Origin of the sequence: Rhodococcus sp. 06-418-5 (assembly GCF_002258285.1) — a bacterium.
Taxonomy (GTDB): Bacteria; Actinomycetota; Actinomycetes; order Mycobacteriales; family Mycobacteriaceae; genus Rhodococcoides.
Genome location: NZ_NOYE01000019.1, coordinates 1 through 115,343 on the forward strand (window position 1 = coordinate 1; position 115,343 = coordinate 115,343).

Genomic DNA, 115,343 nt, shown 5'->3' on the forward strand with positions numbered 1-115,343 from the left:
CCGCTTCCCCGGCTGCCACCGCCCCGCCGCCCGCTGCCAACTCGACCACGTGAACCCGTTCGACCACAGCAACCCCCTCGGCGGCGGCTGGACCACCGTCAACAATCTGCAGTGCCTCTGCGACTACCACCACGCCGTCAAGACCGCCGGCTACTGGAAAGCCGTCATGCTCCCCGGCGGAGCGATCCTGTGGACCTCGACCTCGAAGACCACCCGAATCACACTGCCCACCAACGGCACCGCCGTCCCGATCCTCGGTAACGACCTCAGACCACACATCCCCACCCAACCGAGAAACTCCGGCATCATCGCGTACCCCCACCCACCCGACCACCGGAAGTCGGAATCACCGTCGGACAGTCAGGACACCGACACCCCGCCCTTCTGAAGATCGAACTTTCGTGAAGGCCTTGGGGACCCGTGCCGGCGCTCGCGTCGAGGTCAGGAACCCGAACCCACGTGCACGAACACGATGAACCGTCGGCCCTCGGCCGAACGACGACATCGGTCCGTGCGGCCTGCAGAATGGTCGTCGCTCATCGACCGGCATACTCGAGAAATGAGCAATTCACGTGCAAGAGCTCGCCCCCGGGCACTGTCGTTGCACGGCCGCATCAGAGTGTTGACGATGAGCGTGGCAGCCCTGGCAGTCGCAGTGAGTGCTCTCGCGATCTATCTCGTCGCAGAACAGGCCCTCCGCTCACAGATCGTGGACCGCGTCGAACGCAACAGCGACGCTCTCATTGCCAGCGCCGCATCCGGCGTTCCGGCAGGTCTCTTCGGCTTCGGTATAGAAGACACCGAAGGCACCGCGGTGAAAGCAGCGCTGGTGACGCCCGACGGCACGTTGGTGACGTCGACGACTGGCACCGAGCCCTTCACCAATTCCGACGGAGTTCTGGACGACGCGGAGAAATCTGTCGTGGACGGCACCGTCGAGCAATCGCTGCGCGAGGTACGAGGCTATTACCTGTCGGCAGCACGCACCGGCTCCGGCGGAACGATCATGGTGGCCGAATCGCTCAATGAAGCGTCACCCTTGCTGGCCAAGCTCACACTCGCACTCGTCATCGTCGGAGCATTTCTCGTCGCGCTTGCCGGCGTCGCCGGTGCAGCCGTGGCCCGTACCGGCCTCAGGCCGGTACGCCGACTTCGCGCGGGCACCGAACGTGTGGCCCGGACCGGGGACTTCGAGCCCATCGATGTCAACGGTGACGACGAACTGGCTTCACTGGCCAACAGCTTCAACGAGATGTTGGCGTCCCTGTCTCGTTCGCGAGCACGACAGGGGCAACTGATCGTCGACGCAGGAGCGGAACTGATGGAGCCCCTGACGGCACTGCGTACGAACATCGACCTACTGATGTCGCTCGACGGGCCCGACGCACCGTCGATGTCCGAAGACCAGCAGGACCGACTGCGCGTCGAGGTCATCGCTCAGATGGACGTCATCATCGGATTGGTACACGATCTCGTCGATCACGCCAGGGAGCCCGCGCCGACACCCCAGTGAGGACCTTCGAGTGGATCAGGACGAGAGCCGCACCCCGGTGAGCTGTTCGGACACCTCCCAGAGTCGGCGTGCATCGTCCATGCTGCGCATCGGCTTCCACATGCCGACCTCGGTCGGTGGCCCGCCGATGACTCGTTTCGGGCCGAAGAACTGATCCCCACCCGCGGCTCCACCCGCGGCTGCAACCAATCCCGGCCGTGCTGCACTGTCCACCGTGCCCGCGATGCCGACGCGGGCAAGAACGCCGATCAATCGTCTTCCTGCCGAATCTTTCGGGCGCCCCAATTCCGGTTGTGCCGCAAGCAGATTGGTCGGCGAAACTCCGGGGTGAGCGATGTTGCTGGTGATTCCCCAGCCGCCGGCCCTGCTGCGCGCCTCGAGTTCGCGTGCGAACAGAGCCACCGCGAGCTTCGATTGACCGTAGGCCTTCATGACGTCGTAGGAACGCTCCCAGTTGAGATCGTCCCAATTGATGGTCGCCGACCGTGCCGCAATGCTCGTCTGATGGGTGACTCTCGCATCACCTTTGCGCAGCAGCGGCAACAGACCGAGGGTGAGCGCGAAGTGGCCGAGGTGATTGGTGCCGAACTGCAGCTCGAAACCATCCTGGGTGACCTGGCGTGCAGGTGGCTGCATGACACCGGCGTTGTTCACGAGTATGTCGATCGCCCGTCCATCGGATGAGAAATCGTTCACCAGAGCGGAAACGGATTCCAACGACGACAGATCCAGCGCCCGAGTGGCGACCTTCGCTCCCGGCACGGCGGCTCGGATCGATTCGGCGGCCCGCTCCCCCTTGGTGGCCGAGCGCACCGGCATCACGACCTCGGCACCGGAGCGGGCGAGCTGCGTGGCGATGACCGTTCCGATCCCGTCGCTCGCTCCCGTGACGACGGCCACCTTGCCCGTCAGATCGCGAAGGGATGTGTGTGCTGTTCGGCTCATGACAAGCTCCTGTGTCGGTGTTGATCGTGTGGATTCGACCTGCAGAACCCATGTTCGACGATTGCCGCGGGCTCATCCAGGACTTGCCGATCCACTGATACGACCGCCACCGTCGAATCGCGTCAGGACAGAACCTGAGTTCCCACCACCGCGAGCAGTTCCAATTTGGCGTAGCTCTCGCTGCCGGGCACTGCCGTGTACACCAGCAGTCGATGCGCCTGCTCGGGGTCCAGCAGTGTCTGGCAGTTCAGTTGCAGCAGCCCGACCGTCGGGTGCAGAAACCGCTTCGACTCGGGTGGGTGAACTCCCACTTCGCGCTTCGCCCACAGGGTTCGAAACTCCTCGCTGACCTCGAGCAATTCTGCGGACAGGTGCGCAGCTCTCGAGTCGGGTCCGCGAAGAGTGACGATCTCGCGCAGCCCCGACGCGTACACCCGAGACAGCACCGCACGCTCTTCGGGCGGGTACGACTGCCGGGCCTCGGGGTCGGTGAACCATCGGTATCCCAGGCTCCGGTTCGGCCCGGTGCGCAGCGACGCATCACCTGTCAGTGCCGCACCCAGCGGCGTCTGACGCAGCGTCTCTCCGATTTCGGACACGATCTCGGCGGGCGTGTCGTTCAGGCGGTCCAGAATTCGGAGCATTCCCGGGCTGACGTGCTCGCTCGACGAACCGCGGGCGGGAGGATTGTGCCCGGCCAATCGAAACACGTGATCACGCTCACCGAGCGACAGATGCAGTCCCTGCGCGATCGAGGCGATCATCTGCGCCGACGGAGCGGGTCCGGTAGCCCGTTCGAGTCGTGCGTAGTAGTCGGTCGACATGTGGCACAGCTCGGCCACCTCTTCGCGGCGTAGGCCCTGGGTCCGTCTGCGCTGCCCTCGCGGCAGCCCGACGTCCTCGGGTTGCAGAGATTCGCGCCGCTGCCGGAGAAACACTGCCAATTCCGATCGATCGATCACCGCGGAGCCCCTTCCGGTCGAACGCGGTTACCTCTGCCGCAATTGTGCCCTCTCCGCGATGGCTATTGTTCAACGATGAGCGCTCCCCTGACCATCGTCACCGGTGGAAGTCGCGGAATCGGTGCCGCCGTATCCCGACGGCTGGTGGCCGACGGGCACGATGTGGTGATCGGCTATCGCTCCGACGCCACCGCCGCGGAAGGGTTGGCCGCCGAGCTGTCGGCATCCGGCCGAACCGTGATCGCGGTACGCGCCGACACCACCGACGAGCAGGCGGTGATCGATCTGTTCGGCGCCGCCGGCGAGATCGGAGCTGTCACCGGTCTGGTCAACAACGCCGGTTCGGCACGCGCAGTCGGGCTGCTGGTCGACAACGACATCGAGACCATCAGAGCAGACCTCGACGTCAACCTGGTCGGTGTGCTCACCTGCTGCAAGTACGCGATCGCGGCGATGGTCGAATCGGGTGGCTCGATCGTCAACATCTCCTCAGCTGCCGCGACTCTGGGCAGCCCCGGCATGTACGTCCACTACGCGGCGGCCAAGGCCGCCGTCGATACGCTGACAGTCGGTCTGGCGAAAGAAGTTGCTGCGCAGAACATTCGCGTCAACGCGGTGGCACCGGGCATCATCGAGACCGACTTCCATCGCGATCGACAGCGACCACAGAAGACGGCGTCGAGCATTCCCCTCGGCCGCCCCGGTGCGCCGGACGAGATCGCCGGAGCCGTGTCCTGGTTGCTCTCCGATGATGCGCGATACGCGACCGGAACCGTCGTCAGGGTGGCCGGCGGAATGTGAGTACTTCGGTCGTGACTACCGAGGGGCGATGCGATGCAGCTCCACGTTCGTCAGCGCACCGTCTTCGGCTGTGGCGGTCATGTACGTACAGTACGGTTGGCGGCGCCGATCCGTCGGTGACCCGGGGTTGAGCAGCCGAAGACCGTTGTCCGCGAACGTGTCCCACGGGATGTGACTGTGGCCGAACACGAGCACGTCCGTCTCCGGGTACGCCGCGGCCATGCGTCGTTCACGTCCCGTCGCAGCTCCGGTCTCGTGGATCACGGTGAACCGAACCCCGCCGAGCACGACGTCGGCGCGTTCGGGCATCAGCGCGCGCAACTCGTCACCGTCGTTGTTCCCCCAGCACGCGACCAGACGACGCGACCGCCGTGACAGTTCCTCGAACGATGCGAGGTCCACCCAATCACCGGCATGGATCACGACATCCGCGTCGTCGACGGCCGCCCACACCTCGTCGGGCAGGTCGCGTGCACGTTTCGGGAGATGAGTGTCGGCGATCAGCAGCAACTTCACCCCTCGATTGTGCACGCCGCCCTTCATCGGAAGTCCCTCGATCTGGACGCAACTCGGAGATCCATCAGTTGCAGATGATCGGCAACCACGGTCACCGCACCCTCGGCGTTCTGTACCTTGCCGCGAATCAGCAACGCCGGAGCCGTGATTGCCAACTTGCGGTACTTGGCCCACAACCCGACCGAGCACACCACGTTGACCATGCCGGTCTCGTCCTCGAGGTTGATGAACGTGACGCCTCCGGCCGTGGCCGGCCGCTGGCGATGCGTCACCGCACCGCCGACGAGCACTCTGTCTCCGTCGGGGATCTGCAGCAGTCGATTCGCGGGAACCACGCCGAGCGAATCGAGCCGATCTCGAAAGAACTGGGTGGGATAGGAATCCGGTGACACACCGGTTGCCCAGACGTCGGCCGACGCCAGATCGAGGTCCGTCATGCCGGGTAACGCAGGCGCTTTCGTCGACGCTCCGATGCCGGGGAGCAGACCGGGCCGCTCCCCCGCCGCCGCACCCGCAGCCCACAGTGCCTCTCGACGGGTGATGCCGAAACACCCGAGTGCGCCTGCCGTGGCCAGCGCTTCCGCCTGCGCCACCGACAGTTCGACGCGTCCCGTCAGGTCAAGGAACGAGGTGTACGGCCCATGTGCGTCTCGCGCGTCGACGATCTTCTGAGCCAGAGCAGAACCGATGAACTTCACGTCCGCCAACCCCATCCGAATCTCGAGGCCGTTTCCCTCCAGGTTCGCATGACCGAGACTGGCATTGACGTCGGCACCGTGGACCAGCACGCCGTGTCGCCTGGCGTCGGCGACCAGAGATTGCGGTGAATAGAAACCCATCGGCTGGGCGCGCAGCAGTCCGGCACAGAACGCCGCCGGGTGATGCAGCTTGAACCAGGAGGAGTAGAACACCAGTGAGGCGAAGCTCTGCGAATGGCTCTCGGGAAAGCCGAAATTGGCGAAGGCCGACAGCTTCTCGTAGATTCGGTCGGCAGCTGTACCGGTGATGCCGTGCAGGTCGCGCATCCCGTCGTAAAACCGTCCCCTCAGCAGTTCCATCTTCTCCGGTGACCGTTTCGATCCCATGGCACGGCGTAGTTGATCGGCGTCGGCGGCACTGAAACCCGCAACATCGATGGCCATCTGCATCAGCTGTTCCTGGAACAGCGGCACACCGAGTGTTCGATCGAGCGCCTTCTTCAGCGACGGATGCTCGAAGATCACCGGCTCGAGTCCGTTGCGGCGCTTGATGTACGGGTGCACCGAACCACCCTGGATCGGACCGGGACGGATCAGCGCGACCTCGACCACCAGATCGTAGAAGTTGCGCGGCTTCAGACGCGGCAGAGTGGCCATCTGCGCGCGGGACTCGACCTGGAACACCCCCACCGAATCGGCTCGCTGGAGCATCTCGTACACCTCGGGCTCGGACAGATCGATCGAGGCGAGTTCGATGTCGATGCCCTTGTGCTCGGCGATCAGGTCCATCATGTAGTGCAGCGCCGAGAGCATACCGAGTCCGAGCATGTCGAACTTCACCAAACCCACTGCGGCACAGTCATCCTTGTCCCACTGGAGCACACTGCGGTTCTCCATCGTCGCCCATTCCACCGGGCAGACGTCGGCGATCGGACGATCACAGATCACCATGCCGCCGGAGTGAATGCCGAGGTGACGTGGGAAGCCCTCGATCTGACGGGCCAGGTCGAGAACGGAGTCGGGAATTCCGTCGCCGTCCTGATCACCGATTCCGGACCAGCGGGTGATCTGCTTGCTCCACGCGTCCTGTTGTCCCTGCGAAAAGCCGAGCGCACGCGCCATGTCTCGTACCGACGACTTGCCGCGGTAGGTGATGACGTTGGCCACCTGGGCGGCATGAGTGCGGCCGTACTTGGCGTAGACGTGCTGGATCGCCTCTTCTCGACGATCGGATTCGATGTCGATGTCGATGTCGGGCGGCCCGTCGCGCTCGGGTGCGAGGAACCGCTCGAACAGCAGCTTGTTCGCCACCGGATCGACGTTGGTGATGCCGATCGCGAAGCAGACAGCCGAGTTGGCCGCCGAACCCCTTCCCTGACAGAGGATGTCGTGAGTCTTGCAGAAGTGGACGATGTCGTGGACCACCAGGAAGTAGCCGGGGAATTCGAGCCTCTCGATGATGTCGAGCTCGTACTCGAGCTGCGAATAGGCGGCCGGGTTCGCCGACTGCGAGCCGTACCGACGGGCGGCTCCCTCGAACGTGAGTCGACGCAGATAGCTGATCTCGGTGTATCCGTCGGGCACATCGAACGGTGGCAGGCGCGGCGCGATCAGCTTCAGATCGAACGAACACTCACGACCGAGCTCGACGGCACCGCGCACCGCGCCCGGATAGTGACGGAACAGTTCGGCCATTTCCGCCCCGGACCGTAGATGTCCACCGCCGGTCGGTGCCAACCAACCGGCAGCCTCGTCCAAGCTGCTCCGTGCGCGCACAGCCGCCATCGCCATGGCCAATCTCCTGCTACGCGGACCGGCGTAGTGCGCGGCCGTGGTGGCGATCGTCGGAAGGCCGTATCGCTGCGCCAGAGTCGCGAGTGCGTCGTTGCGCTCGTCGTCGTCTGCGACGCCGTGCCGGGTGAGTTCGACGGTGACACGATCGGATCCGAACCGGTCGACGAGTGTGCGCAGCGCGGCCTCTGCTGCCTCCGGACCACCACGCGAGAGCGCCTGGCGAACATGCCCCTTCCGGCAACCGGTGAGAATCTGCCAGTGACCGCCCGCCGATTCGGTGAGTTCGTCGATGTCGTACTGCGGCTTACCTTTGACCCCGCCCGCCAGGTGCGCAGCGGCGATCCGACGCGAGAGCCGGCGATACCCCTCCTGTCCGCGAGCGAGCACCAGTAGGTGGGTGCCGTCGGGATCGGTCTCTCCGGCTCGGGATCGATGGGTGTCCAACGAGAGTTCGGCACCGAACACGGTTCCGATACCGAGAGCTCTGGCTGCCTCGGCGAACCGCACGACCCCGTAGAAACCGTCGTGGTCGGTGATGGCGATGGACTCGAGGCCGAGGCGTACCGCTTCCTCGACCATCTCCTCGGGCTGCGAGGCACCGTCGAGAAAACTGAACGCCGAGTGCGCGTGCAATTCCGCGTAGGGAGTCACCGACAGAGTGGGCTTGTCGATGGTGCGGTCGTAGACGTCCCTCTTTCGTGACCACGCCGGGCTGTCGCCGCCGTCACCCTCGGCCACGGGCTTCGGGCGTCCGGACAGGACTCGTTCCATCTCCGACCACGTGGGTGGTCCGTCGTTCCATCCCATCGAGACCACCTTCCCTCACGTCGCCACCTCATCGAACACTTGTTCTAATGAGAACACGGGGGTCCGACACGGATCAACTAGAGTCGAATCGCCACTGACCCTTTTTCGCCGAATCCCTTTCACAGAGCCGGAGCACAGACGTGACGCGTTGGGCCTCGTTCGTCGTATCGCACAAACGATGGGCACTGGCAGTTGTCGTCGCCGTCGTCGCCGTCGGCGGAATCTTCGGACTCGGCGTCTTCTCGAAACTGAGCGAGGGCGGCTACGCCGACGCAGGCAGCGAATCGTCCGAGGTCGCACGGCTGGTGCAGGGCATAGGCCAACCGACCCCCGACATCGTCGCGATCTACACCGCCCCCGAGGGCCGGTCGATCGACGACATCGGACCACAGGTGCAAGCGACGCTCGACGAGTTCAGCAGTCGATACACCCTCGGCAACGTCGCCTCGTACTGGAGCGCAGATCCGATCAGCAAGGAATTCTTGGTCTCCAAGGACCGAACCAAGGCGTTGGCCACGGTGTACCTCGGCGCGAACTCGGGCGTCACGTTCAACACCTTCGGCGAGCTTCCACCACAGCTCGAAGTGCCCGGCATCGAATCTCAGTTCGCCGGCGCAACGGTGGTGGGAGTCTCGCTCAGCGAAACCCTCGAACGCGACCTGATCCGCTCCGAGATCATCGCTGTTCCCATCACACTGCTGCTGCTGATCTTCATCTTCGGCGGCGTGATCGCCGCAGCGGTTCCGGTCTTCGTCGGCATTCTGAGCGTGCTCAGCTCCCTGGCCATCCTGCGGGTGCTCACCGAGTTCACCGAAGTCAGCTCGTTCTCGATCAACGTCGCGTCGTTGCTGGGACTAGGCCTGGCCATCGACTACGGACTGTTCATCGTCAGCAGGTTCCGCGAGGAACTGCGCGGTGGATCGACGCCGATCGACGCGACAATCCGCACCGTCGCCACCGCAGGCAAGACCGTCGTCTTCTCCGGACTGCTGCTGATCTGCGCATTCGCCGGGATGCTCGTCTTCCCGCAGGCAGTGATCCGATCTCTCGGGTTCGGGGCCATGGCCGCAGTGGCGAGTGCAGCCGTCCTGTCACTGACCGCGGTTCCCGCCCTGCTCGCCATTCTCGGTACCCGCATCAACTCCTGGACGTGGTCGCGCACAGCGTCCGACCGAGGCGATGCACGCGCACACAAGTTCTGGGGCGGCGTCGTCACCCGCGTCATGAAGCATCCGGGCATCGTCGCTGCCGTCATCGTCGCCGGCTTGCTGATCATCGCCACCCCGATCCTGAAGGTATCGCTCGGAGAGGTCGACTACACGGCGCTGCCGAAGGACAACCCTGCGCGCATGGCGTTCGAGACTCTCGGCTCCGACTTCGAATCCACCGGCGAGGGCGCAACCGTTGTTCTGCGCGGCCTGGACGGCGTCAAGCCTCAGGGCGCACCGATTGCGGCGCTCACCTCCGCCGTGGAATCCACGCCCGGTATCGCCCGAGCCGAATTCCTGGGCTCGAAAGACGATTTCGTGACGCTGCAGGCGTCCTACAGCGAACCGACCGGCGGGCTGAGCGAGGCCGAATCCCAATCCGACGCAGTGGCGGCGCTGCGCGCGATCACTCCTCCGGACGGTACCGAGATCCTCGTCGGCGGCGGACGAGCCAACGTCGACGACGGCAATGCGGCGATCGCGAAGTGGCTACCGGTGATGATCACGATCATGGTCGTCTCGACGCTGGTGTTGTTGTTCCTCGCATTCGGATCGATCGTGTTGCCGATCAAGGCGGTCCTGATGGCCGGACTGAGCCTGGCCGCCACCTTCGGCGCACTCACGTGGGTGTTCCAGGAAGGCCACGGAGCCGGCCTGCTCGGCGTCACCCCCGGTCCGCTCGAATCGACGTTCGTGGTTCTCATTCTCGCGGTCATCTTCGGCTTGTCGACCGACTACGAGGTGTTCCTGATGTCGCGCATGGTGGAGGCTCGCGCGGCTGGAGCGAGCACCGAGGAAGCGGTGATCTTCGGCGCTCAACGCACCGGACGCATCGTGACCGCGGCGGCGCTGATACTGATCGTCGTCACCGGGGCCTTCACCGTCTCGGGTCTGTCGATCATGAGGTTCCTCGGCGTCGGAGTCATCCTGGCGCTGATCATCGACGCCACCATCATCCGGATGTTGCTGGTTCCGTCCCTGGTCAAACTCATGGGCGAGGCGAACTGGTGGGCACCGGCCTGGATGAAGAAAGTGCACGAAAAAGCAGGTATCGGGCACTAGCACCGGAACTTACCTTGGAGTAAGGTCGGCTCGCATGGCGAACTACATCGTAACCGGCGGTACCGGGTTTCTCGGGAAGAACGTCCTGCCCCGATTGCTCGAACGTGATGCGCTCGCCGCGATCCACGTGCTGGTGCGTCCGGGATCGGTGGCCCGTCTCGAGCGACTGGCACAGCACCTCGACGGCGGCGACCGAATTCACCCGCTGGTCGGCGATCTCACCGAGCCAGAGCTCGGACTCCGAGACGTGCCTGCCGACATCGACCACATCCTCCATCTCGGAGCCGTATACGACCTGACCGCAGGCGACGAGCAAGCCCCGACCAACGTCGCCGGAACTGCCTCGGTGATCGGCCTCGCCGAGAAGACCGGGGCCCGCCTGCACCACATCTCGTCGATCGCCGTTGCGGGCGACTATCGAGGAACGTTCTCCGAGAACGACTTCGACCTCGGCCAGAATTTTCCGACTGCCTATCACCGCACCAAGTTCGAGTCCGAGAAGTTGGTCCGCGACAGCGCTGCGGACTGGCGGGTGTATCGGCCTGCCGCGATCATCGGGCACTCGGAGACCGGTGCCATCGACAAGGTGGACGGACCGTACTTCTTCTTCCCGTTCTTCGCGGAGCTGGCCAAGCTGCCCTCCGTCGTACCGATCACGGTGCCGAAGATGGGCGCTACCAACCTGGTTCCGGTCGACTACGTCGCCGACGCCATCGTCGAGCTCGTGCATCGAAACACCGCTCCCGGCAGCGTGTTCCATCTGGTCAATCCGACGCCTCAGTCGATGGCAGAGGTCTACGCCGCGTTCTCGTCGGCAGCGGGATCTCGCGCGCGAATCGTCGACGTGCCAGGAGCGCTGGTCGCTCCCGTGGTCTCCCCCAAGTCCAGGGCCGTGCGCAAGCAACGCGACGCCGCCCTTCGTGATCTCGGAGTACCTCCGGTGATGCTCGAACACCTGACTCTGCCCACCGTGTTCGAGTCGGCATCGACACAGAAAGCGTTGCAGGGCAGCTCGATCACGCCTCCACCGCTGCGGACGTACGCCGATCGAGTGTGGACTCACTGGCGGGAGAACTTCGATCCCAAGCGCAACCGCCGAAACGACCCACGCGGGCCGCTGTTCGGCCGTCACATCGTCATCACCGGTGGCTCGTCCGGAATCGGTCGTGCCAGCGCCGAAGCAGCTGCCCGCAAGGGTGCGGTGGTCATTCTGCTCGCGCGCGGTCAGGATCAACTCGACGAGGTGGTCGAGCACATCCGCGAATCGGGCGGCACCGCCTACGGTTACTCGTGCGACGTCACCGACAGCGAATCGGTGGATCAGACCGTGAAAACCGTTCTGAGCGAACACGATCACGTCGACATGCTGGTGAACAGCGCCGGACGATCCATCCGCCGCGCACTCTATCGATCCACCGATCGATTGCACGACTACGAGCGCACCATGGCCGTCAACTACTTCGGGGCGATCCGTTTGGTGCTGACACTGTTGCCACACATGCGTGAACGTCAGTTCGGGCACGTGGTCAACATCTCCAGCGCTGCGGTCCTCGGACACCCGCCTCGGTTCTCGGCCTACGTGGCCAGCAAGGCCGCGCTCGACGGCTTCACCGATGTGGCTGCCGCAGAGACACTCTCGGATGGAATCACCTACACCACCATTCACATGCCCCTGGTGGACACACCGATGATCACCCCGACGGGAGACAAGAACGTCGGTCCGGTGTTCTCACCGGAGAAGGCTGCCGCGATCGTCATTCGCGCACTGAGCGACAAGCCGAAGCGAATCGACACTCCACTGGGAACACTCGGGCAATTCGGTGCCATGTTCGCCCCCAAGGGCAAAGACCGCACGATGCATCAGCACTACCGAAAATTTCCCGAATCCGCGGCAGCCAAGGGTGAAACGCCGGTCACGATCGAGGACGGGAAGGTGCCCTATCGGGTGCGTCCCTACGATCCGAAGGCTCCGAGCGCACGCATCGGCAAGGCGATCCGACGCGTCGGAAGACTGGTCCCCGGCACCAGTTGGTGACCGGCAGAACTCAGCGCAACAGAGCCTTTGCCCACACCCGCAGAAATCCCTGACTCAGGTACGTCAGAGTGCCGATGGCCAGCACCCACTTGGCGGTACTGACCACGGTGGTGGCGCGGACGACGGTGTCGGCGATCCGTTCTCGGTTGTCGACCAACACCAGTCCGACGACGTTCTCGATGTAGTCCCCGGCGGCGGAGGCAACGGGAGCGACGGCCAATGCCGTCGTCACTGCGGGGCTCAGCGGAGTCTTCTCCGCCAGGCTCCTCGCGCCTGCACGCAGCGCGACGGCGTAGATCGCGGGATGTACGAAGTCGGGCAGATAGTGGCTGCGGAACCGAGCGATCTCGGTCTCGTCCATGCTCGCCAGGATCTGCCGGTAACGCTGGGCGGACCACGCCGTCTGTACGGCAAGCACTTTCGGAGCTGCGGGGCCGAGCAGTCGGGCGATGTTGGCCTGGGATACGACGAACAGCGCCGACCAGCCCAGCATTCTGCGATCGAGCACGCTCAGAGACATGCACGGATCCTAGTTCGTCAGAAACGGCAGAACTGCTGCCTCGAACGCCGAGTATCCGTCGCGATGGATGCTGTGCCCGGTGCGGAACGCCTCGACGCGGCAGGTCGGAATCTCGGCGACCATCGCGGCCAGCCGGTCCGGATCGACCATTCCGCCCGGACCTCCGCGAAGCACAAGCGTCGGAGCCGTGATGTCGGCCAACGACTCCCACCACTGCGGATTCGGTCGACGGAACTGCTCGAGAGCAGTGGTGGTCATCGAGCGATCGAAGGCGAGTACCGCGCGGGGGTGCAGAACGACGCTGGTCGCTGCGTGCCAGAGTTCGGTCACCGACGGCATCCTGCCGGTCAGCGTCGGCGGAGCGTCCCCCGGCCGAATCGGTATCGGAAGCTCCTCGAGGACCAGGCGGCGGACGAGCTGCGGGCGACGCTGCGCGACGAGCGAGACCGCGTATCCACCGAGGGAATGCCCGACGAGATCGACTTCGTCGAGCCCGAGGTGGTCGATCAACGCCAGCAGGTCTGCCCCGAAGGAATCGAATTCGTACGTGGACGTGTGCGCACTCTTGCCGTGTCCGCGCAGATCGACGGTGATCACTCGGCTGCCCTGTGCGGTGAGTGCACGGGTGAACCGATCCCAGGTTGTGCTGTCGCCGCCCATTCCGTGCACCAGCATCACCGGTACCGAATCCGAGTTGGCGTGCCCCAGCGGGGTGAACGAGCGATACGTGATGTCGACACCATCGAGGTCGACCGTCTCCGACATCATCTGCATTCTCTCGACGGTAGCGGTGCCGCTATTCGTAGATTCCTTCCACCCGCCACCGACCCTCGTCGAACACCAGCAGCAAGGCCCTTTCGTCGTCGAGCACCACCTGGGCTCGCGCCGTCGGACCCGTCGCCGCGTGGCCACTGTCCCACCATCGCTCGTCCACCGGCCACGGCCCGGCCAGACCCGTCAGTTCCCATTCCTTGGTGCCCCAGCGCAATCGCGACGGCGGTGCATCGAACACACCACGATCGGTGACGCCGATTCCGGTTCCCGACCGATTCATCAGCGTCACCGTCGGACGTGTCTCGATCACTGCCGCCGGAGCAGGCTCCGGGAGCCGTCCCGGCCAGGGATCCGACGGATCGGACATCGGCACCAGTTCGTCGCCGAGTGGACGCAGGATGATCCGTTCGGCCGGCCCGCGGCCGCCGCTGAGCACACCACCGAGCACCGATTCGCCGCCGAGCAGACCCTGCACACGCACCAAGGCCCGACGCGCCCTCTCGTCCTCGTCCCCGACACTGCCCCACAGACCCAGCTGCAGCTCACCGGCGGCCACCACTTCGATGGGTTCGAGCCGTAGCACGGTGATCGCGGACGTCGGCTTGTTCTCGCTGCGCCCGGTGATCCAGCCGTCGAGCTGCCAGCGCACGCGGTCGGCTGTTCCCTCCGGCGTCAACGGCTCGGCGCAGCGCCAGATCCGCGACAGATTCTCGCCGTTACCGGTACTGGCATGCACCAGCAGACGAGTACACGCAACGGCAGCGGCAGCGAGCTTGGTGTGCAACTGCTCGGCCAACCCGCGCCCGGCGAACGCAGCTGCGTCGACCCGATCGATCGGCGGATCGCACAGGTACTCCACATCCAGGTCCGGCGGCAGAGCCCTGGCCGACGGCGGACGTTCGGGCTCGCCCCTGGCACTGCGATGGGCCAACACCGCATCGGTACCGAAGCGCGACGCGACATCCCCGGGAGACAGGGCCGCGAAGTCGCCGATCGTTCGTAGACCCAAGCGTCGCAACAGATCCACCAGCTCACCGCGATCGGCCGCAGACATGCTCGGTTCGGCCGAGAGTTCTGCCACCGGTAACGGTGCGAGAAAACCTGCACCCCCGCCGCGCGGCACCACCTGCGCATACCGTGCGGCGACGACCGCGGTGGACAGCTCGTCGGCGATACCGATCTGACATTCCACACCGGCAGCCGACGCTTCGTCGATCAACCGTTCCGCGGCCCGATGTTCGGTACCGAAATACCGTCCGACGCCGCGGGCAGAGAGAACCAGCAAGCCCGGTCGCAGCACTTCGACTCCCGGCGCGATGGCGGCGACGGCCGAGACCACGGGCTCGAACAATCGCGCATCACGATCGGTATCGGCGAGAGCGACGTGCACATCCGGGCACCGCGCCTGCGCTTCCCGACGGCGCAGGCCGCGCTTGATACCCGACGCCCGTGCCGTCGCCGAGCACGCGACGACCCGATTGGCCGAGGTGACGACCACCGGATGCGTCGCAGGGAGATCGGCCTGAGCAGCTGCTGCGACGGCGGGCCAATCGGGACACCACAGTGCAAGAACACGGCTGGAACGATCGATGCTCATGTCGAGACCGCGATCGACAACGGATTCTGTTCGCGCTCCTCGGCATGCCACTCGATGCGGCCGTTCTCCGAACGCAGGTCGAGTCGAACGGTGCGGGGCCGCATCGCCTTGCCGCGAGCGCACACCGACAATCGGACGCCGCGTAGTCGGCCGCGGCCCAGCTCCAGGCCCGTGCCGAGGCCGTCGTATCCGTGCACGGATGCGTCCAGTCGTAGCTCTGCCCCGTCCCAGTGCCCATCGGTCACCAGCAGCGTCGACCCCTTGCTCCGCGCTCTGGCCACCACGGCCCTGGCCCGAGTGGGCGAAACCGACAGACCGCCGAGACCGAGTACCACGAGATCGACACCGTCGAGCAGAATGGCCGCCACTTCCACCGGGTCGGGACCGGGATCGGGAATCAGAGCCAGCTTGCTCAGTTGTGCACCCATTTCCACCGCGGCCAGAATTCCGAAACGAGGCTGCCCGATGACGGCGACATGCCCGCCGGCACCGGTCACCGCGGCCACCAACCCGATCAGGAGCGAGCCGGCACCGGAAACCGAGGCCACCGTTCCACGTACCAGTCCACCGTGCGGCAGCACCTCGATCAGCGCGGACGGCACCGGAAGAACGGGCCGCTGACGGGTCGGACGCGGTATCGACGGTTCCGGGTGCACCGGCTCGACGGGGTCCGAATTCTCGATACGCACCGATGCCGTTTCGCCCCGGGAAGGCACGGCGGCCATCCGGCTACGCAGCAACGCCACACGCTCCGGCAGCGACAACCCGTCGAGCACATCCGGCGTGACGGAAGCTCCCGATACAGTCATGTCACTCCCCTTCGCGGCGTAGAAAATCGAGCCGAAACTTCGGTGTTCGACGAACGCGGGAAGTGGCGTATTCGAACACAATTTCGATCTGCACTCAGTAAAGCCGCTCGGACGGCAACTCGTCAAGGTGATGCCGAAGCCCCTGGTAGATGCCTCCGTCGCTCGGCTGCGGGCACGTCCAGCCATCGTCAACTAACCTGTGGGCGTGACGGATCAGCAGCGTGTTCGACGGGGCGTCGGGCCCGACTACCTCCTGGCAGGCAGATACCGCCTGGCCGGCAAACTCGGCGGTGGAGGCATGGGCGCGGTATGGCTCGCCACCGACACACTTCTGCACCGCCAGGTGGCCGTCAAGCAGGTCACGTCCACCACTCGGTTGACCCCGGAGCAGGCCGTCGAAGTACGTAACCGGGCCATGCGCGAGGGTCGCATCGCAGCCCGACTCTCCAGTCCCCACGCCATCGCGATGCACGACGTCGCTCTCGTCGACGGTGAGCCGTGGTTGGTCATGGAATACCTGTCCTCGCGCAGTCTCGCGCAGGCACTCGGCACCACCGACTCGCTACCACCGTTCGAGGTCGCTCAGATCGGCGCGCAGATCGCCGACGCCCTGACCGAAGCGCACGAGGCCGGGATCGTGCACCGAGACATCAAGCCGGGCAACATTCTGATCGCCGATCGCGGTAAGGATCTGGGCATCGTCAAGATCAGCGACTTCGGCATCTCCCGCGCCAAGGGAGACGTCGAAGCAGCCGACGACAGCGTGATCACCGGCACCCCGGCATATTTCGCACCCGAGGTCGCACGCGGACAGGATCCCACCGCGGCCAGCGACGTGTTCTCCCTCGGCGCAACGCTGTACACGGCCATCGAAGGCAAACCGCCGTTCGACATCGATCACGATTCGATCGCACTGCTGCACCGAGTTGCCAAGGGGCAGATCATCGCTCCCACCCGCAGCGGCGATCTCACGGGCCCGTTGCTGCACATGCTCGAACCCGATCCTGCCCGACGCCCCACCATGGCGCAGGCTCGCGACGAGATGATCGTCGCCGCGATCAGCAAGCGCGGCAGCATAGCTCAGCTGCGCGGGGTGCCTCTGACGTCCGCGGACGGCGTGGTCCCGGCATGGGCGAGGCGCTCGACACCGGTCTCCGAATCTCGTCGTCCGTCGAGGGAGTTCGGAAGAACCATCGCGGGCCTGCCGGCCGTGCAACCCGGTGAGAGCCAAGCCAATCCGGTCCCGTCGACGTATTCGCCACCGCCGTTCGATCTACCGCGAAAGAAGAAGAACCCGATCGAGGACGTCCTGATGCGCATCGAGGACGTCGTCGGCGACCGAACGTCGATTCCATCGACCGCGATCCTCGCAGCACTCGTGCTCGCCATCGTGGTCGTTTTCGTTCTGGTGATCGCACTCCTGTTGTAGACGAACCCTCAACGCGACTCGTGCACGACGATCGCGATCTGAACCCTGTTGCTGCACGCCAATTTCGTCAGAATCCGCGAGACGTAGGTCTTCACGGTCGCGACACTCATGTACAACTCGGCACCGATCTCCGCATTGGACTTCCCCGACCCGACAGCACCCGCCACCTCGCGTTCGCGATCGGTCAGGGACTCGAGCAGGGCCCGCGCCCGCGCGGTGGCGGAGTCGTGCGATCGAGCATCCTGCTCGCGCCAGTGGGCAACCAAGCGTCCGACGGCGGTCGGCGACAGCATCGATTCCCCGGTTCCGACGCGATGCACCGCGTCGACGATGTCCCGCGGCGGCGTGTCCTTGAGCAGGAATCCGTTCGCGCCGACCCGCAGTGCCCGCAGCAGGTACTCGTCGGTATCGAACGTGGTCAACACCACGATGGCAGCCGTGAACCCCTCCGCGCGAAGCATTTCGGTGGCCGCGAGCCCATCGAGGACCGGCATCCGCACGTCCATCAGAACCACGTCGGGAGACAACGCGTGCACTGCCTCGATGCCACTGCGACCGTCGGCCGCCTCACCGACCACCCTGATTCCAGGATCCGAGCTCAGGATCAGCGACAAGCCCGCGCGGACCAACGCGTCGTCGTCGACCAGCAACACCGTGAGTACATCGGGACCGTCGGCTACTTCGGGCACGGCAACCACGCTTCCAGACGGTAGACCACTCCGTCGCCGCGACGCGCGATTCCGTACTCGATTCGTCCGCCGGCCAATTCGACACGTTCGCTCAGACCGATCATTCCCGACCGCGAACCGGGTACCGCCGCGAAACCCTCTGTACCGAGACCGTTTTCGAGCCACACCCGAAGCTCATCACCGGCCGTCGCAAGCCCGCAGCGCACCGGCAGGCCGGGCGCATGCTTTCTGGCGTTGGTCAGACCTTCCTGGATCACCCGATGAACGGTGCGGGAAACAGAGGGCGTCAGCGTTGCGCCGGAGGGCAACTCGTCGACGAACGACACCCGAGTACCGGCCTTCTCCGAATCCTCGATCAGTTCGCCGATGTCCGCCACCCCCGGCTGTGGACGCGCCGAGGCCGCGACACCCGATCGGAGCACTCCCAATATCTCCCGCAGATCCTCCAGGGCACCGTGTGCACCGAGTCTGATGGTCGATGCGATCGCCTCGACTTCTTTCGCACCGACGTCCGGCCGCACCTCCAGCGCTCCGGCATGAAGGCTGACCAACGAGATCCGATGTGCGAGAGCGTCGTGCATCTCGCGCGCGATCCGCTCTCGTTCGAGTCCCCGAACGGTCTCGGCGCGCAGATTGGATTCGTGTTCCGCTCGCTCTGCCCGCTCTCGTAGAGAATCGATCACCTCGCGGCGCGACTTGACGACGATGCCCCACGCGGCCGGGATACTCAGAAAGGCGAGACTGGCCATCGCGGTGTACGCAATCGACTGTTCGACCCACAGAATCGTCCAGATCATCGACGCCGCGAGATGCAGTACCACCACCGCGGTGGTGACCCGCCACGACTTTCGAGTGGCAACGGTGAAGACGGCCACCAACTCGGCACCACCGACAGCGTCGGTCAGGATCGTGCACACCGCCAGCGCTACCGCGATCTCGATCGGCCACCGGCGACGCCACCACAACGACACGGCACCGACAACGCCGACGACGATCGAGACGACCGTTCGCGTGGTGGTCATCCCCTCGGTGCCTGCGGCCACCGACAGCACCAACAGCAGCGCGAACGCGATGGCGGCGACATCCCATGCGCGTTCCCGATGCCGTCGAAGCAGAGTTGTCATCGAACCGTCACGATCGAACCAGGGGACGCCAGTACTGGCTCGTCTTCTTGTCTCGCACCACGACGCCGAGTCGGTCCAGTTCCGTACGTAATTCGCGCGCATCGGACGCGGCCTTCTTCTTCAGGGCCATCGCGCGGGCTTTGAGCACCGCGTTCACTTCCGGTGCCAGACCGGGAGTTTCGGGTACCCACAGGCGATAGAGATCGGCATAGGGATCGCCGGTCGCGACCGACCAACCTCGCTTCTCGAACGCCGCCTCGATGGCATCACGCTTCTCCTCGCTCGGCACCCGCACCAGCTGACGCGAGGCACCGTCGAGCAGAACCAGTTCCTTGCCGTCCACGAAGACTGTGCCGACCTCGGACTTCGAGATCGTGGCGGTTTCGCCTCTCTCGGTGATACGTACCTGCACCTCCGACACCGCCACCCGTGCAGTGTCGTAGAACGCGGCCGCCACCAGAGCCAGCCCGAGCAGTACTCCCAGCCCGATACAGACGTACCGCACCCACCACTGCGACCACGAAGCGATCAACTCCAGCGGACCCTGAAACGGTATCCAGGTGAGCGACGCTCCCCAGGAAGCCACATAGGGCAGCCCGAACCCCAGTAGTCCCCCGATGATCACGGCACCGGCGATCAGGAAGAGCCGATCGCCGCGGGAGAACCACAGCACCGCCGGTGGCGTCTCCCCGAGCATCTTGTCGTCCATACCCTCACGGTATCGAGAGTGGGAGCAAGTACCCAGTCATCGAAAGTCGATACTTCTGCACCGACTTCCGAACGACCGCCGACCGTCGATCAGCCGAGAACGGGCATCACCAGTGTCGTCAGAGCGCCGTCGACCGCCGACCGCACCAGCATCGGACGGTCAGGAGCGGCGATATCGAGCATCAGGTCCGGTCCGACGGCCGATGCGACCGCAGCCTGCAGGACGGCCGCGTCGAAGAACACCGTCATCTCGGAACCGGTCACCCGAGCGGGGACCGCGACACCCTCGACCGTCAGGCCGTCCTGGCCGGCGTCGATCCGCAGCGTACCGCTGTCGAGAGGAACGAAATCTCGTTGCACCACAACCCTCGTCGCGGTCGGAGCCAGACCGTCGATGATCGTGCGCCAGTCGGGAAAGTCGCCGTCGACCAGATCCACAGTGTGCTGGACGCCTTCGGACTCGAACACCATCGCGTCGTCGGTTGCCGTCAGCACACAGTTCCCCGACGCGGGTAGCGTCCCGAGAGAGCCGACCGATGCGCTACGGGACCAGGCTGCGCCGGGTGAGCTCTGTGCCACGAGGCTTCGGGTGGTGAGTCGATACCGATCCGTCGCGGTGAGGGTGACCGTGCCACCGTCCACCTCGACCAGCACACCCCGCAGCACCGGAAACTCCTCGCTCGTTCCGGCTGCAGACGCGACCTGCTCGACCGCCGACGCGAACTCGACGGCAGAAAGCGTTGCTGTGCAATATCTTTCGTCGAACAATCGGCGGATCGAGATCGCGGCCTCGGCGGCTGCCCGCGCGCGTGCGACGAGCTCGTCGACGTGCCGATCCACGATGTCGACCGCTGCAGCTCCGTCGCCGGCGAGTGCGGAGGCCACCTTGTCCAGCAAGGAGTGGAGCCTGCAGGAATGACCATGAAGACAGGCATGCCGATGTCGCGCAACTGTCGAATGATGTTCGCTCTCTCGAACTGTGCACGGGAGTAGTAGCGATAGCCGGACTTGGCGTCGATGAAAGCCGGGACGAGCAACGCACAGTCGTCGTAGAACCGTAGGGCACTTGGGGTGAGTCCGCTCGCGCGAGCGAACGCACCGATGGTCAGGAATTCTTCCGCCGAATCTGTCATGGTGAAATCCTGAGGCTTCGGGTTGGTCGAAGGTCAAGCGTGATCCCGTGCCCGGATGTCGGGTGCCTAGTCGATTCGACGCTTGTGCGCCCATCGCGTGAGCGCATTCCTGTTGGACTGCTGAGTCTTTCGGAGAACGTTCGAGGCATGGGTCTCGACGGTCTTGACGGAGATGAACAGATCCTCGGCGATCTCACGATAGGTGTACCCGCGTGCCAACAACCGCAACACCTCCAGTTCACGGGGCGTCAGCGAATCCAGTTCCGGATCCAGCGGGGGCTCCGGGGCAGCGCTGCGACCGGTGAACGAGTCGAGGACGAACCCGGCCAGACGGGGGCTGAAGACGGCATCTCCCCCGGCGACGCGTCGAACACCGTCGGCGAGCTCCGCGCCGGAGATCGTTTTGGTGACGTACCCCCTCGCCCCGGCACGGATGACGGCGATGACGTCCTCGGCGGCGTCGGACACACTCAGGGCGAGACAGACCGGCCCCTCGGAGATGCGGTTCAACACCGCGACGCCGCCGCCGTCGGGCATGTGCACGTCGAGCAACACCACGTCCGGCTTCGTCGATTCGATGCCCGAGACCGCCTCGGAGACGCCTCCGGCTTCCCCGACGACGTCGATGTCCGCCTCGCGAGCGAGTTCGGCTCGCACACCGGAACGGAACACCGCGTGGTCGTCGACGAGGAAAACGCGGAAAGGTTCGGTCACGTCGACTGCTCCTGCTGGGTGGATTCGGACGATTCGGTGGTGACGGAGGCTCCGTTGCGAGGCATGAAGATTCGCACTTCGGTTCCCTTGCCGACGGTCGACCGTACCTGCACCGTGCCACCGCGGCGCTCGATGCGTCCCCGAATGGACTTCGCCAGTCCCTGTCGATCCTCGGGTACCTCGGATTCGTCGAACCCGGTACCGCGATCGCGGACGAAAACGCTGACCTGTTCCGGTTCGGTTTCGGCGAACAGATCGATATTGGTCTCACCGGAATGCTTGGCCGCATTGACGAGAGCCTCTCGCGTGGCACCCAGCAGCGCGGTGAAGCTCTCACGGGATAGGCCCGACTCGATGTCGTCGGGCAGTAGGTGCACGTCGCCGACAGTGATGGGTCGAACCGTCACTCCGTGCTGATCCTCGACCTCACCGGAGATGGTCTTGAGTGCGTCGGCCAAGCTGGAGTTGTCGGTGTCTCCGCCGTCGAACAGCCATTTGCGCAGTTCGCGCTCCTGCCCGCGCGCCAACCGCATCACCTCGTGCGGCTGATCGGACTGTTTCTGGATCAGGGCCAGAGTCTGGAGTACCGAATCGTGCAGGTGCGAGGCGATTTCCTCGCGTTCATCGTTGCGGATGCGTGCAGACCGCTCGGCACCGAGCGCGCGCCAGGTGCGCAGCCAGATGGGAACCGTCAATAGGCCGACGCCGACGAGAGTAACCACCACCGCCAGCAGTGACGAGCGCAGCGCGGCCAGATCGACGCGGGCGAGCACCACCACGGCGAGGCCGAGCACGATCAACGTCGCTCCGCCGACGACCCTCGCCCAACTCAACACGCTCGGATGCTTGGGCAGGCCGAGAGCAGTTCGTGGTCCCTCGGAGTCGAACTCACGCCAGACCAGGGCTGCACCGATAACCACGACGATGACCGGCACGATGACCGATGCAGCGGTACCGCTGAGCAGCCAGGCGAGCCCGACGGCGAGGCCGAGTCCGATGGCAGCCAACCCGAGCGCACGCTGGCGTTCGGCGGCACTCGGATGCGCAGTGTCCTCGCCCGCGGGCGTGAACATCCAGATCAATCCGTATGCGGCGATTCCGGCACCGGCGGATGCGGCGAGCAGCGCGAACGCCACCCGAACCTTGAACACGTCGACGCCGAGATGGTCGGCGAGCCCGCCTGCCACGCCGCCGACGATGCGTCCGCCGCCGCGGCGTTGGTAGGGGGCAGGAGCGGAGCCTGCAGAAGCGACAGGAAAAGCAGGAGCGGAGCCTGCAGAAGCGACAGGAAAAGCAGGAGCGGAGCCCGCAGGAGCAATGGGCTGAACAGGGGTGACGGGCACGGCTGACGTGGTGTGGGTTGCCGTCGCGTCGCCTGCCGGGGACGGTGTGTTCCGGGCGGCGTCGACGGGTGGATTGTCGACAGGGTGCACGCCCTCGATCCTGGCACGGATGCGGTGGTGGTCGCATCAGGGTTCGCCCTGATGTTTTTCGTGGCTTTGTCGAGGTGGGCCCGATGTCGGGGACGAAGATCAGGGGTATCCCTGATGTGTTCGGTGGTCGTGGCGGACACGATGGTTGGCATGAGCAACGTGACCGTCTCGGATCAACTTCAGCAGATGTGGCGCACCCGTCCGCACCGCTTGCCGCAACGCGGGCATGTGGCGGGTGTTGCGGCCGGTATCGGCTATCGCTACGACGTCGACCCCGTTCTGATTCGGATCGCGTTCGTCGTCTCCACATTGTTCGGCGGTACCGGCATCGTGCTGTATCTGGCGGCGTGGCTGGTGCTCAGCCGCGCCGGTGACACGGCGTCGGGTGCGGAGTCGCTCGTCGGGCGTGGCAACAGCTCCGATTCGACGACCAAGATGGTGGTCGTGGCGGTGGCATTGGTCATCGCGGTGTCGACGATCGGCCCGGTGGGTGTCGGACTCGGAGGTTCGGGGCTGATCTCTCTGGTGGCGATGCTCGGTGGACTGTGGTTGCTGCACCAACGGTGCCCGGAGCCGCCGCCGTACATGCGGACGGCGGAGTTCTCCCGTAACCGCTACGCCCCCATGCCTTTCGGCTCCAACACGTCGGCAGAACAGTGGACGGCCGCGCAGTATCGTCCGCCGCAGTTCCAGTACGAGCGATACACGCCGTACACGACTCTGCCGAAGAGCTACGTTCCGACTCCGAAGACTGTCGAGTACTCTTCCGCCGGCTCCGACACCGGCACAGACGCGCACACCGTGAACCTGAGCAAGGCAACCGCACCCGTCGAGAAGCCGACCGAGACGCCGACCGACATGCACACCGTGACTCCGCCGTCGTGGGACCCGCTCGGGGTGGCACCGTTCGCCTGGGATCTTCCCGAACCGACCGGGACATTCCCGCCCGCGGCGATCGAACGGAAGCGTCGATCACGGTGGACGGCAAGCTTTCTCGGCCTGGCCCTGCTCGCTGCCGGCATCACCGCGGCGGTCGGTGCCGCAACCGGTGGCGACTGGGCCTCGCCGGGCCGCGTCGGAGCCGTCGCTCTCGCCGTCGTCTCTGTCGGACTCGTGGTCGGCGCATTCCTCCGCAAGGGCTACGGATTGCTGGTGATCGCGGCACCTCTGGCCGGCTTCGTCGTCCTGGCCTCAGCGGTCGGTCCGATGGACATGGGCGAGAGTGCGTCGGGAACCCAGCGCATCGCACCGACCGCCGTTGCCGATCTCGCGGACACCTACGACGTCGGTATGGGTGAACTGGACCTCGACCTCACGGGCCTCGCCCTCACCGAGAACCGCACCGTCGAGATCGACGTGGCGCTGGGCAGTGCGTCGGTGACAGTGCCCGATTCGATGAACGTGATCGTGCAGTGCGAGGCGGCGTTGGGTTCGTGCCCCACCGACACACGGTTCGGCCCGGGAACGAGCAGCGATGATCCGGTACTGACGATCGTCGGCGATCTGGCACTCGGCGAACTGCAAGTGGGGAACCGGTGAAGAAGAACGAGACCGACCGTGTCGGCCACGACTACGACGATCCCGCCGGCGAGAATCGCACTTCGAGCCGACGCGGCCCCTCGGCACTGCTGCTGCTCGCCGGGCTGGCCACCATGGTCGTCGCGGTCGCAGCACTCATCGGCCAGGGAGCGATAGCGGCACTGGGCGACGTCCAGTTCCGCTGGGTGTTCGTCGTCGTCGCCGTGGTGGTCGGCTTCGCGCTACTGCTGGGCCCCAGCAAGAAGAGCTGAGTCCGCTACTCCCACTCGATGGTGCCCGGCGGCTTGCTCGTGACGTCGAGAACGACTCGGTTGACCTCCGGAACCTCGTTGGTCACCCGAGTCGAGATCGTTTCGAGCACGTCGTAGGGCAAACGAGTCCAGTCCGCCGTCATGGCGTCCTCGCTCGAGACCGGACGCAGCACGATCGGGTGGCCGTAGGTTCGGCCGTCGCCCTGCACACCGACACTGCGTACGTCGGCCAACAGCACCACCGGGCACTGCCAGATCTGCTGATCCAAGCCTGCGACCGTAAGTTCTTCTCGGACAATCGAATCGGCGTGACGGAGCGTGTTCAGACGGTCGCGGGTGATCTCACCGACGATGCGAATCGCCAGACCGGGTCCCGGGAACGGCTGCCTGCCGACGATGTCCTCGGGCAATCCCAGTTCTCGTCCGACGGCACGCACCTCGTCCTTGAACAGTGCGCGAAGCGGCTCGACCAGGGCGAACTGCAGATCGTCCGGCAGCCCGCCGACATTGTGGTGGCTCTTGATGTTGGCAGTACCGGACCCGCCGCCGGACTCGACGACATCCGGGTACAACGTGCCTTGCACCAGAAACTCGACCGCGTCGCCGTGCTCGGCGTTCTCGCCCAGCACCTCGGCCACCGCGCCTTCGAAGCTTCGGATGAACTCGCGGCCGATGATCTTGCGCTTCTCCTCGGGGTCCGAGACACCCTCGAGTGCGCCGAGGAAGGTGTCGACTGCATCGACGGTGACCAACTTGGCACCCGTCGCGGCGACGAAATCCTGCTGCACCTGCTCACGCTCGCCGGCGCGCAGTAGTCCGTGGTCGACGAAGACACAGGTCAGACGGTCACCGATCGCCCGCTGCACCAGCGCCGCCGCCACTGCGGAGTCGACGCCGCCCGAGAGGCCACAGATGGCCTTGCCCGTCGGGCCGACCTGCTCCTGCACGGCGTCGACCAGAGCGTCGGCGATGTTGGCTGCAGTCCAGTCCGGCGCAATACCCGCCGTCTCGTGCAGGAATCGGCTGAGCACCTGCTGCCCGTGCGGGGAGTGCAGAACCTCGGGGTGATACTGCACGCCCGCCATACGCTTGCCCTCGTTCTCGAAGGCAGCGACCGGCGCGCCTGCGCTGGTGGCGGTGACGGTGAAGCCCTCCGGGGCCGCGGTGACGGCATCACCGTGACTCATCCAGACCGGCTGCGTGGCGGGCAGACCGTCGTGCAGACGACCGCCGTCCACGCTGAGTTGGGTGCGGCCGTATTCCCGCGTTCCGGTGTGTTCGACGGTTCCGCCGAGGGCCTGGGCCATGGCCTGGAATCCGTAGCAGATGCCGAACACGGGGATGCCGAGGTCGAGGAGCGCGGAATCGAGCTCGGGCGCACCCTCTGCGTAGACGCTGGAGGGTCCGCCGGACAGAACGAGCGCGACAGGGTCCTTCGCCGCGATCTCCTCGGCAGTGGCGGTATGCGAGATCACCTCGGAGTACACATTGGCCTCGCGCACACGGCGGGCGATCAACTGCGCGTACTGGGCGCCGAAATCGACGACGAGAACCGGGCGTGCGTGTGCGGGATCGTGTGCAGAGGAGTCGGTCACCGGGTCAGTCTAGTGGGACTGCCGCAGTGGTCATGCAACACCCGAATGCTCGACGGGCATCGCCGACGAACCCGACCGGATCTCGACGATCGGCAGTCGCAGACCACCCGGAGCATCCACCGGCACGACCGGGGAGTTCGGGGCGATCGGATCGAGGCGCTGGTACGGCAACCCCTGCGCCGGACGGAGATCCAGCTCGCCCTTGTTCGGCCACAGCGCGGCCGAACGCTCGGCCTGCGCGCTGATCGTCAGCGACGGGTTGACTCCGAGGTTGGCCGATACGGCAGCGCCGTCGACCACACTGAGCGTCGGGTAGCCGTGGACGCGATGGTACGGATCGATGACGCCGTGCTCGGGATCCGAGGCGATCGCGCAGCCACCGAGGAAGTGGGCCGTGAGCGGAATGTTGAACAACTCTCCCCACGTACCGCCTGCCACACCACCGATCTTCTTGGCGATGCGTCGGGTGGCGTCGTTGCCCTCCGGGATCCACGTCGGGTTGGGCTCACCGTGCCCCTGCTTGCTCGAGATCTTGCGGCCGAAGGCTCCGCGCTTGGTGAACGTGGTGATCGAGTTGTCCAGGTTCTGCATGACGAGCGCGATGATGGTGCGCTCGCTCCAGTGCCGGACGTTGACGACGCGGACGAACTGAATCGGATGAGCGATCATCGCGAACACGAATTTGAGCCACCGCGGGATCCTTCCGCCGCCGTCGGTCATCAGTGTCTGCAGCATGCCCATCGCGTTCGAGCCCTTGCCGTACCGGACCGGTTCGATGTGTGTGCTGGGACTGGGGTGGAACGAGGACGTGATGGCCACACCGTGTGTGAGGTCCATGTTCGGATCGACCGCCAGCTTCGCGGCCCCGACGATCGACTCGGAGTTGGTGCGGGTCAGTTCCCCGAGCGTGTCCGACAGACGGGGCAGCGCACCCGTGTCCTTCATCTTGTGCAGCAGGTTCTGCGTACCCCAGGTGCCCGCAGCGAGAACCACATTGGCCGCACTGTAGGTCTTGCGGCCCTTGCGCAGCCGGGCACCGGTTCGTTCGGTGTCGACGTCCCAGGTCCCGTCGGATCGGGGAACGAGACCGGTGACGGTCGTCATCGGGACGATCTCGGCTCCTGCGCGCTCGGCCAGGCCAAGGTAGTTCTTGAGCAGGGTGTTCTTGGCTCCGTGGCGGCAACCGGTCATGCACTCGCCGCATTCGATGCATCCGGTGCGCTCGGGGCCTGCTCCGCCGAAGTACGGGTCCGGGACCGTCTTGCCCGGTTCTTCGCCGAAGAACACTCCCACCGGTGTCTGGATGAAGGTATCGGCGACACCCATGTCCTCGGCGACCGACTTCATCACCTCGTCGGCGGGGGTCATGTGCGGGTTGCGGACGACACCGAGCATGCGGGTGGCCTGGTCGTAGAACGGGGAGAGCTCACTGCTCCAGTCGGTGATGTGCGCCCATTGCTTGTCCTCGAAGAACGGTGCCTGGGGCTTGTAGAGGGTGTTTGCGTAGTTCAGCGAACCGCCGCCGACTCCGGCACCGGCGAGGATGAGGCAGTCGCGCAGCAGGTGCACCCGCTGGATGCCGTAGAGGCCGAGCTTCGGTGCCCACAGGAAGCGCTTGAGATCCCAGCTGTTCTTCGCGAAGTCCTTGTCCTCGAAGCGTTGTCCGGCTTCCAGGATGCCGACGCGGTATCCCTTCTCCACCAACCGAAGCGCGGTGACGCTTCCGCCGAAGCCCGAACCGACGATCAAGACGTCGTAATCCGTTGCGCGAACAGCTGAACCCATGGTGACCTCCGCTACATCCGATGCTGTCGAACAGTATGCACACCCCCATGTGACTACCGCCACAACCGATTCTAGCTGTTACGAGAGGTATCACCAACACAGGGTCGGCTTACGTGGACGACATGGCAGCAGAAAGGGCGCGCACCCCTGAGTGAAAGGAGTACGCGCCCTGTCGGAGCAGAGTCGATCAAGCCCTGACGTTCAGGCCCACCTTCTGGAATTCCTTGAGATCGGAGTACCCGGACTTCGCCATCGACCGACGCAGCCCGCCGACGAGGTTGATCGAGCCGTACGACTCACGCGACGGTCCGTTGAGCACCTGATCCAGGCTCGGCCGCTCCCCCGCCGACATCGGCAGCAGCGCCCCGCGCGGCATGGACGGATGCGCCGCGGCCGACGGCCAGTACCAACCTCCGCCGGGAGCCTCCGCGGCAACGGCAAGCGGAGCACCGAGAACCGCAGCATCGGCACCGCAGGCGATGGCCTTGGCGAGGGCACCGGAGGTGGTGATGTCGCCGTCGGCGATGACGTGCACGTAGCGCCCGCCGGTTTCGTCCAGGTAGTCCCGACGTGCCGCGGCCGCATCGGCGATGGCGGTGGCCATCGGAACGCCGATGCCGAGCACCTCACCGGTGGTCGTGCCACCTTCGACCGAGCCGTAACCGACGATGACGCCTGCAGCGCCGGTGCGCATCAGGTGCAGCGCGGTGCGGTGATCGCTCACGCCGCCTGCGATGACGGGAACATCCAGCTCCGCGATGAAGGTCTTGAGGTTCAGCGGCTCGTCCTCACCGTGAGCCACGTGCTCGGCGGAGATGATCGTGCCCTGGATGACCAGCAGATCGAGACCCGACGCCACCAGGGCGGGGGTGAGCGAGCGAGCATTCTGCGGGCTCACCCGAACGGCGACGGTCACCCCGGAGTCACGGACCTGACCGACGGCCGCGGCCAGCAGATCCGGCCGAAGCGGTGCCGCGTGCAGTTCCTGCAGGAAGGCGATAGGTGCGTCCGGATCGAGATCGGTCTCGGCGATGTGGATCAGCTGATCGAGCTTCGCCTGCACGTCCGCGTGGCGCGCCCACAGTCCTTCACCGTTGATGACACCCAGCCCACCCTGGCGACCCAGCTCGATCGCGAACTCGGGCGAGACCAGAGCATCGGTCGGATGCGCCAGAACGGGAATGTCGAAGCGGTACGCATCGAGCTGCCATGCCGTCGACACCTCCTTCGACGACCGGGTACGACGGGACGGCACGATGTCGATGTCGTCCAGCTGGTAGGTGCGGCGGGCTTCTCTGCCCATGCCGATTTCAACGAGGTCGCGCACGCGCGCACCTTTCTACTTCGAGAGCGAATCGAATCGGCCGAGGAAGGGCCGAGGCGACTATCGGGTGGTGTAGTTCGGGGCCTCTGCGGTCATCGTGATGTCGTGCGGGTGGCTCTCCTTGAGCCCGGCCGCAGTGATCTGCACGAACTGAGCCTTCTGCAGGTCCTCGATCGAGGTGGAACCGGTGTACCCCATCGCAGCGCGCAGACCACCGGTGAGCTGGTGGATGACCTGGGTCAACGGACCGCGGTACGGGACGCGACCCTCGATGCCCTCGGGCACCAATTTGTCCTCGGCCAGCACGTCGTCCTGGAAGTAGCGGTCCTTGGAGAACGACTTCGCTCCCCCTCGCCCCTGCATCGCGCCGAGCGAACCCATGCCGCGGTAGCTCTTGAACTGCTTGCCGCCCACCAGAATCAGCTCGCCCGGCGACTCTGCGGTTCCGGCCAGCAACGATCCGAGCATGGCGGTCGACGCACCCGCAGCGAGCGCCTTGGCGATGTCGCCGGAGAACTGCAGACCGCCGTCGGCGATGACCGGCACACCGTGTGGCTTGCACGCCGCGACGGCTTCGAGGATGGCGGTGATCTGCGGAGCGCCGACGCCTGCGACAACGCGGGTGGTGCAGATCGATCCCGGCCCGACGCCGACCTTGACCGCGTCCGCACCTGCCTCGACGAGGGCGAGTGCGCCCGCTCGGGTGGCCACGTTGCCGCCGACGACCTGTACGCGGTCGCCCACCTCGGCCTTGAGTTTGCTGACCATCTCGAGTACCTGCGAATTGTGGCCGTGCGCGGTGTCGACGATGATGACGTCCACCCCGGCGTCGGTCAGAGCCATCGATCGAGCCCAGGCGTCCTGCCCGACGCCCACCGCGGCACCGACCAGCAGGCGACCGTCACGGTCCTTGGTGGCATCGGGGTGCTGCTCGGTCTTGACGAAGTCCTTCACGGTGATCAGGCCGGTGAGCGCGCCCTTGCCGTCCACGATCGGCAGCTTCTCGATCTTGTGGCGACGCAGCAGACCGAGCGCCGCTTCCGCGGTGACGCCCTCCTGCGCGGTGATCAACGGTGCCTTGGTCATGACGTCGGCGACGCGGCGGTTCTGATCGACCTCGAACCGCATGTCGCGGTTGGTGATGATGCCGACCAGCGCGCCGGTCTCGTCGGTGACGGGAAGACCGGAGATCCGGAAGCGCGCACACATGGCGTCGACCTCGGCCAACGAGTCGGTGGGCTTGCAGGTGACGGGGTCGGTGACCATCCCGGCCTCCGAGCGCTTGACCGTCTCGACCTGCGACGCCTGATCCTGCAGCGACAGGTTGCGGTGCAGTACGCCCATACCGCCGGCGCGGGCCATGGCGATGGCCATCCGCGCCTCGGTGACGGTGTCCATGGCGGAGCTGACCAGCGGTACCCGCAGGCGGATCTCGCGGGTGATCTGGCTGGAGGTGTCGACCGAGCTGGGAATCAGATCCGAAGCGGCCGGCAGCAGCAGGACGTCGTCGAACGTGAGGCCGAGCATCGCGACCTTGTTGGGATCGTCGCCGCCTGTGCGGACGTGGGCTCCGGGACTACTCATACGAATCTGGCCCTCCCTAGAGCCTGGTTGCACTTCGGCGCGGCGTGCGGCCGGTGAGAGCTCGCAGGCGCACCGCAATGCGGTGTTGGAGAACGGATGGAGTTTCGGCACTTGCACTCATCTGTTCAGCGCCGTGAACCATGGTATCGGCTAGGGCACAACCAGTGCGAATGCCTCCCGCTGTGAGTGGCTTCGAGCACCGAAATCGCAGTCCGCAGCATTGTCGGCGGCGGTCGCGTCCGGCATGTCGCATTCGAACAGCTGGCGCAGACCCACAAGTCCTGCGTACCGTGGAGGCGTGCGCGATCAACTGCCTCCCGGTCTACCCCCGGATCCGTTCGCCGGAGACCCAGCCGACCCGTCGGCCGCCCTCGACGCCATCGAGCCAGGCCAGCCTCTCGATCCTCAGGAGCGCCTGGCCGTCGAGGAAGACCTGGCGGACCTGGCTGTCTACGAGGCACTGCTCGGCCACCGCGGCATCCGCGGACTGGTCGTGTGCTGCGAGGACTGCCAGCAGGACCACTACCACGACTGGGACATGTTGCGGGCGAACCTTCTGCAGCTTCTGGTCGACGGAACCGTCCGTCCGCACGAGCCCGCCTACGACCCCGTCCCCGACGCCTACGTGACCTGGGATTACTGCCGCGGGTTCGCCGACGCTTCGATGAACGACGCGTTGCACGGCGACGGATTCGACAGCTGACCCTTTCCGCATCTTCACACGAAGAAGCCCGACACGATCATCGTGTCGGGCTTCTTCGTCGTTCGGTGGGGAATCGAAACCCGGTCAGCTGCCGCCGGACGGAACCGACATGCGGTCGCGGTTCTCCGACGAACTGCCTCCAGCGGTCGCTGTCGGCTGATCGGGCTCCTGAACCACCGTCGGCGTGACATCGGTGGTCGTCGTCGGACTCGGGGTCGTCGTGGTGGGCGGAACCACGGGTGTCGTCGTCGGAGCCGGAGTGATCGGCACACCCGTGGTGTCGGGTGCGACCTGATCCACCGGAGCCTGTGGCAACACGACCTCCGAGCTGGGCACCGGAGCCGGGATCACATCGGCAGGCGGCGGGACGGGCGCGGGCAGCGTCAGAGCCTGCAGTTCCTGCAGCAGACGCGCCAGCCACTGATCGAGCTCGGCGCGCTGCGCGTCGTCGAGCACAGCGGAACTGCTGTTCGACGCACCGTCGAGCAGTGCGCGAGCGGCAGTGGTGTCCCCGGAGGACAGAAGATTCTCCGCCTCCTGCAGTTTGGACGTCGTATCGATCTGCGCCACGGTCGAATCGGCCTGCTCGGAGAAGACGACCGACTTGACACTCCACAGCGGATCGTCCGGTGTCGAGTTGTACGAGATGACCACCAGGCCACCCATCACGACGGCGATCGCGGCTGCGGCACCGGCGATGGGACGCAACAAACGCATCCGTCCACTGCGGTTGGCCGAGCTCGAGCGAGCCATGTCGGCGGCGAGCTTCTCGCGTTCGACCGACGCGACGACCACGTCGAGGGAGGGTCCGGACGGCATCGCCGGCGTGACCACGTCTGCTCGCCAGTTGGCCAACAGTAGGGCGAGTTGGTACTCGTCTGCGTCATCGGTGGCAATCGGTCCGTCACCACTGATCGCGTCGATGAACGCATCGTCACGACGTACGGCGACGAGGTCCACTGGACCACCGTCTGCGCCGATGTCGGCATAGGGATCGTTCTGCTTCGGTCCAGTGGAGTTCACGTGCTCACCGATACGCGAGATTCCGCGACGCGGGGTCTCACCGGGGCCACCGTGACCATTGTCCCTAGCCATACATTTCACCTGCTCTCACAACTTCGTTCTTCAGTTTTGCGATAGCTCGGTGCTGAGCCACGCGGATAGCGCCTGCAGTGCTGCCGACGGCGGCTGCTGTTTCCTCGGCCGACAACCCGACTATCAGTCGGAGCACCAGAATCTCGCGGTGCTTGGCGGGCAAGGTGTCCAGCAGTGCAGTCATCTGTCGACTCGACTCGGATTCGAGAGCGCGTTGCTCCGGTCCGTGCTCCATCGACACGACATCTGGTACTTCGGCGGCCGGGTCCGATTTGTTACGCGAGGCGCTGCGATGGGCGTCGGCGACCTTGTGAGCCGCGATGCCGTACACGAATGCCATGAACGGACGACCTTGGTCCTGGTATCGCGGCAAGGCGGTCATGACTGCCAAACAGACCTCCTGCGCCACGTCGTCGGCCGAAAGCTGACCGCGTTCGGCCGAACCGACCCGTGCCCGGCAGTACCGAACGACGAGTGGTCGGATGAACTCCAAGACCCGGGACAGAGCCAGTCGATCGCCTTGCGCTGCGGCAACGACGAAAGAGTCAAGCTCCTCACCCGCACTGTTCATCGTCGACAAATTTCCCCGCGTTACAGGTACGCACCCGCCTGGGAGCGCTTCCACGTGGTGGTGGAACGAGACCAAGGATAGCGACACCACCCGGTCACAACCGAACCAATCGGTCCGACTCCGACCCAGGTCCTGGTCAACCGACCGTCGAACCACCCAGGCGATCGATGGCGGCAGCCAAGTCGCCGGAGGCGATCATCCCGGCATCGACCCCGCCTGTTCCCTCGCAGAGCATCGTGGCGGCCCAGCGCAGGGGTAGCAGACCTGCCATCTCCGCAGCACAGGCCACCTGGACGGCCGACTCACGGGCACGGGAGGTCTCACCGGCACAGCTCAGTGCGGCCGCAACCACCAGGTCGGTCTTGACGATGTGCCGTAACGAATCGGCATCGTCGGCGAGAGCTCGAGCGGCCTCGGCGTGTCGGACTGCCTCGGGTCCGTCGCCGCGCATCATCGCCAACTCGGCCGCCACCCACGCCGCCCGCAGTGCCGGGCGCCACGATCCCCGACCGACGTGGCCGTGTCGCTGGCCCGCACTGCGGGCCAGGAGGGTGTCCGCGAGGTGAAACCGTCCGCTTCCCAATGCATCTGCGGCCAGGCCGGTCAGCGCATCGCTACGGGCCTGAACGGAGTCCTCGGATTCCGACGGCCCTACGAGACCGACGAGAATGACAGCCATGCCGTCGAATCGGCGGGCTCGCTCGTGTTCGCCCACCTGACGCAGCCACGACGCTCTGGTCGAGGCGTGCAGCGACCGAAGTTCCGGGCCACGGGGCCGATGCCTCCGAAGCTCGATTTCGGCGGCGCTGTATCGACCCTGGCCCGCCAACGCGACACTGCGAAACCAGCTCTCTCGCGAATCGGTGGCGGCCGGGAGCGGAAATCGGCCGGGGTTGCTGCCGAAGGCAGCGTCGAAGAGTTCGGACTGCGTCGCGGTGAACAGCGAGCTCTGCTCTGATGGCACGGACGCAAGGGTAGGGCCTGAGCCTGCGCCGAACCGCGCCCGAGTCCTACCGATTCGAGGCGACGTTATTACGTCGGGCGAATTCGCTATCGGACCGAAAGGGGCATCGGCGCATCGTTCCCTGTGCGCAGAAAGCAGTTTTCAAGGAATTAACAATGTGAACACGGGCCGATTCGAAGACGAGAATCTGAACGCTGTGTGGCGAATAGGTTAATCGGCACACTCGATCGCACATTCGGCTCACGACGCACAGCCTGCCGAATCCGCGCCCACTCGAACGTCGCCCCGCGATCCACGCGATCGTCTCGGACACTCCGTGCGGGCTCGGTCGAGGGAACCGACGTCGAGCCCGAGGTGTTGATCCGGACTGCTCTCGACACCACCGACACTACTGTGATCAGCAGAAATACCGACAACAAGGGTCCGGTCGGATCCAGCTGAAGTCTCGTCGAACCGCCGCGGGACGTCTGCGTCGGAGCGCACCGCATCGGCAGCCGCACAGCCTGTGCACTCTCATCGTCTCGCGTGTCGGCGGATTCTTCAACAGGAAGGACACGCATGCGGGTGAGTCGAAGTAAATATCGCCCGTGTTAATTCTTTGCCCCATAACTATGCATTTGCCCACGACAGAGAACTATTGACTCGATTTCGTCGATCCACATAACGTTGTCGACATTCGGATCACGAATCCGAGAAGCCACACCACCCTAGGAGTTTCCATGCCGCAGCCGAATCACCTCCCTGGGCCGAACGCCGACATTTGGGATTGGCAGATGCACGGCCTGTGCCGTGGCGTCGATTCGTCCATGTTCTTCCACCCGGACGGCGAGCGGGGCCGGGCACGAGCACAGCGCGAGATGCGAGCCAAGGAAATGTGCCGCAGCTGCCCCGTACTCGCTCAATGCCGTACACACGCTCTCAACGTCAGCGAGCCCTACGGGATCTGGGGCGGGATGTCCGAGACCGAGCGGGAACTGCACGCTCGTCACAATCGCCGCCGCATCGCGGTGTAGTCACCTCAACACGAGAAAGCCCCCCAACCCGTTCGGGTTGGGGGGCTTTCTCGTGTCACCGAATTTCAGTGAGCGTGTCCGTGTCCGGCAGCAGGCTCGGAAGCCTCTTCCGGCTTCTCCACGATCGCACTCTCGGTCGTCAGGATCATGCGTGCAACCGACGCGGCGTTGACCACTGCGGAGCGGGTCACCTTGACCGGATCGACGACGCCGTCGGCCAGCAGGTCGCCGTACGTCAGCGTCGCGGCGTTGAATCCGTGACCCTTCGGCAGTTCTGCCACCTTGCTGACGACGACGGAACCGTCGATGCCCGCGTTGGAGGCGATCCAGAACAGCGGTGCGTTGAGCGCGGTGCGCACCACGGCCACGCCGGTAGCTTCGTCACCGGTCAGGCCCAGGTCGTCGGCCAGAGCCAACGCTGCCTGAGTCAGAGCCGAGCCGCCGCCGGGGACGATTCCCTCTTCGACCGCAGCCTTGGCCGCAGCCACGGCGTCGTCGACGCGGAACTTGCGTTCCTTGAGCTCGGTCTCGGTGGCTGCGCCGACCTTGATGACCGCGATGCCGCCCGAGAGCTTCGCCAGACGCTCTTCGAGCTTCTCGCGATCCCACTCCGAATCGGTGCTCTCGATCTCACGACGGAGCTGACCGACGCGCGCATCGATGTCGTCCTGCGTGCCCGCACCGTCGACGATGGTCGTGTCGTCCTTGGTGACGACGACGCGACGAGCGCGACCGAGCAGCTCGAGGCCGGCTTCCTTGAGACTCAGACCCACATCGGCGGTGATGACCTGACCGGCCGTCACGACCGCGAGATCGTCGAGGAATGCCTTGCGGCGATCACCGAAGAACGGTGCCTTGACCGCCACGGCCTTGATCGTCTTGCGGATGGAGTTGACGACCAGCGTCGAGAGAACTTCACCCTCGGTGTCCTCGGCGATGATGAGCAACGGCTTGCCGCTCTCGGCAACCTTCTCCAGCAGAGGCAGAAAGTCCGGAAGCGATGTGATCTTCTCGCGGTACAGCAGGACGTACGCGTCCTCGAGAACTGCTTCCTGCGCGTCGACGTCGGTGACGAAGTACGGCGACAGGTAGCCCTTGTCGAACTGCACGCCTTCGGTGACCGACAGCTCGGTCAGCAGCGTCGAGGACTCCTCGACGGTGACGACGCCGTCTGCGCCGACGCGAGTGAGCGCCTCGCCGACGAGCTCACCGATCTCGGGGTCACGCGAGGACACGGTGGCGACCTGAGCGATCGCCTGCTTGCCCTCGACCGGGGTTGCGGCGGCGAGCAGGGCCTCGGCGACCTTGTCGGCCGCCTTGGAGATGCCGGTACCGAGCGCGATCGGGTTCGCGCCCGCGGCGATGTTCTTCAGACCGCCGCGCACGAGCGCCTGCGCGAGGACCGTCGCGGTGGTGGTTCCGTCGCCTGCAACGTCGTTGGTCTTGGTGGCGACGCTCTTGACCAGCTGCGCGCCGAGGTTCTCGAACGGATCCTCCAGGTCGATCTCACGAGCGATGGAGACACCGTCGTTCGTGACGGTCGGACCGCCGAATGCCTTGGACAGGACGACGTGGCGTCCCCGTGGCCCGAGCGTCACCTTGACTGCGTCGGCCAACTTGTCGACGCCGCGTTCGAGTGCGCGGCGCGCTTCCTCGTTGAATTGGATTTGCTTTGCCATGTTTCGGTGTTACTCCTTCGAGCAAAGAAACTCGATCGAACGCACACCGCCCCGGGACCGACACGAAAATCGGATACCGGGGCGGATGCGTTGTGGCCTACTTGGCGATGACAGCCAGCACGTCGCGTGCCGACAGAATCAGGTACTCCTCGCCGGCGTACTTGATCTCGGTGCCGCCGTACTTGCTGTAGATGACGGTGTCACCTTCTTTGACGTCGACCGGGATGCGGTTGCCCTTCTCGGTGACACGGCCTTCGCCCACGGCGACGACGGTGCCCTCCTGGGGCTTCTCCTTGGCTGTGTCGGGGATGACCAGACCGGAGGCGGTCGTCGTCTCGGCCTCGTTGGCCTGGACGAGGATCTTGTCCTCGAGCGGCTTGATTTTCACGCTCGCCACGTTGAGCCCTCCAAAGTTATGGGGTACGCGCCCGGGGTCGGATCCCCGGACAGCTGTGTGTATGTACTTCTCGTGCGGTTCTGACAATCACGGCCTGAACTCGTTCCCGTCGTCGCGGGTGCCGGGACTTCGCTCGGTGCCAACTAGCACTCTATACACGAGAGTGCCAGCACTCAAGGGCTGGGTTCGCCAGGTTCGCGGCGCGGTGGTCGCACGGGTGGGCACGAGGGCGATCGCCCACCGCTTCGCGCAACCACGCACATCCGACGACTGCTGAATCGGGGCCCGAAACGCCGAACACCCACGTCGTTTCTCGCTGTTTTCCCGGACTCCGTGAAGTCTCCGAAAGGCCAGGTAGGAGGCCATGAACAGTCATCGGGTAACGGACCGAGCGGCCTATTACACTCGCGCCGGAGCCCGAAGTAACGTTACGATAACGGAGCTGTACGAACGATAACGATCGGCAGCTGTGCCGCGACAAGGCACTCAGGGCAGTCGATTTCCGACAGATACACAGGGGCGGGAGGTGAAGCATGCGGGTAGGAGTGGGCATATCCACCGGATCCGAGGTCGTGTGCGCAGCCCTCGTCACCGTCGACACCGACGGTTCTCGCACGGTCGAGTACCGAACGGTCTCGGCCGACCGTCAAGCCAACACCGACATCGGCGATCTGGTCACCTCGTCCATAGAACTCATGGCCTCCCTGATCCCCGGCCACCGGTCCCCCGACGCGATCGCCGTTACCTACCGCACGGAGGAGCACGCTGCGGGCATTCGCGCGGCGCTGGCCCACACCACTCGTGACGTTCGACTGGTGCCGGAGTCCGCAGCCGCATCCGCGCACCTGGCGACCACCGGCCTGATCGACCGGTACGACACGATCGCGCTGGTCGATCTCGGAGCCTCGGGCATGTCGGTCACCGTCACCGATCGGACCGCCGAGACGGTACTGGCGCACGGCCGGTCGGACGCCGTCGCCGGCGACGCACTCGACGTGCTCGTCAAGAACCTCGTGCAGGACATGACCCGTGACAATCTTCGGGACGACATCCGCGACAACCGAGGAATCGGCTCCGCGCGGTACCGATCGATCAAGGAACGCCTCTCCCAGGAGGACGAGGTCCGCATCGAGCGTTACAGCGGAATCCCGCTGACGGTCACCCGTGACGCGTTCGAAGCCGCCGCGACCCCCACCTTCGACACCGCCGCTCGGTTCGTCCGGCAGGTGTTCGACGAGAGCACTCACGAACCCGAGGTCATCGTGCTGATCGGCGGAGGGGCGCACATTCCCCTGCTCGCGTCCACGCTCACCGACATGTTCCACGCCCCGGTCCTTCGACTGCCGGAACCCGACGCCGTTCTTGCCGTCGGCGCTGCTGCCGTCGCCGCATCGGCCGTCGGTGGTGGGTACCAACTCGTCTCGGCCACGCGCAACACCGCGAGCCGGATGAGCCGATACTCCGGTGCGATAGCGGCTGCCGTCGTCGCGGGCGGACTGGTACTCGCCTACGGTGTGCAGACGATGGCACCGGCCGAAGATCCCAACGTCTCACCGGCCGGAAGTACCGCCCGCGACGCGACCGAATCGAGCGACGCCGGTACGCCGGTCACCGAGGGCTGGTCCCCCGACGAGAACCTCCCCACCGCCGGGCTCACCCCGGGCGATCGGTCCGACCCGACGGCAACCTCCGTCGACGGCGACGGATCGTCGGCTCGGTTCACGACCACCGCTGCGCCGACCAGCACCCCGACGCTGCGGCCGGCCCCCGATCTCCCGCAGATCGAATGGCCGATCGATCCCACGTCGAATCCTGCGTCCCCCGATGTCACCACCGCAGTTCCCATCGAACCGCCGACCTCGGTCACCACGATTCCGGGTGGGCCCTCCGAACCGATCGAGTCTTCGGACCCGAGCGACACGACCGAGATCGTGCCGGTACCGACGACCGAGGTCACGCCGGTGCCGACCGAGTCGATCGGCGCGCCGACCACCGATGTCAGCGGTTCGGAGCCCACGCCGGAACTGACGGCACCACCGACGGTGTGGTCACCGCCTGCACCGGCCCCCTCGAGTGAGCCTCTGTCCGCGGCCGTGCCGTCGACAACCCGTTCGTCCGAGACCACCGCCGCGTCCACGCAGGCCCCTCAGCCGGGCACCTGACTGATCGCGACCGACAGGCCGGGATCGGTCACTGCGGTCAAGGCCGAAGGCTGTGCTCCGCCCGCGACCAGGTGCGCGCCCAGTGCCGCGATCATCACCCCGTTGTCGGTACACAGTCGCGGCTTCGGAATTCTGAGCGTCAAACCTTGCTCGGCACAACGGCTTTCGATCAGCGAACGGATGCGAGAGTTGGCGGTGGCACCCCCACCCAGAACTATCGTGTCGACGTCGACGTCGGTTGCCGCACGGACGGCCTTCATCGTCAGGACATCGGCGACGGATTCCTGGAAGGACGCGGCGATGTCCGCGACCGGAATCGGATCTCCCGCGCGCTGCCGGGCCTCGACGAACCGGGCGACAGCCGTCTTGACCCCGGAGAACGAGAAGTCGTAGCGGGCGTCGCGTGGGCCGGTCATTCCTCGGGGAAACGCGATCGCGGCCGGATCACCTTCGCGCGCAGCATCATCGAGGGCCGGACCACCCGGATAGCCCAATCCCAGCAGCCGTGCAACCTTGTCGAAGGCCTCCCCGGCTGCGTCGTCGACGGTGGTCCCGAGCTCGGCGATCGGCCGAGACAGATCGTCCACGTGCAGCAGATGAGTGTGACCACCCGAGACCAACAGTGCCACGCACGACGGCATCGGCCCGTGCTCGAGCGTGTCGACCGCGACGTGCCCACCGAGGTGGTTCACCGCGTAGAAGGGCACACCCCAGGCCGCGGCGTAGGCCTTGGCGGCGGCAACCCCGACCAGCAAGGCCCCTGCCAACCCCGGTCCGATCGTCACCGCGACGGCGTCGGGACGCTCGATGTCCGCGGCTGCCAGAGCCCGCCGCATGGTCGGCACGATGGCCTCGAGGTGCGCGCGCGACGCCACCTCGGGCACCACTCCGCCGTACCGCGCGTGTTCGTCGACACTCGAGGCCACCTCGTCGGCCATCAGCTCGCACGTGCCTGCCCCGCCCCACCGGACGATCCCGACTCCTGTTTCGTCGCAGGAACTTTCGATACCCATGACGATCATCGGGCCGGTCCTTCCGTCTTCTCGAACCGACGCATGGTGAAGGCATCGGCCCCGCTCGGTTGGTAGTACTTCGCCCTGGTGCCCACGATCTCGAACCCTTCGCGTCGGTACAACTCGATGGCGGGCTCGTTGTCGGTGCGGACCTCGAGAAAGACCGGCCCACCGTGCTCGTCGGCCACGCGCAGCAGTTCGTCGAGCAGTCGCCCGCCGATTCCTCTGCGGTGATGCGCCGGATCGACACCGATGGTGTGCACCTCGGACTCTCCGACGACGAACGCTCCGCGGCTCGGCTGCCCCAACAGAGAGATGCCTGCGTAGCCGACGACCTCACCGTTCTCCCGCGCCGTGACGTAATGATTGTGTGGTGCCGCCAGTTCCGCGATGAACGCATCCTCGGCCCACGGGTCGTCACCCGGGAACAGCACGGTCTCGAGGTACGCGCACCGAGCAGCGTCCGCCGCCGTCATCGACTCGATCGACACCGTCACTTCGCAGCCTTCGCTGCGGCGCGCTCGTCGAGCGTCTTGGCGTCGGGGCGGCGCAGGTACAACGGGACGAGCGGGCCCGGGACGATACCGCTGCCGATATCGGCGGCAGCAACCGCAACCAATCCGGCTGCGGACGGCGCCTGCACATCACGAATCGGAAGTTCGAATGCCGCAGCATGCGGGGCCGATCCAGCGACCGCGTCGACTCCGAGACTATCGAGCTCGGCCGGGGCGACAACGTCGGGTCCCGCCACCCGCACGCCGGCTTCGTAACGCGCCCAGTAGATTTCGCGTCGGCGCGCATCGGTCACCACCAGAAGCGACCCGGGCTCGGAGACATCTGCGGCGATGGCGTCGAGACTGCACACGCCGTATACCGGAAGACCGAGCGCGTCCCCGAACGCCGCAGCCGTCGCCATTCCCACCCGTAGGCCGGTGTAGGGCCCGGGGCCCACGCCCACGACGACGGCACCCAGTTCGGCTGCGGTGATGTCGGCCTCGGCCAGGCACTCGACGATGTTGGGCGTCAGGATTTCAGCGTGCGATCGCGCGTCCACTCGAACCCGGGTGGCGAGCGTCGTGGTCGCTGCACCGGCCGTGGACTCGGTCAGGCTCACCACACCTGCGGTGACGGCGGGGGTCGAGGTGTCGACGGCAAGTACAAGCACGATATTTCAGATTACCCGTCACCGGGGATTCGGCCGCACACCCGGTACCCGGTCAGGATCGATCTCGCGGATCCGCCCGGCCGGGCACCCGACTCACCGTCGCGCGGCGAACATCGGAGTCCGGATCACGCGTCAGACGAACCGACACATGGCCGTCCGTCAGCTTCTCGACCAATCCCTCGCCCCACTCGACCACGACGACGGCGTCGGTGAGGTCGGTATCGAGGTCGAGTGCATCGAGTTCGTCGACGGCCGACTGCCCCGTCATCCCGAGCCGATAAGCATCGACGTGGACCAGCGCAACCGGCGGTAGCCCATGGGGCCGTGGGCCGGGCCGATGCTCTCGCGCGATGACGAACGTCGGCGAGGTGACGCGGCCCTGCACACCGAGTCCGGCCGCGATCCCCTTGGTCATGGCGGTCTTTCCGGCCCCGAGCGGGCCGTCGAGGATCACCAGATCGCCTGCGACCAGAACGTCCGCCAGTCGCGCACCGAACTCGGCGGTGTCTGCGGCAGTGACCAATTCGACGTCCACCGGCAAGGTCAGCGGCTCGTCAGACAACGCCCCACCGTCGCTTCTTGCCCGCGGCCTCCGTCGCCCGTGCCACGAGCCGCTGTATCGCGCCGTTGACCTGTTCGGGGAATTCGAGTTGAACCAGGTGCCCACCCTGGCGCACCCGCACCATCTCCGAACGCGGCAGGGCCTGAGCGAGAGCCTCCGAGCTGGCGAACGGAATGATCCAATCCTCGTCCCCGCACACCACCGACACCGGAATGTTCTCGAATTCCAGCAGCGCTTCGGACTCGTCGTGCAACTCGAGCGTCTCGAGGAAGTTGACGATCGTGACGACGGAGGTGTCGTCGATCATCGACTGCGAGAACGCCACCAACCGCGGCGAGACCCGGGTGCCGTACGACGCCGCGCGCAGGACCGGCGAGATGAGCGCACGTACCGCGCCGCGGCCGAACTGCACCAGGCCCGGTGACGTCCGCACTGCCGCGCGGAACGCATCGACCGCCGGGTTCTGCAGACTACGACCCACCCCGGACTGCGCGAGACCGGCAGCAGTCGTCGAGATCAGGACCGCTCCGATGACTCGCTGCCGCAGAACCTCCGACCGTTGCCGCGCCATGGACAGGATCGACATGCCGCCCATCGAGTGCCCGACCAGAACGATGCGTCCGCGTGGTACCACCGAGCGGATCACCGCATCGAGATCGAGGCCGAGCTGGCCGATGGTGCAGCTCTCCGGGCTCGGTACCCCGGAACGCCCGTGACCGCGCTGGTCGTAGAAGACCATGCGCACTGTCGAACCCCACTGCTGTTCGAGCGCCCGCCGTTGGAAATGCCAGGACGACATGCGCAGGCAGTAACCGTGGACGAAGATCACGGTGGTCTCGGCGTCCGCCGGACCCACCTCGCGCACCGCGAGGGGTACACCGTCGTCCGCCGTGACGATGCTGCCCCGGTCTGCGTCCATCAGGTCGAGGTTCTCGGTGGCCAGCGGGTCCTTGTTGGACCGGAACGCCGTCTCGCGCACCACAATTGCAATACTCTCCAGCAATCCGAGCATGATCTAGATCGTCGCCTCCCCTGAGCGAGCGCCGACGAACCGTCGCCGAACACGTCCACGAACGCCGGTCACGACTTCGTAGCTGATGGTCTCGAGCGCGTCTGCCCAATCCTGGGCGTGCGCCTCTCCCCTGTCCCCTGGTCCGAACAGTAACGCCTCGTCGCCGACTGCGACACCCGAGTCACTGCCGCCGAGGTCGACGACGAACTGATCCATGCACACGCGCCCGACGGAGGGATAGCGACGACCTGCGATGGTCACCTCGAACCGCCCGCTGAGGCGACGGACGACCCCGTCGGCGTATCCGAGAGCGACGAGGGCGACCACGGTGTCGGCGGGAGCGGTCCAGGTGTAGCCGTAGGACACAGATTCACCTTCGCTCACCATCTTGATGTTCGCCACCTGCGCCGTGAGAGTCATGACCGGGTGCAAGTCGAACGTTCCCAGTTCGGGCACCGGGGACAGGCCGTACAGAGCAATACCCGGGCGGACCATGTCGAAACCGAGATCGGGTCTGGTCAGCGCCGCTGCCGAGTTGGACAGGTGCACGACGGCGGGAGGGGTTCCGCGCCGGGTGGCGCGCCGCACCGCGTCGCGAAGCCGCTCGGCCTGGGCGTCGTTTGCGGGGTGAGCCGGTTCGTCGGAGCAGGCCAGATGCGAGAACATTCCGGTCAATCGCACAGCGCCCTCCGCGACCGCGAGCGCAGTAGCGTCGAGAACGGCGTCGAGATCCGGTTCCGCGACCCCGTTGCGATTGAGCCCGGTATCGATCTTGAGCGAGAGATCAGCGGTGGAACCGACCCTGCGTGCAGCGTCGACCACAGCGTCGAGCTGGCCAGCCGTGGATACCCCGATCCCGACCTGCCCGGCTATCGCCGCTGCGAAATCGGAGTCCGTTCGGTGCAACCACGCCAACACCGGGACGGTCACACCCGCAGCACGGAGCTCGAGGGCCTCACCGATGGTGGTGACGCCGAGCTCCTGCGCCCCCGCGGCGACCGCGGCGCGTGCTACCTCGACAGCACCGTGGTTGTATCCGTCGGCCTTGACGACCGCCATCACGGCGGCGTCCCCGGCGAACTGCTGCAACACGCGGACGTTGTGCGCAACTGCGTCGAGGTCGACGGTCGCGACGGCACCCGAACCCGTCCGAGGATCGGTCTTCTCGTCGCCACAACCGATACTCACAACATTCGATAGTGCCATCCGAGCCGCGGATACGACGGATCAGGGTGCCACAACCCGTGACACATCCGACATCGAACGTGGGCCACGCACGACCGGGGTCACATCGTGAGCGAGCGCACGGTTCGGATGGCGTCGCGGATGGACTCGCACAGTGGGCTCGCAGAAATGGGTGCCGCGAACTCTCCGTCCGACCCGTGAGCCGCACGGGCCGCGGCCAGTGCGTGGACCTTCGCGCCGCAGGCAGCCGCAGTGGACGGCGCCATCCCCGACGCGAGCAGGGCCCCGAGGATGCCCGACAGTACGTCGCCCGAGCCCGCGGTCGACGCCGCCGACCCTCCGGCGTCGCTGACGAACGTGGTGCCGTCCGCATCGGCGACGATCGTCGCTCGTCCCTTGAGGAGCACGGTGACGCCCCAGCGCGCGGCGAGATCTCGGACCGATCCCACTCGGTCGGGTGCCGGATCGGATCCGGTCAGGCGGGCGAACTCCCCGGCATGCGGGGTCAGCAGAGTCGGTGCCGCACGTCCGGCGACCCAGCGCTCGTTGCGGGCGAGGACCGTGAGCGCGTCCGCGTCGACGACGACGGGCAGATCCGTGTCCAGAACTCGACGCACGATCTCCGCCGACTCCTCGTCGGTGCCGAATCCGGGACCGACCACCCACGCCTGCACCTTCCCTGCCGCGTCGAGATTCGGGGCGGACACGACCTCCGGGTAGTGCGAGACGACCTCTGCGCCTGCGCTACCCACGTAGCGGACCATTCCGGAGGTCGCCGCGACCGCCGCCCCCACACAGAGCAGCGCGGCACCGGGGAACGTGTCGCTGCCGGCCAGAACACCCACCACCCCCTGCGAGTACTTGTCGTCGGTAGCTGTCGGGATCGGCCATATCCGTCCCACGTCGACCGGCTCGAAGGAGGTCATCGCCGGAGCCGGCAGCTCCAGGCCGATGTCCACGAGTTCGATTCGGCCGCAACGAGGTACGGCCAACGCGTGAACCGGCTTGCGCGCACCGAACGTCACCGTCACAGCGGCCGACACGGCAGGCCCCGGTGCCGCACCGGTCTCCGCGTCGACTCCACTGGGCACGTCCACGGCCACGATCGGAGCAGTGATCTGCTCGACCACCGCAGCAGCATCGGGCCGCAACGGGCCCTTGCCGGAAATGCCCACGATGGCGTCGACCACGAGATCGGCAGGTCCGCACCTGGTCACCACGCGTCCACCCGACGATCGCAGGGCCGCGAGACCCTCGGGGTGCACCCGCGTCGGATCGAGTAGGAGTGCCGACACCGAGACGCCGCGCCGACGCAGGAACGCCCCTGCCCACAGACCGTCGCCGCCGTTGTCGCCGGTACCGACCAGAATCGTCACCCGCCGCCCCACGACGCCGCCCGTACGCACGGTCAGCTCGCCTGCCACGACCGCGGCCAATCCGTACGCGGCGCGGCGCATCAGCACGCCGTTCGGCAGGGAATCCAGCAGCGGCGCTTCCGCGTTCCGAATCTGCTCGGGTGTGTAGTAGCCGCGCATGCCGATCGCTACTCGACGGTGACGGACTTGGCCAGGTTGCGCGGCTTGTCCACGTCGTAGCCGCGTGCCTGGGCGACCTCGGCGGCGAAGACCTGAAGCGGGATCGTCGACAACAGCGGCTGCAACAGCGTCGAGGCCGCCGGGATCTCGATCAAGTTGTCCGCGAAGGGCCGCACTGCCTCGTCGCCCTCTTCGGCGATGACGACCGTTCTCGCACCACGCGCCTGGATCTCGCGAATGTTGCTCAGCATCTTCGAGTGCAACACTGCCCGACCCTTGGGCGAAGGCATCACGACGATCACCGGGACACCGTCCTCGATGAGCGCGATGGGACCGTGCTTGAGCTCGCCCGCCGCGAAACCCTCGGCGTGCATGTACGCGAGTTCCTTGAGCTTGAGCGCGCCCTCGAGAGCAACGGGGTATCCGACGTGTCGGCCGAGGAACAGAATGGTCGTGGCTGTCGAGAGCTCGCGCGCGAGTGCCCGAACCGGTTCGACCGTTTCGAGCACCCGCTGCACCAACTCGGGCATCGCTTCGAGTTCGGCGAATTCGCGCGCGACCTCGTCGGGGTACTTGGTGCCGCGAGCCTGCGCCAACGCCAGTCCGACGAGATAGTTCGCGGTGACCTGGGCGAGGAAGGCCTTGGTCGACGCGACGCCGATCTCCGGACCGGCCCGCGTGTAGAGCACGGCGTCGGCCTCACGTGGAATCTGCGAGCCGTTGGTGTTGCACACCGCGAGAACCCGCGCCTTCTGGTCCTTGGCGTGCCGAACGGCTTCGAGTGTGTCCGCAGTCTCACCGGACTGCGAGATGGCCACGACGAGGGTCGAACGGTCGAGAACCGGGTCGCGGTACCGGAATTCGCTGGCCAGTTCAACCTCGACCGGCAGCCGGGTCCAGTGCTCGATCGCGTACTTGGCCAGCAGGCCGGAGTGGTACGCGCTACCGCAGGCCACGACGAACACCTTGTCGACGTCGCGCAGCTCCTGGTCGGACAGTCGCTGCTCGTCGAGCACGATTCGACCGTTGTCGAAGTGACCGAGCAACGTATCCGCCACAGCAGCGGGCTGCTCCTGGATCTCCTTGAGCATGAAGTAGTCGTGGCCGCCCTTCTCGGCGGCTGCCAGGTCCCAGTCGATTCGGAACGGACGTCCCTGCGCCTCGTTGCCCTCGAAATCGCTGATGTCGTAGCCGTCGGCGGTGATGACGACGACCTGATCCTGCCCGAGTTCGACGGCGTCGCGGGTGTGCTCGATGAACGCAGCGACGTCGGACCCGAGGAACATCTCACCCTCGCCGACACCGAGTACCAGGGGCGTCGAGCGACGAGCCGCGACGATCGTGTCCGCGTGATCGGAATGGGTGAACACCAGGGTGAACGCACCCTCGAGGCGACGCAGAACTGCTTTCGCGCTGGCCACGAAATCGCCGGCCGTCGGGCCGTCGGCGTAGGCCCGCGAGACGAGATGGACGGCCACCTCGGTGTCGGTGTCGGACAGGAACTCGATTCCGACTGCTTCCAGTTCCGCACGCAGCGGACCGAAGTTCTCGATGATGCCGTTGTGCACCACCGCGACGGTGCCGGACGCGTCCCGATGCGGGTGCGCGTTGCGGTCGGTGGGACGGCCGTGCGTCGCCCAACGGGTGTGTCCCATTCCGGTGGTGCCGACGAACGTGTCGGTGCCGATGTCGTCCAGTTCCGCTTCGAGATTGGCCAGGCGACCGGCCTTGCGCTCGACTGCCGTCGCTCCCGCGCCGTCGAGAATTGCTATGCCCGCAGAGTCGTAACCCCGATATTCCATACGCCGAAGCGCCTCGACCACCACACCCAGAGCTGGGCGGTGGCCGACGTAACCCACGATTCCGCACATGGACAATCAGGGTACTCGGCGGGGCGCGCACGACCCATTCGCTCGGGTGGACGTGTCCCCGTCACCTGACGCGCCGCGGTTCGGTAGCGTCATCTCTCGTGGCGAAACCGAAGAAGCTGGCATCTGCTCTCTCCAAGCGCGGCCCGCACAAGGTGCTCCGAGGCGACCTGGCCCTCGCCGGGCAACCCGGTGTCGTCTATACCCCCGCCGAGGGCTTCGGCCTGCCCGGCGTGGCCTTCGCACACGGCTGGATGCTGCGCCCCCAGCACTACACCGACACCCTGAAGCATCTCGCGTCCTGGGGCATCGTGGTTGCGGCACCGGATACCGAGCGCGGGCTCGTACCGTCCCATCGCGGTCTTGCCACCGATCTGGGCACTGTGCTCGACATCATGACGGGCGTCCGATTGGGCCCGGGCAACATCAGCGTGCATCCGGACAAACTCGCCACGGCCGGTCACGCGATGGGTGCAGGCACCGCAGTTCTCGCCGCCTCCCGGCGATCCGACATCAAGGCCGTCGCCGCGCTGTTCCCCGCTCCGACGGCACCCTCGTCCGAGGACGCCGCCGCGGGCCTCACCGTGCCGGGACTCGTCGTCGGAGACAATTCGAACGCCGACTCGCTCACCGACAACTCACTCGCGCTCGCCCAGGCCTGGAACGGACCGTCCATTCTGCGGCGAGTCGACGGCTCGACGGCAGACGGATTCGTCGAAGGCCGCCGGATCCTCGGCGCACTCGGCATGAACAAGCCCGACCGCAAGACTCAGCAACGCACCCGCGCCGTCCTCACCGCCTTCCTGCTGTTCCATCTGACCGGCGACTCCGACTACGAAGAACTGGCCGGAACCGCAGGAGACATCGACGGCACCCGAGCGGTCGATCCGCATGCCCCACTGGACGAGCAGCCCAAGCCCAAGGCCACGGCTTCGATCAAGGCGTTGCTCGGACGGGGCTAGTCCCCATCGTCACCGAACGGTGTCACACCAGCCACGATCGCGGCCCGTCGTCGGGGTCGGTCTCGACACGCGGTTGGGGTTCTCGCCGGTCCAGGTGAGCCGGTTGCAGCACCGAGCCCGACCTCGGCTCGACGTCGGAGTCCGCTCCGCTCACCTCGGCCGAACGTCGGTCGTCTCGGTCGACTGCAGGAGCCTGCGCCCGGCTCAACGCCTCGGCCGCCCGCGACATCGCGGCCCGGTGCTCGTCGCGTATTCGATGCAGCTCCCGTCGCCACCCAGTGTCGGTGCTCACAGCGCCCCTGCTTCGCTCAGGCCCGCACCCGTGCTCGGGGCGGCGGGCTGTGCATCGGCCACCGGTCTGTCGGCAGCCACCGGGTGTTGTTCGGCGGGCTGCTCGAGGTCGGGCGATTCGGGTGAGCACTGCGCCTGCACATCCGAATCGGCCTCGGACGGAAGCACCGGCTCGGTCGCAGGGACCGGCTCGGGGTGGGGCACCGGCTCGGTCGCAGGCACCGGCTCGGATGGGAGCACCGATTCCGCCGCAGGGACCGGCTCGGTCGCAGGCACCGGTTCGGACGAGAGCACGGGTTCGGACGAGAGCACGGGTTCGGACGGCAACGCCGAAGCCGGTACGTCCACCGCGTCGGCGACTCCGGGAATCTCGACGATCTCGGGTAGGCCGAACGGTCCTATTCTGATCTCGAACGAGCGTGTTCCGAGTCCGGGAGTCTCGAGTTCGAGGGACACCACACCGTCGTGTTCGAGCGCGATGCGGGCCCGATGCCCATCGAGCTCGGCCTCGAGATGACCACGCTCGTCGCCGGGCGTGGGCGACGCCTGCCCGGGCGGCGGCAGCGGAGCCGGCTCGGGTCGCCGGTCGCCGGTCCCGTCCGGAGCAGCGTCCTTCGTATCGTTCTCACCGGCCCGGCTCTCGACTGCGGTGTCGCCGGAGCCGTCGAGATCTCGACCGTCGATCGTCTCGGTCAGAGCATCGTCGATCCGGTCGACGATGCCGGCGACGACTCGATCCACGAGCCCGTCCAGAGAATCCCCCACCTCGTCACCGGCGGGGTTGTCAGCGGTCGGATATCCGGCCGAAAGCGCGGTGTCTGCGCCGGCCGGTCCGTGGCCGCCCGGCACTGACGCCGCCGGTCCGACCGCAGCAGGTCCGACCGCCGCAGGTCCGACCGCCGCAGGTCCGACCGCAGCAGGTCCGACCGCCGCAGGTCCGACCGCGGCCGAACCGACGGCTGCAAGTTCGGCTCCGGAAACGGCCGGTGCAGAACCGATCTCGGCCGGACCCAGGTCGACGGACGAGCCGTCGGGCCGCGGCCACAGCGCCGACGCCCCGGGTTCCATCGCCCAACTGCTCTCGTCGACTTCGCCGAACGATGGCTCGTGAACACTTCCCAGAACGTCCACCACCAATGCCAGACATCTTTCGACGGCGATGTCCGTGGCAGTACATGCTGCGAGGACTGCCTCGCACGTACCCTGCACCCGCGGTACGAACTCGGTGTCGATCCATCGCCTGCAGCGTTCGGTCACCTCGGCGGCGAACTCGTCGGAGACATCACCGCCGAGCGCCCTGTCCTTCAGATCCTCGAACGCAGACGCCAATCGCGGGAACACCGCCTCTCGATCTACCGGGAGGCACTCGATTCCCGACGCAACGACGATCGCGTCGATCTGGTCGACATCTTTGCCGTCCACCAGCTCGATGTCGATGCCGCCGACGAGCTCGGCCTTGTCGGTCACGGCGTCACGGAGAACGTCGACGGCCGCACACATCGTTTGATGAGAGTCCTCGATCGACGCCAGGAACTGAGAAGCCTTCTCCTGTTCGGCCGAGAGGTAGGTCCGAACCGCCTCCCCCGCATCACCGTGCCAGCGCAACTGAAGGACCCGGCGAAGTTGCACCTGCTCCTCGAGTTGATCGGTGAGTACGGCGGACACCGTCCCGACGGCGTCGGCATCGGCTCCGAGCGCGCCCAGGTTCAGTCCGCGCTGCTCGTCGTACCTGGCGCACACGTCCTGATATCGCGGGATGTCGACGCCCGGGACGCGACTCGCCAGCGGCAGGAAGCGCTCGAAGTACAGCAGTCCTTCTGCGTTGGCATCGAGAATGTCGTCGATCGACGCCCCGTCACCGGACGAGGCCGACGGAAGTGTCACCGGTGTGACTCGATCGCGTACGAGGCGGCGTCGTCCTGTTGCTCGTACTCGTTCATCGCGGTGGTGAGGGCTTCGGAAATGTCCTCGACCGAGGACCGCCAGGCCCTGACTGCACGCCCGAGCCCGAGGTGCGCCTGGGAATAGGCAGCGCCGAGGTCACCGTAGTTCCGTCCTGCCCCCGCGGTACCGAAGCCTGCGTCCGCCACGGAATCGGCGGCGTCGCCGAGCGCCTCCGCCGACAACGCCAATGCATCCGCTACGCCGCGAACTCGGTCCACGTCCACCCGAACCCCATCGCTCATACGTTCCCGTCCCCCCTCGCAGTGCCCCTATCTCACTATGACGTGCGCCGACTCACATCGGTTCCGCAGAGAGCGGTAACGTCCCGATGTGAAATGTCAGTAACAGGTACCTGAAGTGGCTGCACCAGCTGCTCACCGAACGAGGAGTCCCATGCACATCGGAACGATGCTGAACTACAGCGGTGGTTTCAACGAGACCGTCGCCGAGGTGGCCGAGCTCGAGAAGGCGGGTCTCGACATCATTTTCGTGCCCGAGGCCTACTCGTTCGACGCCGTCAGCCAACTCGGGTTCCTCGCGGCCAAGACGAGCACGATCAAGATCGCCTCCGGCATCTTCCAGATCTACACCAGGACTCCGTCACTGACCGCCATGACCGCCGCCGGTCTCGACTACGTCTCCGACGGCCGGTTCGTACTCGGACTGGGCGCGTCGGGACCACAGGTCGTCGAGGGCTTCCACGGCGTCAAGTACGACGCACCCATCGCCCGAACCCGCGAGGTCATCGAGATCTGCCGCCAGGTCTGGCGCCGCGAGAAGGTGCAGCACCAGGGCAAGTACTACCAGATTCCACTGCCCGCCGACCGGGGAACCGGCCTGGGCAAGCCCCTGAAGCTGATCAATCACCCTGTGCGCGACCGCATTCCGGTCGTCATCGCCGCCCTCGGACCCAAGAATGTCGAACTCACCGCCGAGATCGCCGAAGGTTGGCAGCCTATCTTCTACTTCCCGGAGAAGGCCGCCGACGTGTGGGGCGAGTCGCTCGCCGCAGGCAAGGCCAAGCGTGACCCGTCACTCGGCGAACTGCAGGTCTTCGCAAGTCCCACCCTCGCCATCGGCGAGGATGCGGAGAAGTACCTCCCCTGGGTCAAGCCACACCTGGCGCTGTACATCGGCGGCATGGGAGCCAAGGGCAAGAACTTCTACAACTCCTTGGCCCAGCGATACGGGTACGAGGCCGAGGCCGAGAAGATCCAGGACCTGTACCTGGCAGGCAAGAAGGAGGAGGCCGCCGCGGCAGTGCCCGACGAGCTCGCTCGCGCGGTCAACCTCATCGGCCCGGAAAGCTTCGTCAAGGAGCGAGTGGCAGCTTTCGCCGAGGCCGGTGTGACCACTCTCAACGTCGCGCCGCTCGCCGAGAACACCGCAGGACGCGTCGCGCAGCTGACCGCACTGCGCGAACTCACCGCCTGAGACGTCAGACCGACGCGACCCGGCCCGCCAGCTCCTCGGCGAGCCGGGTCGCGACGTCGAGTTCGGACGCTTCGACCATCACACGCACCAACTGCTCGGTACCGCTGGGGCGCAACAGAACTCGACCCGATTCACCGAGTTCCCGTTCGGCCGACGCCACCGCGTCCGACACCGACGGTGCCGACGCCACCGCTGCTTTGTCGGACACGCGCACGTTGATCAGCACCTGCGGCAGGGTCCGCATGGCCGACGCCAGATCCGCGAGCGAACGCCCGGTCTGCGCCATCCGCTCCATCAGTCGCAGCGCCGTGGCGATCCCGTCTCCGGTCGTTCCGACCGCGGGTAGCACCACGTGTCCACTCTGCTCGCCACCGAGCGCGAAGCCGCCGCGGCGCAACTCCTCGAGCACGTACCGATCTCCGACCGCGGTGGTGCGCAACGTGATTCCGGCCTCGCGCATCGCAATGTGCAGACCGAGGTTGCTCATCACCGTCGCGACCAACGTGTCGTCGGTCAAGTGGCCCGCGTCGTGCATCGCGATGGCCAGTACCGTCATGATCGCGTCGCCGTCCACCACGGAACCCGACGCATCGACGGCGAGGCATCGGTCCGCGTCGCCGTCGTGCGCGATCCCGAGGTCGGCTCCGTGCTCGACGACGGCCTTCTGCAAACCCTCCAGGTGCGTCGACCCGCACCCGTCGTTGATGTTCAGACCGTCGGGTTCTGCATTGATCGCCACGACCGTCGCACCGGCCCGCCGGTAGATCTCGGGCCCGACGACCGAGGCGGCACCGTGCGAGCAATCGACCACGACGGTCACGCCGTCGAGTCGATGCGATACCGATCCGGCCAGATGGTCGGTGTAGCGCGCCGCGGCGTCGTGCGCGAGTTCGATACGGCCGATCGCGGCACCGGTGGCGTCGTACGGCTGTTCGTCGTTCCGGGAGCGCCCCTCGGGATCGAGGGCAGCTTCTATCCGGTCTTCGACGTCGTCGTCCAGCTTGTGTCCACCGGCAGCGAAGATCTTGATTCCGTTGTCGGGCATCGCATTGTGGGACGCCGAGATCATCACGCCGAGCGCCGCGTCGTATTCGGCGGTGAGGTAGGCGACTGCGGGTGTGGGCAGTACGCCGACGTCGATCACGTCGACACCCGATGCGGTGAGTCCGGCGGACACGGCTGCGCTCAGCATCGCCCCACTCACCCGCGGATCACGACCGACCACTGCGACGGCCCTGACGCCGTCGACGTTCGGTGCCAACACGGCGGCTGCGGCTCGCGCGATCCTCAACGCCAGCTCAGCGGTCAGAACCCCGCCCGCAAGTCCCCGAACTCCGTCGGTGCCGAACAATCGCGCCATGAACCAAGACCCCTTCGAGCGGAGAGAATGTGGTGGAAAATGCCTCGAGGGCAGGCGTCCGATACTGCTGGATGCCTGCCCTCGGGGATGAAACGGGTAAGACGCGTCAGCGCTTGGAGTACTGCGACGCCTTACGGGCCTTCTTCAGGCCGTACTTCTTGCGCTCGACTGCACGCGCGTCGCGCGTGAGGTAGCCCGCGGCCTTGAGCGGCGGGCGATCGTCGGGTGCGAGCTCGATCAGTGCGCGCGAGATGGCCAGACGCAGTGCGCCTGCCTGTCCCGACGGTCCGCCGCCGTGCAGCAGCGCGACGATGTCGAAGGACTCTGCGCGGTCCACCAGAACGAGCGGAGCCTTGATCAGCTGCTGGTGCACCTTGTTGGGGAAGTAATCCTCGAGGGTGCGGCCGTTGAGCTTGAATCCGCCGGTGCCCGAGGACAGCCGAACGCGAGCGACGGCTTCCTTACGGCGACCGACGGTCTGGATCGGGCGATCGAACACGATCGGGGCCGGAGCGGCTGCGGCTTCGATGTCCGAGACGACCTCGGGATCTTCGACTGCCACGAACTCGTCGGCGGCGATCTCTTCGATGTTCTCCTGCGACGTCACGTCATTTCCCTCCGGCGCCGTCACTGGGACACCTGCTTGATCTCGAACGGAACGGGCTGCTGAGCGGCATGCGGGTGGTTCGGTCCCGCGTAGACCTTCAGCTTGCTCGCGATGGCATTACCGAGCTTGTTCTTGGGGATCATGCCGACGACGGCCTTCTCCACGAGACGATCGGGGTTGCTCTCGAGGACCTGACGGGTCGAGCGCGACTTCAGACCGCCCGGATGGCCGGAGTGGTGGTGGTGGAACTTGCCGTCGAGCTTGTTGCCGCTGATGGCAACCTTCTCGGCGTTGATGATGACGACGAAGTCGCCACCGTCGACGTTGGGTGCGTAGGTGGGCTTGTGCTTACCGCGGAGCAGAGTCGCGGCCTGGACGGCGAGGCGTCCGAGCACGACGTCCGTGGCGTCGATCACATGCCACGTCCGGGTGGTGTCCCCGGCCTTCGGGGCGTAAGTAGACACAGAAAATTCCTGTCTTCATGATGTCGCTGCTGGCCAAGACGAGTGGATGCCCTCGGCGGCCAGTTGAGACCCGAGGACAAGAGCTCGATACGCACAGAAGTACGCGGCGAGCCCATACACGCCAACGGGGAACGATACCGGGAGCGGACGCCCAGGTCAAAACACCTCCGCTCGTCGACGCCTCGACTCGTCGACCTCGTCAGCGCAGGCGCACACACTGCATGCATCGACGGGCAGCGGGAAGAGCCTCGAGCCTGATCGCCGGGATCTCGCTTCCGCACCGTTCGCAGGAACCGTAGGTCCCGGCCGTGAGCCGCGAGACCGCCGCGTCGATCTCGCGGATCTCCGACTCGGTGTCGGTGATCAGCGCGGCGATCTTCGCTCGCTCGAACGCGATCGTCGACCCCTCGGGATCGTGCTCGTCGTCGTCGGTGGTCAGCCGCGATCCTTCGATCACCGACGCCAGTTCGGCCCGAAGCGACGCCAGTCGACGGTCGGCACGAGACCGCTCGGCCCCCAGTACTGCTCCGACGTCCGTCACCGAACCAGTAGACACCCGGACCGTCGTCGTGACCAATTTCTCCGGCTCACGAGAACCGAGCTGGAGGAAGACGGAAGCCCCGACCGAGGTCTCGGTCGGGGCTTCCACTCTTCGTGACGACGGGTCAGCGAGCCATCCGCGCCTTGTTGGCCATCTCGACGCCGTGCATCGTCTCGCCACCGGTGCGGGCGGCCGCGACGAGGCTCGACAGAATGAGGTTGAGCTCGTCGGATGCAGAGCTCCACTGACGCTGCAGCTCGTAGTAGGACGTCATCGCGTCGCCCTCCCACGACTGGTAGAGCCGCTTCGCGGTGCTGTCCACGTCCCCGAGAAGGTCCTTGGTCACGTTCGCCTGCTTGTTCATCGCCTCGGTCAGCGCCGCGATCTGCGCGAAGTCGTATTTCATGTCGGATCGGTCTCCTTGGTCGAGCGTGGTCGTGTGGATTGTCGTGTGGTCACCGGATGCACGTTCACGTGAACGAGGACAGTCCCGAATTCAGCGATCCGGCCACCTGGTTCACGGCCGACACGTTGTCGTCGTCGGCGTCCGAGTAGCCGTGGCCGTTCGTCTTGATGTCCGCGGAGATCTGCTCGAGCGCGCTCCGCATCTTCTGCGCACTGGTGTCCCACTGAGCCATGACGTCCTGAAAAGACTTGCCTGCCTTGCCGACCCACGCCTCGGCGGTCTGCTCGACGATCGACCGAACGGCCGAATTGGACGCGTTGATCGACACACTCAGGCCTTCGATCGTGGCACCGGCGGCCACGAGCTCCTGCGGTGTGACCGTGACGCCGTTCGACGAACCCGTAACTTCCGGTCCCCCTGGATATCCCACTTCGACTCCTTGTCTCCGATACTCGATTCACATGCACCCGCGGCGCACGTGCCGATCGACCGAGAGGCCACTGTCGGCCCGCTCACTCCCCTACATCTCCATGGACGCAACGACCCCTCGATTCGGTTCCGGCCGTGCACGAAAAACTGTGGGCCGCTCTCACGACGGCGCAACGATGTCCAAAGTCTGCGTTGCCTGACCGCATTCGGCGTCGATCACCGTCGCGTCGTCTCCCTCGAACTGGCAGCCGATGCTGACCTGAAGGTCGGACTGGACGAACACGCGCCAGAGCACCGTCGAGTCGTCGATCGGTCTCTCGGTGTAGGCGATCCCGACGCGGCCGCCGAAATCGCGGGTGGATTCGAGCGATCCGATGGTGGAATCCGGCCCACGGGCATCGATGGCCGACCGAAGCTCGTCGGCAACCTGCTGCTGCGTCGAACCCGGTGACAGCTCTGCCACGGTGACGACGATCCGACGCTCGGGTGGGGTCGGCGGAATCAGCACCATGCGGTCCGCTTCGTCCACCTTCGTCCAGGTGTCCGGCAACCGCATCGACACCCGCCCGGACACGAACGTCACCGTCTCGACCGGCGTCGTCGGGTCGGTCGTCGTGGCCGGTAGCGGTTCGACGAGGGACGACACAGCACTCGGGGCCTCGGTAGGCGACAACGGTTGCGCTGCAACGCTATCTGAAGCAACGGGAGGACGTCCGGTGAAATACACAGCTGCGCAGACGAATACGATGACCGCTGCCGCCGCACTCACGGCCGCGAGCAGCTGGGGACGCCGCTTGTCCCGCGGCCGCGGCGGGGCGGCCACGTCGTCGAGCCATGCCGCCGATCGCGTCGTCGCAGCACGGACCGATGGCGCGGGGACGAGATCCGCCCCGGCTCGCCGATACAGCGACCGGGCGACATCGAGTCCGGTCAACCATCGAGTGGGGTGATCGACGACGGGATCCTCTCCGGCGCGGGGCGCCGCCACCACGTACACCTCGTCGGGGCAGTTCGTGACCGACGACCGGACGTACTCCCCGACCGCTCGTCGCCAACCGTCGTCGTCACCCGTACCGAAGGGCAGGATCGCGCCGGTGTCTCCGCCGTGCGCCCCCGATTCGTCGAGAACGACGACGGACGTGTCGAGAGGCCCGACTTCGATGACGACCGCGGCGGACGGCGCGCGTTCACCCGACCACGACAGGGCCGCCTCGGCCGTCTCCACGAGCACCACCTCGTTCGCCGAGGTCGCGAACAGTGCACGAAGGATGCCCGTCCGTTGCTCGCCCCAGGTCGACGGATACGCGATCTCGAGCACGTCGAGTCGGTCGTGCACCCCGGCACCGTTCAGGGCCGACCACACGATTCCGTGCAGTACCGCCTCCCGGTCCCACACCGAGCTCCCCACCGGGACCGACGCATCGTCGATACAGAGCAGGGGCGAAATCTCGCCTCCCTCCGTGCCCCGGCCGAACACAAGACGACCACCCTCGGCCGTGGCGAACGCCGATCCGACGCTCTCTCTCGGACCCTCGAAGGCTCCGGCCGTCGCGACGACGGAGATCTGCGTGTAGCCCAGATGCACTGCGGCATAACGCCACGAGGGGCTCGTCAACTCGAATGTCCGAGCTGAACTAGTGCCTGGCCCGAGCGGTCGACGAACACCCCACGTCCGGGCGGCATGGCACTGGGACGTACCGTCCCGAGCAGATTCCCTTCGTCGCGGCTTCCGCTCATGACCAGTCCCGGCGTGACCAGATCGCGCAACCGTCCGATCACCGGGTCGAACAGCGCCCGGCCTGCCCCGCCGGAACGACGCGCCACGATGAGATGCAGCCCGATGTCTCGTGCATGGGGAAGGTGTTCCACCAACGGAGCCAACGGATTTCCCGACGACGTGGCGACCAGATCGTAATCGTCGACGACGACGAACACCTCGGGGCCGTTCCACCACGACCGCTCGCGAAGCTGCTGCTGGGTCACGTCCGCCCCCGGCATGCGGTCGGCCATGCGGCCCGCGAGGTCGACGAGCATGGCCGTCAGCGTCGCCTGCGAGGCCGCGTACCCGGCCAGATGCTCGGAATCGACTGCGCCGAGGAGAGTTCGGCGGTAGTCCGCGACGACGAGTTTGACGGTGTCGGACGAGTTGGCCTCGACGAGCGATCGACAGATTCCGCGCAACAGAGAAGTCTTGCCGCACTCGCTGTCACCGAACACGACGAAGTGTGGATTCTCCGCGAAATCGACCACGACCGGTGCCAACTCGGCTTCGTCGATGCCGATGGGAACTCCGAGCTCGGGGATACCGCCGCGGATTCGTGGCCACGTATCACCGAGCCGATCGACGATCGCGGATCGTTCGAGCAGCTCGGGCAGCATGCGCACCGGCGGTGCCGGGGTTCCCGCAGATGCAGCCGCGATCGCGGCGACCGACTCACCGACCGCGCGAGAGAGTCCGTCGACGGAACAGACGTCGTCCACTCGTGGAAGTGCGATCAGCAGATGCAGCCCGTCCCTGGTCATACCCCGGCCCGGACGCCCTTCGGGAACTCTCGCGGCCTTGGCTCGGCCCATGTCCGAATCCGACGGATCTCCCAGCCGCAGTTCCAGTCGAGTACCGATCAGGTCCTTGGTCGCGGGCCGAACTTCCGCCCACCGAGAGGCGGTGAGGATCAGATGCAGACCGAAGGCGAGGCCCTGCGTCGTCAAGGTTGCGATCTGCTGTTCGAGACTCTCGAAATCGGACCTGATGGACGGCCAGCCGTCGATGACGAGAAAGACGTCACCGAACCGATCCTCGGGGTCGACGGGGTGCGCTGCACGACGCCGTCGGAACTCCGCCATCGAGTCGATCCCGCGATCACGGAAGGTCTTCTCTCGCTGCCGAACGACGCCGGCGACCTCGGCCACGGTCCGCCGAACCCGGTCGACATCGAGCCGGTTGGCCACCGATCCGACGTGCGGCAGATCGGCCAGCCCGGCCAGCGTTCCGCCGCCGAAATCCAGGCAGTAGAACTGGACCTGCGCCGGCGAATGCGTCATCGCGAGCGCCAGGATCAACGACCGAAGCGCCGTCGACTTACCCGATTGCGGGGCACCGACGATGGCGACGTGGCCCGCAGCACCGGACAGATCGACGGTTAGCAGATCACGGCGCTGATCGAAAGGCCGGTCGATGATGCCGATCGGGGCACGCAGGGCGGCGAGCGGACCGATGCGCTCGGTCAGAACCGAGTCGGGCAGCAACCGGTTCAACGTCGGTGCGGTGTCCAGCGGCGGCAACCACACCTCGTGGGCCGGCGTTCCGCGACCCCGAATTCGTCCGACGACCACATCCAACACCGTCGGGCCGGTGCTCCGGGAGTCGACCGGATCCGGTTCTGCCTCGGGCGCAGTGGCAGCCTCGATGCGGCCGAGATCGACCGAGTCGAGCGGTACCGCGTAGGCGGTGAAGGGCCTCGGCCCGATGTCGCCTCCGAGTGAGGGCCGAACGCCAGGACCGGAACGCGGCGGCGAGTACGGGCCGGAGACGTACGCCGCGGCAAACCTGACGATCTCGGCCGAATCGCACTTGAGGTAGCCCGCACCCGGTTGTGCCGGCAGATGATAGGCGTCGGGAACTCCGAGCACCGACCGAGACTCGTTCGCGGAGAACGTCTTCAGGCCTATTCGGTAGGACAGGTGACTGTCGAGACCGCGTAACTTGCCTTCTTCGAGGCGCTGGCTGGCGAGCAGCAGATGCATGTGCAGAGAACGCCCGAGCCGACCGATCGCGACGAACAACTCGGCGAATTCCGGTTGCTGGCTGAGCAATTCCGAGAATTCGTCGACCACCACGAACAAGGCGGGCATCGGTGCCAGATCCGCTCCCGCGGCTCGTGCCCTCTCGTAGTCGGAGACGTTCGCGAAGTTGCCGGCCGAACGCAGCGATTCCTGCCGACGGTTCATCTCACCGGCCAGCGCATCGCGCATTCGATCCACCAACGCCAGGTCCTCGGACAGGTTGGTGATGACCGCGGCCACGTGCGGTGCCGACTCCAGGCCTGCGAACGTCGCACCGCCCTTGAAATCGACGAGCACCAGGTTCAGCTGGTCCGGCGAGTGAGTCGACACCAAGCCCAGCACGAGCGTGCGGAGGAACTCCGATTTTCCCGAACCCGTTGCCCCGATGCACAATCCGTGAGGTCCCATACCGTTCTCGGCGGATTCCTTCAGATCGATCTCGACGGCGCTGCCGTCGGGGGCGACACCGATCGGTACCCGCAGCCTCTCGCGTCCGCGCCGCGTCGTCCACGCTCGGTCCGTGTCGAGTGCACCGACATCGGCGATACCGACCAGGCTGTTCCATCCCGAGATCGGGACTCCGCCGTCGTCGACGACATCGACGACGGACGAGGACGACGGCGCACGATACGGCGACAGGCGTCGAGCCACGGTGTGCGCCTGGGTGGTGCTCATCGAATCCGCGACGGCGAACACCTCGACCGTGGTTCCGCTGACCGCTCCGATGGATCCGTTCTCGGCGAACAGCCGAAGGCCACGCGATGCGGCGAGTCCGGGACACAGGCCGGACAGATCGATGATCGTGACGGAATCGAGGCCCGTGTCGGTGAGATCGGTCGATCGGTTGTCCAGAAGCCCGCCGTCCACCACGATCACCAACTGCACGACGCCTGCGACGGGAACAGCTCCGCGCGCAAACCGATTGCGCATGGACAGCACGTCGCCGAGTGCTCCCTCGAGTTCGAGGAAGCTGCCGAAGATCATCCGAGCGGACCCGGCACCGTCGCGCAGAGCGTCGTGCTGAGTGTGCGGGAGCCACTTGGCCCACTCCCATTGCTGCACGGTGTCCGGCCCGCAGACGATCGCGACAGCGACATGGTCGGGTCCGTGAAAGCTGCACAGCGAGGCCAACATCGCGCGCACCATCGCCCGGGCCGCGTCGCGATCTCCCGATACGGACAGCGCCGCGAATCCTCTCAGTGACACCGCGGTCGGCAGCGCGGCCACCACCGAATGAGCTCGCACGAAGCGGCGCAGAGACACTGCCGAGACGGGTTCGAGTTCTTCCACCGGCCCGGTCTCCGGCGGAACCAGTCGAGTGGCGAGCCGCTGATCCCCACAGCCGACTCGTACGTGCGCGAAATCCGGATCCGACAGTCGCCGTTCCCACATGCGCTCGGTTCCGGCGATCGACCACAACGTCTCGGGTGCCGGGTGACTCCATTCGAGGGCTCTGCGTTGTGCGCGCTCGGTCTCGGCGACGTCGCGGCGGAGCTGATCCAGATAGCGGAGGTAGTCCTTGCGATCCTCGTTCGCCTCGGCCGCACGCGCTCCGCCCGACTTCCCGCCGCCTGCCAACATCCCCACCATGGACATCAACATCATGGCCGGGAACATCAACATCATCGGGTTCGCCGCTGCCCCGGAGGTGAACATCAGCGCGACCATCCCCACCATCGCGGCCACCATCACCAGCGGCATCAGCTTCATCAGCAGATTGCCCGGCACCGCGCGCGGGATCTCGGGTGGCGACTGCAGGGTGACTTCACCGCCGGGAGATCGAGGCACTTCCCGTCTGGCACCGCGAACGAAGCGCACGGTACTCATCGATCCGCCCCCACGGCCACGCCCCCAGAACCCCATCGCGGCGGCCTCCCCCCGAGGCCGCAGGACGACAGGCTAACGCATCGAAGACCGGCCGGTCCACAGCTGCCGTCACGCCCGTCGGACGGTCGAGAAATAGAACGCTGCCCGACGCCGTTGCACATCGATGTGGCTCTTCTGCCGCGTGCTCGACGAACGAAAGGCTGGCCCCAACCGTGTCCGTACCCTTGTCCATCCTCGATCTCGCTCATGTGGGCGAGGGCGAAACAGTCCGCGACAGCTTCGATGCAAGCGTCACTCTCGCTCAGCATGCCGAGAACTGGGGATACCGACGCATCTGGTACGCCGAGCACCACAACATGAAGACGATCGCGTCGTCGGCCACGTCGGTGCTCATCGCGCATGTCGCTGCCAACACCGAGCGAATCCGGCTCGGATCCGGCGGGATCATGCTTCCCAATCACGCGCCGCTGACCATCGCCGAGCAGTTCGGCACTCTGGCGACGCTGCACCCGGGACGGATCGATCTGGGTCTCGGCCGCGCCCCCGGCAGCGACCAGGTGACGATGCGGGCGATGCGGCGAGATCCCGCGTCGGCCGATCGCTTTCCCCAGGATGTCCAGGAACTGCAGGGCTACCTGTCGGCGGAGTCCCTGATTCCCGGAGTGAGTGCGACTCCCGGCGCGGGTACCGAGGTACCGCTGTACATCCTCGGGTCCTCGCTGTTCGGCGCGCAGCTCGCGGCCGCACTCGGCCTGCCCTATGCTTTCGCGTCGCACTTCGCACCCGACGCCCTCGAGCAGGCCGTCGAGATCTATCGGCGAGACTTCCGACCGTCCGCGCAACTGTCGGAGCCGCACCTGATCGTGGGTGTGAACGTGATCGCGGCCGATTCGATGGCCGAGGCACAGGCTCAGTTCCTGCGCACCAAGCGCAGTCGCGTCAGTCTGCTGCTCGGCCGCGGCCGAACCTTCACCGACGAGGAAGCCGACATGGTCCTCGAAGCGCCTGCGGGTCAACAGATCGCGAACATGACCAAGTACTCGGCGGTGGGCACTCCTGACATGGTGAAGGACTATCTCGATCGATTCGCCGAACGCACAGGGGCGGACGAGCTGATCGTCGCGTCCGGTGTGTCCGACCGCGCGTCGTGGCTTCGCTCGTTCGAGTTGCTCGCACAGGTCAGCGATCTGGTTCCTGCCTGAGAGCTGCGCACGTCGCAGGTGGATTCCGACGACCGGTTGCTTGTCTCAGCGATGTCGTAAGGTTTGGACACCGATGCCCACTGGGGCGGGCATCGGCACGCGAATCGTACGTATCCGGGGGGATCTTCATGACACGCGCCGTCAGCCGTCCATCGGCCGGCATTGTGCCACCGCGCACGGCACCTGCCGATCCGACACAGTCGCCCACCGCGCCGGACGCGAGTCGGCGGGCATCGGGCGCACAGTCCGTCTTCGCGCAGGACGTCTGTCGGGTGACGGTGTTGGCCAGGTCCACGCAGGTGGACATGGCGCTGCCGATCGACGTTCCTGTTTCCCTTCTCGTTCCGGGAATCGTCGACATGATTGCGGCGGCGGGAGTGGAGCCCGCGGAACGACCCGGGAGAGCGGGAGTGGAGCCCGCGGAACGACCCGGGAGAGCGGGAGTGGAGCCCGCGGAACGACCCGGGAGAGCGGGAGTGCGGCCTGATTCGGGACGCGGTGAGCCGAGCGACGGGGATCCCGTGTCGGACGGGTTGCCGGTGGCGTGGACGCTTGCGCGGATCGGGTTTCCACCGTTGTCGCCGACTGCGACGTTGGCCGAGCTGTCGGTGCGCGACGGGGAATTGCTCGTGCTGGGTGTGGCCGAGCGGCCCGCTCCGGTTCCCCTGTTCGACGACCTCATGTATTCGGTTGCACGGTCGGGTGGTGACGATGTTCGGCAGTGGACTGCGCGTACGGCGCGCACGGTGGGTTCGGTCGTCACCGGTCTGTCGGTGTTGGTGGCATGCGTGGTCCTGGTGCGTGAGCCGATCCGTGCGGGAGCCGAGCATGTCGGCAGTGTCGTCGAGGGATTCGCTGCCGTCACTGCGTCGATTCTCTTCGCGATCGCGGGGGTGATTCTGGGGCGGGTGTACGACCAGTACGCCGTCGCTGTCGTCTTCGGCGGATGTGCCGTAGCGCTGATGTTCACCGGCGGAACTGTGCTGGTACCCGGGGAGTTCGGTGCGGCTCAGCTGATGCTGGGTTCGGCCATGGCGGGCGCTGTGGCTCTGCTGTCCCTTCGCATCGGCGGGACCGGGTTCGCACTGTTCACCGCTGCGATCGTGCTCGCAGTTCTGACGTTCGCCGCGTCGGTGTGCGCGCTTTTCACCACCGTGCCCCAACCGTCGATCGGCACCGCGGTCGCTCTCACCGGCCTAGCGGGAATTGCGCTCTCTGCCCGGGTGTCGATGATGCAGGCCAAGTTGCCGCTTCCACCGGTTCCCACCGCAGGAGCACCGCTGGACACGGTCGAGGAAGCCGAGCTCGACGCGATCTCGTTCGCGGATCTGCAGGCCTCCGCAGCTGTGGCGCGTAGCTGTCTGTGCGGCCTGCTGTCGGCGTTCACTGTCGCTGTCGTGGCGGGCGTGCTGGTTGCGGCAGCAGCCGATTCCGACGGCGGCGTGCGGTGGCCGGGGGTCGCGCTCGCGGCATTGTGTGCGCTCGTCCTGCTTCTGCGCGGACGCACCTATGCGGTGGTGACGCATGCAGTTCCGTTGGTTGCAGGGGGAACGACGATTCTGCTGGCGCTGTCGATCGGTGCGCTCGTTGCGTTGCCCGAACACGCGCTCGCCCTGTTCGGTGCGGCACTGGCCGGCGCGGTGACGGCATCGATCTTCGGAGCTTTCGTGCCCACACGCACGTACTCGCCGGTGATGCGGCGGTCGGCCGAACTGCTGGAATACGCGGCCATCGCCCTGGTCATTCCGATCGCAGTGTGGGTGTGCGGTCTGTACAGCGTCGTCCGCGGGCTGTGACACCGCGCCGGCAGCGAACGATCGCCATCGCGACGTTCACTGCTCTCGCCCTGTTTTCGAACGCGGTCATCGGGGTGTATCCGGCAGGTGCCGAACGTCCGGTGATCGACCCGTTCCAGCTGCCTCCGCCGAGTCCTCCCGGCCCTCTCGAACCCACGGAACAGAAGAATGCCTGCGCCCTTCCGTCCGCGGCGATCGACGCCCAGGACGTGCCGACCGCGCTGGGGGCGCTCGACTTCGCATCGGTCTGGCCGATCACCCGTGGGGCAGGTCAAGTGGTCGCCGTCATCGACACCGGAGTCACCGCTCATCCACGCCTACCGGGTCTGATCGCCGGCGGTGACTACGTCAGCGCAGGTGACGGGTTGTTCGACTGCGATGCGCACGGGACGATGGTCGCCGGCCTGATCGCCGCACAGACCGCACCGGGCAGCGGATTCGCCGGAGGCGCACCCGATGCACGAATTCTGTCGATTCGTCAGTCCAGCAATGTCTTTCAGATCGTCGACAACAGGTCGGAGGAGGAGCAGGCGGGCGAGCCGGAGAACGCCGCCGGCTACGGCAACGTACGCACGATGGCCATGGCCATCCGAACTGCGGTGGACGCGGGGGCCTCGGTCATCAACATCTCCGAGGTCGCCTGCGTGCCCGCCGGAGGCGGTGTGCCCGACGGTCCGCTCGGTGCGGCCGTGCAGTACGCCGTCCGAGAGAAGAACGTCGTCGTCGTTGCAGCAGCCGGTAATCTCGGCAGCGCGGCCTGCCGGGCCCAGAACCCGATGTCGGACCCGCTTCGGCCCGACGCGGACCCGTGGGCCTCCTTCGCGACCATCGCGACTCCGGCGTGGTTCGACGACGTGTTGACCGTCGGTTCGGTCGAATCGGATGGCACACCATCTTCGTTCAGTCTGGGCGGTCCATGGGTCGACGTCGCGGCTCCTGGTTCGAATATGACCTCACTGTCGCCGACGGGCAGCGGACTGGCGAACGGCACCCGGGGCACCGATGGCGTCGTTCCCATGACCGGAACGAGCTTTGCGGCACCGCTCGTTGCTGCGGTGGCGGCTCTGGTGCGCGACCACCGCCCCGAGTTGTCGGCGCTGGAGGTGGTGGACCGGATCCAACGAACGGCGCATGCGCCGTCCGAGGGGTGGAACCCCCTCGTCGGCCACGGCATCGTCGATCCGCTTGCCGCGGTGACCGATTCGGTGACGGCTGCTCCCCTGTCGGTGCCTGCGGATAGTGTCGCGATGACTGCGCCGTTGCCACCGCCTGCGCCGGATCATCGCCCGCGGACCGCAGCGGTCACCGGTTCGGTGCTGGTGGCGGTGATCCTGGCGCTCGGGCTCGCCCTGTCGGTGCCACTGCGCCGACGGGGTAGGTCCGATTGAACCGGCCCTACTTCGTCGGAAGTGCGGCGGCCCGCGGGTCGGGGCCGACTCCGTCGTGCATCGTCAGTGCCTGCCCGCGCCCCAGAGTGGGCCCGCTGCCGAGCAATTGGAGGATCTGCCATGGTGCGGGTGCCGGCGGTCCGAACCCCAGCGCCGACGCGGCCTCGGGACCATCGACGCCGTAGCGCACTCCGGTGTCGGCCACGAAGAAGACGCTGCCCTGGCGTGTACTCGACGTCGAGATGCCGGTACTGCGTACGAACCCGCCGCTACCGGGTGCCAGATAGACCTGGTCGACGGCGTCACCGCCCCCATCGGCCTGAGCCAACGCAACCGGTAGTGCACCGGTCTCGAGCGGCAACCCACGGCCGGCGGACTCGACCAGTCGAGCAGACGGTCCGCCGTCCGCCACTGCGAGCGGCTCCCACGTCAGGCAGCCCACAGGACGCTCACCGGTATCGACTATCTCGGGAGTGGTCGCCGGGAACGTCGACACCTCCAGTCCGGACGAGGTTGTGGGTGCGTCAGCGAGCAGGTCGGGATTGACGGCTGCGATATCCGGACTGCCCTGCGAATCGGTGAATTTGATGAGCAGGGCCGCTGTTTCGTCGATCGCCTGGATTCCGTCCTCGAGTACCACGTAGTACTGGACGTCGCGCCCGGCGACCTTGACGACCGAACCGATCGTCCGCCCGTCGAACGGGAACGCGGGAGCCTCACCTGCTCGGGGAACGAACGGTGCTGCGATGGGTGGTGATTCGGGCACGGAGTTGAGCAGACCCGTACTGACAGGGGACGGTGTCGCGTCCTCGAGTCCGAGTGCGCGGACCACCGCCCTGTTGTTCAGGTCGACCGGCGATCTGGTGCCGTCGTGCACGAGATACGCAGTGCCGTTGGATGTCCAGAGGAACGCCTCGGACTCGGCGAGCGCAGCCGTGCTGTCGCCGTAGCGAGGACTGCCCACCAGCACCGTCGTCGAGGTCACTCCTGCGATCGGGTCGACGGTGTCGCAGACGGTCCACGACTGCGCGTTGCCGTCGCCGTCGTGCGGCAGCGCAGACGGTGCACCGGGAATACCCACCAGTGCGCCGCGAGGTCGTGACGACAACTCGGATTCCTGGACCGTCGACGGATCGTCCGGTTTGCCGACGATCAATCGAGCCGATGCGAGATTGAGCACCGGATGGAACACGTCGTCCACTTTCACGAACATCGCGCCCGAGTCCTTGCCGACCACGATCGATGCGTCGCCGATCTTGTCCTGTGGCCGAAACAGTGCCAGGGCAGCGCATCCCGCCAAACCGATGCAGGCGATGACGACACCCACCAGCAGCGCTCGCGTCTGCGACCTCATCGGATCGTGCAGCATTCGAGCGTCGCGCCTGATCAACGCGTGTTCCATCCTGCGAACGAGGAAGCGGTAACCGCCGACCTGCCACTTCGTTGTCGGCGTCGACGCCACGATTCCTCCCCAGGACTGTGCAGACGACCCGATCCCCATTCGGGTCACGCGACACAGTACAGTTCGTCCGCACACCTCGGCGACCGTGTTGCGGTCGTCGATGGCTCTGTGACCTTCGGGGGGAGGGTTTCGATGAGGCGTACCGATTCGGCAGGGCGTAGGCGAGCCGCCGTTCCTTTCGTCGCACCCACGGTTCGGCGGGTGATCGTGGCCGAGACCGCGGCCGTGGCGATCGGTCTGCCGCTGTTCGCGGCGCAGATGCGGCCCTGGGCGGTGCTGCTCGTCGCTGCGGCGGTGGCGCTCGTTCCGTTCGTGGCGATCCGGCGCAGATCGGTCGTCGACTGGGTTCGGTCCATCTGGCGGCTCCTCGCCGATCGTTCCCCCGCTGTCGGCGTCACCACGGAACACACCGGCACCGCAGACGGCCCGGTCGGGGTCCATTGGCAGCGCGACACCGTCACCTGCACCCTCGAGATCGTCCCGCCCCGGCACGCCACCACGGTCCTCGGCAGGGCGAGCGCCGCTACACAGCACGCACTTCCCGTCGATGCGTTGGCGTCGTGTCTGCGGCAGCACGACATCGAGGTCCGCGCGATCGACGTCGTCGCACTCGGCTGCCGCAGCTCGGCAGGTTCGGTCGCCACCGAGGTCTACGAGGGACTCATCGGTCCGCTGCCTGCGGTAGCGGTGCGAACCGTCTGGGTAGCAGTGACTCTCGACCTGCGCGCGAATGCTCGGGCGATCGAGGTCAGAGGCGGAGGGAGAGCCGGAGCCGCCCGTACCGCTGTCGTTGCGACCACGCGGGTCCTTCGCGCTCTGCACGCCCACGGTCTGTCCTCGCGACTGTTGACGGGTTCCGAGCTTCGGTCGGCCGTGTTGCACCTGTGCCGAGGGGTCGGTATCGACGATCTGACCCAGACATGGTCGACAGCACCCCTGCCGGGTGCGTCGAGCACGGTGTTCGGAATCGATTGCAGCGCAATCACTGCCGAGGACATCGCCACCCTGTGGGCAACACCGTCACTCGGAACGACGATGTCGTTCCACCTGCAGCCGACCCGCGACACCGGGAAGGTGCGCGTGCGTGGGTCGTGCAGTTTCTCCGCCCGGACACCGATCACGAAGCCTCGTGTACACGCGTTGACCTCGATGAGCGCAAGTCAACGCGACGGCATCCTCGCACAGCTTCCGTTGGCCATACCCGTACCGAAGTCGTTGTCTCCCAGCCGAGTTCTCGATATCTCGTCGGTCGACGAGTTGTTGCTACCGGTGAGTGGCTGCGGCCAGCTGCTGGGATCCGACGCCGGCGGACACGGCGTCGCGGTCCGGCTGTTCGGACCGGGTCTGAGTCGGGTTCGGGTCGTCGGAGAGCTCTACCTCGCTCAGCAACTGCTCTTCCGCGCCATCGCCACCGGTGCCAGAGTCCTCGTCCGCACCGACCGCCCCCATGCCTGGCGAGCGCTCCTCGACGCCATCGGTGCTCCCGATCGACTACTGGTCGACGGCACCACGTTCCGTTCCCGCCCGTCGTACGACGTGATCCTCACCGACTTCGCCGACGGTTCGGCACCCCTTGCGCAACAGGAACTTTCGGGCGTCACCGTGATCTCGTTGTCCGAGCACGTGCCGCGGATCGGCCACACCGAGCAGGAGCCAAGCACCCCGCGACCGGAACCGGATCTGACGATCGTCCAGCCCCATGCGTCGGGTGATCGAATTCGAGTCCGGTCCGGTCCACTCGACGTCGAGTTGACGCTTGTCACGATTCCTCAGGAGACGGCGTTCATCGGCCGGCCCCGGAGCCTGCGCCCCGCCGTGCGTGCTTGACCGATCCTCAACCGGGGTAGTCGGCCCGCCCACGAGCGCCTGCCACCGCGTCCGCCCACCACTCGAGCTGGTCGAGAAGACGCCCGAGGCCGTCGACGGCGGCTGCGTCGTCGATCCGTCCCGACTCGTCGAACCGCTTGCGCACCCGATGCAGCGACACGACGTCTCGGACGGAGACCATGTGCAGTTCGGCGGTGATCTGCCGTAGCTGTTCGGTGGCTCGAATTCCCCCGCCGAGCCCACCGTACGAGACGAATCCCACCGGCTTGCCACGCCACTCGTACTTCACCGTGTCCAGGGCGGTCTTCAACGCACCGGGCACGCCGTGGTTGTACTCGGGGGTGACGAACACGAAGGCGTCGGCGCCGCCGACGGTCCGGGTGAAGCGCTCGGAGTCCTCGCACGGAACGAGCGAGTTCGGCAGATCGAAATCGGCCAAGTCGACCTCGACCACCTCGACCACCTCGACGGTGGCGCGTTCGGCGGCAACACCTCGAACCCAGGAAGCGACGGTCGGTCCCACTCGACCGGCGCGCACACTACCGACGACGACGGCGAGCTGTATCGGCTTCATCGCTTCGACAGTAGACCCGGGGGCGTTCGGTCAGCCCTCTCCCCCACAGCAACCGTCGCCGGTGATCGCCGATCTCACCTCGCGGGTGGCCGCGTTACGGGCGGCCAGTTCGTCGGCCGGTGGATAGTCGACTCGAACCAAGGACAAGCCGTGCGCCGGAGCCACGGCCACCTCGCTCGCTCTCTCGCGGCGCGTCAACAGCGACTGCGCCCAGTCGGGAGTTCGCCGACCTTCCCCCACGGCCTGCATGGCACCGACGAGACTGCGGACCATCGACCAGCAGAATGCGTCGGCACTGACGTACGCGGTGAGTCGATCGCCGTCGCGCTCCCAGTCGAACCGCTGCAGTTCTCGAACGGTGGTCGCCCCGTCACGTCGCTTGCAGAACGCGGCGAAATCGTGCAGACCGATCAATCTCGCGGATGCCTCCTGCACCGCACCGAGATCGATGGGCCTCGGCCACGAGACGACACCGGCCACGTCGAGGGGGTTGACGCCGTAGAGCGCCGTGCCGAATCGGTACTCGTAGTGCCTGCGGTACGCCGAGAACCGCGCGTCGAAATCAGAGGAGACGGTGCTGATGGCTCGCACTCGAACATCGGTGGGCAGAAACCGGGCCATTCGCCGGACCAGCCTGTCGTGATCGTCCGAAACGTCGACGGCATCGAAGTGCGCCACCTGACCCGTTGCGTGGACTCCCGCGTCGGTTCGGCCCGCCACGGTCAGCTCGATCGGCTGCCGCAACACCGTGGTGAAGGCTTCCTCGAGCACTCCGCAGACGGTGCGGATACCCGGTTGACGCGCCCACCCGGAGAAGTGCGTGCCGTCGTAGGAGATGTCGAGCCTAAATCTGGTGGGTACCGAAAAAGCGGGCCCGCCTTCCCCTGAGGGAATGGCGGGCCCGCTTCGATCGTGCTCGGAGCTCAAAAGGACTAGTCCTTCTTTGCTTCCTCGGCCTCGGGGGCGTCCGACGCGTGTGCGTCGTTGTCCTCGATGCCGTCGATGACTGCGTCGGCGTTGGCCACCTCGGCGTCGGTCGCGTCGGCTTCGACAGCCTCGACGACGTTCTCGTCGGTCGCGTCCTCGGCCGGAGCCTCGGTTGCGGCGGGAGCAGCCTGCGAAGCCTTCACGCGGCGTGCGCGATCTGCCTCATTGGACACCGTCTGCTCGTTGACGAGCTCGATGATGGCCATCGGCGAGTTGTCACCCTTGCGGGGGACGGTCTTGATGATGCGTGTGTAGCCACCGTCGCGATCGGCGAAGAAAGGCCCGATCTCGGCGAACAGCTTGTGCACGACATCTTTGTTGTTGATCGTCTTGAGAACCTCACGACGATGCGCCAGGTCACCCTTTTTGGCGTGGGTGACGAGCTTCTCGGCGTGCGGACGAAGGCGCTTGGCCTTCGACTCGGTGGTGGTGATGCGGCCGTGCTCGAAGAGTGACGTCGCCAGGTTGGCCAGGATGGCCTTCTGGTGCGACGCCGACCCGCCGAGACGGCGGCCCTTGGTGGGCTTGGGCATGATGAATCTCCTAGTAAGAGCTCCAGCGAGCTGATTACAGCTGTTCTGTCTCGGCGTAGTCCTGCTCGGCACCTTCGGTGTCGCTGAAGGAGCCGGCGTCGGTGTCACTCCACGTGCCCGTGGTGGCGTCGTAGCCAGGCACGGTGCTCGGATCGAACGACGCGGGGCTGTCCTTGAGGGAGAGGCCGAGCGAATGCAGCTTGACCTTCACCTCGTCGATGGACTTCTGCCCGAAGTTACGGATGTCGAGCAGATCGGACTCGGTACGACCAACCAGCTCGCCGACGGTGTGAACACCCTCGCGCTTGAGGCAGTTGTAGGACCGGACGGTGAGGTCCAGATCCTCGATGGGGAGTCCGAAGGAAGCGATGTGATCGGCCTCGGCGGGCGAGGGTCCGATCTCGATACCTTCTGCTTCGACGTTCAGCTCACGGGCGAGGCCGAAGAGCTCAACCAGGGTCTTGCCCGCCGAAGCGAGCGCGTCCCGCGCGGTGATGGAATTCTTGGTCTCCACATCGAGAACGAGCCGATCGAAGTCGGTGCGCTGTTCGACGCGGGTGGCCTCCACCTTGTAGGTGACCTTGAGCACGGGCGAGTAGATCGAGTCGACCGGAATACGGCCGATCTCGGCACCCGATGCCTTGTTCTGAACGGCGGGGACGTAGCCGCGACCGCGCTCGACGACGAGCTCGATCTCCAACTTGCCCTTGTCGTTCAGGGTCGCGATGTGCAGATCGGGGTTGTTCACCGTGACGCCGGCCGGAGGCACGATGTCGCCTGCGGTCACAGCGCCTGGGCCCTGCTTGCGGACGTACATGGTGACCGGTTCGTCTTCTTCGGAGCTCACCACGAGGCCCTTGAGGTTCAGGATGATGTCGGTGACATCTTCCTTGACTCCGGGGACGGTGGTGAATTCGTGGAGGACGCCGTCGATACGGATGCTGGTGACAGCAGCGCCGGGGATCGACGACAGCAGGGTGCGGCGGAGCGAGTTGCCGAGTGTGTAACCGAAGCCGGGCTCGAGCGGCTCGATGACGAATTTCGAGCGGTTGTCGGCGATGACCTCTTCGGTCAGCGTCGGGCGCTGTGAAATGAGCATTGTGTGTTCCTCCTGTACGGGCGTCCGCTATTTGACGCCCACGTGTGGAGGCGAAGACGCATGTGAGCCTCGCGGGGAGACTCACATGCGTGCCGCGCCTTACTTCGAGTAGTACTCGACGATGAGCTGCTCCTGGAGCGGCACGTCGATCTGTGCGCGCTCCGGCAACCTGTGAACCAGGATGCGAAGACGGTTGGGAACGACCTGCAGCCACGGGGCGACGGGACGGTCGCCGTAGCTTTCGCGGGCGATCTGGATCGGCAGCGTCTGAGCCGACTTCTCACGGACGTCGATGATGTCGTACTGCGAGACGCGGTAGCTGGGGATGTCGACGCGCTTGTTGTTCACCAGGAAGTGACCGTGCGTGACCAGCTGACGGGCCTGACGACGCGTACGTGCCAGTCCGGCGCGGTAGACGACGTTGTCGAGACGACTCTCGAGGATGGTCAGCAGGTTCTCGCCGGTCTTGCCGACGGTCCTGTTGGCTTCCTTGTAGTACAGACGGAACTGCTTCTCCATGACGCCGTAGGTGAAGCGAGCCTTCTGCTTCTCCTGCAGCTGGAGCAGGTACTCGCTCTCCTTGATCCGCGCGCGGCCGTGCTGGCCGGGCGGGTAGGGACGACGCTCGAACGCCTGGTCGCCTCCGACGAGGTCGACGCGCAGACGACGCGACTTGCGGGTGATAGGACCGGTATAACGTGCCATTTTCTAAACCTTTCCTTCCCGCTAGACCCGACGCCGCTTGGGCGGACGGCAGCCGTTGTGCGGCTGAGGGGTGACATCGGAGATGGTGCCGACCTCGAGGCCAGCGGCCTGAAGCGAGCGGATCGCGGTCTCACGGCCGGAGCCGGGACCCTTGACGAACACGTCGACCTTCTTGACGCCGTGCTCCTGTGCCTTGCGCGCAGCGTTCTCGGCTGCGAGCTGTGCGGCGAACGGAGTCGACTTGCGCGAGCCCTTGAAGCCCACGTGTCCCGAGGACGCCCACGAGATGACGTTTCCGGCGGGGTCGGTGATCGACACGATCGTGTTGTTGAACGTGCTCTTGATGTGCGCAGATCCGTGCGGGACGTTCTTCTTGTCCCTGCGACGCGTCTTCTGCGCCTTCTTCGGACCGGTACCGCGTGCTTTGGGGGGCATTACTTCGCCTTCTTCTTGCCGGCAATGGTGCGCTTGGGTCCCTTACGGGTACGCGCATTGGTCTTGGTGCGCTGTCCACGGACGGGCAGACCACGACGGTGGCGAAGACCCTGGTAGCAGCCGATTTCGATCTTGCGGCGGATGTCGGCCTGAACCTCGCGGCGCAGGTCGCCCTCGACCTTGAGGGACTCGTTGATGTAATCGCTGAGCTTGCGCAGATCGTCGTCGCCGAGATCCTTGCTTCGCAGGTCGGGGCTGACGCCCGTCGCTGTGAGGATTTCCTTGGAGCGGGTACGGCCGACGCCGTAGATGTAAGTCAGTGCGATCTCCATGCGCTTTTCGCGCGGCAGATCCACACCTGCGAGACGTGCCATGTGGCATTTCCTTTTCTTGTCCGGAGGTCTGCTCCCAGTCCGTCCCCTGTGTCCTTCTCACCGCTGGGGTGTGAAGCGTCTTTCAACCAACTCAGTGGGGCCCCGGCCTCCGTGCCGGGGGTATGCCGCAACGCGTGTGTCGCGGTTGGTGCTGGGAGGTCATCTTCTAGCTGTTGCCAAGCCGACGTGCGAAATGCTCGGTGGTTATCCCTGACGCTGCTTGTGACGCAGGTTGTCGCAGATCACCATGACGCGCCCGTTACGACGAATCACCTTGCACTTTTCGCAGATCTTCTTGACGCTCGGCTGAACCTTCACGTCGTTGATCTCCTGTGTGTAGCTCGGCCCCACTGCAGGCAGCGGCTCCGAGCATGGTTCCCCCCGACCGGACGTGGCCGGGGAAGCTCTTACTTGTAGCGGTAAACGATGCGTCCACGCGTGAGGTCGTAGGGCGAGAGCTCTACCACGACGCGATCCTCGGGAAGGATGCGAATGTAGTGCTGACGCATCTTTCCGCTGATGTGAGCGAGTACCTTGTGGCCGTTTTCGAGCTCAATGCGAAACATCGCATTGGGCAGCGGTTCGACAACTCGGCCCTCTACCTCGATAGCACCGTCTTTCTTGGCCATATCCTCCGCGATCCTGGCTCTCACACCTGGTTGATTGCATCTGTTTCCGTTACCGTGATGCCCACTGACCGACCCGAATCGACGGGCCGACGTGTCGCCGGAACGGTTCGCAGGCCACCAGGGCACGCGAACATCCGGTACGCAGGGCGCACCGTCGATCCATGTTACCGGGTAATGCACGTCTGGCCAAATGCGTTCCGCATCCATGCTCCGGGTCAACGGTTGCCCCAGTTCGATTTCCTGAGCTAGCGTTCTGCCCGGCTGTATCCCAGCCGCACAACACGGGCCGTCCCGCCTGCCCTCGCAGCGGCGGCCGTGTCCGCGACGACGACCACGAGGCACCCCTCTTGAGCTCAGACACGCGCGCCGGCAACCCGGGCGTATCCGTCATCATTCCGGTACACAACTCCACGGACGTTCTCGACGATCAACTGCGAGCTCTCGCTCGACAGGATTACGAGCATCCCTTCACGGTGATCGTCAGCGACAACGGCTCGACCGACGGCCTTCGCGAACACATCGAGAACCATTGCCTCCGTGGAGCGCTCGACCTGCAGTACGTCGACGCTGCGGGAACCCCGGGCGCATCGTTCGCACGTAACAGAGGTGCAGACGCCGCCCGCAGCGACCTGCTCGCCTTCTGCGACGCGGACGACGCGGTCCACCCGAACTGGCTCCGGCGCATCGTTGCCGGCCTCGACGAGTACGACATCGTGGGTACCGGTCTGGAGACGGAGACGCTGAATTCCGCTGCCGTGCGCGCATCGACACCGTTCGCACCGCCCTCGGATCAGGGCAAGTCGACATTCCTACCGTTCGCCATCGGTGCCAGCATGGCGTGCCGCAGATCGACCTACGTCGAGCTCGACGGCATGCTCGAGTACGTTCACGCCAGCGAGGACATGGAGTTCTCGTGGCGCGCACAGCACGCGGGGTATCGACTGCATTTCATCGCCGAACCACTGGTGTCGTACCGACTTCGCACCGGACGTCGGGAGAACTGGAAGCAGGCAGGCGCGCTCGGGTACGGATCGGCTCACGTACGCGGACTACACCGAGCACACGGCTGCCCGCCCTTCCGGGCTCGCACGATCTCCGTCGCCCTGCTGATGCTCGGCGTACGAAACCCACTGCTTCCCACTGCAGTGACCAGGATGTCGACTCGACTCTGGCTTCGTCTGGTGGCTGCGCATCTCGGACTGGTCCGCGGCGGCCGACGCTACGGATCACTGGCCTGGTGACCCTAGCTGGGTCGTAGTGTCAGGATCCGCGGCCCGTCCTCGGTGACGGCAACGGTGTGTTCCCAGTGCGCCGATCGGGATCCGTCGGTGGTCACGACCGTCCAGCCGTCGTCGAGAATGTCGGTGTCGTACGTGCCGAGGGTCAGCATGGGCTCGATTGCCAGAGTGGATCCGACGACCAGCTCCGGTCCCTTACCCGGCGCACCCTCGTTCGCGAGGAACGGGTCCATGTGCATCTCACGACCGATGCCATGACCGCCGTATCCGTCGACGATCCCGTACTTGCGGCCGTGCGCCTGCTCGGCCGCGTGGGTTCCGGATTCGATGGCGTGCGAGACGTCGGTGAGCCGCTTGCCTGGAAGCATCGCGGCGATACCTGCCTCCATCGACAGCCTCGTCGCCTCGCTCAGCATCGCATCGGCTTCGATGATGTCGCCGACACCGAATGTCCACGCCGAGTCTCCGTGCCAACCGTCGAGAACCGCCCCACAGTCGATGGACACCAGATCGCCTGCGACCAGGAGCTCGTCCGCCGACGGAATGCCGTGCACCACACGGTCGTTGACCGACGAACAGATGCTGCCGGTGAAGCCGTGGTAACCGAGGAACGACGGCACCGCACCGGCGTCACGGATGACGGCCTCGGCAACTCTGTCGAGCTCGAGCGTCGAGACACCGGGAACCGCCGCTGCCCGCACTGCCACCAGAGCAGCGCCGACGACCGCGCCGGCCGCAGCCATGGCGTCGAGTTCGCCGGCACTGCGGAACGGCACGACCTTCCGTTTACGGCCGAATGCCATTACTTGCCGTGGTCCTCGATGGACTTCAGCGCGCGAGCGTTGACCTCGTCCACCTCACCGATCGCGTCGACCGTCACGAGTTGGCCCTCGTAGTAATCGAGCAGGGGCGCGGTCTCGTCCCGGTACACCTTGAGTCGGTTACGAATGACGTCTTCCTTGTCGTCCTCGCGTCCACGCGCGAGCATGCGTTCGACGACGACGTCCTCGTCGACGACGAAGGAGAGTACGGCGTCGAGCTTCGCGTTCAGGTCCGCCAGGATGCCGACCAGTGCCTCGGCCTGACCCACCGAACGTGGGAAGCCGTCGAGCAGGAAGCCGTTCACGGCGTCGGGTTCGGAGAGGCGGCTGCGGACCATGTCGACGGTCAGCTCACTGGGAACGAGGTCGCCTGCATCGAGGTACTTCTTCGCCTCGAGTCCGAGCGGCGTCTTCTCACCGATGTTCGCGCGAAACAGGTCGCCGGTCGAGATGTGCGGAACGCCCAGCTTCTCGGACAGGAGGACGGCCTGGGTGCCTTTGCCGGCACCGGGGGGACCGAGCAGAACAAGTCTCACTTGAGGAACCCTTCGTAGTTACGCTGCATCAGCTGGCTTTCGATTTGCTTCACGGTATCCAGGCCGACGCTGACCATGATCAGCACGGCGGTGCCACCGAAGGGGAGGTTCTGTCCTCCACCCGAACTGCCGATGTCGAGGAACAGGTTCGGGAGCACGGCGATGGTGCCCAGGTAGACCGCGCCCGGCAACGTGATGCGACTGAGGACGTAGTTCAGATAGTCGGCGGTCGGCTTGCCCGGACGAATGCCCGGGATGAACCCGCCGAACTTCTTCATCTCGTCGGCGCGCTCTTCGGGGTTGAACGTGATCGCCACGTAGAAGTACGTGAAGAACACGATCAGACCGAAGAAGATCGCGATGTACACCGGGTTGGCCGGGTTCACCAGGTACTCGTTGATGATGCGCTGCCACCAGCTCGGATCGACCGCGGTGCTGGCCGAGGTGAGCTGGGCGATCAGGTTGGGCAGATACAGCAGCGAGGACGCGAAGATCACCGGGATGACGCCGGCCTGGTTGACCTTGAGCGGAAGGTAGGTGGAGGAGCCGCCGTACATCTTTCGACCGACCATGCGCTTGGCGTACTGGACGGGAATTCGGCGCTGACCCTGCTCGACGAACACCACGCCGGTGATGATCAGGAACGCTGCGAAGCAGACGAATCCGAACACCAGCCCACCACGGCTCTCGAGGATCGAGTTGCCCTCGGAGGGGATACGCGAGGCGATTCCGGCGAAGATGAGCAGCGACATTCCGTTGCCGACGCCGCGCTCGGTGATGACCTCACCGAACCACATCACGACGGCTGCACCTGCGGTCATGACGAGCACGATGATGACGAGGCCGAAGATGCTCTGGTCGGCGATGATGTCCTGCTGGCATCCCTGCAGAAGTTGGCCGCGGGAGGCGAGGGCCACCAGGCCGGTCGCCTGCAGGATGGCCAGCGCGATCGACAGGTAACGCGTGTACTGCGTCATCTTGGCCTGCCCCGACTGTCCCTCCTTGCGGAGTTCCTCGAACTTCGGGATGACGACGGTGAGCAGCTGCACGATGATGCTGGCGGTGATGTACGGCATGATGCCGATCGCGAACACCGAGAGCTGGAGGAGCGCTCCACCGGAGAACAGGTTGATCAGCGAGTAGATGCCCGCAGAGTCTCCACCGGAGACCTGGTCGATGCATGCTCGGACATTGGCGTAGTCGACACCCGGCGACGGCAGCGTGGCACCGAAGCGATACAGGGCCACCAGACCGAGCGTGAAGAGGATCTTCCGTCTCAGGTCAGGAGTCCTGAGGGCCGACACGAAGGCGGAAAGCAAAGATCCTCCTGGCACGACTGCGTTGACGCTGCGAGTGCTTCGTCAGGAGCGCAACCGGCGCTCCTGTGAGCCTCACGAGCATGGACTGCAGGCGACATGCATCGCCCGCATCGAAACGAACTTCTGTGAACTCTAGAACTCTAACAGTGCGTATCGAACCGCCCGACGGTCAGTGTTGGACCCTGTCCGTTCGGTCGAGTACGGCACGTGGTGCCGAGGCAACGATGGCCGCAGCTCAGCTGCGAGAGCTGTGGCTGCGGCCATCGTCACGAACTGCTGCTCGATGCATTGCTACTCAACGCATCGGAGCAATGCTCATACCTCGGTTGCAGAACCGCCGGCAGCGGCGATCTTTTCCTTGGCGGAGCCCGTGAACTTGTTGGCCGAGATCTCGACCTTCACGGTCAGGTTTCCGTCGCCGAGAACCTTGACGGGCTCGTTCTTGCGAACGGCACCCTTGGCGATGAGCTCGGGGATACCGATCTGACCGCCCTCGGGGAACAGACGCTCGATGTCGCGCAGGTTCACGACCTGGAACACGACACGGTTGCGGTTGGTGAAGCCCTTGAGCTTCGGGAGCCGCATGTGGAGGGGCATCTGGCCACCCTCGAAGCGTGCCGGCACGTTCTTGCGTGCGCCGGTTCCCTTGGTACCGCGACCTGCGGTCTTGCCACGCTTGCCACCTTCACCACGGCCGACACGAATCTTCGTCGACTTGGATCCGGCTGCGGGGCGCAGGTGGTGCAGTTTGATGGTCATGGTTAGACCTCCTCAACGATTACGAGGTGGCGCACCGTGTTGACCAGTCCGCGGTTCTGCGGGTTGTCCTCGCGGACGACCGTCTGGCGGATGCCCTTGAGCCCGAGAGTACGCAGGCTGTCACGCTGGTTCGCCTTCTGGCCGATGGTGCTCTTGATCTGGGTGACCTTCAGCTGAGCCATTACTTCACCGCTCCTGCCTGTGCGCGTGCGCGCAGCATTCCGGCGGGTGCAACCTCTTCGAGGGTCAGGCCGCGGCGAGCCGCAACTTCCTCGGGACGCTGCAGACCCTTGAGGGCTGCGACGGTCGCGTGCACGACGTTGATGGCGTTGTCGCTACCGAGCGACTTCGACAGCACGTCGTGGACACCGGCGCACTCGAGCACGGCACGCACCGCGCCACCGGCGATGACGCCGGTACCGGCACTGGCCGGACGCAACATGACGACGCCTGCTGCGGCTTCGCCCTGGATGGGGTGCGTGATGGTGCCGGCGATCATCGGGACGCGGAAGAAGCTCTTGCGAGCCTCCTCGACACCCTTCTGGATGGCCGCGGGAACTTCCTTGGCCTTGCCGTAGCCGACGCCGACCAATCCGTTGCCGTCACCGACGATGACGAGGGCGGTGAAGCTGAAGCGTCGACCACCCTTGACCACCTTGGAGACGCGGTTGATCGTGACGACCTTCTCGATGAAGTTCGACTTGTCCGCAGCGTTGCCGCCACGGCCGTTGTCACGACGGTCACGACCGCCACCGCGGTTGTCGCCGCGCTGGTTGTTGTCGCCACCTGCGTTGGGGCCACTGTTCTGTCCGGCGGGGCCGCTTCCGCCGTCACGCCGTTGACGTCCCGGCATCAGGCTGTCCTTCCGTTGTCAGTCATTGTCATCATCAGAACGTCAACCCGCCTTCACGGGCTGCGTCTGCGAGTGCCGCGATGCGGCCGCTGTAGTTGTTGCCGCCGCGGTCGAACACGACTGCCTCGACGCCTGCTGCCTTCGCGCGGCTGGCGATGAGCTCGCCGACCTTCGCACTGACGGCCTTCTTGTCGCCCTCGAGGGCGCGCACATCGGCTTCGATGCTCGACGCGCTGGCCAGCGTGTGGCCGGCGAGGTCGTCGATCAACTGCACGTGGATGTGACGCGAGGACCGGTTGACGACCAAGCGGGGACGCTCGGGCGTGCCGGAGATCTTCTTGCGAAGGCGGAAGTGACGACGTGCCTTCGACAGGCGACGCTTCGTCGAGACGTCGGTGCCACGCGGAGTGCGCTTGACGACGTTCGCCTTGTCTGCTGTTTGCTGGCTCATATCACTTACCCGTCTTTCCGACCTTGCGGCGGATCACTTCACCCTCGTAGCGGATGCCCTTGCCCTTGTACGGGTCCGGACGCCGCAGACGACGAATGTTGGCAGAGATCTGACCGACCTTCTGCTTGTCGATGCCGACAACGGTGAATCGCGTGGGCGACTCGACCGTGAACGTGATGCCCTCGGGTGCTTCGATCAGCACGGGATGGCTGTAACCGAGTGCGAACTCGAGGTCCTTGCCCTTGAGTACGACGCGGTAACCGACGCCGTGAATCTCCATCTTGTTGGTGTAACCGTTGGTGACACCGGTGATGAGGTTCGCGACGAGAGTGCGCGACAGTCCGTGCAGTGCACGGCTCTTGCGCTCGTCATCGGGCCGGGTGACGGCGATGGTGCCGTCGTCGGCGCGAGCGATCTGGATGGGCTCGGCGACCGTCAGGCTCAGGGCACCCTTGGGGCCCTTGACCGCAACGTTCTGGCCGTCGATGGTGATATCGACTCCAGCGGGGACCGGTACCGGCAATTTTCCAATACGTGACATGGTGGTGGCCTCCCCTACCAGACGTAGGCGAGGACTTCTCCGCCCACACCCTGCTTGGCCGCCTGACGCTCCGTGAGCAGACCTGTGGACGTGGAGATGATCGCCACGCCCAGGCCGCCGAGAACCTTGGGCAGATTGGTGGATTTTGCGTATACCCGGAGACCGGGCTTGGAGACGCGTCGCACGCCGGCGAGGCTGCGCTCACGGCTCGGGCCGTACTTCAGATCGACGATGAGGGTCTTGCCCACCTCGGCGTCTTCCGTGCGGTAGTCGGAGATGTAGCCCTCGCGCTTGAGGATCTCGGCGATGTTCGCCTTGAGCTTCGAGTGGGGAAGCTTCACCTCGTCGTGGTACGCCGAATTGGCGTTGCGCAGACGGGTCAAGAAGTCTGCAATTGGATCGGTCATCGTCATGGTGTGACCTGTGCACCTTTCTCGCAGCGGTTCCCATGCAGCACGCGCGAGCTGGTGCCCCTGGATTCTCGAAAACCCGGCGGGCCTGGCTCGTCACATCGTGGGCCTACAACGAAGTGAACATGTCCTGACCGACTGTTGCCGGTCAGGGGTTGCGCTCCAAGCAATGCATCGCTGCACTGCCAGGTGTTTCGAGCTTCCGCATTTCGATGCTGACGTACGGAGAACTCGAGGTTGCGTTTCCATTGCAAGGACTCGCGTGCAGGCACGACGAAGCCCGGGCAACCGCTCTAGTGTAGGCATCGCGCACCCGAAGACCAAATCGCCTTACCATTGCGCGACGGCTCGGGTCCAGTCGGACACCCCGGCGTCCACTTCTTCGCTAACGTCGGACCATGACGGACTCGAAGGCAGTCGACATCGATCACCTCACCCACACTCTGCGTGACCGCACCATCGCCGGGGTGACGATCGGGTGGGTCGACAACAACGGCATCGTCCGATCACGCACCGTGCCCACCGCAGAACTGACCGCAGTTGCACGTCGCGGCGTAGGAGTCACCGCGGTGTTCGCGGTGTTCGATTCGCACGACGGGATCACCTTCGCTCACGAGGGACTGTCGACGCCGTCCGGCGATGTTCGGTTGATTCCGGTGATCGACAACGCGTCGAGCGTGGTTCCACCTGCCGGCCAACCGGGGCTTGCCTGGGTACACGGCAGGCAGCTCTCCGCGGACGGCTCTCCCTGGCCCTACGACCAACGCGCTGTTCTCGAGCGGCAGGTGCAGAAGGCGTCCGATGCCGGTTTCGAGGTGCGGGCCGGATTCGAGATCGAGTTCGCCCTGACCCGGGAATCGGACGGACTGTCCGCCCATCGAGGACCTGCCTACTCCGCCAACGCGCTCCGCGATGTCGACGAATTCGTCGTATCGCTGCTGCACGCCCTGTCTGCGAACGGTGTGAGCATCGGTCAGATTCACGCCGAGTACGGCATGTCCCAGATCGAGATCGCGCTCGCGCCACTCGATCCCCTTGCTGCAGCCGATGCGCAAGTTCTCGCGCGGCAGACGATCCACTCTGCCGCCAAAGCTCACGGCCTGCGGGCGAGCTTCGCTCCCCTGCCCGCGTCCAGCAGTGCAGGCAACGGATGGCACCTGCACACGTCACTGGTTCGCGACGGGCACAACGCTCTCACCGGAGACGGAGAGCATGGATTGTCGGAGACCGGGCAGTCGTACATCGCGGGCCTGGTTCGAGAGCTGCCGGGACTCACTGCCGTCACCGCACCGAGTTCGGGATCCTTGCTCCGACGTCGACCCGGATACTGGGCCGGTGCCTTCGGGTTCTGGGGCGTCGAGAACCGCGAAGCGGCAGTACGGCTCGTACCCGGTTCTGCCCTCCTCGGTCCCGATCACACCAACGTCGAGTTGAAGGCGTGCGACGCTTCCGCCAACCCCTATCTGGCGCTTGCCGTCACCATCGCGGCCGGCATGTCGGGAGTGGCCGATTCGGCGACGTTGTCGCCACCGGTTCAGGCGGATGTGGGCGGCTGGGACGATGCCCGTCGCGACGCCGCCGGTATCTCCCCACTCGCGACGACCCATGCCCAACAACGGGAGAACCTACTGTCGTCGGCGCTGGTCGCAGACGTGTTGGGCGAAGACCTTCTGGGCGCGTTCGTTGCCTGCCGGGACGCCGATGCAGCGTGGGCGGAGAGCCACACCGAGGACGAACTGCTCGAATCACTGCGCTGGATCTATTGACATGCTGCGACAGTTCCCCGGCGTCGGCGCAATCGTCTCTGCCCTCGACAGCGCTCTGCCGCAACCGGATCAGCTCTGCGGACCGTTCTCGGCATCGATAGCGTCGACGGCCGTCGTGGGCGACGACGCACCGGACGTGACTGCACTCGCGATCGCATCGGGATCCGCGATCTGGCCGGGCGAGACCGTCGCGGCCCGTCCGCCCGGAACGCCCCGGATCACCGACGGGTGGGATTGCCTACCGAGGGCCGCATCGATCGATGCGGCCGGGACCACAGCGTCAGGTCTTGCGACGGGCATCGAGACGGCGACCGAAGGACGCGTCGTGGTGGTTCCGATCGTGGGGCCCGGTTCCGACGGGCTCCGCCTGCTCCTGACCCGCCTGGCCGACGTGCAGTTCCGGTTCGGCCTGGTTGCGAATGTGCACACCGAGAACCTGACCGAATTCGGTTGGAGCGTAGGACATTTCGTGACCGTCCTGGGAATGGACACCGTCGAGGACGTGGTTGCGATTGCCGATACCTATCGAGAGCTCGGAGTCGCGGGCATGCCGGCCGGATGTCGAACCGTTCCCACCGACACTCTCGCGTCTGCGATGTCCGAACGTGGCCTGCTCCTTCTCGTCGACAACGACGACCGTTCTGCCGCACTGGATCTGACTCGGTCACTCGATCTACGAAACGACGTGTGGTCGGTCTGAGACGGGAGGCCTGAGCAAACACGAAATGGGCGTGGGTTCCTTTCGGAACCCACGCCCATCAGCGTGGTGTGGTGAAGCCCGGAGGCCTCAGATCACCAGGAGCTCTTGCGAACTCCGGGAAGCTCTCCGGCGTGTGCCATCTCGCGCACGCAGATACGGCAGAGGCCGAACTTGCGGAACACGGAATGGGGACGGCCGCAGCGGTTGCAGCGAGTGTATGCACGCACCGCGAACTTCGGCTTCTTGTTGGCCTTGTTGACCAATGCCTTCTTCGCCATGGACTCAGTTCTCCTTGAACGGGAAGCCGAGGTGCTTGAGCAGCGCGCGGCCTTCTTCGTTGTTGGTTGCGGTGGTTACTACGGTGATGTCCATGCCGCGCGGACGATCGATCTTGTCCACGTCGATCTCGTGGAACATCGATTGCTCGTTGAGGCCGAATGTGTAGTTTCCGTTGCCGTCGAACTGCGTGCCCGAGAGGCCGCGGAAGTCCCTGATTCGGGGAAGGGCAATGGAGACCAGACGGTCGAGGAACTCCCACATGCGGTCGCCACGGAGGGTGACGCGTGCGCCGATGGGCATTCCTTCGCGCAGCTTGAACTGTGCGATGGACTTGCGTGCCTTGCGGATCTCCGGCTTCTGGCCGGTGATGGCAGCGAGGTCGGCAACTGCACCGTTGATCAGCTTGGCGTCACGGGCGGCGTCGCCGACACCCATGTTGACGACGACCTTGACGATGCCGGGGATCTGCATGACGTTCTCGTATGCAAATTCGGTGTTCAGGGCGTCTTTGATCTCGGCGCGGTAGCGCGCCTTGAGGCGGGGCTGTTCGCCCGCGATGTTTTCGGTGGTAGTCATCTCAGATGTCCTTCCCGTTCTTCCGGGAAACACGAACGCGCTTGCCGGTTTCTTCGTCGGTCCGGTAGCCCACGCGAGTGGGGTTGCCGTCCGAGTCGACCACTGCGACGTTCGATACGTGGATCGGGGCTTCCTGGGTGACGATGCCACCCGAGGATGCGCCGCGCTGGTTGGCGGAGACCGCAGTATGCTTCTTGATGCGGTTCACACCCTCGACCAGAACCTTGGAGTCAGCGGGGTAGGCCTGAATGACCTTGCCCTTGGCACCCTTGTCCTTGCCTGCGATCACGAGAACGGTGTCGCCCTTGTGCACCTTCATTTACAGCACCTCCGGGGCGAGCGAGACGATCTTCATGAACTTCTTCTCACGCAGCTCACGGCCGACCGGGCCGAAGATACGAGTTCCACGGGGATCGTTGTCCGGCTTGATCAGCACCGCAGCGTTCTCGTCGAAACGGATGTACGAGCCATCCGGACGGCGACGCTCCTTGATGGTGCGGACGATGACGGCCTTGACGACCTCACCCTTCTTGATGTTTCCACCGGGAATGGCGTCCTTCACCGTAGCTACGATGATGTCGCCGATTCCGGCGTAGCGACGTGACGAACCACCGAGAACGCGGATGCAAAGGATTTCCTTCGCGCCCGTGTTATCAGCGACGCGTACTCGCGACTCCTGCTGAATCACTAACTTCTCCTTGACCTGGATGTACGTACGTGCCGGATTTCCGTCCCGACACGCGCGGTCGGCTGCTGGGTACGGGCACACGAAGGCACACCGCTGCCACAGGCAACCGGTCAAGTGTAGGGGAACGGGTCCCCGGCATCCAAATCGTCGTCACCGGGCCACCCGCCGTCACCTGCGCCCTTCGGGGCAATCGGTACGGTTCTGGGGATGGGACATCTTCGGATCGACGGGGCGCGGCGATGACGTCGGAGCGCGACGACACCGCGTGGTGGTCGAGTCTGCCCCTGGACCGGGTCGTGCGCATCCACGGGGTCACCGAGCGTGATCTCGCCGAATCCGTGAACCCTCTACCGGTGGACGCACCTGCGATCGTGTTCTTCGCGATCGATCCCACGACGGCCGATCGTGCCGTCGATCTCGTCGATGCAGTGGTCACGGAACTCGAGAACGCCGCCGTCGATTCGGTTCCGCTGTGGCTCACCGACTTCGACCATCACTCCGGCTCGTCGTCGTTGGATCGGCGCGCTGCTCGCGTCGCCGCCGCTCGGCTCGGTGCCGACACCGCACACTTCGGCCCCTACGTCGGGGCTCTGGCAAATGCAGCCGTCGCGGGGAGTGCGCCGCGTCGAGCCGCATTCACCGTCGAAACTCGCGCAGCAGGCTCGACCCGAATACTTGCCTCGGCTCGTCGAAGAAGCCTTGCTGCGCTCGTGTTGGTCGTGCCGGCCGGAACGGATGCCGGAGTCGTCGGGACAGCTGCGGAATGGCTGTGCACGCACGCCGGTGCAGCGGTGTGGGTGACGGGCGACGGGGCGTCGAACATGGACCGGTTCCGGTCCGTGGCGGTACACGCGCCCGCCGTGCCCGCTGGGGTCGAGACCGTGGTCGATCGGTTCCGACCCCTGAGCTATCCGCCGATCGCGGGACATCCGCACCCGGCCAGCGATCCGGAGAAGCGCTTGTATCGAGCGCTGGACGTGCACGACTGGGCTGCGGGGCGGGAGCACAATCGTTCGATCCGGCTCGGTGAGCTCGGCCGACCGTTCACGGTCGACGTACTGTGGCGCACCGAGAAGATCGTCGTGGAAATCGACGGCAACGAGCACCGCGCCGTCGACCGCTTCGCCGAGGACCGCGTGCGCGACAACCAACTGCAGACACACGGCTACATGGTGTTGCGCTTCACCAACGCTCAGGTGATCGACGATCCGCAACGTGCGGTAGCTACCATCCGCGAGGCAGTATCGAGAAGACGATCGAAGGGGGATCCTCGATGAGTACCGAAGACCTGAACGGGACCGAGGCGGCAGTGCTGCTGGTCCTGATGGCCGAGGCAAGTCCGGTCAAGAATTCCGAACTCAAAGCGATGGGCCCCGAGCTCGCGAAGCCGTCACGCGACAAGCTGAAGAACGCCGGTCTCGTCGAAGTGAATTCGTCCGTGCGACCGATGACTCTCGAACTCACCGACAAGGGATGGCGGGTCTGCGGCGAACTCATCGGTGGAGAACCACCGGCTCGATCGACCGGCGCGGGCAAGGCAATGTTCACCGTGTTGGCGGGGTTGCGACGGTGGCTCGATCGCACCGACGCCCGCCCGGCGGATGTGTTCTCGCCGCGAACAGAGGAGCCCGAACCCGTCGAGAAGACCGAGACCGCGGTCGACATCGAAGCCTCGATTCGCGCGGCCTACGCCGGGCTCGCCCGCGAACCCGGCAGCACCGTCCGACTGTCCAGATTGCGAAACGAATTGCGCGACATACCCAGAACCGATTTGGACGACGCCCTCGCGCGCCTGCGTCGCGCCCCGGACGTCTCGTTGATACCGGAGGAAAATCAGAAGACGCTGACCGACGAGGAACGCGCCGCGGCCGTCGTCGTCGGAAATCAGCAGAACCACCTTCTCTCGATCGAACCATGATGGGCGTTGAGTCGACGATGACGGACAGCGAGCAGATCCGAGCTCTCGAATCGGTGCGGCTGAGTTGGGCACCGACACCCGACGACGTGTGGCGTTCTCAGTCGAACGTGCACGTACCGGGGATGCACGAACGCGTGTTCCTCGAGGTGATGAACGCGTACGACGACGCGGACGCCTCCGACGACGCGAGTCCGCTCGGAGTCGTCGTGCGCGGCCCGGCCGGTTCGGGCAAGACGCACCTGCTCGGCCAGGTGCGAGAAGAAGTACAGCTCAAGGGCGGGTACTTCTTCCTGATCAGGTTGCTCGACGCCGCCGGATTCTGGCGTTCGACGCTGATGGGGATGCTCGACGACCTGATGCGTCCGTCCGGCCGCGGATCGGACAGCCAGATCGGGCTGTTGCTTCGACGCCTCTGCGAGATCGGCGACATCGCCGAGGATCAGCGCGCGAAGATCATGGGCGAGAGCATGATCGACGCGGATACGCTCAACGATTTCGTCACCGCGGTGTACAAGGTTCACCCGCGCCATCGACGGACGTCGCAGCACACGCTGCGCGCGCTCGTGCTGTCCATCGCCCCCGATTCGGCCGTTCAGGATCTGGGCGACGCCTACCTGCAGTCGATCGACGACGTCGATCCCGACGAGTTCTCGGCCTGGGGCATCCGCCGGGCCGAGCTCGGCCATCAGGGCATCGCCGAGAACATCTCGCGTCTGCTCGCCATCACCGGTCCGACCATCCTCGCGATCGATCAGATCGACACGCTCGTGGCGCAGTCTCGTACCGGATCGGATCAGGAGTTCGCCGACGCGCAGGAAGACAAGGTCGTCGAACAGCTCGCACACGGCTTGATGTCGCTGCGCGAGACCCTCCCCCGGACTGCCTCGGTGCTCTCCGCGCTGTCGAGTGCCTGGGAACTGATTGCCGCACGCGGAGTCGCGCCGATGCGTGACCGCTTCCGAGTCACGCAGTCGCTCAAGCCGATTCCCTCCTCGGACATCGGTCGCCTGCTACTCGGACGACGGCTGGCCGCGTGCTTCCTCGAGGCCGGGTTCACGCCACCGCACCCCACGTGGCCTGTTGCGCCCGACGCGTTCGAGCAGGCCCCGGATTTCACTCCGCGCCAGCTTCTCATCGCCGTCGATCGGCACATCAGGCACTGCCTCGACACCGGGGTCGCGTCGGAGTTGGAGAGCTTCACCGACAGATCCGGTCCTACCGATGCGCCCGACCTGCCCACGGCGCGGGTCAACGAACTCGATGCGCTCGACGATCGCTACGAGCAACTTCGTGGACAGGTCGACGTCTCCGTTCCGTTGCGACCCGACAGCGAGGACTCGATCGTTCCCGCTCTGTTGTCCGCGGGTCTGACGGCGTGGATTCACGAGCATCAGTCGTCCGACGACAGCCTGGCCCAGGATCCGCCGCCGAGCGGCAAGCCGGCGCTGCACGCCCGCCTGCGTCACACCGTCGACACCGACACCGACGACGAAGAGCACTGGTGCTTCCGCGCCGTGACGTCCGGCAACGCGCGGGCCGCGTTGGCCCGAGTCGAGCGGGCCGTGACGACGGCGGGCCTGCGCGTCGACATGCCGAGGCGACGGCTGATCCTGATCAGGAACGACCCGTGGCCGAACGGCGCGAAAACCGAGCAGACGATCGCGGCCCTGCACCGCGCCGGTGGCGTCGTGGTGCCCCTCGGGGACGAGGACCGCAGGGCGCTGGCGGCATTGTCGATCCTGTTGGCCGAGAACTCCCCCGCGCTGACGTCCTGGTTGCTCGCACGCAAGCCGGCGCACGATGTCGAATTGTTCTCTGCGGTGCTGCCTGCAGTCAGTGTCGTGGACGACGACACCGCCCTCATCGAACCGGAATCGACACCCTCCGTACCGGAGTCGTCGACGAGCCGAAAGCCGTCCATCGTCGTCGGTGCCGAGGTCAGCACCGGTGCCGATGTCGCCATTCCACTCGAGGCGCTGCGCAAGCACACGGCGATCTTCGCGGGATCCGGCTCGGGAAAGACCGTTCTGATTCGCCGGCTGGTGGAAGAATGTGCCCTACAAGGTGTTTCGGCGATCGTGCTGGACGTCAACAACGACCTGGCTCGGCTGGGTACCGCGTGGCCCGAGGACGAGAGGACGTGGCCACCGGGTGACGAGGCCAAGGCAACGGCGTACCTGCGCGACACCGACGTCGTGGTGTGGACCCCGCGCAAGTCGACCGGCCGGCCGCTCAGCTTCCAGCCGCTACCCGACTTCGCCAGTGTCGTCGGCGACGCGGACGAGTTCGAGGCCTCCATCGAGTCCGCTTTGGCCTCGCTCGAACCGGCCGCAGGTGTACTCGGGACGTCACAGAAGGCCAAACACGGTCGGGCCGTGCTGAAATCGGCCCTCGACCAGTTCGGTCGTCGTTCGCGGGGCGGGGATCTGTCCGACTTCATCGACCTGTTGGAAGAATTCCCCGAGGACGCGAGCGAAATGCGCGATGCGGTACGCATCGCTGCCGGACTGGCCGAGAATCTCAAGGCCGCCGCCGCGAACGATCCGATGTTCGCAGGCGCGGGCACGCCGGTCGACCCAGCTGTGCTGCTGACGCCGGCCGAGGGCAAGAAGGCTCGGGTGTCGGTGATCAACCTCGCGGGGCTGACCACCGACGAGCAGAAGCAGAGTTTCGTCAATCAACTCCAGATGGGGTTGTTCGCCTGGATCAAGAAGAATCCGGCAGGCGACCGGCCACTCGGGGGGTTGTTCGTGATGGACGAGGCGCAGAATTTCGCACCCTCCGACCGGAGCACAGCGGCAACGCACAGCACCCTGGCCCTGGCGTCGCAGGCCAGAAAGTACGGACTGGGACTGGTGTTCGCCACGCAATCCCCGAAGGGCCTGCACAATCGCATCGCGGGCAATGCGTCCACGCAGTTCTACGGTCTGCTCAACAGTCCATCGCAGGTCGACGCAGCCAAGGAGATGGCGCGGGTCAAGGGGGGCTCGGTTCCCGACGTCGGACGCCTGCCCGCCGGTCAGTTCTACGCGGCTGTGGAAGGCGCCGAATTCCGACGCACCGCCACTCCCCTGTGCCTGTCCTACCATCCGAAAAGTCCGCCGACCGAGGAAGAGGTCATCGAGCTGGCGCGACAGCCCTGACGCCGTGACAGTGGCACACTGGATTCGGTGAAAACCCTCGCTCGCGGGGAAAACTGCCCCGCTCCGGCCGGTCCTCTGACGGTCACGCTCACGGCATCGACCTCGGTGGACGTCTCCGCGCTGCTGCTGGGTCCGAACGGTCGGGTGCGTTCGGACGCGGACCTGGTGTTCTACAACCAGCCCTCCGCCTCGGGCGTCGAGTATCGCCGCACCCCCACCGGTCACCTGCTGATGTTCGACGCCGCTGCCGTCCCCGCCGGCGTCGACACCGTGGCCGTGGCTGCGTCCCTCGACGGAACGGGACCCGCGACGTTCGCGGCCGCGGGCCCGACTGCGGTGACGGTGTCCGATGCGTCGGACACAGCACTGGTCGGCTTCACTGCCGATGCACTCGGCGACGAGAGCGCACTGGTGTGTCTGGAGTTCTATCGGCGCGGCGAGCAGTGGAAGATCCGCGCCGTCGGCCAGGGATACGCCGATGGCCTGGCCGGTTTGGCCACGGCGTTCGGCATCAGCATCGACGAGGACGACCCGACGCCCGACCCGACGGCCTCCGTCGAGCAACCTCTCCGTCCCACGCAGTCACCTGCGTCGTCCACCGATTCATCAGCCCCTCGAGGAGTTCTGGCCATGAGAAGTGAACTGTTCGCGCCCGCTCACGCCGAGGTTCCCGGTTCGGGTATCCAGAAGCAGGGCAGCAAGATGTGCCGCATCGGGATGAACGGCGAGGTGATGGCCCGGGCCGGTTCGATGGTGGCGTATCAGGGCAATCTGCAGTTCGAGGCGAAGGGGTCCGGTGGGATCGGCCGGGCTCTGAAACAGGCGCTCTCGGGTGAGGGTGTTCCTCTGATGAAGGTCACCGGTCAGGGCGACCTCTTTCTCGCCAACGCCGCTCAGGACGTTCATCTCATCGACCTGGACGGCACGGACGGGTTGACCATCAACGGTGCCAATGTGCTGGCTTTCGAGAGTTCGCTGAGCTACGACATCAAGCGGGTGCAGGGTGCCGCGGCAGGCGGCAATGCCGGTTTCTTCAACTGCGTGTTCTCCGGACGCGGCCGGATCGCCATCACCACGGACGGGGTTCCGGTGGTGCTGAACGTCGACCAGCCGACCTTCGCGGATCCACAGGCTGCGGTCGCGTGGTCGTCGTCCTTGCAGACGAGAGTCAAGAAGAACGATTCGTTCGGACTCGGCACGCTGATCGGTCGAACGACGGGTGAGCGCTTCACCCTCGAGTTCTCGGGTCAGGGATTCGTCGTGGTTCAGCCATCGGAGCAGCCGCCGGGTGGCCTGGTCGGTGGCAGCGGCAGCGGGGAGCAGGCCGGGGTCGGCGGCGCGCTCGGAGGATTGCTGGGCAGGTAGGGCCGCACACCGGAACGCAAAATGCCCGCTCCCAGGAAGGGAGCGGGCATTTGTGTGCAGGTACTACTTGGCCTTTTCGAGAACCTCGACCAGTCGCCAGTGCTTCGTGGCGGACAGCGGGCGGGTCTCCATGAGCTGAACGCGATCGCCTACGCCGGCGTCGCCCTTCTCGTCATGTGCCTTGACCTTGGTGGTGCGACGGATGATCTTGCTGTAGAGGGGGTGCTTGACCCTGTCCTCGAGCTCGACCACGATCGTCTTCTCCATCTTGTCGGATACGACGTAGCCGATCCGGACCTTACGGTTGTTGCGCTCTTCAGTCACAGTCTTTTCCTCGCTCATGCCGCGTCACCTGCAGTGTCCTCGGAAGGACCAGATGCCAAGCCGAGCTCACGCTCGCGCAGGACGGTGTAGATGCGCGCGATCTCGTGACGGACGGTGCGCAGTCGACGGTTGTTGTCCAACTGGCCGGTAGCCATCTGGAAACGAAGGTTGAACAGCTCTTCCTTCGACTCACGCAGCTTGGTGACCAGCTCTTCACCGGTGAGCTCGCGGAGCTCTGCGGCTGGGGTTCCGGTAGCCATCAGAACTGCTCCTCCCTGGTGATGATGCGTGCCTTGATGGGCAGCTTGTGGATGGCGCGAGTCAGTGCCTCACGCGCGATGGTCTCGTCGGGGTACGACAGCTCGAAGAGCACACGACCCGGCTTGACGTTCGCGATCCACCACTCGGGCGAACCCTTACCGGAACCCATGCGGGTCTCGGCAGGCTTCTTGGTGAGCGGGCGGTCCGGGAAGATGTTGATCCAGACCTTGCCGCCACGCTTGATGTGGCGAGTGATCGCGATACGAGCGGACTCGATCTGACGGTTGGTGATGTAGGCGGGCTCGAGAGCCTGGATGCCGTAATCACCGAATGTCACCTGAGTTCCGCCCTTGGCGGCACCCGAACGCTTCGGGTGGTGCTGCTTGCGGTGCTTGACCCGGCGGGGGATCAACATGCGTCAGCCCTCCTGAGTGGGCTCGGTCGAGGCCGGAGCCTCGGTTGCGGATGCCGCGCGGCCGGCCTCGGTGCTGGTCGCCGTGGTGCCCGAGGCACCGCTGCGACGCGGACGAGTGGGACGCTCACGACGGGGACGGTCTGCACCGGCGGCCGGAGCCGCAGCGGCGGCGAGTTCACGCCGTCCGCCGACGATGTCGCCCTTGTAGATCCAGACCTTCACGCCGATACGGCCGAAGGTGGTCTTGGCCTCGTACAGCCCGTAGTCGATGTCGGCACGGAGCGTGTGCAGGGGAACGCGTCCCTCGCGGTAGAACTCCGAGCGAGACATTTCAGCGCCACCGAGACGGCCGGAGCACTGAACACGAATGCCCTTGACGTTGGGCTGACGCATGGCCGACTGGATGGCCTTGCGCATTGCCCGACGGAATGCGACGCGGTTGCTGAGCTGCTCGGCAACACCCTGAGCCACGAGCTGAGCTTCGGACTCGGCGTTCTTGACCTCGAGGATGTTGAGCTGAACCTGCTTGCCGGTCAGCTTCTCGAGAGCTCCGCGGATGCGGTCGGCCTCGGCGCCACGGCGACCGATGACGATGCCCGGGCGTGCCGTGTGGATGTCCACGCGAACACGGTCACGGGTGCGCTCGATCTCGACCTTCGCGATGCCTGCGCGCTCCATGCCGGTGGCAAGAAGCTTGCGGATCTCGACGTCTTCCTTGACGTACTCCGAGTACTGCTTGTCTGCGTACCAACGCGACTTCCAGTCAGTGGTGATACCCAAGCGGAAGCCGTGCGGGTTGATTTTCTGACCCACTACTGAGCCCCTTCCTTGGACGCCTGGCCCTTACGACGGTTACGAGACGTTCCGCCGGTCTTGGGCAGGCTTTCGACGATCACCGTGATGTGGCTGGTGCGCTTGCGGATCCGGAATGCCCGGCCCTGAGCGCGCGGCTGGAATCGCTTGAGGGTTGCACCCTCGTCGACGAATGCAGTGGCGACGATCAGTGTGCTGGGATCGAGATCCAGGTTGTTCTCGGCGTTGGCCGCTGCGGACGCGATCACCTTGGCGACCGGCTCGCTCGCTGCCTGCGGCGCGAACTTGAGGATGTTGAGCGCGTCCTCGACGGAGCGCCCGCGAACCAGATCCACGACGCGACGTGCCTTCATCGGCGTGACGCGAACGTGCTTCGCTACGGCCTTGGCAGTCGGATTGGCGGTGGGGGTGAAGTTGGTCATCGCCTCTTCGCCTTCCGGTCGTCCTTGATGTGACCCTTGAACGTGCGGGTCGGTGCGAACTCCCCGAGCTTGTGGCCGACCATGGAGTCGGACACGAACACCGGTACGTGCTTGCGACCGTCGTGGACGGCGAAAGTGTGACCGATGAAGTCGGGCAGGATTGTCGATCGACGGGACCAGGTCTTGATGACCTGCTTGGTTCCCTTGTCGTTCTGGACGTCAACCTTCGCGAGGAGGTGATCGTCTACGAACGGGCCTTTCTTCAGGCTGCGTGGCATTCTGAACTCCCTCCTAGCGCTTGTTCTTGCCGGTACGACGACGACGGACGATCAGCTTGTCGCTCGCCTTGTTCTTGCGGGTACGGCCTTCCGGCTGTCCCCAGGGGCTGACCGGGTGGCGTCCACCGGAGGTCTTGCCCTCGCCGCCACCGTGCGGGTGGTCGACCGGGTTCATCACGACACCACGAACGGTCGGGCGCTTGCCCTTCCAGCGCATGCGGCCGGCCTTGCCCCAGTTGATGTTCGACTGCTCGGCGTTGCCGACCTCGCCGACGGTTGCGCGGCAGCGCACGTCGACGCGACGGATCTCACCGGACGGCATACGCAGCGTGGCGTAGGGGCCTTCCTTACCGAGGAGCTGGATGCTCGCTCCAGCGGAGCGGGCCATCTTCGCGCCTCCACCCGGACGAAGCTCGACCGCGTGGATGGTCGTACCCGTCGGGATGTTGCGCAGGGGCAGGTTGTTGCCGGGCTTGATGTCGGCATTGGCACCCTGCTCGATCGGCGATCCCTGGGCGATGCCCTTGGGTGCGACGATGTAGCGCTTCTCGCCGTCTGCGAAGTGCAGCAGTGCGATGTTCGCGGTGCGGTTGGGGTCGTACTCGATGTGAGCGACCTTGGCCGGCACGCCGTCCTTGTCGTTGCGACGGAAATCGATGAGACGGTATGCACGCTTGTGACCGCCACCCTTGTGCCGGGTGGTGATGCGACCGTGTGCGTTACGTCCACCGCGGCCGTGCAGCGGGCGGATCAGCGACTTCTCGGGGGTCGAACGCGTGATCTCAGCGAAATCGGAAACGCTGGAGCCACGACGGCCCGGGGTTGTCGGCTTGTATTTACGGATTGCCATGAGTCTTCTCGTCCTCTATATCCGAAGAGTCCCAGCCGCTTACGCGACCGGACCTCCGAAGATCTCGATGGGCTTGCTGTCGGCGGAGAGCGTTACGAGCGCGCGCTTGGTGTCCTTGCGCTTGCCGTAACCGAACCGGGTCCGCTTACGCTTGCCCTGACGGTTCATCGTGTTGACGCTGGTCACGGTGACGTCGAAGATCTTCTCGACGGCAATCTTGATCTGCGTCTTGTTCGAGTCCGGGTGCACCAGGAACGTGTACGTGCCTTCTTCGATCAGTCCGTAGGACTTCTCGGAGATGACCGGTGCCAGCAAGATGTCGCGGGGATCGGCGATCGTGGTCACTTGCTTGCCTCCTCGTTCTTTGCAGGCCCAGCGATGAAGGTGTTCAGCGCTTCCACGCTGAAAACGACATCATCGGCGTTGAGCACGTCGTAGGTGTTGAGCTGGTCGGGTGCGATGGGGTGCACGCCGTCCAGGTTCTGCACGCTCTTCCAGGCTGCGATGTCCTCGCGGCCGACGACGAGCAGGACCTTCTTGCGGTCCGAGATCTCGGCGAGGAACGTCTTCGCACCCTTGGTGGACGGAACCTGTCCGGCAACCAGTTCGGTGATGACGTGCAGGCGCTCGCTGCGGGCCCGATCGGAGAGGGCTCCGCGCAGGGCGGCTGCCTTCATCTTCTTGGGGGTCCGCTGGCTGTAGTCGCGCGGCTGCGGTCCGTGGACCGTGCCACCGCCGACGAACTGAGGAGCGCGGGTCGAGCCCTGACGGGCGCGGCCGGTGCCCTTCTGCCGGTACGGCTTCTTGCCGCCGCCGCGAACCTCGCCACGAGTCTTCGTGGAGTGGGTTCCCTGACGAGCAGCTGCCAGCTGTGCGATGACGACCTGGTGCAGCAGCGCGATGTTCGCCGGAGCGTCGAAGATCTCCGCGGGGAGATCGACGGTGCCGTTGGTCTTGCCGCCGGCTTCCTTGACATCGAGCATCAGCTTGGTCTCGGTGTTCTTCTCGAGGCTGGTCATGCCCGTGCACCACCCTTCAATGCAGACTTGACGATCACGACGTTGCCGCGACGGCCCGGGATCGCTCCCTTGATCAGCAGCAGACCGTTCTCGCTGTCCACCTTGTGGACCGAGAGGTTCTGCGTCGTGACGCGGTCGCCACCCATACGTCCGGACATGCGCATTCCCTTGAAGACGCGACCGGGTGTTGCGCAGCCACCGATGGATCCGGGGCGACGGTGCACGGCCTGTGCACCGTGGCTCGCACCCTGACCCTTGAAGCCGTGACGCTTCATGGTTCCGGCGAAGCCCTTGCCCTTGCTGGTGCCGGTGACGTCGACGTATGCGCCGTCCTCGAACACTGCAGCGGTGAGCTCCTGGCCGATCTCGAACTGCGAGGCGTCGGCTACGCGAATCTCCACGATGTGGCGACGCGGCGTGACACCTGCCTTCTCGAACTGGCCGGTGGTGGGCTTGTTCACCTTGCGCGGGTCGATCGCACCGAATGCGACCTGGACGGCGCTGTAGCCGTCACGTTCCTGGGTGCGGATCTGGGTGACCACGTTGGGGCCTGCCTTGATCACGGTCACCGGAACGACGCGGTTGTTCTCGTCGAAGACCTGGGTCATTCCGAGCTTGGTGCCCAGAATTCCTGTTGCAGGCCGGTTCTTGTTATCAGTCATCGTTGTCTCCGCGCTCACTGGATGTTGACGTCGACACTGGCCGGGAGGTCGATGCGCATGAGCGCGTCCACCGTCTTCGGTGTCGGGTCGAGGATGTCAATGAGCCGCTTGTGAGTACGCATCTCGAAGTGTTCGCGCGAGTCCTTGTACTTGTGCGGCGAACGGATGACGCAGTACACGTTCTTCTCTGTCGGCAACGGCACCGGTCCGACGACGCGGGCACCCGTACGGGTGACCGTTTCGACGATCTTGCGCGCTGACGCGTCGATCGCCTCATGGTCGTAGGCCTTGAGCCTGATGCGGATCTTTTGTCCCGCCACGCTTAGTGTCCTTTTCTTGCCGCTTGGTCGTAGAACGGGCCGTTCGGCCTGCTCCACCTCGTCTGCACAGTCCCCGAGCCGTGGAAAACCCACCGACTCGAACTGCCTTCGTGCACACACGACAGTGAAAAACGTTGACGACCAGGCGTGGCCTGATTCCGTTGCCGCTCTTCATCTGTCATGGTTCTCCGGTCCACGCGGTCGGGCGTGTCGCGATTCCGCTCATTCTTCTGCGCTGAAACTTTCGCTTCAACCATCCGAATCTAACGAAATCCGCACCGATCGAGCTGGTGTTCCGGACGCGCTCACGTGGAGCGCTGGTCTCATGTTCTTGCTCAGTCGACCTTTCGGCCGACTCACCTGTTTCAGGCCGCACGCAAGCGCGTCCCGTGTCCAGGCAACCCGACCAGTATGCCGCAGACCGGGCAGCAGATCAACTCGGGGCCGATCGATCGGTACCGAGCTACCTTACCGGGCAGTAAGGTAGCGCCATGACCACCCTCGAGAACACTACCGGGGCGACCTATCGCGCCTGGTCGAAGCTACCGAACAACACTGTCGGGTCCACTCTCTTCTCCGTCGGCATGTGTCTGCGCGTTCCGTACTTCGCATCCGTGCTTCCCCGTGTCGTCGCGCTCGAGCCGGGACGCTGCGAGGTCACCGCGCCCAAGTGGTTCGGCATTCGGAACCACCTGGGCACCTTCCACGCCATCGCCGCGTGCAACCTCGCCGAGGTCGCCATGGGCATGCTCGCCGAGGCGACCGTCCCCACCACGCACCGATGGATTCCCAAGTCCATGACTGTCCAGTACCTGACGAAGGCCACGACGTCGCTGCGCGCGGTCGCCGAACTCGACGAGGTCCCCGATTTCGGAACGATCACCGACGGCATCGACATCGTCGTACCCGTCGCGATCCGAGATACCTCGGGCATCGAGGTGGTGCACGCGGACATCACCATCTGGGTCTCCGCGGCGTCCCGTTGACATACTCGACCGATGAACTCGGTGACACGGTCGCGGTCCCATGACTCGGTAGCGGTGATCGGAGGTTCGGGAGCGGTGGGCCGCCTGATGGTCGATCTGCTGCTCGCGGACGGCGTACCGGTGACCGTCGTGGACGTGCACGCTGGCCCGGAGCTCGACGGTTCGACGGTGATCGCCGGCGACATCACCGCCCCCGCCGAGCCGGTCGAATCGGTGCTGAGAGAAGCGACGACGGTGATTCTGGCCGTCCCCGAATCCGTGGCGCTGCGGGCCGACCTGTCCGCAATGCGCGCCGACGCCCTGCTGGTGGAGACCCTGTCGGTGAAGTCCGGCTTCTCCCACCATGTACAGGGCGCGCGTCCGATCGGTGCCACGCTGGGAATCAATCCCATGTTCGCCCCGTCGCTCGGAATGGCCGGACGCCCGGTTGCGGCCGTCGTGCATCGACCCGGCCCGCCGGTGGATGCCTTCCTGGACGGCATCTCGCGGTGGGGCGCTCGGGTAGTCCTTCTCGACGCCGCACGTCATGATCGCCTCGCCGCGGCGACGCAGGCGCTGACGCACGCCAGCGTCCTGGCGTTCGGACTGGCTCTGGCCGAACTGGACCTTCCGTTCGTCGACATCGACGCCGTTGCGCCTCCCCCGCACGCGTCGATGCTCGCGATACTGGCGCGGATCACCGGCGGGGAACCCGAGGTCTACTGGGATGTTCAGGCCGGCAATCCCCACGCGGCCGAGGCCAGGGCGGCGTTGCATCGCGCGACGCAGACGGTGAGCGAGACCGTCGATTCCGGTTCCGAGGCCGACTTCGCCGCTCTGTTGGCGCAGGCCGAGGCCGCTCTGGGTGGGAACGGGGATCGGTATCGGGCGGTGTGCGCGGAGATGTTCGGTATCGTTCGAGGTAGCAGTGGTAACCGATGACCACGAGTACGAGCGCGGAGGCGAGGCACACGATGTTGGAACAGCCGTCGTTGCCGGAGTTCGATTCCGACGATGTCGTCGAGAGTGCGGTCGTCGCTCGATTGGCGAAGAACTGGTCGCAGCGCGCGACGGTCAAGAAGCCCGAGCCCGAGCTGGACGATCTGTTCGACACCACCAAGCAGGATTTCCCCGACGCTCTGATCCCCTTCGGCGAGCACGACACCTTCACCGGTGCCACTGCCGAGCAGCAGGATCGACTGCGTGCCTGGGGTTGGATCGCGTTCAACAAGAACGTGATGGACGTCGAGCAGCACGTCGTTCATCCCGGTTTCGCTCTGTTGGCGCAGGACGTGTTCGAGACCGGGATGGGTGACACCCTCGCTGTGGCGGTCACCCAGGCCATGGTGGACGAGCAGTACCACACCCTCATGCACCTCAACGCGAGCGCTGCGACCAGACGCGGACGCGGGTGGGCTCTGTCGGAACGATCGTTGCCGTTCAGCTCCACCGTGCGCAGGCAGCGTGCGGCGCAGGCGACCAGTGACGACCCCTGGTCGGCGGCGATCAGCTCGCTCGCGTTCATGACGGTTGCAGAGATCTCCATCACCTCGTATCTGGACCTGATCGAGGACGACGACATCATTCAGCCCATCAACCGGGCCACCGTCAAACTGCACAACCGCGACGAGTACTGCCATGCGTCGATCGCCGACGACATGGCTGCGATCGTCTTCGACAGGCTCCGCCCCGACGACCGCCAGAAGTTCCTGGACGGGCTGGTCGACGGCATGGACGCGTTCTCGAGCAGCGACTTCTCCACCTGGGGACGCATTCTCGAACTCGAGGGCGTGCGCGGTGGCGGGCAGATGCTCGTGGACGTCGAGCAGGACAAGAGCCGCCGCGCGTTGGTTCAGGACTACAGCGGGTTGCGGTCTCTGTGCCGCAAACTCGACGTCGAGAACAGTATCGATATCGACTGGGACTGACTGCGGAGGTCACGCAGCGACGACCCACAAGTAACATCCACGGCGAATTTCGCTATCAAGTAGTGGCCCTCGACTCCACGGGGTCCGGTCCCACCACTCCCCCCCGACAGCTCGGAGATTCGATGTCGTCAGCTCAACACGCAGCCGTACACGTGGAGGACGTACACAAGTCCTTCGGCGATGTGCAGGCGTTGCGCGGCATCAGCTTCTCCGCCGAACGGGGAACGGTGCTGGGGATTCTGGGCCCGAACGGTGCAGGCAAGACGACGACGGTGAAGGTGCTCTCCACTCTGATCGCACCCGACCGGGGCAGGGCATTCGTCGCAGGTCACGATGTCGCGACCGACGCTCCGGCAGTGCGCCGCTCGATCATGATGACCGGGCAGTACGCGGCCCTCGACGACACTCTGTCCGGCCGCGAGAACATCGAGCTGTTCGGCCGTCTGATGGGTCTGGACAAGAAGGCCGCGAAGGCCCGAGCCAAGGCCCTGCTCGACGAGTTCGACCTGTCCGATACCGGCAAGCGCCCCGTCCGTGGCTACTCGGGCGGTATGCGTCGCCGCATCGACATCGCCTGCGGCCTCGTCGTGCGGCCGGAGGTCGTGTTCCTGGACGAGCCGACCACCGGACTCGATCCCCGCAGTCGGCAGGGCGTCTGGTCGTTGGTCGAGGCACTCAAGTCGCAGGGCATCACTGTGCTGTTGACGACGCAGTATCTCGAAGAAGCAGATGTCCTGAGCGACAACATCATCGTCATCGACAAGGGCACGGTCATCGCAGAAGGCACCTCGGACCATCTCAAGGCCATGACCGGCGGCAGCTACTGCGAGGTCGTTCCCCTCGATCCCGGCCAACTCCGCGCGGCCGCCGAAGCCCTCGGCGACATGGTTCCCGCTGCAGTTCACGCCGAGATCACCGCTGCCTCGGACCGGCTCTCCGTTCCTGCCCCCGACGGCGCAGCCACGCTGTCGGAAATCCTGCGCCGCATCGATGCGGTGGGCATCGTGCTCGCCGACATCGCCCTGCGCCGCCCGTCGCTCGACGACGTGTTCCTCACCCTCACCGGTCACTCGAAGACGAGCACCACACCATGACGGCCACGACGCGAGGCGTAGCCGGTTCGCAGGCGAGGACCGTGCAGCGGACCGATGTCGGTTCGACGGCTCAGCAGCCCAAGCGACGGTCGAGGACGAAGCCGTCGGGATTCGTGCAGTGGCAGGCCCTCACCGGGCGTGCGCTGTGGACGATGCTCACCAAGGGTGAGTTGTTGGTCGCGGTCATCGCGCCGCTCATCTTCACCGTCGGCTTCTACCTGCCGCTCAAGTTCGTCATGGGTCTGCAGGGCATCGACTACGCCCAGTTCCTGATGCCGATCATCGTGCTGCAGGCCATGGCGTTCACCGCGATCTCCGCGGCGCAGCGTGCCTCGGCCGAGGCGATGAGTGGCCTGAATTCCCGGTTGAAGACCATGCCCGTCGTGCGGGGTGTGCCGCTGGTGTCGCGCATCTCGAGTGGTGTCGTCCGCTCACTGGTGTCTCTGGTGTCCGCTCTCGGCTTCGGTTACGTCATCGGCTTTCGATTCACTGCGGGATTCGGTCAGGCCCTGTTGTTCTGTGCACTGGCCATGCTGATCAGCACCACGTTGTCGATCGGTGCCGATGCGATCGGAACGCTGTCGAAGAGCCCCGAAGCGACCAGCCAGGTGTTGACCCTGCCCCAGCTCATCCTCGGCATGGCCTCGTGCGGATTCGTTCCGGAAAGCGGTTTTCCCGAAGTCATCCGCCCCTTCGTTCGCAATCAACCGATCTCTCAGTTCTCGTTCGCGATGCGGGACATGGCCGAGGGCGGAGTCACCTTTCAGGTGCTGTGGCCATCCCTCGCCTGGATCGCAGGCCTGATCGTGTTCTTCGTCCCGCTTGCCATCTGGGCGAGCTCGAGACCGGAATGACGAGTCCGAGATGACCATGTCCGAAGCGTCGGTGAACGCTGCTCGCGTATCCAACTTGACCTTTCCCGAACCCAACATGGCCCTGCGAGAAGGGTCGATCCGCGCGCTCGGGACGCACAGCCTGATCCAGGCCAAGCGACTTCTGATGCGGTGGATGCGCGATCCGTCGACGATGATCCAAGCCTTGCTGTACCCCGCGTTGATGCTGGTCATGTTTCGGGTCGTACTCGGCAACTCGATCTCCGCGGCCACCGGAGCCCCGGCCATCTACGGCCAGGTTCCGATGATCGCTCTCGTCGGGGCCATGTTCGGGTCCATCGTCAGCGCTGTCGGTCTCAAGGGCGAGCGGAAATCGGGCTTGCTGTCCAGGTTCTGGACGACACCGACTCACCGTGCCGCCGGCCTGCTCGGCAGAATGATCGCCGAAGCCGTCCGAGTGCTCGTCACCACCACCGTCATCATCGCTGCCGGGGTGGCGATGGGGTTCAGATTCACCCAGGGGTTCCAGGCCGGAGTGCTGTTGCTTCTGATTCCGGTCGTGTTCGGTATCGGGTTCGCGGTGATGGTCACGTTCCTCGCGACCGTCGCCGGTAATGCTCCCCTGGTGGAACTGGTCTCGATCTTCTGCACCCTGTTGATGTTCTTCAATGCCGGCTTCGTGCCGGTTCTGGCGTATCCGCTCTGGCTGCAGCCGGTCGTCGCAGCTCAACCGATGTCGGTCGCGGTCGATGCCATGAGGAACCTCGCTCTCGGAGGTCCGGTCATGACACCGGTGCTCCAGACGTTGGCGTGGTCTCTGGGTCTGGTCGTGGTGTTCCTCTATCCTGCAATTCGGGGGTACAAGAAGGCATCCGCGACCGGCTGATCGAGTAGGGCTCCGGCCGTCGATGGCCACGATGGGAGGTGACGTCGTGGCCCATGGGCACCCTGAGCACCCGTCGATCTCGGTGATCATTCCGGTGAGCTCGCTCGATCCCCTGCTCGACGCGCAGTTGCAGGCATTGGCGGAGCAGGATTCCGATTATCGGTTCGATGTGCTGATTTCGGACAATGCCGGTGACGGACGAGTCGGCGATCACGTGTCCTCGCACCCCCTACGGGATCGACTGCAGTTGACCTGTGTCGACGCATCCCAGCAGGTCGGCGCGGCGCATGCCCGCAATCGCGGTGCCGAGAACGCCTCCGGTGAGCTGTTGATGTTCTGCGATGCGGACGACGTGGTGCATCCGTCGTGGCTACGAACCCTCGCCGAGCTGGCCAGGTCGTTCGACGTAGCCGGTACCGCGGTGGAGACGTACACGTTGAACAGTGCGCAGGCGTTGTCCTGGACTCCGACCACACCGCCGGAGGATCAGGGCCGCACCGACTTCCTGCCCTTCGCCATCGGGGCCAGCATGGCCTGCTGGGCGTCGGTCTATCGCGATGTCGGTGGCATGGACAACCGGTTCCGGGCCAGCCAGGACGTGGAATTCTGCTGGCGCGCACAATTGGCCGGCTACACCCTCGGCTTCAGCACCGAGGCTGTCGTCGCCTATCGGCTCCGAGCCGAGCTCCGGCCCATGCTGCGCCAATCGTTTCGGCTCGGCTTCGGCTTCGCCAAACTGCGCGGAATCTATCGGACGCAGGGGTGCCCGGCCATGAGGGTCCGTACCGTCGCCTCGTGGTGGACCGCCCTACTGGTTCGCAATCCGCTTCTGCCGACCTCGTGGACCGGATTGGCCCGTGGTCATTGGGCGAGGGCCCTGTTCATCCGGGTCGGCGAAGTTCGCGGCGGCATCGCCTATCGCGCCTTCTGTTGGTGACGTCCGACACACCCACTGGATCGCCGGGCTGCCCGGCCTGCAGTCTTGAGTCGCGCGCCTGTAACGGATGGATGACCGATGTTACGGTCGAGAACACGGAGCTGCCGAAACCGGCGGCACATCGCACGCCTTCACACGAGATCGAGGCCATGTCGAACACGCTTTCCCGAGTACTGCCCACGGCGGTCGCTGCCGCCGTTGCCGGTGCCCTGTGCCTGACCGGGGCGGGAACAGCTACCGCGGCACCCGCCTCCCCCACGGGCACCTCCGTGTCTGCCACTCCTGTCCTGGAGGGCGCGAACGACTTCGGCTGCGTGCCCAGTGCGGCTCATCCACGTCCGGTGGTACTCGTGCACGGAACGAAGATGGATGCGTCGACGTGGAAGACGCTCGCACCGCAGTTGAAGAGCGAGGGCTACTGCGTCTTCGCGCCCAACTACGGCGGCGTCTCGCTCCTGTTCGATCCGAGCACGACCATCTGGGGTTCGGGTGATATCGCCGAGTCGGGACGGCAGATCGGTCGGTTCGTCGACGAGGTGCTTGCCGCCACCGGTGCAGAACAGGTCGATCTCGTCGGTCATTCACAGGGCGGCACGTCCTCGCGCCAGTACATGAAGTTCGACGGTGGCACCGATCCGCAGGATCCTGCCCGCAACAAGGTGCACACTTTGGTCACCCTCGGTGCCACCAACCACGGAACGACGTTCGGCGGTCTGCAGCAGCTCTCCGAACTGCTCACCTCGCTCGGACTCCCCGGCGACGCGCTCACCCCGCTCACGTACAACATGGCCGGTGCACAGCAGTTGGTCGGCTCCACGACGTTGACGAGCCTGAACGACGGCGGAGACGTCCAACCGGGAGTCGAGTACACCGTCATCGCCACCCGCAACGACACGGTGTCGACACCTCCGGGGAACACCTTCCTCCGGTCGGGTGATCCGTCGACGGTGCACAACGTATGGGTTCAGGACGTGTGCCCGGCCGCCACGACGTCGCACATCGGCCTCGTCACCGATCCCGCGCCGCTGTACATGGTCAAGTCGGCGCTCGACCCCGAGTACGCAGCGACCACCCCGCCACCCTGCTGACACAGCACGATCCGTAGCCACCGGGGCCTCGACGACATCACATCGCGAGGCCCCGGTCGCGTTCGAAGACCTACCGGTCCAGCTCGGTCTGCAACACGGGTCCGATTTCGGCCAGTGCGGACTGCGACGCCATCTGCCAGTGCGTCGAATGCACAGGAACCACGGTGACGCCCCCGTCGACCGCGTCCTCCCACGTCGACGCCGCGACGGTTCCGGTCGGATCGTCGACGACCGACGCGAAGAGTATCGACCGCCCGACGAATGTCCGGGGCACGTACGAGTCGATCAGCTCTGCCGAACGGGCGATCCCGTCCAGTATCCCGGCGACCCGGTCGCGGGAAATTTCGTCGAACGGAGCCGGCATCGATGCCAACAGATCCGCCACGGAATCGACCGTGAGCTCGCCGATCTCGAGATCGGAGTCCGCTCCCAAGCCGAGGCCACCGAGCATCTCTCCGGCCGACACAGGACGGTCCACGACGTGGTCGGTACTTCCCGCGACGAACGAATCCATCATGGCCAGTGTCGACACCGACTCGCCTTCACGCTGCAGTTGCACGGCCATCGCGTGAGCGATCGATCCACCCATCGACCAACCGAGCAGGTGGTACGGGCCCGACGGCTGCACGGTACGAATCCTGTCCACGAACAGGGCTGCCCACTGCTCGATCGATTCCGGCAGCGGCTCGGCACCGGAGAGGGCAGGCGACTGCAATCCGTAGATCGGACGGTCGTCGCCGAGGTACGCCGACAGTCCGCCGAAGGCCCAGGACAGCCCCACGATGGGATGGATGCAGAACAGAGGTGACGAGGAGCCACCGAGCCGAAGAGGAACCAACGTCTCCAGCCCGGTGGAGTCCGCCCCCTCGCTCGACTCCGTCGCAGCCGTCATCCGCGCGGAGAGCGAGCCCACCGACGCGTCGACGAACAACCAGTTCAGCGGTACCGGCGCGCCGCCGAGGGCTGCTCTGAGCTTGGAGACCAACTTGACCGCCAGCAACGAGTTGCCACCCAGCGCGAAGAAGTCGTCGTCCAGCCCGACGCGCTCGACGCCCAACACTTCCGCGAACACCGCGGCGACCGATTCCTCGACCGGAGTCTGCGGAGCCCTGAACTCACGGGTTTCGAATTCCGGGGCCGGCAACGCCCGACGGTCCAGCTTCCCGGCTGCATTGAGCGGCAACGCATCGAGAACCACGAACGCCGACGGCACCATGTACGACGGCACCGCCGACCCCAATTCCGACCGCACCGCCTCGGCATCGACCGCGGCACCGACAGCAGGCACCACGTAGGCAGCCAACGACTCCCCCACCGACAACTGCGCGACCACCACGACGGCCTGACTCACCGACGACAACGCCGTCAACGCCGTCTCGATCTCCCCCAACTCGATGCGCTGCCCGCGGAACTTGACCTGAAAATCGGTGCGACCGATGTACTCGAGCCGTCCGGCATCCATTGACCACCGGACCAGATCACCGGTGCGGTACATGCGCGCCCCCGCAGGACCGAACGGATCGGCAACGAAACGCTCCGACGACAGATCGGGCCGCGCAACATAGCCCCGAGCCAACTGCACGCCGGCGAGGTAGAGCTCACCCGGCACACCCGCTGGTACCGGATGCAGCCGCGAATCCAGAACGTGGACAGAGGTGTTCCACTCCGGCACCCCGATGCTCACCGAACCGTCCACTGCGACGTCCTCGGAGACGTCGCGATACGTGACACTCACCGCGGCCTCGGTTGGCCCGTACAGATTGTGCACCCGCGCGTTCGACACTGCCCGGCACGCACTCACGGTCCGCGCGGGCAACGCCTCCCCGATCACGAAGATGTGCCGAAGCGAAGAGATGGACTGCGCAGCAACCGATTCGGCGAACACCGTGAGCATCGACGGCACGAAGTCCGTCACCGTCACGCCGTGACGGGCGATATCGGCCGCAACGGCCTCCACATCACGTTGCGCGCCCGGGGCCGCCACGATCAACCGGCCCCCGGTGCGCAGCGGCAGGAAGAACCCCCACAACGACACGTCGAACGTCGTGGCAGTCTTCTGCAAGTAGACATCCGACGCGTCGAGACCGTACTCCTGCGCCATCCACTCCATCTGGTTGACGATCGCACGATGCTCCACGGCGACCCCCTTGGGCCTGCCGGTCGACCCCGACGTGAAGAGCACGTACGCCAGATCGCCACCCACCGAGCGAGGGAAGACCACCGGCCCGCTCGGCACCGGTGGGTCCGTGATGTCGACGACCGGAATCGCTGTCCCCGTGACGAATTCGTCCCGCGCCGTCGACAGAACGACAATCGGCGACGCCGTGTCGAGAATGTAGTCGTTACGCTCGGCGGGCTGATCCGGATCCACCGGAACGTACGCCGCACCGGATCGCAGCACGGCGTACATCCCGACCACCAGCTCGACCGATCGACGCATGGCCAACCCCACCAGCACGCCGGGGCCGGCCCCACGCTCCTGCAACAACGACGCAGTGGCATCCACCCGGTCCGAGAACTCCCGATACGTCAGCGACCGCTCACCGAACACCAACGCCACCGCATCCGGCGATTCGACCACCGTGCGATCGAAGCCGTCCAGCAGCACCTGGCCCGAATCGGCAGCCACCTTGCTGCCGTTGCCCCGCAGCGAAAGTTGTTCGCGCTCAGCCGAATCGAGAATCTCGATGTCACCGACCACGACACTCGGACGAGCGGTGACCGCCTCGAGAACGGTCACCAACCGCTGCCCGAAGGACGTCATGGTCGACTCGTCGAACAGATCCGTCGCGTACATCAACTCGACGGCCGGTCCTGCGCCGTCGCCCCGCTCGGTGAAGGTCACCTGGAGGTCGAATTTCGCCGATGCCACGCCGGAACCGAATGCCTCGACCCCGAGATCGGGCAGCTCGAAGGAACCCTGTGAGAAGTTCTGGAAGAACAGTGCAACCTGCACCAGTGGATGTCGTCCTTGCGAGCGCACCGGATCGAGTACCTCGACCAGACGCTCGAAGGGCACGTCGACGTTGTCGAACGCCTCGAGGTCGGCCGTACGTACCGTGTCGAGAACCTCGGCGAACGAGGCATCCGGGGCAACGGGGGTTCGCAGCACCACCGTGTTGACGAACATGCCGACCAGATCGTCGAGCCGGGCGTCGCCGCGGCCACCCACCGGCGCACCCACGGCGATGTCGGCCGTGCCCGACAGTCTCGCCAGCAGCACGGCCAGCGCGGCGTGCACCACCATGAACGGGGTCGACTCGCTCGCGCTGGCGCACTCGAGCACTCGGGCGTGCAGCTCGGGTTCGATGTCGAACGACACCACCGCCCCTCGTCCCGACGCGACCCGAGGGCGCGGCCTGTCGGCGGGCAGCTCCAACTGTTCGGGTAGGCCGTCGAGCGCGTGCTGCCAGTACCGAATCTGCTTGTCGGCAACAGAGTTCGGGTCCGATTCGGAACCGAGCATGTCCAGTTGCCACAGCGTGTAGTCGACATACTGAACCGGCAGCGGCGTCCACTGCGGTGCCGATCCGCTCCGTCGCGCGAGGTATGCCGTCATGACGTCCCGAGACAGCGGAGCCATCGACAGACCGTCGGCCGAGATGTGATGCGCCACGAAGGCCAGTACGTACTCCGGTACCGAACCGGCGGGATCGGTGACCTCGAACAGTCGAACGCGGAACGGAATTTCGGTCGTGACGTCGAACCCACGCGTGAAGAACTGCGTCACCTCGGCCAGAGCGCTCTCGCGGGTGACAGGCACCACCGCCGTGTCGACCTGCGTGTCGGCCTCGTCGAGCACTCGCTGATATCCGCTGCCGTCGATGTCGGGGTAGACGGTGCGCAGCGATTCGTGGCGACCCACCACATCGAGGACGGCGGCCTGCAGCGCATCGACGTCGAGCGAACCGCGCAGCAGCAAGGCAACCGGCACGTTGTTGATCGCGGACGTGGTGTCGAGTCGATTCAGGAACCACATGCGTTGCTGAGCGGACGAGAGCGGAATGTGTTGCGGCCGGGCCCTCGAGGCATCGAGCCGGGCCCGGACCGGAGCGTCGACGGAGTCGGCTGCGTTCGCGAGCGCTTCGACGGTGGACGACTCGAACACCGAACGCGCAGGCACGTGCACGCCGAGTGCCGATCCCAACCTCGCAGCGAGTTTGGTGGCGATCAACGAATTGCCGCCGAGCGCGAAGAAGTCGTCGTCGAGACCGACGCGTTCGACCCCCAGCAACTCGACGAAGATGTCGGCTACCGTCTGCTGGGTGGGGGTCGTCGGAGCGCGGAACTCGGCGACCTCGAACACCGGCTCCGGCAACGCATCTCGGTCGAGCTTGCCGGTGGGGGTCAGCGGAATCGACTCGATCGGGGTGACCACGGACGGCACCATGTGCGCAGGCAGACTGCGTCCGGCGGCCTCGAGCAGGTTGTCGACGTCGAGCTCGACACCTGTCGTCGGCAGTACGTAGGCCGCGAGAACCGTTGCTCCCGTCGGCCCCCGGTAGCCGAGGGTCGCTGCGAACTCGACACCGTCGAGTGCGGTCAGAACGGCGTCGATCTCACCGAGCTCGATCCGGAATCCTCGAATCTGGACCTGGAAGTCGTTGCGGCCCATGTATTCGACGACGGGTCCGGTCGGCCCGTCGCGCCAGCGCACGATGTCTCCGGTTCGGTACAGCCTCGCCTGATTCGAGTCCCCCTCGACCGCATAGGGATTGGCGACGAAACGGGTTGCCGTCAGGCCGAACCGACGATGGTAGCCGCGAGCAAGGCCGGCCCCGGTGAGGTACAACTCGCCCGGCACGCCGGCCGGGACCCGACGCAGCCGGTCGTCGAGAACGTGATGACCCATCTCCCTGGTCGACTGCCCGAGCAACACCGCCTCGCCTGCGGTCAGCGGTTGCGAGATGTTGCACACCATGGACGCTTCGGTCGGCCCGTAGACGTTGTGGAACCGGCGGTCGGTGGCCCATTTCGACATCAGTTCCGAGGAGAAGGCCTCACCACCGACGGCGAGCACTCGCAGGTCGGGCACATCTGCCGGGTCCAGCGAGGCCAGCGCCGCCGGCGTGATGAAGGCATGCGTGACTCGGTGGCGGCGCAACACCTCGCTCAGATCGGTACCACCGTAGACGCCCGGTTCGACGATGACCATCGTCGAACCGGCACCGACGGCCATGAGCAGTTCGAGTACGGACGCGTCGAAACTGGGGGACGCGAAATGCAGTGTGCGCGAACCGGAGTCCAGGCCGTACGTCTCGACCTGGGTCGCGGCCAGTGGTGCCAGGCCCGCCTGGGAGACGGCGACACCCTTCGGTAGGCCCGTCGAGCCCGAGGTGTAGATGACGTAGGCGAGATCGGACGCGCGAATCGGTGCGCGGCGATCGTCCGCGACCACCGGCCCGTCCGACAGCCCACTCAGTTCGTCCTCGACATCGGATGCGTCGAGCACGATCCACGACACCGCGTTCGGCATCGCAGCCTCGAACTGCGTTGCCGTGACTCCCATTCGGACACCCGAATCGGTGGCCATGTGCTCGATACGAGCAGCCGGGTAATTGGGGTCGATCGGCACGAACGCTGCCCCGGTCTTGGCCACCGCCCACACCGCCATGACCGATTCGATCGATCGGGTCAGGGCCAGCGCCACGAAATCCCCTGGCCCGACTCCACGTGCGAGCAGTAGGCGAGCCAGCCGGGAGGATCGGGAATCGATCTCCCGGTAGGTCAGCGACCGGTCCCCGAATTCGGCAGCGATGCCGTCCGGGTTCTTCTCCACCGCGGCCGCCAGCAGAGTCGGCAGCGCAACGGTACGGGCGGGCCGAGTACGCGTCGGCCGAGACCGGGTGGGCCTGGGACGGGCCGGCCGGCCCCCCGCTCGGCCGCCGGACTCGGACGGTGTGCCGGTCGATCCATCCGCACTCATGTTAAGCAATGACTCCTCACCAGTTCTTCGCCGCACCGTCGACCGTGGAGGCGACCGACGGTCACCCCCACGGTTGATCGTTCACGCGGTGGTCGGCGTTGCAGTTGGCCTCAGCCTATCGGTCGGCCCGTCCCGATCGGTTCAGGCAGACGGTGCACCGGGGTCCCGTCCTGCATCGACTCGTGGCGGTCACCGTCGACCGAAACGACGGCGACGAGATCCTCCCGATCGTCGGATGCCGACTTTTCGAGGGCAGCGATCGCTGCTGCGGTGAGGAACGCGTGCGTCGCCCATTCCGCGGACACGATCTCGGCGGCGTCCTCGGCCGACTCCGCCTGATCGAGGATCAGGGCCGCACCTGCCGTCACCGCGACCACTCCGGCCAGCACCGCCGCAGCGGTGTCGAAACGAGCGGGAACCGCGAGCCGTGAATCGTATTCGACCGACCACTCGGTGACGGCTCTCGCGGCCAGTGCCGCGAGGGTTCCGTGATCGACGACGGTTCCGTCGTTCCCGACCAGGGCCGGACTGTCGGGCCCGAGCACCGCGGTCCGATCGGTGTAGGTCACCGGTCGCGGGGAATGGGCGGCGATCGCATCGACGATGTCGGTGCGGCCGAGTGGGACGACCGTCATCGACCCGGCCCATGCCGGTACGTCGTCGTCGTCGACGACCGCAACCGTCGCGCCCGTCGGCTCGACCGACGCGGTCGTACCGTCCGAATCTGCCGGATCGACGGGAACGAGGGCCGCTCCCGCTTTCGCGACCGCCCAACGCGTCGCGACGGCCTGAACCCCGTCCACGATGGCGACGGCGACGACGACGCCCGGCCCGACTCCGTGGTCGATCAGGAGGCGGGCCAGACGCGACGACTGCTCGTCGAGCTCACGGTAGGTCGTCTCGGCACCGCCCGTGGACAGTGCGGGCGCATCGGGATCGGTGTCGACCGCGGTGGTGAGCACCTGGGGCAGTGTCAGATCCGATCGAACCGGTGCCGAACCGGTATCCGTGGTCTCTCGGGCGTCGGACAGCACCGCTCGTTCGGCGGCATCGAGTACGTCGATGTCTCCGACGATCGCAGACGGTGTTGCCGCCACGGCCTCGGCGATTCGAGTGAATCGGGCTGCCAGCGATGCCACGGTGGACTCGTCGAAGATGTCGGCGGCGTACACCCACTCCACGATCAGGGTTCCGGTTCCCGACTCCCCTTCGGCGTGCTGTGTCTCCACCGTCACCTGCAGGTCGAACTTCGCCGTCGGCTCGAAGCCGCTCACGGGTTCGACCACCAGGTTCGGCAGCTCGAAGCGGGCATCGCCGTGCGGTTCGACCGACAGGACGGTCTGGAACAGCGGGGTGTACCCGGCATGTCGGTCCGGGGCGATGGCGTCGACCACTCGCTCGAACGGCACGTCGGAGTTGGCGAAGGCCCGAAGGTCGTTCTCGCGCAGCGTGTTCAACAGTTCTGCGAAGGTGGCGTCCGGGTCGACGTTCGTCCGCAACGCCAGTGTGTTGACGAACATCCCGACGAGCCCGTCGAGTTGTTCGTGCCCGCGGCCGGCGATGGGTGTGCCGACCGCGAAGTCGCGGGAGCCACTCATTCTCGACAACAACACGCCGAGTACCGCGTGCAGCACCATGAACAGGGTGGCGTTGTTCTCGCGCGCGATGGCGACGAGCCCGGAGTGGGTCGATTCGTCGAGCTGGGTGCTCAATCCGGCCCCGCGCAGTGTCGCGGTGGCAGGCCGAGGTCGGTCCCACGGCAGCGACACGACCGGAGTGATGCCGGCCAGTTCGTCCGCCCAGAATGCCAACTGCTCGGACAGTATCGAGCTGGGATCGCTGTCCGATCCCAGGACCTGACGTTGCCATACGGCGAAGTCGGCGTACTGCACCGTCAGCGGTTCGGGAGTGTAGGCATTTCCCGAGGCTGCAGCGAGGTAGGCGGTCATGACGTCGCGGGCCAGGGGCGTCATGGACGCGCCGTCCCCACTGATGTGGTGCATGACGATGACGAACACGTGCTCGTCCGGGCCGGTGCGGAACAGGGCTCCGCGGATCGGTGGTGCCGCGGTGACATCGAAGCCGCCGTGGATCATCGCGCGAACACGATCGGCGGTGTCGGCATCGCTCGGCGCATCGACGGGCGTCAGGTCGGGAACGACACCCTCGCCGTCCATGATCTCCTGGTAGGGCGAACCGTCGGTGTCCTCCGGATACCGGGTACGAAGCGACTCGTGGCGTTCCACCGTCGAGGTCACCGCAGCCTGCAGTGCAGCGACGTCCAGTTCACCTCGAAGACGCAGGGCCAACGGCATGTTGTACGCCCCGGAATCGGGGTCCAGTCGGTTGAGTACCCACATGCGCTGCTGGGCGAGCGAGAGCGGAACCCGTCCGCCGGGTGCCCGTCGCCGCAACGGCACGTCGTTCGCGTCGTCGATACGCGATTCGGCCCGAGCTGCGAGCGCGGCAACGGTCGAGGCCTCGAACAGATCTCTGACACCGACCTTCTTGCCGAGCGCTGCAGCGACGCGTGCGGCGACCCGGGTCGCGATGAGCGAGTTGCCGCCCAGATCGAAGAAGTCGTCGTCCGATCCGACGCGCTCCACGCCGAGCAGTTCGGCGTAGATCTGCGCGATCGTCTCCTCGACGGCAGTTGCGGGAGCGCGGAACGTCTTGACCTCGAACACCGGTTCCGGCAATGCTTTTCGGTCCAGCTTGCCACTGGTGTTGAGCGGGAACTCCGAAAGCACCATCACCGTGGACGGCACCATGTACGCCGGCAGGGCACCGCCGACGAACGTGCGCACCTCGGCCGGGTCAAGCGTTCGGTCCGGCCCGGGAACGACGTAGCCCACGAGCTGATCTCCGGCACCTGTCGTCGCGACCACCGCGGTGGCCTGATTGACGTCGGGATGTGTCAACAGCGCGGTCTCGATCTCGCCGAGTTCTATGCGCTGGCCACGGAACTTGACCTGGAAGTCGGTGCGTCCGATGTACTCGAGCACCCCGACCGCGTCCTGGCCCGGACGCCATCTGACCAGGTCACCGGTGCGGTACATCCGGTCACCGTTCGTGGCGAACGGGTTGGCCACGAACCGGTCCATCGTCAGGTCGACGCGGCCGAGATAGCCGTCGGCGAGCTGGGTGCCCGCCAGATACAGCTCACCCGCGGTTCCTGCTGCCACCGGGTGCAGTCGCCCGTCGAGAACGTAGGCCTGGGTGTTCCACTCCGGCGCACCGATCGGAACCGTCGAGACATCCCCCGGCCTGGTCTCCCAGAACGTCACCGTCACCGCGGCTTCGGTCGGCCCGTACAGGTTGTGAATGCCGGCCGAGCTGATCGCTCGGAAATCGGTCACCGTTTCCGGCGGTAGCGCTTCGCCGACCACGAACACGTGCCGAAGCGAACGGCACTGTTCCGCTGTGGCGTACGCGGCGAACACCGTGAGCATCGACGGTACGAAATCGGTGATGGTCACGCCGTGCCGAGCGATCCGATCGGCGACGTACGCGGGATCGCGATGGCCGTCCGGTGTGGCCAGAACAACCGTTGCACCGACCCAGAGCGGTAGGAAGAATCCCCACAGCGACACGTCGAATGTCGTTGCGGTCTTCTGCATGTAGACA

Annotated in this window: 110 protein-coding genes and 1 pseudogene (1 of these 111 running past the window's edge); 32 read left to right on the top strand and 79 right to left on the bottom strand. The window is 65.8% G+C overall.

Going from position 1 to position 115,343, the window contains the following annotated elements; all coding sequences use genetic code 11:
• Together CH274_RS16995 and CH274_RS17000 are read left to right on the top strand one after the other, a co-directional pair.
• Nucleotides 1–388: HNH endonuclease signature motif containing protein (locus tag CH274_RS16995; protein ID WP_218829223.1), on the top strand; the 388-nt coding region annotated here is incomplete at its 5' end.
• Nucleotides 389–559: 171 nt separating this feature from the next.
• Entirely contained in the window at nucleotides 560–1,513 is a 954-nt protein-coding gene (locus CH274_RS17000; protein ID WP_045195867.1) for a methyl-accepting chemotaxis protein, read from the top strand.
• A 15-nt stretch (nucleotides 1,514–1,528) separates the two neighbouring features.
• On the opposite strand, the gene CH274_RS17005 is transcribed toward CH274_RS17000, so the two are convergent.
• On the bottom strand, nucleotides 1,529–2,458 hold the full coding sequence (locus CH274_RS17005) for an SDR family oxidoreductase (RefSeq protein ID WP_094645356.1): 930 nt from the start codon (nucleotides 2,456–2,458) through the stop codon (nucleotides 1,529–1,531).
• A gap of 122 nt (nucleotides 2,459–2,580) precedes the next feature.
• Nucleotides 2,581–3,420, bottom strand: coding sequence for a helix-turn-helix transcriptional regulator (locus CH274_RS17010; protein WP_032397483.1), 840 nt, complete (start codon nucleotides 3,418–3,420; stop codon nucleotides 2,581–2,583).
• Between the two features lie 75 nt (nucleotides 3,421–3,495).
• Here CH274_RS17010 and CH274_RS17015 point away from each other — a divergent pair, with 75 nt between their 5' ends.
• On the top strand, nucleotides 3,496–4,221 hold the full coding sequence (locus tag CH274_RS17015; RefSeq protein ID WP_094658287.1) for an SDR family NAD(P)-dependent oxidoreductase: 726 nt from the start codon (nucleotides 3,496–3,498) through the stop codon (nucleotides 4,219–4,221).
• Between the two features lie 15 nt (nucleotides 4,222–4,236).
• On the opposite strand, the gene CH274_RS17020 is transcribed toward CH274_RS17015, so the two are convergent.
• Nucleotides 4,237–4,737 carry a metallophosphoesterase family protein gene (locus tag CH274_RS17020; protein WP_032398227.1) on the bottom strand — a complete coding sequence of 167 codons (501 nt, stop codon included), beginning with the start codon at nucleotides 4,735–4,737 and terminating at the stop codon, nucleotides 4,237–4,239.
• 23 nt (nucleotides 4,738–4,760) lie between these two features.
• On the bottom strand, nucleotides 4,761–8,036 hold the full coding sequence (locus CH274_RS17025; protein ID WP_094658339.1) for an error-prone DNA polymerase: 3,276 nt from the start codon (nucleotides 8,034–8,036) through the stop codon (nucleotides 4,761–4,763).
• Between the two features lie 140 nt (nucleotides 8,037–8,176).
• Between CH274_RS17025 and CH274_RS17030 the strand changes: the two genes are divergently transcribed.
• Complete coding sequence (locus CH274_RS17030; protein ID WP_094658288.1) at nucleotides 8,177–10,306, top strand: MMPL family transporter; 2,130 nt, start codon at nucleotides 8,177–8,179, stop codon at nucleotides 10,304–10,306.
• Nucleotides 10,307–10,340: 34 nt separating this feature from the next.
• A complete protein-coding gene (locus CH274_RS17035) occupies nucleotides 10,341–12,341 on the top strand; it encodes an SDR family oxidoreductase (RefSeq protein WP_094658289.1) in 2,001 nt (666 codons plus the stop codon).
• A 10-nt stretch (nucleotides 12,342–12,351) separates the two neighbouring features.
• Here CH274_RS17035 and CH274_RS17040 read toward each other — a convergent pair whose 3' ends face one another.
• The 4 genes from CH274_RS17040 to CH274_RS17055 are packed head-to-tail and all read right to left on the bottom strand — an operon-like array spanning nucleotide 12,352 to nucleotide 16,041.
• A complete protein-coding gene (locus CH274_RS17040) occupies nucleotides 12,352–12,861 on the bottom strand; it encodes a hypothetical protein (protein WP_094658290.1) in 510 nt (169 codons plus the stop codon).
• Nucleotides 12,862–12,870: 9 nt separating this feature from the next.
• Entirely contained in the window at nucleotides 12,871–13,635 is a 765-nt protein-coding gene (locus CH274_RS17045) for an alpha/beta fold hydrolase (RefSeq protein ID WP_373453935.1), read from the bottom strand.
• A gap of 22 nt (nucleotides 13,636–13,657) precedes the next feature.
• Complete coding sequence (locus tag CH274_RS17050; protein WP_094658291.1) at nucleotides 13,658–15,232, bottom strand: Y-family DNA polymerase; 1,575 nt, start codon at nucleotides 15,230–15,232, stop codon at nucleotides 13,658–13,660.
• Entirely contained in the window at nucleotides 15,229–16,041 is an 813-nt protein-coding gene (locus tag CH274_RS17055; RefSeq protein WP_179273180.1) for a hypothetical protein, read from the bottom strand. The genes CH274_RS17050 and CH274_RS17055 overlap by 4 nt, the downstream gene beginning before the upstream one ends.
• Nucleotides 16,042–16,246: 205 nt before the next feature.
• On the opposite strand from CH274_RS17055, the gene CH274_RS17060 reads away from it, so the two are divergent.
• Nucleotides 16,247–17,470 carry a serine/threonine-protein kinase gene (locus tag CH274_RS17060; protein ID WP_256980995.1) on the top strand — a complete coding sequence of 408 codons (1,224 nt, stop codon included), beginning with the start codon at nucleotides 16,247–16,249 and terminating at the stop codon, nucleotides 17,468–17,470.
• A gap of 8 nt (nucleotides 17,471–17,478) precedes the next feature.
• On the opposite strand, the gene CH274_RS17065 is transcribed toward CH274_RS17060, so the two are convergent.
• The 7 genes and pseudogenes from CH274_RS17065 to CH274_RS17095 all read right to left on the bottom strand — a co-directional run bounded on the left by CH274_RS17065 (nucleotide 17,479) and on the right by CH274_RS17095 (nucleotide 23,157).
• Nucleotides 17,479–18,168 carry a response regulator gene (locus CH274_RS17065; protein ID WP_032397492.1) on the bottom strand — a complete coding sequence of 230 codons (690 nt, stop codon included), beginning with the start codon at nucleotides 18,166–18,168 and terminating at the stop codon, nucleotides 17,479–17,481.
• The gene (locus tag CH274_RS17070; RefSeq protein WP_032397493.1) at nucleotides 18,147–19,283 is read right to left on the bottom strand and encodes a sensor histidine kinase; all 1,137 of its coding nucleotides are present in this window, start codon (nucleotides 19,281–19,283) and stop codon (nucleotides 18,147–18,149) included. Before CH274_RS17070 ends, CH274_RS17065 begins: the two co-directional genes overlap by 22 nt.
• A 7-nt stretch (nucleotides 19,284–19,290) precedes the next feature.
• Nucleotides 19,291–19,992, bottom strand: coding sequence for a YqeB family protein (locus CH274_RS17075; protein WP_230596988.1), 702 nt, complete (start codon nucleotides 19,990–19,992; stop codon nucleotides 19,291–19,293).
• 89 nt (nucleotides 19,993–20,081) lie between these two features.
• A complete protein-coding gene (locus CH274_RS17080; protein ID WP_094658292.1) occupies nucleotides 20,082–20,888 on the bottom strand; it encodes a hypothetical protein in 807 nt (268 codons plus the stop codon).
• Between the two features lie 41 nt (nucleotides 20,889–20,929).
• Nucleotides 20,930–21,124, bottom strand: a pseudogene (locus CH274_RS30015) (MerR family transcriptional regulator); the annotation flags it as partial.
• Nucleotides 21,125–21,190: 66 nt separating this feature from the next.
• Complete coding sequence (locus CH274_RS17090) at nucleotides 21,191–21,838, bottom strand: response regulator (protein WP_094658293.1); 648 nt, start codon at nucleotides 21,836–21,838, stop codon at nucleotides 21,191–21,193.
• Nucleotides 21,835–23,157: a sensor histidine kinase gene (locus CH274_RS17095; protein ID WP_373453936.1), complete on the bottom strand. Its 1,323-nt coding sequence runs from the start codon at nucleotides 23,155–23,157 to the stop codon at nucleotides 21,835–21,837. The genes CH274_RS17090 and CH274_RS17095 overlap by 4 nt, the downstream gene beginning before the upstream one ends.
• A gap of 264 nt (nucleotides 23,158–23,421) precedes the next feature.
• On the opposite strand from CH274_RS17095, the gene CH274_RS17100 reads away from it, so the two are divergent.
• On the top strand, nucleotides 23,422–24,810 hold the full coding sequence (locus CH274_RS17100; RefSeq protein ID WP_256993618.1) for a PspC domain-containing protein: 1,389 nt from the start codon (nucleotides 23,422–23,424) through the stop codon (nucleotides 24,808–24,810).
• Nucleotides 24,807–25,061 carry a hypothetical protein gene (locus CH274_RS17105; protein ID WP_094658296.1) on the top strand — a complete coding sequence of 85 codons (255 nt, stop codon included), beginning with the start codon at nucleotides 24,807–24,809 and terminating at the stop codon, nucleotides 25,059–25,061. The genes CH274_RS17100 and CH274_RS17105 overlap by 4 nt, the downstream gene beginning before the upstream one ends.
• Before the next feature lie 5 nt (nucleotides 25,062–25,066).
• Here the strand turns inward: CH274_RS17105 and guaA are convergent, their stop codons facing one another.
• The 4 genes from guaA to guaB all read right to left on the bottom strand — a co-directional run bounded on the left by guaA (nucleotide 25,067) and on the right by guaB (nucleotide 31,349).
• Entirely contained in the window at nucleotides 25,067–26,656 is a 1,590-nt protein-coding gene (guaA, locus tag CH274_RS17110; protein WP_032397497.1) for a glutamine-hydrolyzing GMP synthase, read from the bottom strand.
• A 30-nt stretch (nucleotides 26,657–26,686) separates the two neighbouring features.
• The gene (locus CH274_RS17115) at nucleotides 26,687–28,441 is read right to left on the bottom strand and encodes an FAD-dependent oxidoreductase (protein ID WP_032397498.1); all 1,755 of its coding nucleotides are present in this window, start codon (nucleotides 28,439–28,441) and stop codon (nucleotides 26,687–26,689) included.
• A 187-nt stretch (nucleotides 28,442–28,628) separates the two neighbouring features.
• Nucleotides 28,629–29,768, bottom strand: a complete 1,140-nt coding sequence (locus CH274_RS17120) for a GuaB3 family IMP dehydrogenase-related protein (RefSeq protein WP_032397499.1) — start codon at nucleotides 29,766–29,768, stop codon at nucleotides 28,629–28,631.
• Between the two features lie 57 nt (nucleotides 29,769–29,825).
• On the bottom strand, nucleotides 29,826–31,349 hold the full coding sequence (gene guaB / locus CH274_RS17125; RefSeq protein WP_176459332.1) for an IMP dehydrogenase: 1,524 nt from the start codon (nucleotides 31,347–31,349) through the stop codon (nucleotides 29,826–29,828).
• Between the two features lie 298 nt (nucleotides 31,350–31,647).
• Here guaB and CH274_RS17130 point away from each other — a divergent pair, with 298 nt between their 5' ends.
• Entirely contained in the window at nucleotides 31,648–32,052 is a 405-nt protein-coding gene (locus tag CH274_RS17130; RefSeq protein WP_032378069.1) for a DUF5319 domain-containing protein, read from the top strand.
• 84 nt (nucleotides 32,053–32,136) lie between these two features.
• Here CH274_RS17130 and CH274_RS17135 read toward each other — a convergent pair whose 3' ends face one another.
• The 3 genes from CH274_RS17135 to CH274_RS17145 all read right to left on the bottom strand — a co-directional run bounded on the left by CH274_RS17135 (nucleotide 32,137) and on the right by CH274_RS17145 (nucleotide 34,682).
• On the bottom strand, nucleotides 32,137–33,147 hold the full coding sequence (locus tag CH274_RS17135; RefSeq protein WP_094645367.1) for an anti-sigma-D factor RsdA: 1,011 nt from the start codon (nucleotides 33,145–33,147) through the stop codon (nucleotides 32,137–32,139).
• The gene (locus CH274_RS17140; RefSeq protein ID WP_032397500.1) at nucleotides 33,140–33,718 is read right to left on the bottom strand and encodes a sigma-70 family RNA polymerase sigma factor; all 579 of its coding nucleotides are present in this window, start codon (nucleotides 33,716–33,718) and stop codon (nucleotides 33,140–33,142) included. Before CH274_RS17140 ends, CH274_RS17135 begins: the two co-directional genes overlap by 8 nt.
• A gap of 136 nt (nucleotides 33,719–33,854) precedes the next feature.
• Complete coding sequence (locus tag CH274_RS17145; RefSeq protein ID WP_052683727.1) at nucleotides 33,855–34,682, bottom strand: hypothetical protein; 828 nt, start codon at nucleotides 34,680–34,682, stop codon at nucleotides 33,855–33,857.
• Nucleotides 34,683–35,401: 719 nt separating this feature from the next.
• Between CH274_RS17145 and CH274_RS17155 the strand changes: the two genes are divergently transcribed.
• Complete coding sequence (locus CH274_RS17155; RefSeq protein WP_027496361.1) at nucleotides 35,402–35,695, top strand: WhiB family transcriptional regulator; 294 nt, start codon at nucleotides 35,402–35,404, stop codon at nucleotides 35,693–35,695.
• A gap of 65 nt (nucleotides 35,696–35,760) precedes the next feature.
• Here the strand turns inward: CH274_RS17155 and groL are convergent, their stop codons facing one another.
• Nucleotides 35,761–37,374, bottom strand: coding sequence for a chaperonin GroEL (gene groL, locus CH274_RS17160; RefSeq protein ID WP_032397502.1), 1,614 nt, complete (start codon nucleotides 37,372–37,374; stop codon nucleotides 35,761–35,763).
• A 97-nt stretch (nucleotides 37,375–37,471) separates the two neighbouring features.
• Nucleotides 37,472–37,771 (bottom strand): co-chaperone GroES, encoded by a 300-nt coding sequence (groES, locus tag CH274_RS17165; protein ID WP_008718149.1) that lies wholly within the window; start codon nucleotides 37,769–37,771, stop codon nucleotides 37,472–37,474.
• A gap of 533 nt (nucleotides 37,772–38,304) precedes the next feature.
• On the opposite strand from groES, the gene CH274_RS17170 reads away from it, so the two are divergent.
• Complete coding sequence (locus tag CH274_RS17170) at nucleotides 38,305–39,933, top strand: Hsp70 family protein (RefSeq protein ID WP_094658298.1); 1,629 nt, start codon at nucleotides 38,305–38,307, stop codon at nucleotides 39,931–39,933.
• Here the strand turns inward: CH274_RS17170 and tsaD are convergent.
• The 8 genes from tsaD to glmS all read right to left on the bottom strand — a co-directional run bounded on the left by tsaD (nucleotide 39,918) and on the right by glmS (nucleotide 48,276).
• Nucleotides 39,918–40,955 (bottom strand): tRNA (adenosine(37)-N6)-threonylcarbamoyltransferase complex transferase subunit TsaD, encoded by a 1,038-nt coding sequence (gene tsaD / locus CH274_RS17175; RefSeq protein ID WP_032397503.1) that lies wholly within the window; start codon nucleotides 40,953–40,955, stop codon nucleotides 39,918–39,920. The two genes, CH274_RS17170 and tsaD, sit on opposite strands and share 16 nt — an antisense overlap.
• Nucleotides 40,952–41,443, bottom strand: a complete 492-nt coding sequence (gene rimI / locus CH274_RS17180; RefSeq protein ID WP_032397504.1) for a ribosomal protein S18-alanine N-acetyltransferase — start codon at nucleotides 41,441–41,443, stop codon at nucleotides 40,952–40,954. The genes tsaD and rimI overlap by 4 nt, the downstream gene beginning before the upstream one ends.
• Nucleotides 41,440–42,111, bottom strand: a complete 672-nt coding sequence (gene tsaB / locus CH274_RS17185) for a tRNA (adenosine(37)-N6)-threonylcarbamoyltransferase complex dimerization subunit type 1 TsaB (RefSeq protein ID WP_094645369.1) — start codon at nucleotides 42,109–42,111, stop codon at nucleotides 41,440–41,442. The genes rimI and tsaB overlap by 4 nt, the downstream gene beginning before the upstream one ends.
• Nucleotides 42,112–42,163: 52 nt before the next feature.
• Nucleotides 42,164–42,673: a tRNA (adenosine(37)-N6)-threonylcarbamoyltransferase complex ATPase subunit type 1 TsaE gene (tsaE, locus tag CH274_RS17190; RefSeq protein ID WP_094658299.1), complete on the bottom strand. Its 510-nt coding sequence runs from the start codon at nucleotides 42,671–42,673 to the stop codon at nucleotides 42,164–42,166.
• The gene (locus CH274_RS17195) at nucleotides 42,666–43,685 is read right to left on the bottom strand and encodes an alpha/beta fold hydrolase (protein ID WP_032397507.1); all 1,020 of its coding nucleotides are present in this window, start codon (nucleotides 43,683–43,685) and stop codon (nucleotides 42,666–42,668) included. Before CH274_RS17195 ends, tsaE begins: the two co-directional genes overlap by 8 nt.
• A gap of 3 nt (nucleotides 43,686–43,688) precedes the next feature.
• Entirely contained in the window at nucleotides 43,689–44,891 is a 1,203-nt protein-coding gene (gene alr, locus CH274_RS17200) for an alanine racemase (protein WP_094658300.1), read from the bottom strand.
• An 80-nt stretch (nucleotides 44,892–44,971) separates the two neighbouring features.
• Entirely contained in the window at nucleotides 44,972–46,405 is a 1,434-nt protein-coding gene (locus CH274_RS17205; protein WP_094658301.1) for an NAD(P)H-hydrate dehydratase, read from the bottom strand.
• A gap of 8 nt (nucleotides 46,406–46,413) precedes the next feature.
• Nucleotides 46,414–48,276: a glutamine--fructose-6-phosphate transaminase (isomerizing) gene (gene glmS, locus CH274_RS17210; RefSeq protein ID WP_032397509.1), complete on the bottom strand. Its 1,863-nt coding sequence runs from the start codon at nucleotides 48,274–48,276 to the stop codon at nucleotides 46,414–46,416.
• Nucleotides 48,277–48,374: 98 nt separating this feature from the next.
• Here glmS and CH274_RS17215 point away from each other — a divergent pair, with 98 nt between their 5' ends.
• Nucleotides 48,375–49,235 carry a dienelactone hydrolase family protein gene (locus tag CH274_RS17215; protein ID WP_094658302.1) on the top strand — a complete coding sequence of 287 codons (861 nt, stop codon included), beginning with the start codon at nucleotides 48,375–48,377 and terminating at the stop codon, nucleotides 49,233–49,235.
• Between the two features lie 22 nt (nucleotides 49,236–49,257).
• Here CH274_RS17215 and CH274_RS17220 read toward each other — a convergent pair whose 3' ends face one another.
• From CH274_RS17220 to CH274_RS17230, 3 genes are read right to left on the bottom strand one after another with little or no spacing between them, the layout of a single operon-like run.
• Nucleotides 49,258–49,527: a hypothetical protein gene (locus CH274_RS17220; RefSeq protein WP_143546599.1), complete on the bottom strand. Its 270-nt coding sequence runs from the start codon at nucleotides 49,525–49,527 to the stop codon at nucleotides 49,258–49,260.
• A complete protein-coding gene (locus CH274_RS17225; protein WP_094658304.1) occupies nucleotides 49,524–51,410 on the bottom strand; it encodes a hypothetical protein in 1,887 nt (628 codons plus the stop codon). The genes CH274_RS17220 and CH274_RS17225 overlap by 4 nt, the downstream gene beginning before the upstream one ends.
• The gene (locus CH274_RS17230; protein ID WP_094658305.1) at nucleotides 51,407–51,712 is read right to left on the bottom strand and encodes a type VII secretion target; all 306 of its coding nucleotides are present in this window, start codon (nucleotides 51,710–51,712) and stop codon (nucleotides 51,407–51,409) included. Before CH274_RS17230 ends, CH274_RS17225 begins: the two co-directional genes overlap by 4 nt.
• A 151-nt stretch (nucleotides 51,713–51,863) precedes the next feature.
• On the opposite strand from CH274_RS17230, the gene CH274_RS17235 reads away from it, so the two are divergent.
• Nucleotides 51,864–52,904 (top strand): LLM class F420-dependent oxidoreductase, encoded by a 1,041-nt coding sequence (locus CH274_RS17235; RefSeq protein ID WP_032397514.1) that lies wholly within the window; start codon nucleotides 51,864–51,866, stop codon nucleotides 52,902–52,904.
• A 4-nt stretch (nucleotides 52,905–52,908) separates the two neighbouring features.
• On the opposite strand, the gene glmM is transcribed toward CH274_RS17235, so the two are convergent.
• The 8 genes from glmM to eccCa all read right to left on the bottom strand — a co-directional run bounded on the left by glmM (nucleotide 52,909) and on the right by eccCa (nucleotide 62,321).
• Nucleotides 52,909–54,264, bottom strand: coding sequence for a phosphoglucosamine mutase (glmM, locus tag CH274_RS17240; protein WP_094658306.1), 1,356 nt, complete (start codon nucleotides 54,262–54,264; stop codon nucleotides 52,909–52,911).
• Nucleotides 54,265–54,370: 106 nt separating this feature from the next.
• Entirely contained in the window at nucleotides 54,371–54,895 is a 525-nt protein-coding gene (gene rpsI / locus CH274_RS17245; protein ID WP_032397516.1) for a 30S ribosomal protein S9, read from the bottom strand.
• On the bottom strand, nucleotides 54,892–55,335 hold the full coding sequence (gene rplM / locus CH274_RS17250; protein ID WP_032397517.1) for a 50S ribosomal protein L13: 444 nt from the start codon (nucleotides 55,333–55,335) through the stop codon (nucleotides 54,892–54,894). Before rplM ends, rpsI begins: the two co-directional genes overlap by 4 nt.
• A 199-nt stretch (nucleotides 55,336–55,534) precedes the next feature.
• Nucleotides 55,535–55,876: a TraR/DksA C4-type zinc finger protein gene (locus CH274_RS17255; RefSeq protein ID WP_052050160.1), complete on the bottom strand. Its 342-nt coding sequence runs from the start codon at nucleotides 55,874–55,876 to the stop codon at nucleotides 55,535–55,537.
• A gap of 124 nt (nucleotides 55,877–56,000) precedes the next feature.
• Complete coding sequence (locus tag CH274_RS17260) at nucleotides 56,001–56,282, bottom strand: WXG100 family type VII secretion target (protein WP_032397518.1); 282 nt, start codon at nucleotides 56,280–56,282, stop codon at nucleotides 56,001–56,003.
• Nucleotides 56,283–56,346: 64 nt separating this feature from the next.
• Nucleotides 56,347–56,712: a WXG100 family type VII secretion target gene (locus tag CH274_RS17265; protein WP_032397519.1), complete on the bottom strand. Its 366-nt coding sequence runs from the start codon at nucleotides 56,710–56,712 to the stop codon at nucleotides 56,347–56,349.
• A 159-nt stretch (nucleotides 56,713–56,871) separates the two neighbouring features.
• On the bottom strand, nucleotides 56,872–58,326 hold the full coding sequence (locus tag CH274_RS17270) for a type VII secretion-associated protein (protein WP_094658307.1): 1,455 nt from the start codon (nucleotides 58,324–58,326) through the stop codon (nucleotides 56,872–56,874).
• Nucleotides 58,323–62,321, bottom strand: a complete 3,999-nt coding sequence (gene eccCa / locus CH274_RS17275; protein ID WP_094658308.1) for a type VII secretion protein EccCa — start codon at nucleotides 62,319–62,321, stop codon at nucleotides 58,323–58,325. The genes CH274_RS17270 and eccCa overlap by 4 nt, the downstream gene beginning before the upstream one ends.
• Nucleotides 62,322–62,533: 212 nt before the next feature.
• On the opposite strand from eccCa, the gene CH274_RS17280 reads away from it, so the two are divergent.
• The 3 genes from CH274_RS17280 to mycP all read left to right on the top strand — a co-directional run bounded on the left by CH274_RS17280 (nucleotide 62,534) and on the right by mycP (nucleotide 66,707).
• Nucleotides 62,534–63,523, top strand: coding sequence for an LLM class flavin-dependent oxidoreductase (locus CH274_RS17280; protein WP_032397521.1), 990 nt, complete (start codon nucleotides 62,534–62,536; stop codon nucleotides 63,521–63,523).
• A 128-nt stretch (nucleotides 63,524–63,651) separates the two neighbouring features.
• Entirely contained in the window at nucleotides 63,652–65,319 is a 1,668-nt protein-coding gene (gene eccD, locus CH274_RS17285; protein ID WP_094658309.1) for a type VII secretion integral membrane protein EccD, read from the top strand.
• Between the two features lie 50 nt (nucleotides 65,320–65,369).
• Nucleotides 65,370–66,707 (top strand): type VII secretion-associated serine protease mycosin, encoded by a 1,338-nt coding sequence (mycP, locus tag CH274_RS17290; protein WP_143546600.1) that lies wholly within the window; start codon nucleotides 65,370–65,372, stop codon nucleotides 66,705–66,707.
• A 7-nt stretch (nucleotides 66,708–66,714) separates the two neighbouring features.
• Here mycP and eccB read toward each other — a convergent pair whose 3' ends face one another.
• Nucleotides 66,715–68,208 carry a type VII secretion protein EccB gene (eccB, locus tag CH274_RS17295; RefSeq protein WP_256981003.1) on the bottom strand — a complete coding sequence of 498 codons (1,494 nt, stop codon included), beginning with the start codon at nucleotides 68,206–68,208 and terminating at the stop codon, nucleotides 66,715–66,717.
• 93 nt (nucleotides 68,209–68,301) lie between these two features.
• Between eccB and eccE the strand changes: the two genes are divergently transcribed.
• Nucleotides 68,302–69,996, top strand: a complete 1,695-nt coding sequence (eccE, locus tag CH274_RS17300; protein ID WP_094658311.1) for a type VII secretion protein EccE — start codon at nucleotides 68,302–68,304, stop codon at nucleotides 69,994–69,996.
• Between the two features lie 7 nt (nucleotides 69,997–70,003).
• Here eccE and CH274_RS17305 read toward each other — a convergent pair whose 3' ends face one another.
• From CH274_RS17305 to infA, 9 genes are all read right to left on the bottom strand, one after another.
• On the bottom strand, nucleotides 70,004–70,570 hold the full coding sequence (locus CH274_RS17305; RefSeq protein WP_094658312.1) for an NADPH-dependent FMN reductase: 567 nt from the start codon (nucleotides 70,568–70,570) through the stop codon (nucleotides 70,004–70,006).
• 30 nt (nucleotides 70,571–70,600) lie between these two features.
• Nucleotides 70,601–71,497: a tRNA pseudouridine(38-40) synthase TruA gene (gene truA / locus CH274_RS17310; protein ID WP_094658313.1), complete on the bottom strand. Its 897-nt coding sequence runs from the start codon at nucleotides 71,495–71,497 to the stop codon at nucleotides 70,601–70,603.
• A 5-nt stretch (nucleotides 71,498–71,502) separates the two neighbouring features.
• On the bottom strand, nucleotides 71,503–72,090 hold the full coding sequence (gene rplQ, locus CH274_RS17315; RefSeq protein WP_032397527.1) for a 50S ribosomal protein L17: 588 nt from the start codon (nucleotides 72,088–72,090) through the stop codon (nucleotides 71,503–71,505).
• 34 nt (nucleotides 72,091–72,124) lie between these two features.
• Nucleotides 72,125–73,189 carry a DNA-directed RNA polymerase subunit alpha gene (locus CH274_RS17320; protein WP_008718222.1) on the bottom strand — a complete coding sequence of 355 codons (1,065 nt, stop codon included), beginning with the start codon at nucleotides 73,187–73,189 and terminating at the stop codon, nucleotides 72,125–72,127.
• Between the two features lie 99 nt (nucleotides 73,190–73,288).
• On the bottom strand, nucleotides 73,289–73,894 hold the full coding sequence (gene rpsD, locus CH274_RS17325; protein ID WP_032397528.1) for a 30S ribosomal protein S4: 606 nt from the start codon (nucleotides 73,892–73,894) through the stop codon (nucleotides 73,289–73,291).
• 21 nt (nucleotides 73,895–73,915) lie between these two features.
• On the bottom strand, nucleotides 73,916–74,329 hold the full coding sequence (gene rpsK, locus CH274_RS17330) for a 30S ribosomal protein S11 (protein WP_027496331.1): 414 nt from the start codon (nucleotides 74,327–74,329) through the stop codon (nucleotides 73,916–73,918).
• On the bottom strand, nucleotides 74,329–74,703 hold the full coding sequence (gene rpsM / locus CH274_RS17335; protein WP_008718227.1) for a 30S ribosomal protein S13: 375 nt from the start codon (nucleotides 74,701–74,703) through the stop codon (nucleotides 74,329–74,331). Before rpsM ends, rpsK begins: the two co-directional genes overlap by 1 nt.
• Before the next feature lie 204 nt (nucleotides 74,704–74,907).
• Nucleotides 74,908–75,021 carry a 50S ribosomal protein L36 gene (gene rpmJ / locus CH274_RS17340; RefSeq protein ID WP_025347279.1) on the bottom strand — a complete coding sequence of 38 codons (114 nt, stop codon included), beginning with the start codon at nucleotides 75,019–75,021 and terminating at the stop codon, nucleotides 74,908–74,910.
• A gap of 89 nt (nucleotides 75,022–75,110) precedes the next feature.
• The gene (gene infA, locus CH274_RS17345) at nucleotides 75,111–75,332 is read right to left on the bottom strand and encodes a translation initiation factor IF-1 (RefSeq protein WP_005140011.1); all 222 of its coding nucleotides are present in this window, start codon (nucleotides 75,330–75,332) and stop codon (nucleotides 75,111–75,113) included.
• 347 nt (nucleotides 75,333–75,679) lie between these two features.
• Between infA and CH274_RS17350 the strand changes: the two genes are divergently transcribed.
• The gene (locus CH274_RS17350) at nucleotides 75,680–76,573 is read left to right on the top strand and encodes a glycosyltransferase (protein ID WP_179275790.1); all 894 of its coding nucleotides are present in this window, start codon (nucleotides 75,680–75,682) and stop codon (nucleotides 76,571–76,573) included.
• A gap of 2 nt (nucleotides 76,574–76,575) precedes the next feature.
• On the opposite strand, the gene map is transcribed toward CH274_RS17350, so the two are convergent.
• The 9 genes from map to rpsH form a co-directional block, all read right to left on the bottom strand.
• Complete coding sequence (gene map, locus CH274_RS17355) at nucleotides 76,576–77,373, bottom strand: type I methionyl aminopeptidase (protein ID WP_094658315.1); 798 nt, start codon at nucleotides 77,371–77,373, stop codon at nucleotides 76,576–76,578.
• Nucleotides 77,373–77,927: an adenylate kinase gene (locus CH274_RS17360; protein WP_032397530.1), complete on the bottom strand. Its 555-nt coding sequence runs from the start codon at nucleotides 77,925–77,927 to the stop codon at nucleotides 77,373–77,375. The genes map and CH274_RS17360 overlap by 1 nt, the downstream gene beginning before the upstream one ends.
• Nucleotides 77,924–79,246 carry a preprotein translocase subunit SecY gene (gene secY, locus CH274_RS17365; protein WP_032397531.1) on the bottom strand — a complete coding sequence of 441 codons (1,323 nt, stop codon included), beginning with the start codon at nucleotides 79,244–79,246 and terminating at the stop codon, nucleotides 77,924–77,926. The genes CH274_RS17360 and secY overlap by 4 nt, the downstream gene beginning before the upstream one ends.
• Nucleotides 79,247–79,561: 315 nt before the next feature.
• Complete coding sequence (gene rplO / locus CH274_RS17370; protein ID WP_032397532.1) at nucleotides 79,562–80,005, bottom strand: 50S ribosomal protein L15; 444 nt, start codon at nucleotides 80,003–80,005, stop codon at nucleotides 79,562–79,564.
• A gap of 2 nt (nucleotides 80,006–80,007) precedes the next feature.
• The gene (gene rpmD / locus CH274_RS17375) at nucleotides 80,008–80,187 is read right to left on the bottom strand and encodes a 50S ribosomal protein L30 (protein ID WP_032397533.1); all 180 of its coding nucleotides are present in this window, start codon (nucleotides 80,185–80,187) and stop codon (nucleotides 80,008–80,010) included.
• Nucleotides 80,187–80,858: a 30S ribosomal protein S5 gene (rpsE, locus tag CH274_RS17380; RefSeq protein ID WP_032397534.1), complete on the bottom strand. Its 672-nt coding sequence runs from the start codon at nucleotides 80,856–80,858 to the stop codon at nucleotides 80,187–80,189. Before rpsE ends, rpmD begins: the two co-directional genes overlap by 1 nt.
• A gap of 34 nt (nucleotides 80,859–80,892) precedes the next feature.
• Nucleotides 80,893–81,309: a 50S ribosomal protein L18 gene (rplR, locus tag CH274_RS17385; protein ID WP_032365631.1), complete on the bottom strand. Its 417-nt coding sequence runs from the start codon at nucleotides 81,307–81,309 to the stop codon at nucleotides 80,893–80,895.
• 1 nt (nucleotide 81,310) lies between these two features.
• Nucleotides 81,311–81,850 (bottom strand): 50S ribosomal protein L6, encoded by a 540-nt coding sequence (gene rplF / locus CH274_RS17390; protein ID WP_032397535.1) that lies wholly within the window; start codon nucleotides 81,848–81,850, stop codon nucleotides 81,311–81,313.
• A gap of 14 nt (nucleotides 81,851–81,864) precedes the next feature.
• Complete coding sequence (gene rpsH / locus CH274_RS17395; RefSeq protein WP_008718266.1) at nucleotides 81,865–82,263, bottom strand: 30S ribosomal protein S8; 399 nt, start codon at nucleotides 82,261–82,263, stop codon at nucleotides 81,865–81,867.
• 395 nt (nucleotides 82,264–82,658) lie between these two features.
• Between rpsH and CH274_RS17400 the strand changes: the two genes are divergently transcribed.
• Together CH274_RS17400 and CH274_RS17405 are read left to right on the top strand one after the other, a co-directional pair.
• Complete coding sequence (locus CH274_RS17400) at nucleotides 82,659–84,026, top strand: glutamine synthetase family protein (RefSeq protein ID WP_094658316.1); 1,368 nt, start codon at nucleotides 82,659–82,661, stop codon at nucleotides 84,024–84,026.
• Nucleotide 84,027: 1 nt separating this feature from the next.
• Nucleotides 84,028–84,726 (top strand): DUF6885 family protein, encoded by a 699-nt coding sequence (locus CH274_RS17405; protein WP_094658317.1) that lies wholly within the window; start codon nucleotides 84,028–84,030, stop codon nucleotides 84,724–84,726.
• A 92-nt stretch (nucleotides 84,727–84,818) separates the two neighbouring features.
• Here the strand turns inward: CH274_RS17405 and CH274_RS17410 are convergent, their stop codons facing one another.
• From CH274_RS17410 to rplN, 4 genes are read right to left on the bottom strand one after another with little or no spacing between them, the layout of a single operon-like run.
• Nucleotides 84,819–85,004, bottom strand: coding sequence for a type Z 30S ribosomal protein S14 (locus CH274_RS17410; RefSeq protein ID WP_008718273.1), 186 nt, complete (start codon nucleotides 85,002–85,004; stop codon nucleotides 84,819–84,821).
• Nucleotides 85,005–85,008: 4 nt separating this feature from the next.
• Nucleotides 85,009–85,581, bottom strand: coding sequence for a 50S ribosomal protein L5 (gene rplE, locus CH274_RS17415; protein WP_008718275.1), 573 nt, complete (start codon nucleotides 85,579–85,581; stop codon nucleotides 85,009–85,011).
• A 1-nt stretch (nucleotide 85,582) separates the two neighbouring features.
• Nucleotides 85,583–85,900, bottom strand: a complete 318-nt coding sequence (gene rplX, locus CH274_RS17420; protein ID WP_032397537.1) for a 50S ribosomal protein L24 — start codon at nucleotides 85,898–85,900, stop codon at nucleotides 85,583–85,585.
• Entirely contained in the window at nucleotides 85,901–86,269 is a 369-nt protein-coding gene (rplN, locus tag CH274_RS17425; protein WP_032397538.1) for a 50S ribosomal protein L14, read from the bottom strand.
• A 239-nt stretch (nucleotides 86,270–86,508) separates the two neighbouring features.
• Between rplN and CH274_RS17430 the strand changes: the two genes are divergently transcribed.
• From CH274_RS17430 to CH274_RS17445, 4 genes are read left to right on the top strand one after another with little or no spacing between them, the layout of a single operon-like run.
• Nucleotides 86,509–87,546, top strand: coding sequence for an endonuclease domain-containing protein (locus CH274_RS17430; protein WP_094658318.1), 1,038 nt, complete (start codon nucleotides 86,509–86,511; stop codon nucleotides 87,544–87,546).
• Complete coding sequence (locus tag CH274_RS17435; protein ID WP_032397540.1) at nucleotides 87,543–88,187, top strand: hypothetical protein; 645 nt, start codon at nucleotides 87,543–87,545, stop codon at nucleotides 88,185–88,187. Before CH274_RS17430 ends, CH274_RS17435 begins: the two co-directional genes overlap by 4 nt.
• A gap of 17 nt (nucleotides 88,188–88,204) precedes the next feature.
• On the top strand, nucleotides 88,205–91,330 hold the full coding sequence (locus CH274_RS17440) for an ATP-binding protein (RefSeq protein WP_094658342.1): 3,126 nt from the start codon (nucleotides 88,205–88,207) through the stop codon (nucleotides 91,328–91,330).
• Nucleotides 91,331–91,357: 27 nt separating this feature from the next.
• The gene (locus tag CH274_RS17445) at nucleotides 91,358–92,695 is read left to right on the top strand and encodes an AIM24 family protein (protein ID WP_045195954.1); all 1,338 of its coding nucleotides are present in this window, start codon (nucleotides 91,358–91,360) and stop codon (nucleotides 92,693–92,695) included.
• A 63-nt stretch (nucleotides 92,696–92,758) separates the two neighbouring features.
• On the opposite strand, the gene rpsQ is transcribed toward CH274_RS17445, so the two are convergent.
• Genes rpsQ through rpsJ form a run of 11 tightly spaced genes read right to left on the bottom strand, consistent with a single transcriptional unit; the run spans nucleotide 92,759 to nucleotide 98,059 of the window.
• Nucleotides 92,759–93,037: a 30S ribosomal protein S17 gene (gene rpsQ / locus CH274_RS17450; RefSeq protein WP_032397542.1), complete on the bottom strand. Its 279-nt coding sequence runs from the start codon at nucleotides 93,035–93,037 to the stop codon at nucleotides 92,759–92,761.
• Nucleotides 93,034–93,279, bottom strand: coding sequence for a 50S ribosomal protein L29 (gene rpmC, locus CH274_RS17455; protein WP_027496314.1), 246 nt, complete (start codon nucleotides 93,277–93,279; stop codon nucleotides 93,034–93,036). Before rpmC ends, rpsQ begins: the two co-directional genes overlap by 4 nt.
• Complete coding sequence (gene rplP, locus CH274_RS17460; RefSeq protein WP_027496313.1) at nucleotides 93,279–93,695, bottom strand: 50S ribosomal protein L16; 417 nt, start codon at nucleotides 93,693–93,695, stop codon at nucleotides 93,279–93,281. Before rplP ends, rpmC begins: the two co-directional genes overlap by 1 nt.
• A 3-nt stretch (nucleotides 93,696–93,698) precedes the next feature.
• Complete coding sequence (gene rpsC, locus CH274_RS17465; RefSeq protein WP_027496312.1) at nucleotides 93,699–94,508, bottom strand: 30S ribosomal protein S3; 810 nt, start codon at nucleotides 94,506–94,508, stop codon at nucleotides 93,699–93,701.
• Nucleotides 94,508–94,930, bottom strand: coding sequence for a 50S ribosomal protein L22 (rplV, locus tag CH274_RS17470; protein ID WP_037188319.1), 423 nt, complete (start codon nucleotides 94,928–94,930; stop codon nucleotides 94,508–94,510). The genes rpsC and rplV overlap by 1 nt, the downstream gene beginning before the upstream one ends.
• A complete protein-coding gene (gene rpsS / locus CH274_RS17475; RefSeq protein ID WP_008718309.1) occupies nucleotides 94,927–95,208 on the bottom strand; it encodes a 30S ribosomal protein S19 in 282 nt (93 codons plus the stop codon). Before rpsS ends, rplV begins: the two co-directional genes overlap by 4 nt.
• A 13-nt stretch (nucleotides 95,209–95,221) precedes the next feature.
• Nucleotides 95,222–96,058, bottom strand: a complete 837-nt coding sequence (gene rplB, locus CH274_RS17480; protein WP_008718311.1) for a 50S ribosomal protein L2 — start codon at nucleotides 96,056–96,058, stop codon at nucleotides 95,222–95,224.
• A gap of 39 nt (nucleotides 96,059–96,097) precedes the next feature.
• On the bottom strand, nucleotides 96,098–96,403 hold the full coding sequence (gene rplW / locus CH274_RS17485; protein WP_027496310.1) for a 50S ribosomal protein L23: 306 nt from the start codon (nucleotides 96,401–96,403) through the stop codon (nucleotides 96,098–96,100).
• Nucleotides 96,400–97,077 carry a 50S ribosomal protein L4 gene (rplD, locus tag CH274_RS17490; protein ID WP_094658319.1) on the bottom strand — a complete coding sequence of 226 codons (678 nt, stop codon included), beginning with the start codon at nucleotides 97,075–97,077 and terminating at the stop codon, nucleotides 96,400–96,402. The genes rplW and rplD overlap by 4 nt, the downstream gene beginning before the upstream one ends.
• On the bottom strand, nucleotides 97,074–97,739 hold the full coding sequence (gene rplC, locus CH274_RS17495) for a 50S ribosomal protein L3 (RefSeq protein ID WP_032398245.1): 666 nt from the start codon (nucleotides 97,737–97,739) through the stop codon (nucleotides 97,074–97,076). Before rplC ends, rplD begins: the two co-directional genes overlap by 4 nt.
• Before the next feature lie 14 nt (nucleotides 97,740–97,753).
• Complete coding sequence (gene rpsJ, locus CH274_RS17500) at nucleotides 97,754–98,059, bottom strand: 30S ribosomal protein S10 (RefSeq protein WP_003938093.1); 306 nt, start codon at nucleotides 98,057–98,059, stop codon at nucleotides 97,754–97,756.
• Between the two features lie 491 nt (nucleotides 98,060–98,550).
• Here rpsJ and CH274_RS17505 point away from each other — a divergent pair, with 491 nt between their 5' ends.
• The 8 genes from CH274_RS17505 (at nucleotide 98,551) to CH274_RS17540 (ending at nucleotide 105,790) form a co-directional block, all read left to right on the top strand.
• Nucleotides 98,551–99,045 (top strand): hotdog fold domain-containing protein, encoded by a 495-nt coding sequence (locus CH274_RS17505; protein WP_094632381.1) that lies wholly within the window; start codon nucleotides 98,551–98,553, stop codon nucleotides 99,043–99,045.
• 12 nt (nucleotides 99,046–99,057) lie between these two features.
• The gene (locus tag CH274_RS17510; protein WP_094632379.1) at nucleotides 99,058–99,966 is read left to right on the top strand and encodes a prephenate dehydrogenase dimerization domain-containing protein; all 909 of its coding nucleotides are present in this window, start codon (nucleotides 99,058–99,060) and stop codon (nucleotides 99,964–99,966) included.
• 32 nt (nucleotides 99,967–99,998) lie between these two features.
• Nucleotides 99,999–100,952 (top strand): AurF N-oxygenase family protein, encoded by a 954-nt coding sequence (locus CH274_RS17515; RefSeq protein WP_094645469.1) that lies wholly within the window; start codon nucleotides 99,999–100,001, stop codon nucleotides 100,950–100,952.
• A gap of 122 nt (nucleotides 100,953–101,074) precedes the next feature.
• On the top strand, nucleotides 101,075–102,046 hold the full coding sequence (locus CH274_RS17520) for a daunorubicin resistance protein DrrA family ABC transporter ATP-binding protein (RefSeq protein ID WP_032397546.1): 972 nt from the start codon (nucleotides 101,075–101,077) through the stop codon (nucleotides 102,044–102,046).
• Nucleotides 102,043–102,900, top strand: a complete 858-nt coding sequence (locus tag CH274_RS17525; RefSeq protein WP_094658320.1) for an ABC transporter permease — start codon at nucleotides 102,043–102,045, stop codon at nucleotides 102,898–102,900. Before CH274_RS17520 ends, CH274_RS17525 begins: the two co-directional genes overlap by 4 nt.
• A gap of 10 nt (nucleotides 102,901–102,910) precedes the next feature.
• The gene (locus CH274_RS17530; protein WP_032397548.1) at nucleotides 102,911–103,765 is read left to right on the top strand and encodes an ABC transporter permease; all 855 of its coding nucleotides are present in this window, start codon (nucleotides 102,911–102,913) and stop codon (nucleotides 103,763–103,765) included.
• A 22-nt stretch (nucleotides 103,766–103,787) separates the two neighbouring features.
• Nucleotides 103,788–104,702, top strand: coding sequence for a glycosyltransferase (locus CH274_RS17535; RefSeq protein WP_094658321.1), 915 nt, complete (start codon nucleotides 103,788–103,790; stop codon nucleotides 104,700–104,702).
• Between the two features lie 149 nt (nucleotides 104,703–104,851).
• A complete protein-coding gene (locus CH274_RS17540; protein WP_045200047.1) occupies nucleotides 104,852–105,790 on the top strand; it encodes an esterase/lipase family protein in 939 nt (312 codons plus the stop codon).
• 70 nt (nucleotides 105,791–105,860) lie between these two features.
• Here the strand turns inward: CH274_RS17540 and CH274_RS17545 are convergent, their stop codons facing one another.
• Together CH274_RS17545 and CH274_RS17550 are read right to left on the bottom strand one after the other, a co-directional pair.
• Nucleotides 105,861–111,716: an amino acid adenylation domain-containing protein gene (locus CH274_RS17545; protein WP_094658322.1), complete on the bottom strand. Its 5,856-nt coding sequence runs from the start codon at nucleotides 111,714–111,716 to the stop codon at nucleotides 105,861–105,863.
• Nucleotides 111,717–111,826: 110 nt separating this feature from the next.
• Nucleotides 111,827–115,343: the 3' end of a non-ribosomal peptide synthetase gene (locus tag CH274_RS17550; protein ID WP_094658323.1), read on the bottom strand. Its footprint extends 18,254 nt past the window's final position; the window shows 3,517 of its 21,771 coding nt (coding positions 18,255–21,771); its start codon lies beyond the right edge, outside the window — the gene reads right to left on this strand; its stop codon occupies nucleotides 111,827–111,829.

Bases quoted from the DNA above. Each gene is read 5' to 3' on its own strand.
- rplQ (WP_032397527.1), bottom strand. From the start codon at position 72,090: ATGCCCAAGCCCACCAAGGGCCGCCGTCTCGGCGGGTCGGCGTCGCAC.
- CH274_RS17170 (WP_094658298.1), top strand. From the start codon at position 38,305: ATGCGGGTAGGAGTGGGCATATCCACCGGATCCGAGGTCGTGTGCGCA.
- rpsE (WP_032397534.1), bottom strand. From the start codon at position 80,858: ATGCCGGGACGTCAACGGCGTGACGGCGGAAGCGGCCCCGCCGGACAG.
- glmM (WP_094658306.1), bottom strand. From the start codon at position 54,264: ATGGCGCGATTGTTCGGCACCGACGGAGTTCGGGGACTTGCGGGCGGG.
- CH274_RS17405 (WP_094658317.1), top strand. From the start codon at position 84,028: ATGCTGCGACAGTTCCCCGGCGTCGGCGCAATCGTCTCTGCCCTCGAC.
- rpsH (WP_008718266.1), bottom strand. From the start codon at position 82,263: ATGACGATGACCGATCCAATTGCAGACTTCTTGACCCGTCTGCGCAAC.
- CH274_RS17535 (WP_094658321.1), top strand. From the start codon at position 103,788: ATGGCCACGATGGGAGGTGACGTCGTGGCCCATGGGCACCCTGAGCAC.
- eccE (WP_094658311.1), top strand. From the start codon at position 68,302: ATGAGGCGTACCGATTCGGCAGGGCGTAGGCGAGCCGCCGTTCCTTTC.
- CH274_RS17525 (WP_094658320.1), top strand. From the start codon at position 102,043: ATGACGGCCACGACGCGAGGCGTAGCCGGTTCGCAGGCGAGGACCGTG.
- CH274_RS17135 (WP_094645367.1), bottom strand. From the start codon at position 33,147: ATGGCTAGGGACAATGGTCACGGTGGCCCCGGTGAGACCCCGCGTCGC.
- rplP (WP_027496313.1), bottom strand. From the start codon at position 93,695: ATGTTGATCCCCCGCCGGGTCAAGCACCGCAAGCAGCACCACCCGAAG.
- CH274_RS17155 (WP_027496361.1), top strand. From the start codon at position 35,402: ATGCCGCAGCCGAATCACCTCCCTGGGCCGAACGCCGACATTTGGGAT.
- CH274_RS17520 (WP_032397546.1), top strand. From the start codon at position 101,075: ATGTCGTCAGCTCAACACGCAGCCGTACACGTGGAGGACGTACACAAG.
- rpsD (WP_032397528.1), bottom strand. From the start codon at position 73,894: ATGGCACGTTATACCGGTCCTATCACCCGCAAGTCGCGTCGTCTGCGC.
- CH274_RS17320 (WP_008718222.1), bottom strand. From the start codon at position 73,189: ATGCTCATTTCACAGCGCCCGACGCTGACCGAAGAGGTCATCGCCGAC.
- CH274_RS17005 (WP_094645356.1), bottom strand. From the start codon at position 2,458: ATGAGCCGAACAGCACACACATCCCTTCGCGATCTGACGGGCAAGGTG.
- guaB (WP_176459332.1), bottom strand. From the start codon at position 31,349: ATGAGTAGTCCCGGAGCCCACGTCCGCACAGGCGGCGACGATCCCAAC.
- rplV (WP_037188319.1), bottom strand. From the start codon at position 94,930: ATGACCAACTTCACCCCCACCGCCAATCCGACTGCCAAGGCCGTAGCG.
- eccCa (WP_094658308.1), bottom strand. From the start codon at position 62,321: ATGAGTACCGTGCGCTTCGTTCGCGGTGCCAGACGGGAAGTGCCTCGA.
- CH274_RS17235 (WP_032397514.1), top strand. From the start codon at position 51,864: ATGCACATCGGAACGATGCTGAACTACAGCGGTGGTTTCAACGAGACC.
- CH274_RS17260 (WP_032397518.1), bottom strand. From the start codon at position 56,282: ATGAAATACGACTTCGCGCAGATCGCGGCGCTGACCGAGGCGATGAAC.
- rplR (WP_032365631.1), bottom strand. From the start codon at position 81,309: ATGAGCCAGCAAACAGCAGACAAGGCGAACGTCGTCAAGCGCACTCCG.
- rpmC (WP_027496314.1), bottom strand. From the start codon at position 93,279: ATGGCTACCGGAACCCCAGCCGCAGAGCTCCGCGAGCTCACCGGTGAA.
- tsaD (WP_032397503.1), bottom strand. From the start codon at position 40,955: ATGATCGTCATGGGTATCGAAAGTTCCTGCGACGAAACAGGAGTCGGG.
- rplF (WP_032397535.1), bottom strand. From the start codon at position 81,850: ATGTCACGTATTGGAAAATTGCCGGTACCGGTCCCCGCTGGAGTCGAT.
- CH274_RS17070 (WP_032397493.1), bottom strand. From the start codon at position 19,283: ATGACAACTCTGCTTCGACGGCATCGGGAACGCGCATGGGATGTCGCC.
- rpsQ (WP_032397542.1), bottom strand. From the start codon at position 93,037: ATGAGCGAGGAAAAGACTGTGACTGAAGAGCGCAACAACCGTAAGGTC.
- CH274_RS17505 (WP_094632381.1), top strand. From the start codon at position 98,551: ATGACCACCCTCGAGAACACTACCGGGGCGACCTATCGCGCCTGGTCG.
- CH274_RS17115 (WP_032397498.1), bottom strand. From the start codon at position 28,441: ATGGGTTCAGCTGTTCGCGCAACGGATTACGACGTCTTGATCGTCGGT.
- rplD (WP_094658319.1), bottom strand. From the start codon at position 97,077: ATGACCAGCCTCGAGAAGAACACCGAGACCAAGCTGATGCTCGATGTC.
- eccB (WP_256981003.1), bottom strand. From the start codon at position 68,208: ATGGGGATCGGGTCGTCTGCACAGTCCTGGGGAGGAATCGTGGCGTCG.
- CH274_RS17045 (WP_373453935.1), bottom strand. From the start codon at position 13,635: ATGCAGATGATGTCGGAGACGGTCGACCTCGATGGTGTCGACATCACG.
- CH274_RS17440 (WP_094658342.1), top strand. From the start codon at position 88,205: ATGACGGACAGCGAGCAGATCCGAGCTCTCGAATCGGTGCGGCTGAGT.
- eccD (WP_094658309.1), top strand. From the start codon at position 63,652: ATGACACGCGCCGTCAGCCGTCCATCGGCCGGCATTGTGCCACCGCGC.
- CH274_RS17140 (WP_032397500.1), bottom strand. From the start codon at position 33,718: ATGAACAGTGCGGGTGAGGAGCTTGACTCTTTCGTCGTTGCCGCAGCG.
- CH274_RS17410 (WP_008718273.1), bottom strand. From the start codon at position 85,004: ATGGCGAAGAAGGCATTGGTCAACAAGGCCAACAAGAAGCCGAAGTTC.
- CH274_RS17430 (WP_094658318.1), top strand. From the start codon at position 86,509: ATGACGTCGGAGCGCGACGACACCGCGTGGTGGTCGAGTCTGCCCCTG.
- CH274_RS17000 (WP_045195867.1), top strand. From the start codon at position 560: ATGAGCAATTCACGTGCAAGAGCTCGCCCCCGGGCACTGTCGTTGCAC.
- CH274_RS17195 (WP_032397507.1), bottom strand. From the start codon at position 43,685: ATGCTCGGATTGCTGGAGAGTATTGCAATTGTGGTGCGCGAGACGGCG.
- CH274_RS17530 (WP_032397548.1), top strand. From the start codon at position 102,911: ATGACCATGTCCGAAGCGTCGGTGAACGCTGCTCGCGTATCCAACTTG.
- rpsK (WP_027496331.1), bottom strand. From the start codon at position 74,329: ATGCCCCCCAAAGCACGCGGTACCGGTCCGAAGAAGGCGCAGAAGACG.
- CH274_RS17025 (WP_094658339.1), bottom strand. From the start codon at position 8,036: ATGGGATGGAACGACGGACCACCCACGTGGTCGGAGATGGAACGAGTC.
- CH274_RS17515 (WP_094645469.1), top strand. From the start codon at position 99,999: ATGTTGGAACAGCCGTCGTTGCCGGAGTTCGATTCCGACGATGTCGTC.
- glmS (WP_032397509.1), bottom strand. From the start codon at position 48,276: ATGTGCGGAATCGTGGGTTACGTCGGCCACCGCCCAGCTCTGGGTGTG.
- rpsM (WP_008718227.1), bottom strand. From the start codon at position 74,703: ATGGCACGTCTCGCAGGTGTGGATCTGCCGCGCGAAAAGCGCATGGAG.
- rplX (WP_032397537.1), bottom strand. From the start codon at position 85,900: ATGAAGGTGCACAAGGGCGACACCGTTCTCGTGATCGCAGGCAAGGAC.
- infA (WP_005140011.1), bottom strand. From the start codon at position 75,332: ATGGCCAAGAAAGACGGTGCTATCGAGGTAGAGGGCCGAGTTGTCGAA.
- map (WP_094658315.1), bottom strand. From the start codon at position 77,373: ATGGCATTCGGCCGTAAACGGAAGGTCGTGCCGTTCCGCAGTGCCGGC.
- rpmD (WP_032397533.1), bottom strand. From the start codon at position 80,187: ATGGCTCAGCTGAAGGTCACCCAGATCAAGAGCACCATCGGCCAGAAG.
- rplO (WP_032397532.1), bottom strand. From the start codon at position 80,005: ATGACCATCAAACTGCACCACCTGCGCCCCGCAGCCGGATCCAAGTCG.
- alr (WP_094658300.1), bottom strand. From the start codon at position 44,891: ATGGCACTATCGAATGTTGTGAGTATCGGTTGTGGCGACGAGAAGACC.
- CH274_RS17230 (WP_094658305.1), bottom strand. From the start codon at position 51,712: ATGAGCGATGGGGTTCGGGTGGACGTGGACCGAGTTCGCGGCGTAGCG.
- CH274_RS17050 (WP_094658291.1), bottom strand. From the start codon at position 15,232: ATGAGCATCGATCGTTCCAGCCGTGTTCTTGCACTGTGGTGTCCCGAT.
- rplB (WP_008718311.1), bottom strand. From the start codon at position 96,058: ATGGCAATCCGTAAATACAAGCCGACAACCCCGGGCCGTCGTGGCTCC.
- CH274_RS17305 (WP_094658312.1), bottom strand. From the start codon at position 70,570: ATGAAGCCGATACAGCTCGCCGTCGTCGTCGGTAGTGTGCGCGCCGGT.
- CH274_RS17075 (WP_230596988.1), bottom strand. From the start codon at position 19,992: ATGGACGACAAGATGCTCGGGGAGACGCCACCGGCGGTGCTGTGGTTC.
- CH274_RS17205 (WP_094658301.1), bottom strand. From the start codon at position 46,405: ATGCGCGGCTACTACACACCCGAGCAGATTCGGAACGCGGAAGCGCCG.
- CH274_RS17015 (WP_094658287.1), top strand. From the start codon at position 3,496: ATGAGCGCTCCCCTGACCATCGTCACCGGTGGAAGTCGCGGAATCGGT.
- CH274_RS17540 (WP_045200047.1), top strand. From the start codon at position 104,852: ATGTCGAACACGCTTTCCCGAGTACTGCCCACGGCGGTCGCTGCCGCC.
- rplC (WP_032398245.1), bottom strand. From the start codon at position 97,739: ATGACTGATAACAAGAACCGGCCTGCAACAGGAATTCTGGGCACCAAG.
- CH274_RS17545 (WP_094658322.1), bottom strand. From the start codon at position 111,716: ATGAGTGCGGATGGATCGACCGGCACACCGTCCGAGTCCGGCGGCCGA.
- CH274_RS17055 (WP_179273180.1), bottom strand. From the start codon at position 16,041: ATGACTGTATCGGGAGCTTCCGTCACGCCGGATGTGCTCGACGGGTTG.
- CH274_RS17510 (WP_094632379.1), top strand. From the start codon at position 99,058: ATGAACTCGGTGACACGGTCGCGGTCCCATGACTCGGTAGCGGTGATC.
- CH274_RS17400 (WP_094658316.1), top strand. From the start codon at position 82,659: ATGACGGACTCGAAGGCAGTCGACATCGATCACCTCACCCACACTCTG.
- CH274_RS17040 (WP_094658290.1), bottom strand. From the start codon at position 12,861: ATGTCTCTGAGCGTGCTCGATCGCAGAATGCTGGGCTGGTCGGCGCTG.
- CH274_RS17100 (WP_256993618.1), top strand. From the start codon at position 23,422: ATGAGCAACGTGACCGTCTCGGATCAACTTCAGCAGATGTGGCGCACC.
- rplE (WP_008718275.1), bottom strand. From the start codon at position 85,581: ATGACTACCACCGAAAACATCGCGGGCGAACAGCCCCGCCTCAAGGCG.
- groL (WP_032397502.1), bottom strand. From the start codon at position 37,374: ATGGCAAAGCAAATCCAATTCAACGAGGAAGCGCGCCGCGCACTCGAA.
- CH274_RS17035 (WP_094658289.1), top strand. From the start codon at position 10,341: ATGGCGAACTACATCGTAACCGGCGGTACCGGGTTTCTCGGGAAGAAC.
- rpsS (WP_008718309.1), bottom strand. From the start codon at position 95,208: ATGCCACGCAGCCTGAAGAAAGGCCCGTTCGTAGACGATCACCTCCTC.
- CH274_RS17435 (WP_032397540.1), top strand. From the start codon at position 87,543: ATGAGTACCGAAGACCTGAACGGGACCGAGGCGGCAGTGCTGCTGGTC.